The organism is Pseudaminobacter sp. Soil_N_29, from assembly GCF_057656055.1.
Window position 1 is genome coordinate 1 of the sequence record NZ_JBDGLC010000009.1, and the last position, 109,083, is coordinate 109,083.

General features: G+C 63.4%; 117 protein-coding genes and 1 tRNA gene (1 of these 118 only partly in view). 43 read left to right on the forward strand and 75 right to left on the reverse strand.

Annotation, left to right across the window (positions count from 1 at the left end; all coding sequences use genetic code 11):
• The first annotated feature begins 360 nt into the window (after positions 1-360).
• Positions 361-2,310: a M23 family metallopeptidase gene (locus tag AC3A4H_RS19080; RefSeq protein ID WP_487768118.1), complete on the forward strand. Its 1,950-nt coding sequence runs from the start codon at positions 361-363 to the stop codon at positions 2,308-2,310.
• A gap of 161 nt (positions 2,311-2,471) precedes the next feature.
• Here the strand turns inward: AC3A4H_RS19080 and AC3A4H_RS19085 are convergent, their stop codons facing one another.
• The 7 genes from AC3A4H_RS19085 to AC3A4H_RS19115 all read right to left on the reverse strand — a co-directional run bounded on the left by AC3A4H_RS19085 (position 2,472) and on the right by AC3A4H_RS19115 (position 13,646).
• Positions 2,472-3,929, reverse strand: a complete 1,458-nt coding sequence (locus AC3A4H_RS19085) for a L,D-transpeptidase family protein (protein ID WP_487768119.1) — start codon at positions 3,927-3,929, stop codon at positions 2,472-2,474.
• Positions 3,930-4,091: 162 nt separating this feature from the next.
• Positions 4,092-6,704, reverse strand: a complete 2,613-nt coding sequence (gene clpB / locus AC3A4H_RS19090) for an ATP-dependent chaperone ClpB (protein WP_348780431.1) — start codon at positions 6,702-6,704, stop codon at positions 4,092-4,094.
• A gap of 197 nt (positions 6,705-6,901) precedes the next feature.
• Positions 6,902-7,657, reverse strand: coding sequence for a DUF4167 domain-containing protein (locus tag AC3A4H_RS19095; RefSeq protein ID WP_487768120.1), 756 nt, complete (start codon positions 7,655-7,657; stop codon positions 6,902-6,904).
• Between the two features lie 308 nt (positions 7,658-7,965).
• The gene (gene prmC, locus AC3A4H_RS19100) at positions 7,966-8,835 is read right to left on the reverse strand and encodes a peptide chain release factor N(5)-glutamine methyltransferase (RefSeq protein WP_487768121.1); all 870 of its coding nucleotides are present in this window, start codon (positions 8,833-8,835) and stop codon (positions 7,966-7,968) included.
• A complete protein-coding gene (gene prfA, locus AC3A4H_RS19105; RefSeq protein WP_487768122.1) occupies positions 8,828-9,907 on the reverse strand; it encodes a peptide chain release factor 1 in 1,080 nt (359 codons plus the stop codon). Before prfA ends, prmC begins: the two co-directional genes overlap by 8 nt.
• A 130-nt stretch (positions 9,908-10,037) precedes the next feature.
• A complete protein-coding gene (gene ptsP, locus AC3A4H_RS19110) occupies positions 10,038-12,311 on the reverse strand; it encodes a phosphoenolpyruvate--protein phosphotransferase (RefSeq protein WP_487768123.1) in 2,274 nt (757 codons plus the stop codon).
• Between the two features lie 81 nt (positions 12,312-12,392).
• A complete protein-coding gene (locus AC3A4H_RS19115; protein ID WP_348780426.1) occupies positions 12,393-13,646 on the reverse strand; it encodes an aspartate kinase in 1,254 nt (417 codons plus the stop codon).
• 318 nt (positions 13,647-13,964) lie between these two features.
• Between AC3A4H_RS19115 and ubiG the strand changes: the two genes are divergently transcribed.
• On the forward strand, positions 13,965-14,717 hold the full coding sequence (ubiG, locus tag AC3A4H_RS19120) for a bifunctional 2-polyprenyl-6-hydroxyphenol methylase/3-demethylubiquinol 3-O-methyltransferase UbiG (RefSeq protein WP_487768124.1): 753 nt from the start codon (positions 13,965-13,967) through the stop codon (positions 14,715-14,717).
• Positions 14,718-14,728: 11 nt separating this feature from the next.
• Here ubiG and AC3A4H_RS19125 read toward each other — a convergent pair whose 3' ends face one another.
• The 6 genes from AC3A4H_RS19125 to AC3A4H_RS19150 form a co-directional block, all read right to left on the reverse strand.
• Positions 14,729-15,625, reverse strand: coding sequence for a DMT family transporter (locus AC3A4H_RS19125; RefSeq protein ID WP_487768125.1), 897 nt, complete (start codon positions 15,623-15,625; stop codon positions 14,729-14,731).
• A gap of 90 nt (positions 15,626-15,715) precedes the next feature.
• Positions 15,716-16,333: a hypothetical protein gene (locus tag AC3A4H_RS19130; protein ID WP_487768126.1), complete on the reverse strand. Its 618-nt coding sequence runs from the start codon at positions 16,331-16,333 to the stop codon at positions 15,716-15,718.
• A gap of 77 nt (positions 16,334-16,410) precedes the next feature.
• A complete protein-coding gene (locus AC3A4H_RS19135; protein ID WP_487768127.1) occupies positions 16,411-16,836 on the reverse strand; it encodes a DUF1178 family protein in 426 nt (141 codons plus the stop codon).
• Entirely contained in the window at positions 16,833-17,702 is an 870-nt protein-coding gene (locus AC3A4H_RS19140) for a carbon-nitrogen hydrolase family protein (protein ID WP_487768128.1), read from the reverse strand. The genes AC3A4H_RS19135 and AC3A4H_RS19140 overlap by 4 nt, the downstream gene beginning before the upstream one ends.
• A 10-nt stretch (positions 17,703-17,712) precedes the next feature.
• Positions 17,713-17,979, reverse strand: a complete 267-nt coding sequence (grxC, locus tag AC3A4H_RS19145) for a glutaredoxin 3 (RefSeq protein ID WP_348780420.1) — start codon at positions 17,977-17,979, stop codon at positions 17,713-17,715.
• 132 nt (positions 17,980-18,111) lie between these two features.
• Positions 18,112-18,885, reverse strand: a complete 774-nt coding sequence (locus tag AC3A4H_RS19150) for a ComF family protein (RefSeq protein ID WP_487768129.1) — start codon at positions 18,883-18,885, stop codon at positions 18,112-18,114.
• A gap of 74 nt (positions 18,886-18,959) precedes the next feature.
• On the opposite strand from AC3A4H_RS19150, the gene AC3A4H_RS19155 reads away from it, so the two are divergent.
• Positions 18,960-19,832, forward strand: coding sequence for a methyltransferase domain-containing protein (locus AC3A4H_RS19155; protein ID WP_487768130.1), 873 nt, complete (start codon positions 18,960-18,962; stop codon positions 19,830-19,832).
• Between the two features lie 16 nt (positions 19,833-19,848).
• Here the strand turns inward: AC3A4H_RS19155 and AC3A4H_RS19160 are convergent, their stop codons facing one another.
• From AC3A4H_RS19160 to AC3A4H_RS19190, 7 genes are all read right to left on the reverse strand, one after another.
• Positions 19,849-20,040, reverse strand: coding sequence for a Flp family type IVb pilin (locus tag AC3A4H_RS19160; RefSeq protein ID WP_348780418.1), 192 nt, complete (start codon positions 20,038-20,040; stop codon positions 19,849-19,851).
• 87 nt (positions 20,041-20,127) lie between these two features.
• The gene (locus tag AC3A4H_RS19165; protein ID WP_487768131.1) at positions 20,128-20,430 is read right to left on the reverse strand and encodes a hypothetical protein; all 303 of its coding nucleotides are present in this window, start codon (positions 20,428-20,430) and stop codon (positions 20,128-20,130) included.
• Between the two features lie 81 nt (positions 20,431-20,511).
• Complete coding sequence (locus AC3A4H_RS19170) at positions 20,512-21,762, reverse strand: multidrug efflux MFS transporter (RefSeq protein WP_487768132.1); 1,251 nt, start codon at positions 21,760-21,762, stop codon at positions 20,512-20,514.
• Entirely contained in the window at positions 21,763-22,167 is a 405-nt protein-coding gene (mutT, locus tag AC3A4H_RS19175) for an 8-oxo-dGTP diphosphatase MutT (protein WP_487768133.1), read from the reverse strand.
• Positions 22,164-22,952, reverse strand: a complete 789-nt coding sequence (locus AC3A4H_RS19180; protein ID WP_487768134.1) for a GNAT family N-acetyltransferase — start codon at positions 22,950-22,952, stop codon at positions 22,164-22,166. Before AC3A4H_RS19180 ends, mutT begins: the two co-directional genes overlap by 4 nt.
• On the reverse strand, positions 22,952-24,193 hold the full coding sequence (gene argJ / locus AC3A4H_RS19185; protein ID WP_487768135.1) for a bifunctional glutamate N-acetyltransferase/amino-acid acetyltransferase ArgJ: 1,242 nt from the start codon (positions 24,191-24,193) through the stop codon (positions 22,952-22,954). The genes AC3A4H_RS19180 and argJ overlap by 1 nt, the downstream gene beginning before the upstream one ends.
• A 235-nt stretch (positions 24,194-24,428) precedes the next feature.
• Positions 24,429-25,334, reverse strand: coding sequence for a peptidylprolyl isomerase (locus AC3A4H_RS19190; RefSeq protein WP_487768136.1), 906 nt, complete (start codon positions 25,332-25,334; stop codon positions 24,429-24,431).
• A 235-nt stretch (positions 25,335-25,569) separates the two neighbouring features.
• On the opposite strand from AC3A4H_RS19190, the gene secA reads away from it, so the two are divergent.
• The gene (gene secA, locus AC3A4H_RS19195) at positions 25,570-28,296 is read left to right on the forward strand and encodes a preprotein translocase subunit SecA (RefSeq protein ID WP_487768137.1); all 2,727 of its coding nucleotides are present in this window, start codon (positions 25,570-25,572) and stop codon (positions 28,294-28,296) included.
• Positions 28,297-28,358: 62 nt separating this feature from the next.
• On the opposite strand, the gene AC3A4H_RS19200 is transcribed toward secA, so the two are convergent.
• Positions 28,359-28,697: an antibiotic biosynthesis monooxygenase family protein gene (locus tag AC3A4H_RS19200; RefSeq protein WP_487768138.1), complete on the reverse strand. Its 339-nt coding sequence runs from the start codon at positions 28,695-28,697 to the stop codon at positions 28,359-28,361.
• A 201-nt stretch (positions 28,698-28,898) separates the two neighbouring features.
• On the opposite strand from AC3A4H_RS19200, the gene AC3A4H_RS19205 reads away from it, so the two are divergent.
• Together AC3A4H_RS19205 and AC3A4H_RS19210 are read left to right on the forward strand one after the other, a co-directional pair.
• A complete protein-coding gene (locus AC3A4H_RS19205) occupies positions 28,899-30,308 on the forward strand; it encodes a lipopolysaccharide biosynthesis protein (RefSeq protein WP_487768139.1) in 1,410 nt (469 codons plus the stop codon).
• On the forward strand, positions 30,308-31,594 hold the full coding sequence (locus AC3A4H_RS19210) for a GNAT family N-acetyltransferase (protein WP_487768140.1): 1,287 nt from the start codon (positions 30,308-30,310) through the stop codon (positions 31,592-31,594). The genes AC3A4H_RS19205 and AC3A4H_RS19210 overlap by 1 nt, the downstream gene beginning before the upstream one ends.
• Before the next feature lie 6 nt (positions 31,595-31,600).
• Here AC3A4H_RS19210 and AC3A4H_RS19215 read toward each other — a convergent pair whose 3' ends face one another.
• Complete coding sequence (locus AC3A4H_RS19215; RefSeq protein ID WP_487768141.1) at positions 31,601-33,235, reverse strand: AMP-binding protein; 1,635 nt, start codon at positions 33,233-33,235, stop codon at positions 31,601-31,603.
• A gap of 476 nt (positions 33,236-33,711) precedes the next feature.
• Here AC3A4H_RS19215 and AC3A4H_RS19220 point away from each other — a divergent pair, with 476 nt between their 5' ends.
• Positions 33,712-34,158, forward strand: a complete 447-nt coding sequence (locus tag AC3A4H_RS19220) for a hypothetical protein (protein WP_487768142.1) — start codon at positions 33,712-33,714, stop codon at positions 34,156-34,158.
• A 73-nt stretch (positions 34,159-34,231) separates the two neighbouring features.
• Here AC3A4H_RS19220 and AC3A4H_RS19225 read toward each other — a convergent pair whose 3' ends face one another.
• Both AC3A4H_RS19225 and AC3A4H_RS19230 read right to left on the reverse strand, forming a co-directional pair.
• Complete coding sequence (locus tag AC3A4H_RS19225; protein WP_348780405.1) at positions 34,232-34,789, reverse strand: hypothetical protein; 558 nt, start codon at positions 34,787-34,789, stop codon at positions 34,232-34,234.
• A gap of 116 nt (positions 34,790-34,905) precedes the next feature.
• The gene (locus AC3A4H_RS19230) at positions 34,906-36,015 is read right to left on the reverse strand and encodes a hypothetical protein (RefSeq protein ID WP_487768143.1); all 1,110 of its coding nucleotides are present in this window, start codon (positions 36,013-36,015) and stop codon (positions 34,906-34,908) included.
• A gap of 459 nt (positions 36,016-36,474) precedes the next feature.
• On the opposite strand from AC3A4H_RS19230, the gene AC3A4H_RS19235 reads away from it, so the two are divergent.
• Positions 36,475-37,836 (forward strand): PAS domain-containing sensor histidine kinase, encoded by a 1,362-nt coding sequence (locus tag AC3A4H_RS19235; RefSeq protein WP_487768144.1) that lies wholly within the window; start codon positions 36,475-36,477, stop codon positions 37,834-37,836.
• On the forward strand, positions 37,833-38,480 hold the full coding sequence (locus tag AC3A4H_RS19240; RefSeq protein ID WP_487768145.1) for a response regulator: 648 nt from the start codon (positions 37,833-37,835) through the stop codon (positions 38,478-38,480). Before AC3A4H_RS19235 ends, AC3A4H_RS19240 begins: the two co-directional genes overlap by 4 nt.
• 45 nt (positions 38,481-38,525) lie before the next feature.
• Here AC3A4H_RS19240 and AC3A4H_RS19245 read toward each other — a convergent pair whose 3' ends face one another.
• The gene (locus AC3A4H_RS19245; RefSeq protein ID WP_348780401.1) at positions 38,526-38,918 is read right to left on the reverse strand and encodes a low affinity iron permease family protein; all 393 of its coding nucleotides are present in this window, start codon (positions 38,916-38,918) and stop codon (positions 38,526-38,528) included.
• Positions 38,919-39,004: 86 nt separating this feature from the next.
• The gene (locus AC3A4H_RS19250) at positions 39,005-40,822 is read right to left on the reverse strand and encodes an ABC transporter ATP-binding protein/permease (protein ID WP_487768146.1); all 1,818 of its coding nucleotides are present in this window, start codon (positions 40,820-40,822) and stop codon (positions 39,005-39,007) included.
• A gap of 172 nt (positions 40,823-40,994) precedes the next feature.
• Here AC3A4H_RS19250 and AC3A4H_RS19255 point away from each other — a divergent pair, with 172 nt between their 5' ends.
• The 7 genes from AC3A4H_RS19255 to AC3A4H_RS19285 all read left to right on the forward strand — a co-directional run bounded on the left by AC3A4H_RS19255 (position 40,995) and on the right by AC3A4H_RS19285 (position 45,371).
• Positions 40,995-41,531 (forward strand): cytochrome b, encoded by a 537-nt coding sequence (locus tag AC3A4H_RS19255; RefSeq protein WP_487768147.1) that lies wholly within the window; start codon positions 40,995-40,997, stop codon positions 41,529-41,531.
• Positions 41,532-41,610: 79 nt separating this feature from the next.
• Entirely contained in the window at positions 41,611-41,934 is a 324-nt protein-coding gene (locus AC3A4H_RS19260) for a hypothetical protein (RefSeq protein ID WP_487768148.1), read from the forward strand.
• A 208-nt stretch (positions 41,935-42,142) separates the two neighbouring features.
• Positions 42,143-42,919 (forward strand): ABC transporter substrate-binding protein, encoded by a 777-nt coding sequence (locus tag AC3A4H_RS19265; protein ID WP_487768149.1) that lies wholly within the window; start codon positions 42,143-42,145, stop codon positions 42,917-42,919.
• A 196-nt stretch (positions 42,920-43,115) separates the two neighbouring features.
• Positions 43,116-43,433: a YMGG-like glycine zipper-containing protein gene (locus tag AC3A4H_RS19270; RefSeq protein ID WP_487768150.1), complete on the forward strand. Its 318-nt coding sequence runs from the start codon at positions 43,116-43,118 to the stop codon at positions 43,431-43,433.
• A gap of 624 nt (positions 43,434-44,057) precedes the next feature.
• Positions 44,058-44,648: an SANT/Myb-like DNA-binding domain-containing protein gene (locus AC3A4H_RS19275; RefSeq protein WP_487768151.1), complete on the forward strand. Its 591-nt coding sequence runs from the start codon at positions 44,058-44,060 to the stop codon at positions 44,646-44,648.
• Positions 44,645-44,851, forward strand: a complete 207-nt coding sequence (locus AC3A4H_RS19280) for a hypothetical protein (RefSeq protein WP_487768152.1) — start codon at positions 44,645-44,647, stop codon at positions 44,849-44,851. Before AC3A4H_RS19275 ends, AC3A4H_RS19280 begins: the two co-directional genes overlap by 4 nt.
• Positions 44,852-45,101: 250 nt before the next feature.
• Positions 45,102-45,371, forward strand: a complete 270-nt coding sequence (locus AC3A4H_RS19285; RefSeq protein WP_487768153.1) for a hypothetical protein — start codon at positions 45,102-45,104, stop codon at positions 45,369-45,371.
• Positions 45,372-46,025: 654 nt separating this feature from the next.
• On the opposite strand, the gene AC3A4H_RS19290 is transcribed toward AC3A4H_RS19285, so the two are convergent.
• The 5 genes from AC3A4H_RS19290 to AC3A4H_RS19310 all read right to left on the reverse strand — a co-directional run bounded on the left by AC3A4H_RS19290 (position 46,026) and on the right by AC3A4H_RS19310 (position 48,747).
• Positions 46,026-47,066 (reverse strand): hypothetical protein, encoded by a 1,041-nt coding sequence (locus tag AC3A4H_RS19290; RefSeq protein WP_487768154.1) that lies wholly within the window; start codon positions 47,064-47,066, stop codon positions 46,026-46,028.
• Positions 47,066-47,350 carry a hypothetical protein gene (locus AC3A4H_RS19295; protein ID WP_487768155.1) on the reverse strand — a complete coding sequence of 95 codons (285 nt, stop codon included), beginning with the start codon at positions 47,348-47,350 and terminating at the stop codon, positions 47,066-47,068. The genes AC3A4H_RS19290 and AC3A4H_RS19295 overlap by 1 nt, the downstream gene beginning before the upstream one ends.
• Positions 47,351-47,359: 9 nt before the next feature.
• The gene (locus AC3A4H_RS19300; protein ID WP_487768156.1) at positions 47,360-47,602 is read right to left on the reverse strand and encodes a hypothetical protein; all 243 of its coding nucleotides are present in this window, start codon (positions 47,600-47,602) and stop codon (positions 47,360-47,362) included.
• Between the two features lie 156 nt (positions 47,603-47,758).
• On the reverse strand, positions 47,759-47,986 hold the full coding sequence (locus AC3A4H_RS19305) for a hypothetical protein (protein ID WP_487768157.1): 228 nt from the start codon (positions 47,984-47,986) through the stop codon (positions 47,759-47,761).
• Entirely contained in the window at positions 47,986-48,747 is a 762-nt protein-coding gene (locus AC3A4H_RS19310) for a lysozyme family protein (protein ID WP_487768158.1), read from the reverse strand. Before AC3A4H_RS19310 ends, AC3A4H_RS19305 begins: the two co-directional genes overlap by 1 nt.
• Before the next feature lie 548 nt (positions 48,748-49,295).
• On the opposite strand from AC3A4H_RS19310, the gene AC3A4H_RS19315 reads away from it, so the two are divergent.
• Positions 49,296-50,540, forward strand: a complete 1,245-nt coding sequence (locus AC3A4H_RS19315; protein ID WP_487768159.1) for a porin — start codon at positions 49,296-49,298, stop codon at positions 50,538-50,540.
• A 69-nt stretch (positions 50,541-50,609) separates the two neighbouring features.
• Here AC3A4H_RS19315 and AC3A4H_RS19320 read toward each other — a convergent pair whose 3' ends face one another.
• Entirely contained in the window at positions 50,610-51,287 is a 678-nt protein-coding gene (locus AC3A4H_RS19320) for an antitoxin Xre/MbcA/ParS-like domain-containing protein (protein ID WP_487768160.1), read from the reverse strand.
• A 305-nt stretch (positions 51,288-51,592) separates the two neighbouring features.
• Here AC3A4H_RS19320 and AC3A4H_RS19325 point away from each other — a divergent pair, with 305 nt between their 5' ends.
• Positions 51,593-53,668: an acyltransferase family protein gene (locus AC3A4H_RS19325; protein WP_487768161.1), complete on the forward strand. Its 2,076-nt coding sequence runs from the start codon at positions 51,593-51,595 to the stop codon at positions 53,666-53,668.
• Positions 53,669-53,677: 9 nt separating this feature from the next.
• Here AC3A4H_RS19325 and AC3A4H_RS19330 read toward each other — a convergent pair whose 3' ends face one another.
• From AC3A4H_RS19330 to AC3A4H_RS19480, 31 genes are all read right to left on the reverse strand, one after another.
• A complete protein-coding gene (locus AC3A4H_RS19330; RefSeq protein WP_487768162.1) occupies positions 53,678-54,361 on the reverse strand; it encodes a hypothetical protein in 684 nt (227 codons plus the stop codon).
• A complete protein-coding gene (locus tag AC3A4H_RS19335) occupies positions 54,361-54,846 on the reverse strand; it encodes a hypothetical protein (RefSeq protein ID WP_487768163.1) in 486 nt (161 codons plus the stop codon). Before AC3A4H_RS19335 ends, AC3A4H_RS19330 begins: the two co-directional genes overlap by 1 nt.
• 72 nt (positions 54,847-54,918) lie before the next feature.
• Positions 54,919-56,235 (reverse strand): hypothetical protein, encoded by a 1,317-nt coding sequence (locus tag AC3A4H_RS19340; protein ID WP_487768164.1) that lies wholly within the window; start codon positions 56,233-56,235, stop codon positions 54,919-54,921.
• 31 nt (positions 56,236-56,266) lie between these two features.
• Positions 56,267-59,227 carry a phage tail protein gene (locus AC3A4H_RS19345; protein WP_487768165.1) on the reverse strand — a complete coding sequence of 987 codons (2,961 nt, stop codon included), beginning with the start codon at positions 59,225-59,227 and terminating at the stop codon, positions 56,267-56,269.
• A 4-nt stretch (positions 59,228-59,231) separates the two neighbouring features.
• Entirely contained in the window at positions 59,232-59,666 is a 435-nt protein-coding gene (locus AC3A4H_RS19350; protein WP_487768166.1) for a DUF6950 family protein, read from the reverse strand.
• The gene (locus AC3A4H_RS19355) at positions 59,635-60,204 is read right to left on the reverse strand and encodes a hypothetical protein (RefSeq protein WP_487768167.1); all 570 of its coding nucleotides are present in this window, start codon (positions 60,202-60,204) and stop codon (positions 59,635-59,637) included. The genes AC3A4H_RS19350 and AC3A4H_RS19355 overlap by 32 nt, the downstream gene beginning before the upstream one ends.
• Positions 60,204-60,815 (reverse strand): hypothetical protein, encoded by a 612-nt coding sequence (locus tag AC3A4H_RS19360; protein WP_487768168.1) that lies wholly within the window; start codon positions 60,813-60,815, stop codon positions 60,204-60,206. Before AC3A4H_RS19360 ends, AC3A4H_RS19355 begins: the two co-directional genes overlap by 1 nt.
• Positions 60,816-60,820: 5 nt before the next feature.
• Positions 60,821-63,175, reverse strand: coding sequence for a phage tail length tape measure family protein (locus AC3A4H_RS19365; RefSeq protein WP_487768169.1), 2,355 nt, complete (start codon positions 63,173-63,175; stop codon positions 60,821-60,823).
• A 229-nt stretch (positions 63,176-63,404) separates the two neighbouring features.
• Positions 63,405-63,770: a hypothetical protein gene (locus AC3A4H_RS19370; protein WP_487768170.1), complete on the reverse strand. Its 366-nt coding sequence runs from the start codon at positions 63,768-63,770 to the stop codon at positions 63,405-63,407.
• 2 nt (positions 63,771-63,772) lie between these two features.
• Complete coding sequence (locus AC3A4H_RS19375; RefSeq protein ID WP_487768171.1) at positions 63,773-64,201, reverse strand: phage tail tube protein; 429 nt, start codon at positions 64,199-64,201, stop codon at positions 63,773-63,775.
• Positions 64,202-64,251: 50 nt separating this feature from the next.
• Positions 64,252-64,665 (reverse strand): DUF3168 domain-containing protein, encoded by a 414-nt coding sequence (locus AC3A4H_RS19380; protein ID WP_487768172.1) that lies wholly within the window; start codon positions 64,663-64,665, stop codon positions 64,252-64,254.
• Between the two features lies 1 nt (position 64,666).
• The gene (locus tag AC3A4H_RS19385; RefSeq protein WP_487768173.1) at positions 64,667-65,125 is read right to left on the reverse strand and encodes an HK97-gp10 family putative phage morphogenesis protein; all 459 of its coding nucleotides are present in this window, start codon (positions 65,123-65,125) and stop codon (positions 64,667-64,669) included.
• Entirely contained in the window at positions 65,125-65,481 is a 357-nt protein-coding gene (locus AC3A4H_RS19390) for a phage head closure protein (protein WP_487768174.1), read from the reverse strand. The genes AC3A4H_RS19385 and AC3A4H_RS19390 overlap by 1 nt, the downstream gene beginning before the upstream one ends.
• On the reverse strand, positions 65,478-65,657 hold the full coding sequence (locus tag AC3A4H_RS19395; RefSeq protein WP_487768175.1) for a hypothetical protein: 180 nt from the start codon (positions 65,655-65,657) through the stop codon (positions 65,478-65,480). The genes AC3A4H_RS19390 and AC3A4H_RS19395 overlap by 4 nt, the downstream gene beginning before the upstream one ends.
• Entirely contained in the window at positions 65,657-66,241 is a 585-nt protein-coding gene (locus AC3A4H_RS19400) for a head-tail connector protein (RefSeq protein WP_487768176.1), read from the reverse strand. Before AC3A4H_RS19400 ends, AC3A4H_RS19395 begins: the two co-directional genes overlap by 1 nt.
• Entirely contained in the window at positions 66,241-66,645 is a 405-nt protein-coding gene (locus AC3A4H_RS19405) for a hypothetical protein (RefSeq protein WP_487768177.1), read from the reverse strand. The genes AC3A4H_RS19400 and AC3A4H_RS19405 overlap by 1 nt, the downstream gene beginning before the upstream one ends.
• Positions 66,646-66,710: 65 nt before the next feature.
• Entirely contained in the window at positions 66,711-68,138 is a 1,428-nt protein-coding gene (locus tag AC3A4H_RS19410) for a phage major capsid protein (RefSeq protein ID WP_487768178.1), read from the reverse strand.
• Between the two features lie 32 nt (positions 68,139-68,170).
• The gene (locus AC3A4H_RS19415) at positions 68,171-68,833 is read right to left on the reverse strand and encodes an HK97 family phage prohead protease (RefSeq protein ID WP_487768179.1); all 663 of its coding nucleotides are present in this window, start codon (positions 68,831-68,833) and stop codon (positions 68,171-68,173) included.
• Positions 68,834-68,838: 5 nt separating this feature from the next.
• The gene (locus AC3A4H_RS19420; protein ID WP_487768180.1) at positions 68,839-70,086 is read right to left on the reverse strand and encodes a phage portal protein; all 1,248 of its coding nucleotides are present in this window, start codon (positions 70,084-70,086) and stop codon (positions 68,839-68,841) included.
• A complete protein-coding gene (locus AC3A4H_RS19425; RefSeq protein ID WP_487768181.1) occupies positions 70,083-71,900 on the reverse strand; it encodes a terminase large subunit in 1,818 nt (605 codons plus the stop codon). The genes AC3A4H_RS19420 and AC3A4H_RS19425 overlap by 4 nt, the downstream gene beginning before the upstream one ends.
• Entirely contained in the window at positions 71,872-72,306 is a 435-nt protein-coding gene (locus AC3A4H_RS19430) for a P27 family phage terminase small subunit (protein WP_487768182.1), read from the reverse strand. The genes AC3A4H_RS19425 and AC3A4H_RS19430 overlap by 29 nt, the downstream gene beginning before the upstream one ends.
• 414 nt (positions 72,307-72,720) lie before the next feature.
• A complete protein-coding gene (locus AC3A4H_RS19435) occupies positions 72,721-73,197 on the reverse strand; it encodes a hypothetical protein (protein ID WP_487768183.1) in 477 nt (158 codons plus the stop codon).
• A complete protein-coding gene (locus AC3A4H_RS19440) occupies positions 73,194-73,973 on the reverse strand; it encodes a hypothetical protein (RefSeq protein ID WP_487768184.1) in 780 nt (259 codons plus the stop codon). Before AC3A4H_RS19440 ends, AC3A4H_RS19435 begins: the two co-directional genes overlap by 4 nt.
• Before the next feature lie 214 nt (positions 73,974-74,187).
• The gene (locus tag AC3A4H_RS19445; protein ID WP_487768185.1) at positions 74,188-74,445 is read right to left on the reverse strand and encodes an HNH endonuclease; all 258 of its coding nucleotides are present in this window, start codon (positions 74,443-74,445) and stop codon (positions 74,188-74,190) included.
• A gap of 467 nt (positions 74,446-74,912) precedes the next feature.
• The gene (locus AC3A4H_RS19450; protein ID WP_487768186.1) at positions 74,913-75,563 is read right to left on the reverse strand and encodes a hypothetical protein; all 651 of its coding nucleotides are present in this window, start codon (positions 75,561-75,563) and stop codon (positions 74,913-74,915) included.
• On the reverse strand, positions 75,560-76,132 hold the full coding sequence (locus tag AC3A4H_RS19455) for a hypothetical protein (protein WP_487768187.1): 573 nt from the start codon (positions 76,130-76,132) through the stop codon (positions 75,560-75,562). The genes AC3A4H_RS19450 and AC3A4H_RS19455 overlap by 4 nt, the downstream gene beginning before the upstream one ends.
• Positions 76,129-77,043, reverse strand: coding sequence for a primase/helicase family protein (locus AC3A4H_RS19460; RefSeq protein WP_487768188.1), 915 nt, complete (start codon positions 77,041-77,043; stop codon positions 76,129-76,131). Before AC3A4H_RS19460 ends, AC3A4H_RS19455 begins: the two co-directional genes overlap by 4 nt.
• The gene (locus AC3A4H_RS19465) at positions 77,040-78,623 is read right to left on the reverse strand and encodes a DEAD/DEAH box helicase (protein ID WP_487768189.1); all 1,584 of its coding nucleotides are present in this window, start codon (positions 78,621-78,623) and stop codon (positions 77,040-77,042) included. The genes AC3A4H_RS19460 and AC3A4H_RS19465 overlap by 4 nt, the downstream gene beginning before the upstream one ends.
• Complete coding sequence (locus AC3A4H_RS19470) at positions 78,620-78,964, reverse strand: hypothetical protein (RefSeq protein WP_487768190.1); 345 nt, start codon at positions 78,962-78,964, stop codon at positions 78,620-78,622. Before AC3A4H_RS19470 ends, AC3A4H_RS19465 begins: the two co-directional genes overlap by 4 nt.
• Positions 78,957-79,817 carry a hypothetical protein gene (locus AC3A4H_RS19475; protein ID WP_487768191.1) on the reverse strand — a complete coding sequence of 287 codons (861 nt, stop codon included), beginning with the start codon at positions 79,815-79,817 and terminating at the stop codon, positions 78,957-78,959. Before AC3A4H_RS19475 ends, AC3A4H_RS19470 begins: the two co-directional genes overlap by 8 nt.
• Entirely contained in the window at positions 79,814-80,038 is a 225-nt protein-coding gene (locus AC3A4H_RS19480; RefSeq protein ID WP_487768192.1) for a helix-turn-helix domain-containing protein, read from the reverse strand. Before AC3A4H_RS19480 ends, AC3A4H_RS19475 begins: the two co-directional genes overlap by 4 nt.
• Positions 80,039-80,130: 92 nt before the next feature.
• Between AC3A4H_RS19480 and AC3A4H_RS19485 the strand changes: the two genes are divergently transcribed.
• Positions 80,131-80,709 carry a LexA family protein gene (locus AC3A4H_RS19485; protein WP_487768193.1) on the forward strand — a complete coding sequence of 193 codons (579 nt, stop codon included), beginning with the start codon at positions 80,131-80,133 and terminating at the stop codon, positions 80,707-80,709.
• A 270-nt stretch (positions 80,710-80,979) separates the two neighbouring features.
• Here the strand turns inward: AC3A4H_RS19485 and AC3A4H_RS19490 are convergent, their stop codons facing one another.
• On the reverse strand, positions 80,980-81,525 hold the full coding sequence (locus tag AC3A4H_RS19490; RefSeq protein ID WP_487768194.1) for a hypothetical protein: 546 nt from the start codon (positions 81,523-81,525) through the stop codon (positions 80,980-80,982).
• 370 nt (positions 81,526-81,895) lie between these two features.
• Here AC3A4H_RS19490 and AC3A4H_RS19495 point away from each other — a divergent pair, with 370 nt between their 5' ends.
• The 7 genes from AC3A4H_RS19495 to AC3A4H_RS19525 all read left to right on the forward strand — a co-directional run bounded on the left by AC3A4H_RS19495 (position 81,896) and on the right by AC3A4H_RS19525 (position 85,370).
• The gene (locus AC3A4H_RS19495) at positions 81,896-82,624 is read left to right on the forward strand and encodes a Rha family transcriptional regulator (protein ID WP_487768195.1); all 729 of its coding nucleotides are present in this window, start codon (positions 81,896-81,898) and stop codon (positions 82,622-82,624) included.
• A gap of 57 nt (positions 82,625-82,681) precedes the next feature.
• Positions 82,682-82,996, forward strand: coding sequence for a hypothetical protein (locus AC3A4H_RS19500; RefSeq protein ID WP_487768196.1), 315 nt, complete (start codon positions 82,682-82,684; stop codon positions 82,994-82,996).
• Positions 82,993-83,178 (forward strand): hypothetical protein, encoded by a 186-nt coding sequence (locus AC3A4H_RS19505; RefSeq protein ID WP_487768197.1) that lies wholly within the window; start codon positions 82,993-82,995, stop codon positions 83,176-83,178. Before AC3A4H_RS19500 ends, AC3A4H_RS19505 begins: the two co-directional genes overlap by 4 nt.
• Positions 83,171-83,449: a hypothetical protein gene (locus tag AC3A4H_RS19510; protein WP_487768198.1), complete on the forward strand. Its 279-nt coding sequence runs from the start codon at positions 83,171-83,173 to the stop codon at positions 83,447-83,449. Before AC3A4H_RS19505 ends, AC3A4H_RS19510 begins: the two co-directional genes overlap by 8 nt.
• Positions 83,446-83,694 (forward strand): hypothetical protein, encoded by a 249-nt coding sequence (locus AC3A4H_RS19515; protein WP_487768199.1) that lies wholly within the window; start codon positions 83,446-83,448, stop codon positions 83,692-83,694. The genes AC3A4H_RS19510 and AC3A4H_RS19515 overlap by 4 nt, the downstream gene beginning before the upstream one ends.
• Complete coding sequence (locus AC3A4H_RS19520; RefSeq protein ID WP_487768200.1) at positions 83,691-83,894, forward strand: hypothetical protein; 204 nt, start codon at positions 83,691-83,693, stop codon at positions 83,892-83,894. The genes AC3A4H_RS19515 and AC3A4H_RS19520 overlap by 4 nt, the downstream gene beginning before the upstream one ends.
• A gap of 345 nt (positions 83,895-84,239) precedes the next feature.
• The gene (locus tag AC3A4H_RS19525) at positions 84,240-85,370 is read left to right on the forward strand and encodes a tyrosine-type recombinase/integrase (RefSeq protein WP_487768328.1); all 1,131 of its coding nucleotides are present in this window, start codon (positions 84,240-84,242) and stop codon (positions 85,368-85,370) included.
• Between the two features lie 29 nt (positions 85,371-85,399).
• Here AC3A4H_RS19525 and AC3A4H_RS19530 read toward each other — a convergent pair.
• A tRNA-Leu gene (locus AC3A4H_RS19530) sits at positions 85,400-85,484 on the reverse strand.
• 143 nt (positions 85,485-85,627) lie between these two features.
• Here AC3A4H_RS19530 and AC3A4H_RS19535 point away from each other — a divergent pair.
• Positions 85,628-86,215, forward strand: a complete 588-nt coding sequence (locus AC3A4H_RS19535; protein ID WP_487768201.1) for a YqaA family protein — start codon at positions 85,628-85,630, stop codon at positions 86,213-86,215.
• A gap of 38 nt (positions 86,216-86,253) precedes the next feature.
• Complete coding sequence (locus AC3A4H_RS19540; protein ID WP_487768202.1) at positions 86,254-86,769, forward strand: disulfide bond formation protein B; 516 nt, start codon at positions 86,254-86,256, stop codon at positions 86,767-86,769.
• Positions 86,770-86,814: 45 nt separating this feature from the next.
• Here the strand turns inward: AC3A4H_RS19540 and AC3A4H_RS19545 are convergent, their stop codons facing one another.
• Positions 86,815-87,372, reverse strand: a complete 558-nt coding sequence (locus AC3A4H_RS19545; protein ID WP_348780393.1) for an HNH endonuclease — start codon at positions 87,370-87,372, stop codon at positions 86,815-86,817.
• Positions 87,373-87,481: 109 nt separating this feature from the next.
• Complete coding sequence (locus AC3A4H_RS19550) at positions 87,482-88,141, reverse strand: DNA-3-methyladenine glycosylase family protein (protein ID WP_487768203.1); 660 nt, start codon at positions 88,139-88,141, stop codon at positions 87,482-87,484.
• Between the two features lie 73 nt (positions 88,142-88,214).
• On the opposite strand from AC3A4H_RS19550, the gene gluQRS reads away from it, so the two are divergent.
• Positions 88,215-89,099 carry a tRNA glutamyl-Q(34) synthetase GluQRS gene (gluQRS, locus tag AC3A4H_RS19555; protein WP_487768204.1) on the forward strand — a complete coding sequence of 295 codons (885 nt, stop codon included), beginning with the start codon at positions 88,215-88,217 and terminating at the stop codon, positions 89,097-89,099.
• A gap of 9 nt (positions 89,100-89,108) precedes the next feature.
• Here the strand turns inward: gluQRS and AC3A4H_RS19560 are convergent, their stop codons facing one another.
• The gene (locus tag AC3A4H_RS19560) at positions 89,109-89,417 is read right to left on the reverse strand and encodes a hypothetical protein (RefSeq protein ID WP_487768205.1); all 309 of its coding nucleotides are present in this window, start codon (positions 89,415-89,417) and stop codon (positions 89,109-89,111) included.
• Positions 89,418-89,546: 129 nt separating this feature from the next.
• Between AC3A4H_RS19560 and AC3A4H_RS19565 the strand changes: the two genes are divergently transcribed.
• Positions 89,547-90,440, forward strand: a complete 894-nt coding sequence (locus tag AC3A4H_RS19565) for a DMT family transporter (protein ID WP_487768206.1) — start codon at positions 89,547-89,549, stop codon at positions 90,438-90,440.
• Here AC3A4H_RS19565 and AC3A4H_RS19570 read toward each other — a convergent pair.
• Entirely contained in the window at positions 90,407-91,258 is an 852-nt protein-coding gene (locus tag AC3A4H_RS19570) for a YihY/virulence factor BrkB family protein (protein WP_487768207.1), read from the reverse strand. The two genes, AC3A4H_RS19565 and AC3A4H_RS19570, sit on opposite strands and share 34 nt — an antisense overlap.
• Positions 91,259-91,533: 275 nt before the next feature.
• On the opposite strand from AC3A4H_RS19570, the gene AC3A4H_RS19575 reads away from it, so the two are divergent.
• The 6 genes from AC3A4H_RS19575 (at position 91,534) to AC3A4H_RS19600 (ending at position 96,080) form a co-directional block, all read left to right on the forward strand.
• Entirely contained in the window at positions 91,534-91,728 is a 195-nt protein-coding gene (locus AC3A4H_RS19575) for a twin transmembrane helix small protein (protein WP_348780387.1), read from the forward strand.
• Positions 91,729-91,751: 23 nt separating this feature from the next.
• Positions 91,752-92,333: a cob(I)yrinic acid a,c-diamide adenosyltransferase gene (locus tag AC3A4H_RS19580; protein ID WP_487768208.1), complete on the forward strand. Its 582-nt coding sequence runs from the start codon at positions 91,752-91,754 to the stop codon at positions 92,331-92,333.
• A 30-nt stretch (positions 92,334-92,363) separates the two neighbouring features.
• Positions 92,364-93,134, forward strand: coding sequence for a rhomboid family intramembrane serine protease (locus tag AC3A4H_RS19585; protein WP_487768209.1), 771 nt, complete (start codon positions 92,364-92,366; stop codon positions 93,132-93,134).
• Positions 93,135-93,381: 247 nt separating this feature from the next.
• The gene (locus AC3A4H_RS19590; protein ID WP_487768210.1) at positions 93,382-94,131 is read left to right on the forward strand and encodes an electron transfer flavoprotein subunit beta/FixA family protein; all 750 of its coding nucleotides are present in this window, start codon (positions 93,382-93,384) and stop codon (positions 94,129-94,131) included.
• A 25-nt stretch (positions 94,132-94,156) separates the two neighbouring features.
• Positions 94,157-95,086, forward strand: coding sequence for an electron transfer flavoprotein subunit alpha/FixB family protein (locus tag AC3A4H_RS19595; RefSeq protein ID WP_348780383.1), 930 nt, complete (start codon positions 94,157-94,159; stop codon positions 95,084-95,086).
• 112 nt (positions 95,087-95,198) lie between these two features.
• Positions 95,199-96,080 (forward strand): 3-hydroxybutyryl-CoA dehydrogenase, encoded by an 882-nt coding sequence (locus tag AC3A4H_RS19600; RefSeq protein ID WP_487768211.1) that lies wholly within the window; start codon positions 95,199-95,201, stop codon positions 96,078-96,080.
• A 55-nt stretch (positions 96,081-96,135) separates the two neighbouring features.
• On the opposite strand, the gene AC3A4H_RS19605 is transcribed toward AC3A4H_RS19600, so the two are convergent.
• Together AC3A4H_RS19605 and tlpA are read right to left on the reverse strand one after the other, a co-directional pair.
• Positions 96,136-97,578, reverse strand: coding sequence for an FAD-binding oxidoreductase (locus AC3A4H_RS19605; protein ID WP_487768212.1), 1,443 nt, complete (start codon positions 97,576-97,578; stop codon positions 96,136-96,138).
• Positions 97,579-97,697: 119 nt separating this feature from the next.
• Complete coding sequence (tlpA, locus tag AC3A4H_RS19610; RefSeq protein ID WP_487768213.1) at positions 97,698-98,405, reverse strand: thiol:disulfide interchange protein TlpA; 708 nt, start codon at positions 98,403-98,405, stop codon at positions 97,698-97,700.
• A gap of 30 nt (positions 98,406-98,435) precedes the next feature.
• On the opposite strand from tlpA, the gene argH reads away from it, so the two are divergent.
• The 4 genes from argH to AC3A4H_RS19630 all read left to right on the forward strand — a co-directional run bounded on the left by argH (position 98,436) and on the right by AC3A4H_RS19630 (position 104,123).
• On the forward strand, positions 98,436-99,836 hold the full coding sequence (gene argH, locus AC3A4H_RS19615) for an argininosuccinate lyase (RefSeq protein WP_487768214.1): 1,401 nt from the start codon (positions 98,436-98,438) through the stop codon (positions 99,834-99,836).
• A 97-nt stretch (positions 99,837-99,933) separates the two neighbouring features.
• Entirely contained in the window at positions 99,934-100,140 is a 207-nt protein-coding gene (locus AC3A4H_RS19620) for a hypothetical protein (protein ID WP_487768215.1), read from the forward strand.
• A 16-nt stretch (positions 100,141-100,156) separates the two neighbouring features.
• The gene (gene lysA, locus AC3A4H_RS19625) at positions 100,157-101,422 is read left to right on the forward strand and encodes a diaminopimelate decarboxylase (RefSeq protein ID WP_487768216.1); all 1,266 of its coding nucleotides are present in this window, start codon (positions 100,157-100,159) and stop codon (positions 101,420-101,422) included.
• Between the two features lie 106 nt (positions 101,423-101,528).
• On the forward strand, positions 101,529-104,123 hold the full coding sequence (locus tag AC3A4H_RS19630) for a TIGR02302 family protein (RefSeq protein ID WP_487768217.1): 2,595 nt from the start codon (positions 101,529-101,531) through the stop codon (positions 104,121-104,123).
• Positions 104,124-104,169: 46 nt separating this feature from the next.
• Here the strand turns inward: AC3A4H_RS19630 and AC3A4H_RS19635 are convergent, their stop codons facing one another.
• Positions 104,170-105,057 (reverse strand): LysR substrate-binding domain-containing protein, encoded by an 888-nt coding sequence (locus AC3A4H_RS19635; RefSeq protein WP_487768329.1) that lies wholly within the window; start codon positions 105,055-105,057, stop codon positions 104,170-104,172.
• Between the two features lie 230 nt (positions 105,058-105,287).
• On the opposite strand from AC3A4H_RS19635, the gene AC3A4H_RS19640 reads away from it, so the two are divergent.
• On the forward strand, positions 105,288-106,211 hold the full coding sequence (locus tag AC3A4H_RS19640) for a DMT family transporter (RefSeq protein ID WP_487768218.1): 924 nt from the start codon (positions 105,288-105,290) through the stop codon (positions 106,209-106,211).
• Between the two features lie 73 nt (positions 106,212-106,284).
• Here AC3A4H_RS19640 and AC3A4H_RS19645 read toward each other — a convergent pair whose 3' ends face one another.
• Genes AC3A4H_RS19645 through AC3A4H_RS19655 form a run of 3 tightly spaced genes read right to left on the reverse strand, consistent with a single transcriptional unit; the run spans position 106,285 to position 108,132 of the window.
• Positions 106,285-106,926: a glutathione S-transferase family protein gene (locus AC3A4H_RS19645; RefSeq protein WP_487768219.1), complete on the reverse strand. Its 642-nt coding sequence runs from the start codon at positions 106,924-106,926 to the stop codon at positions 106,285-106,287.
• Between the two features lie 5 nt (positions 106,927-106,931).
• On the reverse strand, positions 106,932-107,474 hold the full coding sequence (hpt, locus tag AC3A4H_RS19650) for a hypoxanthine phosphoribosyltransferase (RefSeq protein ID WP_348780373.1): 543 nt from the start codon (positions 107,472-107,474) through the stop codon (positions 106,932-106,934).
• 4 nt (positions 107,475-107,478) lie between these two features.
• Positions 107,479-108,132, reverse strand: coding sequence for a hypothetical protein (locus AC3A4H_RS19655; RefSeq protein WP_487768220.1), 654 nt, complete (start codon positions 108,130-108,132; stop codon positions 107,479-107,481).
• Positions 108,133-108,323: 191 nt separating this feature from the next.
• On the opposite strand from AC3A4H_RS19655, the gene ftsE reads away from it, so the two are divergent.
• Entirely contained in the window at positions 108,324-108,983 is a 660-nt protein-coding gene (ftsE, locus tag AC3A4H_RS19660; protein WP_348780371.1) for a cell division ATP-binding protein FtsE, read from the forward strand.
• On the forward strand, positions 108,976-109,083 hold the start of the coding sequence (locus AC3A4H_RS19665) for a cell division protein FtsX (protein ID WP_487768221.1). The gene runs 861 nt beyond the window's last position; the window shows 108 of its 969 coding nt (coding positions 1-108); its start codon is at positions 108,976-108,978; the stop codon falls past the right edge of the window. Before ftsE ends, AC3A4H_RS19665 begins: the two co-directional genes overlap by 8 nt.

Below are 109,083 nucleotides of genomic sequence, written 5' to 3' on the forward strand. Positions count from 1 at the left end.
GTTGAGGCGTATATAGGCCCCACCCTCGCAGACTGTCAACGACCTTTTTCGCCTTTTTTGAATTTTTTGCGACAAAAACCAGACAACCCTGCAAAACCCTGCGTAAGGTCGTGTGAAAGGCATTCCCTCTGGTGGGGGCGGCCCCATTGGAGCCCTATTGCGGCCCAAATCCCCGTGAATGTCTTGCCTCGGGCATGGCGTTTTCATGCCCTCGCGCGCGTGCCTATATAGGGGGCGTCGATCCTGCCGGCCGGCGCGAAAAGGAGCTTTCGTTGACTTCATCAGTCCCGGCAGGCAATTGTCGGGGCTTCACGTGAAAATACCGGCGACGTTCGGGGACAGGAAAAGCCGCCGCTTTCAATGCAGGATGTCGATCAAACCATAGCCGAACTCGGCAACGAGCCGCCGCTGATCGCGGACGGGCGCAGCGGCCCGCCCGATCGGCGCGAGGTTTCCGCGCGCTGGCTGTCGGGCACGTTCCTGACCGGCGTGACGTCGAGCGTGTTGATGGGCGTGGCACTGTTTGCCGCGCTCGACGGCCGCGAGCAGCTGGCAACCCCGCCCGAAATCGCCGAACTGGCCACGATTGCGCAGAAGGACGACGGCGGGCAAAGCGCCAAGACCGGCCGACTCGTGCAGTCGCGCCAGATCGCTCGGGCCAAGGACCGGCGACGAATCGAAGTATCCATGTCCAGCCGCGTCGGCGATCGCGACGTGGTGCGCACCGTGCCTTTCGTCCAGGTAAAGATGGCCCTGGCCGCGGGCTACAAGACTTCCCGCAGCTATCCACCCTTCGATCCGCTCGATGTCTTTGCCGAGGATGGCGCCAAACAGACGCCCACCGCCCCGGCCGGCCAGGTCTACGGGGTCAAGGTCGAAAGCGAGATGAGCCTGAAGACGGTGGATTTCCCCATGGATACCGCCGCCTTTGACGAAAGGAGCGACCTTTCCGGCGACGAGGTGGAGCAGGTCGTAAAGGTCACCGGAGCGATTCTGACCGACGGCGACGTCCAGGTCGCCGCGCTGCACTATGTCGATCCGGAGCGATTCGGCGATTCGCTCGCCTCCCAGACGCTGGCCGGCTCCTATGGCGTGCGAATCGTTCCGGAAAACGTCTCCGTCGCCTCCCGGAGCGCGACGGATGATTCGGCGCTGGCTTATGCGGAGGAAATCATCCCCTTCGCGATCGAGCGTGAGGTGGCCGAGGCCCTGGCCGATTCCGGCTATACGGGAGACGATGCCGCCGGAATGGCCGAGGCCATCGGCAAGATGTTCAATGGCAAGACCCTGAAGGCCGGCGCGGTGCTGCGCGTCGGGCTCGAGGTGCGCGGGGACGAAGCCCGAATCGTCCGCACCAGCGTCTACAACCGCACCCAGCACCTGCTGACCATCGCGCTCAATGACCACAACCAATATGTGACCACGGACGAGCCCGAGCCCAACCCGGAGCTTCTGACGGCATTCGACGGTTCGCTGCCTGCGACCGCGCGCGGCAACCTGCCCACCGTCTATGACGGCATTTACCGGGCGGCCTATTCCTATGACATGTCGAGGGACATGACGAAGCAGCTCATCAAGCTGCTGGCCTCCGAGGTCGACTTCCAGTCGCGCCTCAACCCCTCCGACCGGCTCGAGGTGCTGTTCTCCGAGCCCGACGGCGACGACCAGGAATCGCAGCTCCTCTACGTTTCGGCGAACTTCGGCGGCGCCACCCGCAATTTCTACCGCTTCCAGATGCGCGACGGCAGCATCGACTATTTCGACGGCGAAGGCCGCAGCGCCAAGCAGTTCCTGCTGCGCAACCCGCTGCCCAACGGCGTGTTCCGCTCCGGCTTCGGCGCGCGCCGGCACCCGGTGCTCGGCTATACCCGCATGCACACCGGCGTCGACTGGGCAGCCCCCACCGGAACGCCGATCATCGCCGCGGGCAATGGCGTGGTGGAAAAGGCCGCCTGGGCCGGCGGCTACGGCAAGCAGACCATCATCCGCCACGCCAATGGCTACCAGACCTCATACAACCACCAGAGCGGCTTCGCGTCGGGCATCGTGCCGGGCGCCAAGGTGCGCCAGGGCCAGGTGATCGGCTATCTCGGCTCTACCGGCCTCTCGACCGGGCCGCACCTTCACTATGAACTGATGGTCAACGGCGCCAAGGTCGACCCGATGCGCGTGCGCCTGCCCGTGGGGAAGGTGCTGCAGGGCGACGACCTCGTTTCCTTCAAGCGCGAGCGCGAGCGAATCGACGCCCTGCTGAAGGACGGCGCCGGCGGCTCGCTCAAGGTGGCCAGCAGCGCCAAGGCGAGCGGCTAACGCTCGCACTTTCGGCACGCCGCCTCAGGCGGACAGCGCCCAGATCTCCAACACTGATTCGTCCTCAAGCATCGGCCCGCGAATCGATTCGGATTCGCGGGCCGATATGCGGGACAGTTTGATTCGCGGCCGCAGGCGGTCGCCTGTCCGCGGGCAAGGATCTAATCGACGAACTCGACCGGCACGCCGGGGCTGACCAGCTTGGCAAGCTGCTCTGCGTCCCAGTTGGTTAGGCGCACGCAGCCATGGCTTTCGGTCTTGCCGATCTTGGAGGGTTCGGGCGTGCCGTGAATGCCGTAGGTCGGCTTGTCGAGCGCGATCCAGACCGTGCCGACCGGGCCGTTCGGGCCCGGCGGAATGGTGAGGATCCTGTCATTGTCGCCCTGCTTGAAGTTGAGCTTGGGATTGTAGGTGTAATTGGGGTTGAGCGCGACCCGCGACACGGCATGCGTGCCGGTGGGCGAAGGCGTGTCGGCCGAGCCGATCGTTGCCGGATAAGCAACCACCAGCCTGCCCGATTCGTCATAGGCGCGAACCTGCTTGCGGCTCTTGTCGGCAATGATTTGCGTCACCTTGCCAGCGGGCTTCCGGTTGACATTCGCCACCCGGATGATGGTGCCGGGGCGATTGAAGTTCGCCTCCGGATTGAGCGCCTTCAGATAGGCTTGGTCCATGTGGAAGCGCTCGGCCAGCATTTCGACCACCGAGGTGAAGCTCATATGTTCGAGCTGCGCCTTCTGGCCGTAATCGGCCGGAACCGATGCCACGAAGGGCCCGGCGGCATCCTCCGGCGTGATCGTGTAGTTGATGAACGGATCGCCGCCGCTCGCGGCAAGAGCTGCCCTGATGTCGGCCGTGTCGGTCGACTTCAGGTTGGTGCCGGTGATGTCGCGATAGGCAAGCAGGGCCTTGTCGACATTGCTGCCGAACTTGCCGTCGATGACGCCGGGCGAAGCGCCGGCACGGTCCAGCAGGATCTGAAGCGAGGCGACGTCCTCGCGCGCGGTGAAGCTAGTCGGCGGCTGCAACGCTCCGCCGTCGAACTCCGGCGCCTCGATGATGGTGGTCGTGTCCGTTTCCGGCGCACGCGCGACCGGATCGCCCAGCGGGCTGCGCGTCACCGGCTCGCGCCGGACCACCCGCGGTTCGGGCCCCAGGCCGTCGTCGGGATAGGTCCCGTCGTCCGGATACACATGTTGGGGCGCCGGTGGAAACTCGTCCAGGCCCCAGTCGCCATAGTTGTCGGGCGGCGGCGCCTGATAGCGCTCCAGCGGACGCCGGCGCTGGCCCGGATAGGGCTCCGGCTCGGCCGGCTCGACCCTGTAGTACCCGCCGCGCCGGCGCGGCTCGTCCAGGCCGTTGCGCGCCCCCGTCACCCGGCGCGGCGGCTGGATGGCGATGATCTCGCCGGTATAGGCATCGACGATGACTCGGTTGCCATTGCCGTCGAAATAGATTTCCACCTCGCCTGACTGGGCAAGAAGGACGCCACTCTCCGCGGCGCGGGTGATTCGACCCTTCGCGGGTGATTCGCGGGCGTCCACAAACTCGGCTGCCTGCGCGCCGCAGGCCCAAAGCGCGGCCGCAACCGCTGACAGAAGACTGATTCTGCTGACCATATTCGCCAAAAATTCCCCCGACTGCCGCCGCCTGCAGAAGGCAGCGTGCAGCGTCCTGTTCGAGAGCTTCAATCGCAATTGCATTGTCGGCCTAGTGGTTCACACATGAACCGGGCATGAAAATGGCCGCCCGAAGGCGGCCATCCAATGTTCGCGAACTGGTCAGGCGGCCTTTTCCGCCGCCGCGGGCTCGGATGCCTTGACGCGGAAGTTCAGCCTGTCGGACCCAGCGGTGATCTTCACCGTCGAGCCGTCGAGAACCTCGCCCAGCAGGATCTTCTCGGCCAGCGGGTCCTGCAGCTCCTTCTGCATCACCCGCTTCAGCGGCCGTGCGCCATAGGCCGGATCGTAGCCCTTGTTGGCCAGCCACTCGATCGCCTCGTGGTCGAGATCGAGCGTGATCTTGCGATCGGTCAGCAGTGCCTCCAGGCGCTTGAGCTGGATCTTGACGATCTTGTCCATGTCCTGGCGCCGCAGGCGATGGAACAGAATCACCTCATCGACGCGGTTGAGGAATTCCGGCCGGAACGAGGCCTTGACCACGGCCATGACCTCGTCGCGAACCTTGTCGACATCCTCGTGCTCGCCGAGGCCAACCAGATATTCGGCGCCGAGATTCGACGTCATGATGATCAGCGTGTTGCGGAAGTCCACCGTGCGGCCCTGGCCGTCGGTCAGGCGGCCGTCGTCCAGCACCTGCAACAGCACGTTGAAGACATCCGGGTGCGCCTTCTCGATCTCGTCGAACAACACGACCTGATAGGGCCGGCGCCGCACCGCCTCCGTCAGCGCGCCGCCCTCCTCGTAGCCGACATAGCCGGGAGGCGCGCCGATCAGCCGGGCAACCGAGTGCTTCTCCATGAACTCCGACATGTCGATACGCACCATCGCGGTTTCGTCGTCGAACAGGAAGGCGGCCAGCGCCTTGGTCAGCTCGGTCTTGCCGACGCCGGTCGGGCCGAGGAACATGAACGAGCCGATCGGCCGGTTCGGGTCCTGCAGCCCGGCGCGGGCGCGCCGCACCGCCTTGGACACCGCCTGCACCGCCTCGCCCTGCCCCACCACGCGCTTGGCCAGCTCGTCTTCCATCCTGAGCAGCTTTTCGCGCTCGCCTTCCAGCATCTTGTCGACCGGAATGCCGGTCCAGCGCGAGACGATATGCGCGATGTTGTCCGGCGTCACGGTCTCCTGGACCATGCCGCGCTTGTCATCCTCCTGCGCTTCGGCCTCCTTCAGCTTGCGCTCAAGCTCGGGGATCCTGCCATAGGCAAGCTCGCCGGCGCGCTGGAACTCGCCCTTGCGCTGGGCGATCGCCAGTTCGTTGCGGGCGTCGTCGATCTGCTTCTTCAGGTCGGCGGCAAGGCCAAGCTTCTGCTTCTCGGCCTGCCACTTGGCCGTCAGTTCGGCCGATTCTTCCTCCAGCGAGGCCAGCTCGGTCTCGAGCTTCGCCAGCCGGTCCTTCGAGGCCTCGTCTTTCTCGACCCGCAGCGCTTCGCGCTCGATCTTTAGCTGCATGATGCGGCGGTCGACCTCGTCCAGTGCCTCCGGCTTCGAGTCGACCTGCATCCGCAGCCGCGAGGCGGCCTCGTCCACCAGGTCGATTGCCTTGTCGGGCAGGAAGCGGTCGGAAATGTAGCGGTTGGACAGCGTCGCCGCCGCGACCAGCGCCGAGTCGGAGATGCGCACCTTGTGGTGCTGCTCGTACTTCTCCTTCAGCCCGCGCAGGATCGAGATCGTGTCTTCCACCGTCGGCTCGTCGATGAACACCGGCTGGAAGCGGCGGGCAAGCGCGGCGTCCTTCTCGATATATTTCCGATACTCGTCGAGCGTGGTGGCGCCGACGCAATGCAGTTCGCCGCGTGCCAGCGCCGGCTTCAGCAGGTTCGATGCGTCCATTGCGCCATCCGCCTTGCCGGCGCCGACCAGCGTGTGCATCTCGTCGATGAACAGGATGATACCGCCGGCAGCCGACGTGACTTCCGAAAGCACCGCCTTCAGGCGCTCCTCGAACTCGCCCCGATACTTCGCACCGGCAATCAGCGCGCCCATGTCGAGCGCCATCAGTTGCTTGTCCTTCAGCGACTCGGGCACGTCGCCATTGACGATGCGGAGCGCCAGGCCCTCGGCGATGGCGGTCTTGCCAACGCCGGGCTCGCCGATCAGCACCGGATTGTTCTTGGTGCGCCGTGACAGCACCTGGATGGTGCGGCGGATTTCGTCGTCGCGGCCGATGACCGGGTCGAGCTTGCCCGCGCGCGCATCTGCGGTCAGGTCGCGCGCATATTTCTTCAGCGCGTCATAGCCCTGTTCGGCGCTGGCCGAATCGGCGGTGCGGCCCTTGCGAATCTCGTTGATCGCCTGGTTCAGCGCCTGCGGGGTCACGCCGGCCTTGGCGAGTATTTCGGAGGTCTTGGCAGACTTTTCCATTGCCAGCGCCTGCAGCAGGCGCTCGACGGTGACGAAACTGTCGCCGGCCTTCTGCGCCAGCTCCTCGGCAGTCGAAAAAACCTTTGCCAGCGGCTGGGCCAGATAGAGCTGGCCGTTTCCGCCTTCGACGCGCGGCATCGCTTCAAGCGCGGCCTCGACGCCGAGCTTGACGTCGCGGGCGCTGCCGCCGGCGCGCTCGATCAGCGAGGCGGCAAGGCCCTCATCGTCGTCGACGAGAACCTTCAAAATGTGTTCGGGAGAAAACTGCTGATGGTTTCTTGAAAGGGCCAGCGTCTGGGCTGACTGAATGAAGCCGCGAACGCGCTCGGAATATTTTTCCAAATTCATGATCGTCTCCATGCGTCACCGGCCCGCTTTGCGGCACCGGATCGGTTTTCGGCGACAGACCCCCTCCATCGAGCCGGGTCCATGTCGAGCCTGATATGGGTATGGCCGGAATTTCCTCAAGATGTCCCTGTGGTGCCGACAAAGAAAAACGGCGCAGACCGAAGTCTGCGCCGTTTTCGGAACACGATACCAGGGCCTTAGCCGTTTACAGCGGCCAGGACACCATCGCCGTCGGCCGGTTCGGCAGCGGGAGCGACCTGTTCGGAACCGGCCGCGCTGTCTTCTGCCGTCGGGCTCTCGCGGCGCGGGCGGCGGCCGCGACGCGGCGCTGCTGCCTTGTCCTCGGCCTTGGCATCTTCATTTTCCGCCGAAGCCTCGACCTTCTCGGTCGGCTGCTCCTGGTTGCGCATCGGGCGGCGGCCACGTCCGCGCCCGCGGCCTTCCGTCGTTTCGACCGCCGTCTCCGCGGTCAGCGCGACTTCCGCCGGCGTGCCTTCGATGACGGGCTGCGGACCGGAGCCGTGGATTTCGGCCGAAGCGGCTGCAAGCTCAGGCTCCTGCTCCTGCCCACCGGCCGCGGCGGTCGCGGGCTGCACATTGCCCTGGTTCTCGAACTCTTCGCGATCCTGATCCGAATCGTCGTCGACTTCGTCGCGGCTGTGGTGAACATGCTGGTGCTGCATCTGCCCCTGGGCGGCTGCAATGATGCGGTTGTAGTGCTCGGCATGCTGCAGGTAGTTTTCCGCCATCACGCGGTCGCCGGCGCTCTGGGCGTCGCGGGCCAAGGTTGCGTATTTCTCGGCGATCTGCTGCGCGGAGCCGCGAATCTTCACGTCCGGGCCGTTGCTTTCGTAGTTGCGCGTAAGCGGGTTCGGCCCCTTGCGACCGTTGCCGTTGTTTCCGCCGCCGTTGTTGCGGCCGCGCATACGCCTGTTCTGCTGTTGTGGCCTCATCAGACTCTCTTCATTTTGAAAACATCTCGCGAACGGAGCGCGCCAACGGCCAGCCGTTTAATGTAGTTCCGACGGTGTTCGCCCGCATCATTTGCGTTGGCGTCACGTACCATTCCGTTCCGGTCTCATGTCACTTGCCGGGTGATCCCCGCACGAAGCAGACGCGTTGTCCACGCAAGAAGGCAGTCTGTTTCAAAGGGAACCGAACCGATTACAGCACTGCCTGCTTCGTCTCATCCGGTATTTCGAACCTAGCGGCATTCCCGAGACTTGCCAAGTATTTTTTCGTTCCAAGGCAAGGCTTTGATTCAACGACCGAAAACCAATGCACGATCATTCCCGGCCAGATCATATGCATCGGCCGTGAGTTGATACCCGGCCGCGCCGAAAATCCCGCTCACATCTGCTTTTTGATCGAAACCGATTTCTAGGGCGACCCTTCCGCCAGCCTCGAGATACGCCGCCGCGCCGGCAGCTATGGTGCGATAGGCGTCGAGACCATCTTCGCCTCCATCCAGCGCAAGCACCGGGTCAAACCGCTTCACTTCAGGCTGGAGAGCACCAATATCCGTGCTCCTTATATAAGGGGGGTTTGAGACAATTAAATGGAAGCGACCGGAAATTTTTGTGAACCAGTCGCTTTGCAGCGCGGTAAAGCGCGCCGCCAATCCCAGCGCTTCGGCGTTCAGGCGCGCGGTGGCAAGCGCGTCGGCTGAAATGTCGACGCCGACGGCGACGGCTTGCGGCACCTCATTAAGCAGCGCCAGCGGTATGGCTCCGGTGCCGGTGCCGAGGTCCAGGATGCGGCAGGCGCCTTCCCTTTCCGCCACCTTGCGCACAAACGGCAGAACCAGATCGACCAGGGTTTCGGTGTCGGGCCGGGGCTCCAGCGTTTCGGGCGAAAGCATCAGCTTGAGGCCGTAGAACTCGCGAAAGCCGAGAATCCGGTGAACCGGCTCGCCGTTGATCCGACGCTCCAGCGCGGCATCGATGGCCGTAACAGCCGTCGCGTCCAGCTCCCGTTCGGGCGAGCTGATGGCATCGCTGCGGGTGGTCCCGGAGAAATGTTCGACGATCAGCCTTGCGTCGATGTCGGGGGTTGCCACGCCGGCCGCCACAAGCCGCGACCGCGCCGCGCGCAACGTGGAGCCCAGCGCGCGTTCGGCCAGGTCAGGCATCGAGGCCCATATCGGCCAGCAGCCTGGACTGATGGTCCGAGATCAGCGGCGCGATGATGTCTTCCAGTTCGCCCATCATCACCCGGTCGAGCTTGTAGAGGGTCAGATTGATGCGATGGTCGGTCACCCGCCCTTGCGGGAAATTGTAGGTGCGGATGCGTTCCGAGCGGTCGCCGGAGCCCACCTGCGCCTTGCGCGATTCGGAGCGTTCGGCGTCGGCCTTGGTGCGTTCCATGTCGAACAGCCGCGAACGCAGGATCTGCATGGCCCGCGCCCGGTTCTGGTGCTGCGACTTCTCGGCCTGCACGACCATGATGCCGGTCGGGATATGGGTGATGCGCACCGCCGAATCGGTGGTGTTGACGTGCTGGCCGCCCGAGCCGGAGGCCCGCATCGTGTCGATGCGAATGTCTTCCGACCGGATTTCGATGTCCACCTCCTCGGCCTCGGGCAAAACCGCCACGGTCGCGGCGGAAGTGTGGATGCGTCCGCTGCCTTCGGTTTCAGGCACGCGCTGCACGCGGTGCACGCCGGACTCATATTTCAGCTTGGCGAAGACGCCCTTGCCCGAAACCGTGGCGATGATTTCCTTGAAGCCGCCCACGTCGCCCTCACTGGTGGAAACGACTTCCATGCGCCAGCCCTGTTCGGCCGCGTAGCGCTCGTACATGCGAAACAGGTCGCCAGCAAACAGCGCCGCCTCGTCGCCGCCGGTGCCGGCGCGGATTTCCAGGATAGCGTTCTTGTCGTCGGCCGCATCCTTGGGCAGCAGCAGGATCTGGATGTCCTTTTGCAGGGCCTCGATCCTGTCTTCCACCGCCGGAAGTTCGCCTTCGGCCAGCGCCCGCATCTCGGCGTCGGTCGCCTTGTCGTCCAGCATCGCCTCCAGGTCGGCCAGCTCCTGCTCCGCGGCGCGCAGTTCCCGGATCTTGGCCACCATCTCCTGGATGTCGGCATATTCCGAGGCCATCTTCACATATGCGTCCGGATCGGGGCCAGCGGCCATCTGCGCCTCGAGCATGTCGAAGCGCTTAACTACCTGGTCCATGCGATCGCGGGGCAGATTGGTCATTGTCATTGATACTCGACGGGATTCACGTCAGGCGCGCCGGCCATCGGCGCTGATATACGCGACCTACATATAGGGACGAAACACCGCAACCGCAGAAATTCTTCATTCGCAGGCCGCCTTCGCTCGGGTCTCAAAGTGGAATCGAGCGGTCATCCGCGAAGGTCTGCAACAGCGCCCGCATCGGCAAGCTCACGCTGGGGCCTTCAAGGTTGTCCTCCAGGAACGCCTTCAGCTCAGCCACCGGCAGCTCCGCCAGCATCGCCTTGACCGGGCCGATGGAGGCGGGCGACATCGAGATCGAGCGGTAGCCGAGCCCGATCAGCGCCATGGCCGAGATCGGCTTTCCAGCCAATTCCCCGCACAGCGTCACCGGCGTGTGGTTGCGCCGGCCGGCATCTGCAATGTGCTTGAGCACGCGCAGGAAAGGCACCGACAGCGGGTCGAACCGGTCGGAGAGCTGGGTGTTGCCGCGATCGGCGGCCATCACGAACTGGAACAGATCGTTGGAGCCGACGGACACGAAATCCACCATCTCCATCAGCTCGTCGAGCTGCCACAGCAGCGATGGCACCTCGATCATGGCGCCAAGCTTCAGGCTGGTCGGCAAAAGATGCGCGAAGCGCGACAGATGCCGAACCTCGCGGTCGACCATCTCGCGCGCCTGCGCGATCTCGCCCAGTTCCGTCACCATCGGCAGCATGATCCTGAGCTCGCGCCCGCCGGCCGCCTTGAGCAGCGCCCGCACCTGCGAGCGTAGCAGCCCCGGCCGGTCCAGGGTCAGGCGGATCGCGCGCCAACCCAGTGCCGGGTTTTCCTCGTGCACCATGCCCTTGAAGTAGGGAAGCACCTTGTCGCCGCCGATATCGATGGTGCGGAACGTCACCGGCTTGCCCTGCGCGGCATCCAGTACGTCGCGATAGAGAGCTTCCTGCGCTTCCGCGCGGGGCAGGGTCGAAGCCACCATGAATTGTAGCTCGGTGCGGAACAGCCCGATGCCGCCCGCACCCGACTCGGCTAGCTGCGGCAGGTCCACCGCAAGCCCGGCATTGATCAGCAGATCGATATGAACGCCGTCCTTGCTTCTGGAAGGCTTGTTGCGCAGCTCGCGGTAAAGCTCCTGCCGCTTGGCGCGGAAGCGCACCTTCTCGGCGTAGACCTTCTCCAGGTCGCCCTGCGGGCGCAGGTGGATGGTCCCGTCCTCGCCGTCGACGATGATGGCGTCGCCGTTCTCGGCGAGAGACACCGCGCCCTTGGCCTGGCCCACCACAGGGATGCCCATGGCGCGGGCCACGATCACGACATGGCTCGTGGCGGTGCCGTCTTCCAGAACCAGTCCGCGCATCTTCTCCCGCGGGTAGTCCAGCAGCTCGGCCGCACCCATGGAGCGGGCAACGATGATCGCATCCTTCGGCAGGGTCGCGGCGATGTCCTCCGGCGCCCGCCCCATCAACTGCCGCAGCAGCCGGTTGGCGAGGTCGTCGAAGTCGCTCATGCGTTCGCGCAGGTAGGGGTCGGTCATGTGCAGCATGCGGGCGCGCATGTCGCTCTGGACCTTTTCCACGGCGGCTTCCGCGGTCAGGCCGTTGCGGATCGCCTCTTCGAGGCGGCGCACCCAGCCGCGATCGTTGGCGAACATGCGATAGGCCTCGAGCACGTCGCGGTGCTCGCCCTCGAACGCCACCTCGCGCCGCGACAGCATGTCGTCGATGGACAGCCGCAGCGAACCGAGCGCGGCATCCAGGCGGCGCATTTCCTGGTCGGAATTCTCGTTGAACAGGTTGGTCACCACGATGCGCGGCTCGTGCAGCACCACGTGGCCAAGCCCGACGCCTTCGTTGAAGGCCAGCCCCTTGAAGCTTGCCGCCCGACGCAGGTCCAGCTCCAGCCCGCCATGGCGGGTCAGCCGCGCCAGATCGCCCGTCGCGATCATCTCGGCGATCACCATCGCCGTGGTTTCCAGCGCCTCAACCTCATCTTCGCGATAGTGCCGCTTGGTGCGGTTCTGCACCACCAGCACGCCCAGCGTGCGCCCTGCGCGCAGCACCGGCACGCCGAGGAAGGAGTTGTAGATCTCTTCCCCGGTCTCCGGCAGGTAGGCGAAGGCCGGATGCTCTTGCGCATTGGAAAGGTTGAGCGGCCGCGCGCTGGCGGCGATCGTGCCGACGAGACCTTCGCCCAGCCGCAGCTGAACAAGGTGGACGGAGCCGGGGTTCAGACCCTCGGTGGCGTAAAGTTCGAGAACGGAATCGGCGCGCAACACATAGAGGGAGCAGACTTCGGCCACCATGTTCTTGGCGATGTCGTGCACGATCCTGTCGAGCCGCTCCTGCGGCTCGAGCGGCTCCGCCATCAGCTCGCGGAGCCGTTTCAAGAGAACGCGCGGACCGGCGGCCGTGTCACGCATCAGGCGTCGTCTCCAAATGGCATCGTCCGGCGTGCATTGTGCCACACGCCGGCTAACGCAAGGACGAAAAATTCGTCTGATCTACTGCTTATCTAGCCCGTAGACCGAATGTAAAGTGCGAACGGCAAGTTCTGTATAAGGACCGTCGATCAGGATCGAAATCTTGATCTCGGAAGTGGTGATCGCACGGATATTGATGCCCTTTTCGGCAAGGGCCTTGAAAGCGGTCGCCGCCACGCCGGCATGGCTGCGCATGCCGATGCCGATGACGGAAACTTTCGACATGCCCTGGTCGTGCTGAACCGCGTCAAAGCCGATTTCGGGGCGGATCTTTTCCAGCACCGCCAGCGCCTTGTCGACATCGCCCGACGGCACGGTGAAGGTCATGTCGGTCGACTTGCCATCCTCGGAGATGTTCTGGACGATCATGTCGACATTGATGTTGGCCTCGGCCAGCGGTCCGAAGATGCCTGCCGCCACGCCCGGCCGGTCGGAAACGCGGCGCAGCGAAATCTGGGCCTCGTCCTTGGCATATGCGATTCCGGTTACGACCTGCTGTTCCACGATTTCATCCTCGTCGCAAATAAGGGTTCCGGGCGGATTGTCGAAATCGCCCATTCCCGGCGCGTCCGGCTCCACAAAGGAAGACCGCACGAAGGTCCGCACCCGGTGCACCATGGCAAGCTCCACCGAACGCACCTGCAGGACCTTGGCCCCGAGGGATGCCATTTCGAGCATCTCCTCGAAGGTGATCCTGCTCATGCGGCGCGCCTTCGGCTCGATGCGCGGATCGGTGGTGTAGACGCCGTCCACGTCGGTATAGATGTCGCAGCGATCGGCCTTCACGGCGGCGGCGATAGCCACCGCGCTGGTGTCGGAGCCGCCGCGCCCAAGCGTGGCGATCCGGTTGTCGGGTCCGATGCCCTGGAAGCCGGCGATGACCGCCACCTGCCCCTGCTTGAAGCGCTCGATCAGGAACGAGCCGTCAATGTCCAGGATGCGCGCCGCGCCATGGGCGTTGTCGGTACGGATCGGGATCTGCCAGCCCTGCCAGGAGCGGGCGTTGACGCCGATGTTCTGCAGCGTGATCGCCAGCAGGCCGGCCGTGACCTGCTCGCCGGAGGCAACGACGGCGTCATATTCGCGCGCATCGTGCATGGCGGAAGCTTCGCGGGTCCAGGCAACCAGCTCGTTGGTCTTGCCGGCCATGGCGGAAACGACGACGGCCACTTCATGGCCCGCGTCGACCTCGCGTTTGACGTGGCGCGCCACATTGCGGATGCGGCTGATGTCGGCGACGGAGGTTCCGCCGAATTTCATCACGATACGCGCCATGGAAGCCGGTCGTCCCTTAAACTGTCCCCAGGGCTGTACTGCCACCGGAAAGTCCAAACGAAAGCACCGCGGGAGCCGGGCGCCAAGTCGCGGCCTCCATAGCCAAAAGCTCGCTGTTTCGCAAGACGCGCAATGGGTTCCGGCTCGCAGCCGCTTCGTTAAGCCGCGACGCCGTCATGTCTGTCGTTCGCCGTTCGACCCGCCGGACAGTCCTGCGTCCCCCTCCCCTCGACTAGGAGCAAGACCCCCGCCGCCAAAATTGCTGCCTTGACATTCGCCGCCTCACCGCCGACTTCCTTGCAACGAAGGAGACGAGCCATGCCCGAAGCCACGCGATCGACGATCGACACCGCAGAGGTGGAACGCTTTTCGGCCCTCGCCGCTGAATGGTGGAATCCGAACGGAAAATTCCGCCCGCTGCACAAGTTCAACCCGGTGCGACTGGCCTATGTGCGCGACCAGGTGACCGCACGCTTCGGCCGTGATTCGCATCAGGCGCGCCCCTTCGAGGGCCTGCGCATCCTCGACATCGGCTGCGGCGGCGGCCTTCTGTGCGAACCCATGGCGCGCCTTGGCGCCGATGTCGTCGGCGCCGACGCCTCCGAAACCAACATCGAGGTCGCCAAGCTGCACGCCGCCGAATCCGGCGTGACGGTGGACTACCGCGCCACCACCGCCGAGGCGCTGGCCGATGCCGGCGAGAAGTTCGACGTTGTGCTCAACATGGAAGTGATCGAGCATGTTTCGGACCCACAGCTCTACATCACCAAATGCGCCGAGCTGGTGAAGCCGGACGGCATCATGTTCGTGGCCACCATCAACCGCACGCTGAAGGCGCTGGGGCTGGCGATCTTCGGGGCGGAGTATGTTCTGCGCTGGCTGCCGCGCGGCACCCACCAATATGCCAAGCTCGTGCGGCCCGAGGAGCTGGAGCAGTACTTGGCCAATGCCGGCATGATCATCACCGACCGCACCGGCGTGGCCTACAACCCGCTTGCCGACCGCTGGCAGCGCTCCCGGGACATGGACGTCAACTACATGGTGCTGACGGAAAAGCGGCCTGTCGCCTGAGCGGCCCCCGCCTACGCTTCGGAGGTGCGCGTCTGCGCCTTGGTCGTCATGACCAGCCCGATGGAAATCAGCACCGCGCCCAGCCAGGTCTCCAGCCGGTAGCTTTCGCCAAGGAAGAGCATGCCGGAAATCAGGCCGATGGCGGCGGCGACATAGCCGATCTGGCTGAGATAGACCGGCCCGCCCACCGCTTGCAGCCGGAAGAACACGGCAAACATCGCCGACGAGACGATCACCTGCGCTGCAACCAGCCAGGGCACCTCGGCAAGTGGGCCGAAAGGCAGCCCTCCGGCGCTGAACGCAGCCGCCACCAACAGCATCGCCGCAGCCGCAAGGTGGCTTCCGGCGGCAAGATGGATCGGCCCGCTGCCCTCGGGCCAGTCGACCGTGCGATAGACATTGCCCACCGCGAGGCTGACGGGGATGAGCAAACCGGCCACCACCCAGATCAGCTCGGCCGGCTGGTTCGCCTCGCCGCGCGTCAAAGCCACGATCAGCGCGCCGACGAAGCCGACACCGATGCCGGCTACGCCGAGTACGCTCGGCCGGCGCAGCTTAAGCATCAAGGAAAAGGCCAGCGTGATCAGCGGCGACATGGTGAACATGATGCCGGTGAAGCCGACGCCCAGATGCAGGATGGAAGCAAAAAGCAGAAGGTTCGGAATGGCGTAGGACACAGCCGCCACCACGAAGAAATAGCGCAGCATGCGCCGGTCGAGACCAAGACGGCCGCCGTTCATCAGCAGCGCCGAGAGCAGCACCGCGCCGGCTCCGAAGGAAATCACGAAGGCCCAGATCGCGGGTGGGACGCCGGCCGCCGCAGCGATCTTGCCGAATGGCAAGGTGATCCCCAGCAGCAGGCCGTTGATCAGCAACAGACCGATGGCCGAGTTCCACAGAGCCTTCATCGCGCGTCCCTATTCGATTTCAGCGCGATCTGACCGGAAAAGCGGCTGAGACGAATGCGCCAGCCAAAGGAAACAAGGGGGACAACGCGATCATGGCCTTGAGGAGTTGTTCTTGAGCTTGCGCGCTCTTCGCCGGCGTCTCCAACTCACATACGAGACCACCGCGTCGGCAATCACTGGCGACACACCGAGGTAGAGAAAATTATCCCGGGCTGCAGCATCTCGACGCTCTAGCAGCGCATCGTCGGAAAGCGCGGGACGTGCATTCAACGCCGCTCTTGACCAATTGCCAGCGCCTTCTCCGGCCGGCAACTTTGCCGCGAGTGCGATTTCCCGCCGAACACAAATCCTCTCGATCCGGCCACGCATTTTCTCCTCATAGCCGAAACCCATTTTGAACAGACGGGCATGTGTCGCCACGTGCGCAATCGCCAAGGCCACTCGTTCAATGGTAGTGCTTTCCTGGTTCATGAAGCGCCCATCGAGTCTGCAAGTCCAATCTCGAACGCTGAACTCCACAAAGACACCTGTAAGCAAGATGACACGTATCCGCGCCAAGTCGCGTCGCAGCCGGCGGTAACGGACGGGATCGAACTCGCGGATCAGTGTCAGAGCGCGCTCGACGCTTTCAAGCTCGCCTCCCTTGCCTGAGGCGAAATTGTTGACAAGTTCCAGACCGTCGAAGCTACGGCGTACGGCAACCTTCAACAAGAGCCAGTCGAAGAATCGATAGATTAACCCGGGCCGGGAGCCGGCGGGTACGGGAGAGGCGGGCTTCCCCGCCCTCAGTTCCGGTCCTCTGGAAAAACCGGGACCGGCATGAAATCCACGCCGTCGTCGGCCAGGCTCTTGGCCTCGTCCAGCGTGGCTTCGCCGTAGATCCCGCGCGCCTCCGTCTCGCCGAAGTGGATCTTGCGCGCCTCTTCCGCGAATTTGTCTCCGACATAGTCGGCGTTCTCGCGGATCTTTTCCGAAAGCGCCTTGAGCTGCGCCAGCGCCTCGCGCTGCTGTGCGCTCATGGCCAGCGCGATCTTCTCCTGCTTGCGGCCGGTGGAGACGGCCGGCGCCATCAGCGCCTTTTCCACCTCGTGCGAGCCGCATATCGGGCAGCTCACAAGCTTGCGTTTCTTCTGTGCCTGGAAGTCGTCATTGCTGCGGAACCACCCTTCGAACTCGTGGGCGCTCTCGCAGGTAAGCGAAAAAGTGATCAAGAGGCTGCTCCCCGCAGCGGTTCTCCCTCGCTCGCCGCCACCGCACTGACGGAGAACTCGCGCGCATTCTTCAGGTTGGGGATCTTGCCGCGCGCGGCGGCCGAAAGCGACGTGTCGATCTCGGCCACGATCACGCCGGGCTCGTCGTGGTCGGCCTCGGCCAAAACCCTGCCCCAGGGATCGACGATGATCGAGTGACCATAGGTCTCGCGGCCGTCCTCATGCTTGCCGCCCTGGGCGGCGGAGATCATGAAGGCACCGTTTTCTATGGCGCGGGCGCGCTGCAGCACATGCCAGTGCGCCTCCCCGGTCTGGCGCGTGAAGGCAGCCGGGGCCGACAGCACGTTCGCGCCGGCAAGCGCCCCGGCACGGAAGAGTTGCGGGAAGCGCACGTCGTAGCAGATGCCGAAGGCAAGCCTTGCGAAGGGCAGGTCGGCCACCACTGCTTGCGTGCCCGGTTCATAGGCCGAGGATTCGCGCCAGCTCTCGCCATTGTCGAGATCGACGTCGAACATGTGGATCTTGTCGTAGGTGGCGAGGGTGTCGCCCTCGGGCGAAAGCAGCAGCGCGCGGTTGGCAAGCTTGCCGTCTTCGCGCACGATTGCTGTGGAACCCACATGGACGAAAATGCCGAGATCGCGCGCAAGCGATGCCGCGGTTGCCACGATGATGTCCTTGTCCTGCGTGGTGAAGGCCGCCTGCCTTGCTTCCGCATCGCGCACCATGGCGCCGGTCATTTCCGGCGACTGCACATAGGTCGCGCCCTTGGCCGCAGCCTCGCGCACCAGTGTCTCGAAGGTCTCGGCGTTCTTTTGCGGGTCGGTGCCCGTCCGCATCTGGATGGCGGCGGCTTTGAACTTGCTCATGATAATCTCCTCAGCCGAGCGTACCGGTGGCGAGCAGCCCGTCAAGGCGGCCCTGCGCGTCCAGATCATGCAGATCGTCGCAGCCGCCGACATGGATGCTGCCTACGAAAATCTGCGGGAAGGTAAATCGTCCCGCGCGCTCGATCATCTCCTGCCTCAGTTCCGGCGCGGAGGTGGCGTCGCGCTCTTCATAGGCGACGCCCTTCTTGTCGAGCAGCCGCTTGGCGGCGCTGCAGTAGCCGCACAAGGCACGGGTATAGATCGTTACATCGACCATCATCAATGTTCCCGGCGCAACCTGTCCTGTCCGAGAGACCCTCCAACCGAACGAAAATGCGCAAACAAAATCAATCTGCCGGTGCCCGGTCTACCCTCGACGGGTGCTGTCCCTGCGCCGGCTATCATCCGCTTATATAGTCTCTGCCTCGTCGGGCCGGAAGTCCCCCGGCAGGACGCGCGCGAAGGTCAGCACATCGACGGCGCTGGCGCCACCTTTTTTCAACGCCCTTGCCACGGCGCCAACGGTTGCCCCTGTAGTGTAGACGTCGTCCACCACCAGCACCCGCCTTCCGCGCACCTCGACCTCGCGCCCGGACGGCACGCGAAATGCGGCGCGCACATTGGCCTCGCGCTCGGTGCGCCGAAGCCCGACCTGCTGGCGCGTGACCTTTACGCGCGAGAGCGCCAGCGGTGCGAATGGCAGGCCGGAAAGCTCGGCCACCACACGCCCAAGCTCCGCAGACTGGTTGAAGCGGCGTTGCAGGAAGCGCCGCCAATGCAACGGCACCGGCACCACCACATCGGCATCGGCAATGAGTTCGGCGCCGGCGCGCAGCATCCAGCGCGCCATCCAGGGCGCCAGATGCGTACGATCGGAATATTTGAGGCCCTGCGCCATTTGCCGTGCGACGCCGGTGTAGGAAACCGCGGCCCGCGCCCGCTCAAACGGCGGCGGGTTGGCGATGGCCTCGGCAGACAGGAAACCAGCCCCCATATCATGGGTGAAGGGCGTGCCCATCACCTCGCACCAGGGCTTTTCCAGAAAGCGCAGCTGCGGCCAGCATTGCGCGCAAAGCGAGCCGGGTTGCGAGACGTGGCGGCGGCAGCCGGCGCAGACCGGCGGAAACAGCACGCGCGCCGGCCAATCCAGCGCAGCAAGGGCAAGGCTCTTGAATTGCGGCATCGGATCGGCCACGAGGTTCAGGCTGCTTGCCCACCATAGGCCGGGCGCAGCCACAACATCAAGGATATCGGCACTTGCAGCCCCTCTTCGACACCAAGCTCCTCATCGCCCGCAAGCGCCGCGCGTTGGCGCGTCCCGTTTCCGGCGCCGATTTTCTTCTGGCCCGCGCCGCCGAGGAACTCTCCGATCGCCTGGCAACGGTGGAGCGCCGCTTCGAGAACGCGGTCGCAGCCTTTTGCGTCACCCCGGCGGCACGCGATGCAATACTTGCCAGCGGCAAGGCCGCGAGGGTGCAGCGCGTCGAGGCCGACGAGGCTTTCCTAAACGGCGATCCCGGGCAGGTGGCCATGCCCGAAACGCTGCCGCTGGAACCTGAGAGTGTCGATCTTATCGTGTCGCTGCTGGCGCTGCAGGAAGTGAATGACATTCCCGGCATGCTGATCCAGGCGCGCCGTGCACTCAAACCCGACGGGCTATTCCTGGCAGCCATGGCTGGCGCCGACACGCTGGTGGAGTTGCGCGAAAGCCTGCTGGCGGCCGAAAGCGAGCTTCTTGGCGGGGTCAGCCCACGCGTCAGCCCCTTCGCCGACGTGCGCGACGCCGGCGCGCTGCTGCAGCGGGCGGGCTTCGCACTGCCTGTGGCCGACATCGACACGGTGACTGTGCGCTACGACCACATGTTCGCATTGATCCGGGACCTGCGCGCCATGGGCGAAGCCAACGCCCTCCTTGCCCGTTCGCGCCGGCCGGCAACGCGTGCCCTGTTCGCCCGTGCGGCCGAAATCTATGCTGAGCGCTTTTCCGATCCGGACGGTCGGATCCGCGCAACCTTCTCGTTCATCTGGCTGTCGGGATGGGCTCCGGACGCCTCGCAGCAGAAGCCGCTCAAGCCCGGCTCGGCCCAGGTTTCACTGGCAAAGATACTTGGCGAAGCCAAGGAGGATTGAGGCCGGCAGGTTGCCCTCAATTGGGGTTGCCGCCCTCGAAGGCTTTCACAAGGCGGCTGTTGGAGTCGCTGAACAGGTATTCCAGCGCATTGCCTGCCTTGCTCACGCCGGCCACGATCGTCAGCGACAGGACCGCGACGATGAGACCGTATTCAACCGCGGTGGCCGCGGACTCGTCCTTCAGGAAACGCCGGGTAAGTGATCGCATCGGTCTTTCACCCCTTTGCCCACAGTCTAGCCCTGCCGCGTTAACAAGGGTTAACGGAACAGGCTTAACGGCACGTGAAGGTCCGCCTCAGCAATCGCCGCGCCGAACGCCGTCGTTGCGGATGACACAGATTGCGCTTGGCGAGGATTGCAGCACGCTGCGGCGGATCGTGTAGCTGCCCCGGTCGATGGAGCCGGTGCTGACCATGTCGAGACCGGCCCGGGAGACCTGCGGCCGGGTCTGGGCGTCGAGGAAGGGCACCGCCAGCAGCGCGAAGGCCACTGCCGCCGAACCGAACAGCAAGGCGATCCGCACCGCCCCCATGCCTGCGCTCTCGATGCGAGAAGCGCGCCCGCCGCGAACCAGTTCCCACTGCTCCTCGGGTCTCATCCGAACTTCCCCCTGCACCAATGCCGGCCTTGGCCAGCCAGCCATTTCGGCTCAAATTCTCACGATTGGCTAAAGGATTGCTTAACGATCGGAGCGGTCGTGTGCGGCCGGCCGGGCCAGCCAGTTGAAGGCCGCGCCAACCGCCATCAGAACCGCCGTGCCGATGAACACCGCGCGCATGCCGACATGGCCGCCCACGAAGCCGCCGGCGAGCGGACCGATGACCTGGCCGGCATATTGCGCCGACGTCGAGAGGCCGAGCACGTTGCCGGCGACGCGGTCGGGCACATTGTGGCGGATGACGCTGGCGATGCAGGGCAGCAAGCCGCCCAGCGAAAGCCCCATCAGGAAGCGCAGGCCGATCAGTTGCCAGCCGGCAGTGACGAAGGCCTGAGGCACCAGCAGCACTGCGGAAACCGCCAGGCAGCCGATAATGACGGTCCAATGGCCGATACGGTCGGCCAGCTTGCCCAGCCGCGACGCTGACAGGATGGCGCCAAGTGCCGCCGCCGACATGGCGACGCCGGAAACCATGGTGACGCGGGTTGGATCGGCCACGAGCTGCGCAACATAGACGGTGATGATCGGCTCGATCGACATATTGGCCACCATCAGCAGCAGGCCGGTGGCGAACATGGCGATGATCGGCCGCTTGTCGGGAATAGCTGCCCAGCCGCCCTCCCCCTTGCTTGCCTTTTCGCGTGGCGGCCGCGCCTCCTCGCGAATGAGAAAGGTGGTCGCCAGGAAAGCGACGAAGATCACCGCGCCGGCCGCAAGGAAAGTCTGGCGGATGCCGATGAGCTGCGGCAGCGCGCCGCCAATCAGCGGCCCGACCAGATTGCCGGCCATCACGCCCGACGACAGCACGCCGAGCGCCCAGCCCGAGCGCTGCCTGGGCGTCTGCGTGGCGACAAGGATGACCGAGCCGGAGGCATAGCCGCCGGCGATGCCGGCAAAGAGCCGCAGGGCCACCAGCTGCCACACATTTTGCGCCATGCCGATAAGCGACATGGAAACGGCCATTCCGAGACTGGCCCTGATGAGCATTGACTTGCGCCCGTAGCGGTCGCCGAGACGGCCCCAGAGCGGCGCCGTCAGTGCTGCGGAAAAGAAGGTCGCGCCATAGGCGATGCCCGACCACTGCACGATGGCCGCGTGGCCGGTGACGCCGAGTTGCTCGACATAGAGCGGCAGGAACGGCAGCAACAGCGTCATCGCCACGATTGTGGTGAAGGAACCGACCAGGCAGACGATCAGGTTCCGCCGCCAATGGAAGGATTGCCCGTCCTCGGCCGCCTCGCCCTGCAACGCATTACCGGACAGCCGCGCCACCTATAGCAGGTCGATCAGGAAGGGGATCAGCGGCTCGTCGGCCGGCGGCATCGGGTAGTCGCGCATCTGGCGCGGGCGCACCCATTTCAGCACCTGGCCTTCGCGCGGATGCGGCGTGCCCTCGAAACGCCGGCACACATAGAGCGGCATCAGCAGGTGGAAATCTTCGTAACTGTGGCTGGCAAAGGTCAGCGGCGCCAGGCATGCCGCCTTGGTCTCGATGCCGATCTCCTCGCGCATCTCGCGGATCAGCGTCTCTTCCGGCGTCTCGCCGGGCTCGACCTTGCCGCCGGGAAACTCCCACAGGCCGGCGAGCGTCTTGCCCTGCGGGCGCTGTGCCAGAAGCACGCGCCCGTCCGCGTCGACCAGCGCGCAGGCCGCAACCAGGAGAATGCGCTTGCTCATGCCCCAGCCCCCGGCGGTCTGCGATAGTGATAGCGATAGACCTCGGTGAAGCCGAGCGACTCGTAGAGATGCCTTGCCGCCTCGTTGGACGCCTCGACCTGCAGCCACGCCTCACGGGCGCCGCGCAGCCGCGCCCATTTCAGCGCCGAGCGGATGAGGCGGCGGCCATGGCCCTTGCCGCGCTCGGCGGCCTCGGTTGCGATCTCGAACAGGCCGGCCAGGTCGCCGTCATGCACGCAGATCGCGGTGGCTAGCGCATGGCTGTGGTCTTCCAGCACGAACAGCCCGGCCTCGGGCTTTATCGCGCCAATGATTTCGGAAAGGCCCGGCCGCAATTGGGCCGGTAGGTCATGGACCTTGATCGCGGCGCCGATGAAGCGGCCGATATCCTTCAGCGGAATCTGGTCCATGGCGTCTTCAACGCCGGCCTGATCGAGCGGCAGCCGCATGACCAGCGATTCCGAAAAGACGTCCCAGCCCTCGGCGTCGAGATAGCTCGCCAGCACCGGGCCCGACAGGGGCGAAAGCCGGAAGGTAAGCGGCCGCCCATAGGCGCCGAAACGGCGGGAAGCGCGAGCGATGCGCTCCTCCAGATTGCCGACATCGCCCGGATCGAGCGGATTGACCGAGTTGAGCCGCTTGGCCGGGTGGCCGGCCGTGAGCCGCACCACCCAGGTGCCGTCATAATGCACGGCAGCCGCCGGCCAGGCGCGAAACCCCGCCGCCTCGAAGCGACGGACGCGCGCCAGTTCCGGTATGGGCGTTGTCCCGGCCACCGCCGCCATCAGCTCCTGTAGTCGCCGTTGATGGCGACATATTCCTTGGTGAGGTCGCAGGTCCACACCGTGGCCTTGCCGCGGCCGATGCCGATCTCGGCGCGGATGCGGATCTCGTCGCGCTTCATATAGGCCGAGGTCTGCTCCTCGGAGTAATTCGGGTCGCGCTCGCCTTCGACGGCGAGGCGGTTGTCGCCGAACCAGATCGAGAGGCGGTCGCGGTCGGCCGGCTCGCCAGACTTGCCGACGGCCATGACGACGCGGCCCCAATTGGCGTCTTCGCCGGCCACCGCCGTCTTGACCAGAGGCGAATTGGCGATGGACAGCGCGATGCGCTTTGCCGAGCGCGCCGACTTGGCGCCGGTGACGGTGACTTCCACCTGCTTGCGCGCACCCTCGCCGTCGCGAACCACCTGCAGCGCGAGGTTCTTCAGGATCTTGTTCAGCGCGCGCTTGAACGGTGCCAGCCGCGCGTCCTTGATGTCGGAAATCTTCGGCGCGCCGCGCCTGGCCGCAGCACCCGTAGCAAACAGCAGCAGCGTGTCGCTGGTGGAAGTGTCGCTATCGACGGTGACCGAGTTGAAGGTCGGGGCCACGCCCTTCGACAGCAGTGCCTGCAGCACCGGCGCTTCAATGGGCGCGTCGGTGGCGACGAAGGACAGCATCGTGGCCATGTCGGGCGCGATCATGCCCGCGCCCTTGGCGATGCCGTTGATGGTCACGTCGACATCGCCGAGTTTGACGGTTGCGGTGGCGACCTTGGGATAGGTGTCGGTGGTCATGATCGCCTTGGCGGCTTCGGTCCACAGCTCCGCCTTGGCGTCCTTGACCATGCCGGCCAGGAGGTGGCTGAAGCGGCTGGCATCGAGCGGCTCGCCGATGACGCCGGTGGAGGCCTGGAACACCTCGGCCGGCGTGCAGCCTGCGGCCTCCGCGGCGGCCTTGCCGGTCAGGGTCGTGGTTTGGCGACCTCGTCTGCCGGTGAAGGCGTTGGCATTGCCGGAATTGACCACCAGGATGCGCGCCTTGCCGCCGGCAAGATTGTCGCGGCAGAAGTCGACCGGCGCCGACGGGCATTTCGAACGGGTGAACACGCCTGCAACGGCGGTTCCCTCATCGAACACCATCGCCAGCAGGTCGGTGCGGTTCTTGTACTTTATGCCGGCCTCGGCCGTGGCGATGCGCACGCCCTCGACGGACGGCATCTTGGGATATTTTTTGGGCGCGAGGGGGGAAATCGTCTCGGACATGGGACCTCGGAAGGCATAGGGCGCAAACTGAGCCTCGTTTGCCCGATAGCGCGAGGCCACGCAAGGCGTTTTCGCCGGCCAGCTTGCCCGGTAAAGCCCATCTATCCTTGCACGCGGGCCATGATCAGCCCCTGGACTTCCAAAAACGAACAGGGGTGGCAAATGGCTTGCCGCCCCTGTTCGAAGTCTTCTGCCGAACCGCGCCCTCGCTGTCCGGTATGCCGAAAGGCAAAAATTACTTCGCCTCGTCCATCTGGTCGATGGCCTTCTTCAGCTCGGGATCGGTCACATCGATCTTGGCCGCCCCGCGCAGCGACTTGACCAGCTCGAAATATTTGTCGCGCAGCAGAAGCGAGCGCACCTGGCCCTTGACCTGGTCGAATGCCGGCGGCTGCTGGACGCGCTTGTCCTCGACCTTGATCACGTGCCAGCCGAACTGGCTCTGCACCGGCTCCTTGGTGTAGGTGCCCGGTTCGAGGGCGAATGCGGCCTTCTCGAATTCCGGCACCATCTGGCCGGGGCCGAAATAGCCGAGGTCGCCACCATTGGCGCCCGAACCGGCGTCGGTCGACTTCTCCTTGGCGATGTCCTCGAACTTGGCGCCGGCATCGAGCTGCTTGATGATGGCCTCGGCTTCTTCCTTGGTCTTCACCAGAATGTGACGGGCGTGGACCTCGTTGACCGGCGGCGCGTCGGCGATTTCCTTGTCGTAGCGAGCGCGGACCTGATCGTCGGTGATCCCCTTGGCGACCTCCTGGTCGACGACCTGGCTGTGCAGGGCCCGATCCCTGAGGAACTTCATGCGGCGCTGGAACTCGGGGTCCTTGTCGAAGCCCTTGGCCTCGGCCTCGGCTGCCATCAACCGGATCTCGATGATTGCCGACAGCGCTGCGGCCCGGCGCTGTTCGGGGGGAAGCCGCGAAAACTGCTGGTCAAGGTCGCTTTCGGCCAGCGTCAGGTCGGCTTCGGTAATGGGCTGCCCGTTGACAGTCGCCACCACGGCAGCGGGGTCGACGGGCTTGGCCGGAGCTTCCGCCGCGGGCGGGGTTTCCTGCGCAAACGCCTGCTGGGAGGCGGGAACCGCCAGAGCGAGCATCACGCCGAGGCCGGCAAGTGAGGCACGTCGGAAGGAAAGGGGCATCGGAAGTCTCCGGTAGGATTGATGAAACCTTCTGATCAGCACAAATATGGCCGAATTTGGCGCGGGCAACTGCGGCGTTGCCACGTTGACATCGCTTCGGGCCCCTCTTATCTGTCCTTCGACTTGGCGTCCAGAACCGTTTTCCGGGCGCTTTTCGGTGTTACCTGCTCTATATGGACCTTGTGTGGGTTCCGCCGCCACCGGTCGGCACGAATTCGAACTGAAAGGCCTTTTGATGGTCAGTCTCGGCGGCATCGCCCGTAAGATCTTCGGCTCCTCCAACGATCGTCGCGTCAAGGCGACGAGGCCGCGCGTAGCGGCAGTCAATGCTCTTGAAAACGAACTGCAGGCGCTGTCGGACGACGAATTGCGCGCCCGCACCGTGAAGTTCCGTGAGGAACTTGCCAACGGCGCCAATATAGACGACCTGCTGGTGCCCGCCTTCGCCACCGCGCGCGAGGGTGCCCGGCGCGCGCTGGGCCTGCGCCCCTTCGACGTGCAGCTCATCGGCGGCATGGTGCTGCATGACGGCGGCATCGCCGAGATGCGCACCGGCGAGGGCAAGACGCTGGTGGCCACGCTGCCCGTCTACCTCAACGCGCTGACCGGCAAGGGCGTCCACGTCGTCACCGTCAACGACTACCTCGCCAAGCGCGACTCGGAGTGGATGGGCCGCATCTACAAGTTCCTCGGCCTCACCGTCGGCGTCATCGTGCACGGCATGAGCGACGAGGAGCGCCGCGCGGCCTATGCCTGCGACGTCACCTACGCCACCAACAACGAGCTCGGCTTCGACTATCTTCGCGACAACATGAAATACGAGCGCGCGCAGATGGTGCAGCGCCCGCATCATTTCGCCATCGTCGACGAGGTGGACTCCATCCTGATCGACGAGGCGCGCACGCCGCTGATCATCTCGGGCCCGCTCGAAGACCGGTCCGACATGTACAACACCGTCGACGGCTTCATCAAAACGCTGCTCCCGGCCGACTACGAGATCGACGAGAAGCAGAAGACCTCGATCTTCACCGAAGAGGGCACCGAGAAGGTCGAGAACATGCTGCGCGATGCCGGGCTGCTGCGCGGCGAGTCGCTGTATGACATCGAGAACGTGGCCATGGTGCACCACGTGAACAATGCCCTGAAGGCGCACCAGCTGTTCCAGCGCGACAAGGACTACATCGTCAAGGACGGCGAGATCGTCATCATCGACGAGTTCACCGGTCGCATGATGCCCGGTCGCCGCTTCTCGGAGGGCCTGCACCAGGCGCTCGAGGCCAAGGAGCACGTGCAGATCCAGCCCGAGAACCAGACGCTCGCCTCGATCACCTTCCAGAACTACTTCCGCATGTACGAGAAGCTGGCCGGCATGACCGGCACAGCGTCGACCGAAGCGGAAGAATTCGGCAACATCTACGGTCTGGAAGTGACCGAAGTGCCGACCAACCTGCCCGTCCAGCGCATCGACGAGGACGACGAGGTCTACCGGACGGTCGAGGAGAAATACAAGGCGATCGTCAAGGAGATCCGCGAGGCCATCTCGCGCGGCCAGCCGACACTGGTCGGCACCACCTCGATCGAGAAGTCCGAGCAACTCGCCGAGCGCCTGCGCAAGGAAGGCTTCAAGAACTTCGAGGTCCTTAACGCCCGGCACCACGAGCGCGAGGCGTCCATCGTCGCCCAGGCCGGCAAGCCCGGCGCCATCACCATCGCCACCAACATGGCTGGCCGCGGCACCGACATCCAGCTCGGCGGCAATGCCGAGATGCGCATTGCCGAAGAACTCGGCGACATGCCGGAAGGCCCCGAGCGCAGCGCGCGCGAGCAGGCGATCCGCGACGACATCGCCAAGCTCAAGGAGCAGGCGCTGGCCGCCGGCGGCCTCTATGTGCTTGCCACCGAACGCCATGAAAGCCGCCGCATCGACAACCAGCTTCGCGGCCGCTCCGGCCGCCAGGGCGACCCGGGCCGCTCGAAGTTCTTCCTGTCGCTGCAGGACGACCTGATGCGCATCTTCGGCTCCGAGCGCATGGACGGCATGCTCCAGAAGCTCGGCCTGAAGGAAGACGAGGCCATCATCCATCCCTGGATCAACAAGGCCCTCGAAAAGGCGCAGACGAAGGTCGAGGCGCGCAACTTCGACATCCGCAAGAACCTGCTGAAATACGACGACGTGATGAACGACCAGCGCAAGGTCGTCTTTGCGCAGCGTCTCGAACTCATGGACAGCGCGAACCTCTCCGAGACGGTGGCCGAAATGCGCCAGGACGTCATCGAGGATATCGTCGCGAAGCACATCCCCGAAAACGCCTATGCCGAGCAGTGGGACGCGGCAGGCCTCAAGCAGGAGGTTCTGCAGTATCTCAACCTCGACCTGCCGATCGAGGATTGGGTGCAGGAAGAGGGCATCGGCGAAGACGCCATCCGCGAGCGCATCACGGAGCGCGCGGACGCTGCCGCCGCCGACCGCGCCGAACGTTTCGGCCCGGACGTGATGGCCTATGTGGAGCGCTCGGTCGTTCTGCAGACGCTCGATCATCTCTGGCGCGAACATCTGGTCAACCTCGACCATCTGCGCTCGGTCGTGGGCTTCCGCGGCTATGCCCAGCGCGATCCGCTCAACGAGTACAAGTCGGAAGGCTTCGAGCTGTTCCAGGCGATGCTCGGCAACCTGCGCCAGGCGGTGACCGCACAGCTCATGCGCGTGGAACTGGTGCGCGAGGCGGCCGATGCGCCGCCGCCGCAGGCGCCCGTGGCGCATGGCCACCATGCCGACCCGCTGACCGGCGAGGACGATTTCGGCGACGGCGGCGCCACCCTGGTGCTGGACGACACCCGTGTCGTGCCGGCCGAGGAGCGCGATCCGAAGAACCCGGACACCTGGGGCAAGATCGGCCGCAACGAGCTTTGCCCCTGCGGCTCCGGCAAGAAGTACAAGCACTGCCACGGCGCATTTGCCTGAGCGGCGAGCGACCTCAAACGTCTCGCAGAGAGGCCCGACCCTTCAAGGTCGGGCCTTTTTTGCTATTGGCGGAGATGACCATAGGTCGCGATGGCCGCCTTTACTCCAAGCCTTGCCATGAATTCCGGTGGGTTGAAGCCGATCTGCTGGTGCATGTCCCGGATGGCAGACCTGGCGCTCTCGATGGCCGCCTCGTTCTCCCATTCGACGAGCGTGACGAGATTGTATTCGCCCTCGCCCGACGACCTCTCCAGCATGAAATCCTGAAGGAAGCCGGGCTGCTTTCGCAGCAGTTCATGCGTCTGGCGCACGCGCTGCAGAAATTCGTCGCGCACCTGCGCGGGAACGGCGAACTGATCCATACGGTAGATGTGGTCGTTTCCTGTATTGCCTTGAAGCATGGTGTCCTCTCCGAGATGGCGACCTCCCCCCCAACAGCGGTTCATGCGGGTGAGGCCTGAGCGGACACAGCTATGCAACCTCAACCGAAGTTGAGGTCAAGGCGAAATTTCCCCGACATCAGTCACCCTGCGGCGCCGAACCGTTTCTTAAAGAGTCTCGCATATGGCTCGGCGATCATGTGGAACTCCGGGGAGCAGTGCGTGCGCTTTTCCGCAGCAATGACGGCCGAGCGTTTTCTGCCGGCGCGGCTGGCGCTGCGCCTGCGGCCGCTGCTCAGCCAGATCGACGCCGTGCTGTTCTCCGCCGACGAACGCGGCGAGGCCGGCCGCATGTCGCTGATCGCCTTTGCCGTCCGCATCATCAGCGCCGTTATCGCCTTCGTCAGCCAGGTGCTTCTGGCGCGCTGGATGGGCGGATTCGAATACGGCATCTTCGTCCTGGTGTGGGTGACGATGATCATCGTCGGCAATCTGGCCTGCCTCGGCTTCCACACCTCCGTCATCCGCTACATCCCAGAATACCGCGAAAAGGGCATGCTGGCCGAACTGCGCGCCATGCTCGTCACCAGCCGGATTTTCTCGCTGGTTTCGGCCACGCTGATGGCCGGCCTTGGCGCGCTGGGCATCTGGCTCAGCGCCGACCTGATCGAGAGCTACTACGTCATTCCCTTCCTGCTCGGCGTCCTCTGCATGCCGATGATCGCGCTTTCGGACGTGCTGCAAGGCATTGCGCGAGCGCATTCCTGGGCGCTCTCGGCGCTGTCGCCCACCTATCTCACCCGTCCGGTCCTGATCCTCGTCTTCATGGCCGGCGCCGTGCTGCTCGACTATCCGCCCACGGCCACGACGGCAGTGTGCGCTGCGATCCTTGCCACCTACACTACGACGATCGCGCAGCTCGTCAGCGTCACCGGCCGGGTCGACGACAAGGTCGGTCCAGGCCCGCGCAAAACACATCTGCGGACCTGGTTGATCGTCTCGCTGCCGATCTTCCTGGTCGAGGGCTTCTTCTTCATGCTGACCAATGCCGACGTGCTGATGGTCGGCGTCTACATGGAGCCGCAGGACGTCGGGGTCTACTTCGCCACGGTGAAGACGCTGGCGCTGGTGCATTTTGTCTATTTCGCCGTCAAGGCCGGCGTGGCCCACCGCTACGCGCAGTTCACCCATGGCGATCCCGACCGCCTGGCAGCCTTTGCGCGCGAGACCGTGTCCTGGACGTTCTGGCCCTCGGTCGTGATGGCGCTGGCGGTGCTGGCGCTGGGGAAGCCGATGCTGATGCTGTTCGGTCCCGGCTTCGACGCCGGCTACCCGCTGCTTTTCCTGCTGACGCTGGGCGTGGTGGCCCGCGCGGCGGTCGGCCCCTGCGAGAGCCTGCTGACCATGAGCGGCAACCAGAACGTCTGCGCGCTGGTCTATGCGCTGACGCTTGCCATCAATGTCGGCCTGAACGTGCTGTTCATCCCGCAGTTCGGCCTATGGGGCGCCGCGATCGCCACCGTGGCGGCCATGGCCTTCGAGGCCAGCGCGCTGTCCTTCACCGTCTGGCGCAAGCTCGGCATCGTCATGGCCATCTTCATGCCGGCCACGCAAACACGGGGAGCCTGCTGATGGCAGCCATTCCGCTCATGGAGGAAACCAGCGGCAGCCCGGCCAGCACGATCGTTGCCGGCCTTGCCGGCTTTCCCGACCGCATCGCCGACCCCGCCCATGTGGAGCTTGCGGCAAACAGGCGGCCGCTCCGCCGTCTGGCCATCTATTCGGCTTCGGCCGGCTTCGATCTGGTCGAGGAACTGGACCACCTGAGCACGCGGGCAGTGGAATCCAACATCTTCTTCAACCCGCGCTTCCTGGCGCCTGCCATGCCCCGCCTGGAAGACCGCGAGGTGCGGCTGGCGGTGATCCGCGACGGCGACGAATATCGCAGCCGGCTGCGGCTGCTGGTGCCCTTTTCGGTGGAGCGACCGAGCATCCCGCTCGGCGTGCCGATCCTGCGCGCCTGGGCGAACCCGTTCGGCCCGCGCGGCACGCCGCTGCTGGACCGCGACGACCCCGAAGGCGTGGTCGAGGATTTTTTCGCCATGCTGGCGCGGCCACATCTGAAGCTGCCGAAGGTCTTCGTCGTGCCCGACATTTTGCTCGACGGGCCGGTCGCCGGCGTGCTGCGACGGGTGGCCGAAACACGCGGCCTGACGATGATAACCGCCAACGCGGCGGAGCGCCCGTTTCTGGAAAGCACTCTGGAGGGCGAAGACTATTTGCGGCAGTCGCTGCGTTCGCACCATTATCGCGAATTTCGGCGCCTGAAGCGGCGCCTGGCGGAGAATGGCAGGCTCGAGCATGTCGTGGCGCGCGGACAGGACGAGATCCGCGATGCTGTCGAAACGTTCCTGACGCTGGAAGCAGCCGGCTGGAAGGGCCGCCGGCGCACCGCCATGGCGATCGACCGTTATCGCGCCGCCTTCGCGCGCGAGGCCATGCACCGGCTGGCCGAGCGCGACCTGTGCCGGATCCACCTGTTGACGCTGAACGGCAAGGCCATCGCCTGCCTGATCGTCTTCATCGAAGCGGGCGTCGCCTATACTTGGAAGACCGCCTATGACGAATGGTACAGCGCCTATTCGCCCGGCACGCTCCTGATGATCGAGGTGACCAGGCAGCATCTCGACGATCCCAACATCATGGAGACCGATTCCTGCGCAGTGCCGGACCATCCGGTTATGAGCCGGCTTTGGTCGGAGCGGCGCGCTGTCGGCACCGTGCTGATCGGGCTCACCCCCGACGCCGACCGCGCCACCCGCCAGGCGGCCTCGCAGTTGCACCTCTACACCGAGACCCGCAACCTCGCGCGTTTGCTGCGCAACCGTATGCGCAGCCTGCTCAGGCGGGCGGATTGACGCCCATCACAACCCCGCCTCGCGCTTGGCGCGCTGGCGGAATATGCGGCGGATCACCTTGCCGCTGGTGGTCAGCGGCATGGAATCGACGAACTCCACCTCGCGCGGATATTCATGCGCCGAAAGCCGCTCGCGCACCCACAGCCTGATTTCGTCGGCCAGCGCAGCATCGCCGGCAAAACCGTCCTTCAGCACGACATAGGCCTTGACGATCTCGGTGCGTAGCGCGTCGGGCTTGCCCACGGCCGCAGCCAGCGCCACCGCCGGATGGCCGGTGAGGCAGTCCTCGATCTCGCCGGGGCCGATGCGGAAGCCGGCGGAGGTGATGACGTCGTCGTCACGGCCGAAGAAATGAAAGTAGCCGTCTGCGTCCTCCACGCCCTGGTCGCCAGTCGTCATCCAGCCGCCGATGAATTTCTTCGCGGTGGCATCCGGGTTTTGCCAGTATTCGAGGAACATCACCGGGTCCGGCCGCCGCACCGCGATCTGCCCGATCTCGCCGGCGGGAAGGCGGCGCCCCTCGCGATCGATGATCGCAATCCGATGCCCGGGAACCGGCCTGCCGATCGCGCCGCCGCGGCTCACGCCCAACACGGCGCAGGAAGACAGAACGAGATTGCATTCGGTCTGGCCGTAGAATTCGTTCACCGTCAGGCCAAGCTCGGCCCGTGCCCATTCATAGGTCTCGCGCCCCAGCGCCTCGCCGGCCGACCCCACGCTGCGCAGGCCGAGCCGGAAGCGCCTGCCTATGCCGGACACGCCTTTCAGCATCCTGAGCGCGGTGGGCGGGATGAAGGCGTTGCGCACCTGCATCTCCTCGACCAGGCCAAGGGCCGCCTCGGGATCGAACTTCTCGAAACGGCTCGCCACCACCGGCACGCCGAAATAGAGCGACGGCAGCAGCGCGTTGAGCAGGCCGCCGGCCCAGGCCCAGTCCGCCGGCGTCCACATCAGGTCGCCCGGCTGGGGCAGGAACTCATAGGCAATCTGCACGCCGGGCAAATGGCCCAGCAGCACGCGATGTCCGTGCAGGGCGCCCTTGGGCGGCCCGGTCGTGCCCGAGGTGAAGATCATCAGCGCCGGATCGTCGGAGGTCGTGTCCTCCGGAACGAACGAGGTCGGATGCCCGGCAAGCAGACGATGGAAGTCTTGCGCGCCGCGCTCGTCGCCATCGATGGAGACGATGTGCTCCAGCTCTTCGAGGCGCGCGGCAATGCCGGCGAGTTTGGCGCGACCGGCCGAATTGGTGACGACCAGTTTCACGCCGGCGGTCTGCAGGCGGTATTCCAGCGCATCCGCCCCGAACAGCAGCGCCAGCGGCACCGCAATGGCGCCAAGCTTGTAGATGGCGATGTGCGCGATCGCGGTTTCGAAGCATTGCGGCAGCAGCAGCGCCACACGGTCGCTGCGCGCGACGCCGAGTGCCCGCAGCGCATTGGCGAATGCGTTTGAGCGGGCCGAAAGCTCGCCATAGGTCAGCCGCGTGGCGTCGCCGTCGGCAGAATAGTCCAGCAAGGCCGTCCGGCTGGGATCGCGCGCGGCCCAGCGGTCGGCCACTGCGACGCCGATATTGAAACGTTCCGGGATGTTCCAGCGGAAATCGCGGTGGAGGCTCTCGTAGTCGTCGCGCCGTTCGAGCAAGAGTGGACCCTTGTTGCGCCCGAGGAAACGGGCAGGAGCAAGGGCTGGAATAAGGCTGCGGGGGGCACGACGTCAACGCGGAAGCTTCCCCAGTGCCGAAACAAAGGCCTGGCGCAGGAAGAGCCGCCTCCCTGAGAAAGGAGGTCTTCCTGCAACCAGGCCTTCACGCCGGCGCGGGGGACGGGCGCGGGCGGGAACAGGGCCGTTAGCGGCCAGCCCTGTTCCATAGGCGATCAACGAAAGAGGCCGGGCCAGAGCGGCTGCACCTCGTATGAGCAATTGAGATAGGCGTCGAATACTCCGCCCGGACCATAGGCACCGCAGAACCAGGGGCCACTGCCGTTTCTATCCCTATGGAAATGAGCGAATACATGCGGAGGCTTCTCCGGCTTCGGCGGTTTCGGCGGTTTCGGAGGCTTCGGCGGCTTTGGCGGCTTGGGCGGCTTCGGAGGCTTCGGGGGCTTTGGCGGCTTGTGATGGCCGTTGCCATTGCCGTTGTTGTTTCCGTTGCCGGAACCCGAATTGTTGTTGCCGTTATTGTTTCCGTTATTGGAACCGGTATTTCCATTGCCGTTGTCGTTTCCGTTGCCGGAACCCGAATTGTTGTTGCCGTTGTCGTTGCCGTTGTTGGAGCCGGTATTGTCGTTGCCGTTTCCGTTTCCGTTGTCGGAACCGGTGTTGTTGTTGCCGTTGCCATTTCCATTGTTGGAACCGGCATTGCCGTTGCCGTTGTCGTTGCCGTTATAACTGCCGACATTGAAATTGCCGTTGTTGTTCCCGTTGTTGGAACCGGTATTTCCATTGCCGTTGTTATTGCCGTTATAACTGCCAACGTTGCCGTTGCCGTTTCCGTTGCCGTTCCCCGCGGAATGGACAACGCCAAGAAGTGGCGAGGACAGATACAGAGCCGACGCCAGGAATAGCGGCGCACTCTGTATCACAACCGGGATCCTTTTCATCTTCGCCTCCTTATTTTTCAGAGGTTTTTATTTTCTTTTACCTGTTGCGATTTCCGTTGTTGTTTCCGTTGTATGACCCTGTGTTACCGTTACCGTTGCCGTTGCCGCCGTTCAGGTTGCCGTTGAACATGCCGACGTTGCGGTTGCCGTTGCCGTTGCCGCTGTTCAGGTTGCCGTTGAAGGCACCGACGTTGCGGTTGCCGTTGCCGTCGCCGCCGTTAAGGTTGCCGTTGAACGAGCCGACGTTGCGGTTGCCGTTGCCGTCGCCGCTGTTGAGGTTGCCGTTGAAGGCACCGACGTTGCCGTTGCCGTTGCCGGTGCCACCGTTCAGGTTGCCGTTGAAGGCGCCAACGTTGTTGTTGCCGCTGGTGGAAGAGGCGTTGAGATTGCCGTTGAAGGCGCCAATGTTGCCGTTGCCGCCGTTGAAGGCGCCGATGCTGCCGGTGCCGGTGTTGCCGTAGCCGTAGCTGTCCGAGAAGCTCACGGAATAGCTGCGATCGCCGGTGTTGACGGTTACTGCCTGGGCCGCCTCAAGAGGCAGCAGGCAGCAAAAGGCAACAGCGATGCCTGCGAACGGTGCTTTCAAGTAGCTCATGTCATTTCTCCCAAACTGATGCGCCCGGCCAATGCCGCAGCGTCGAAAAACTGAACAAATTCAATGGCTGGAGGGGTCGGTGCCCGGATGGACAACAACCCCGCCAGGGCATGGCCTCAGTTGTTGTTGCCGCTCAGGTTGCCGTTGAACCAGCCGCTGTTGAACAGCCCGTTGATGTTGCCGTTCACGTTGGAGTTGTTGCGGTTACCGTTCAGGTTGCCGTTGAACCAACCACTGTCGAGGATGCCGTTCACGTTGCCATTGATGCTGCCGCGATTGCGGTTGCCGTTCAGATTGCCGTTGAACGAGCCGCTGTTGGCGATGCCGTTCAGATTGCCGTTGATATGGCCGCGGTTGCGATTGCCGTTCAGGTTGCCGTTGAACCAGCCACTGTTGAGGATGCCGTTCGCGTTGCCATTGATGTTGCCGCGGTTGCGGTTGCCGTTCAGGTTGCCGTTGAACGAGCCGCTGTTGCCGATGCCGTTTGCGTTGCCGTTGACATCGCCGCGGTTGCGGTTGCCGTTCAGGTTGCCGTTGAACGAGCCGCTGTTGGCGATGCCGTTGCCGTTGCCGTTGCCGTCGCCGCGGTTGCGGTTGCCGTTCAGGTTGCCGTTGAACGAGCCGCCATTGGCGATGCCGTTGCCGTTGCCGTTGCCGTCGCCACGGTTGCGGTTGCCGTTCAGGTTGCCGTTGAACGAGCCGCCGTTGTCGATGCCGTTGCCGTTGCCGTTGCCGTCGCCACGGTTGCGGTTGCCGTTCAGATTGCCGTTGTAAGAGCCGGCATTGTTGAGGCCGTTGGCGTTGCCGTTGCCGGAACCGCGGTTGCGGTTGCCGTTCAGGTTGCCGTTGTAGGAACCAGCGTTGCCGATGCCGTTGAGGTTGCCGTTGTCGTTGCCGCGGTTGTTGTTGCCGTTCGTGTTGCCATTGCTGTTGCCGGCATTGGCATTGCCGTTCGCATTGCCGTTGTTGTTGCCGGTGTTGCCGTTGCCGTTGCCGTTGCCATTGTCGCTGCCGGCATTGTCGTTGCCGTTGCCGTTGCCGTTGTCGTTGCCGGTGTTACCGTTACCGTTGCCGTTACCGTTGTCCGACCCGGTGTTGTTATTGCCGTTGGCGTTACCGTTGTTGTTGCCGGTATTACCGTTACCATTGCCATTGCCGTTCCCCCCGGCTGCCGCCAGAGCCGTCATGGCGAGAAGTGCTGTCGTGGCGAGGAAGAGCTTCTTCATTTCAGTTTCCCTTCGTTGACAAGATCAATTATCCGATTTCGAAAATGAAAATTGCCACGCGAGACTTCGCTGAACGAAGAAACGCCCGCAATTCGTCAATGCTTGCTTGTCACCCGAAGAATAACAATTCAGGGTTATCACATTTATTTGTAGGGTTACCTGGCAATGCTATAGGTATTTTCCCATAATCCGCGTCGGGAAAAACCTGACAGGTTAACTTGGATTAAATGAATTAGTAGATTATAGTTTAATCTGTCGTCACATCCGGTATTTCGGTGCTAAAAACGGGACAATCCTCAAATTGCCTTGTTTGCACGAATAAGTGACCTGACCGAGACTAGGACACAGACGGGCGGAGGGCGCTCAAAATCCGAACGGTCGTCGGGGATCGAACGTTTCTTCCGCGATCGACCTTCAGCATCGAAGCCATTGGCGCGTCACGCCGCCGAAGGAAAGAGAGTGCCGAAAGTGTCGCAGCCCTTCCACTTTCAAGACCTCGCCCATGTGGTCGCCGCGCGAAATCTCGGCAACCGCCAAAAGGTGCTCGCCAGCCTGACCCTGACCATCGGCTTCACGGTCCTGGTCACCAAGATCATCTGGGTGAGCCTGCTTACGCCCACCTACCGCCACTACAACCAGGAAGACTGGCTGCTGATCTTCACGCTCTCGCTGATCATGCTGCTGGTCTTCGCACTGGTAAGGTCGGCGGGTCGGGTGGCGCAAGCGGAAGCCGAGTGGCTGGCCGTGCATCAGGCGCTGCAGGAAAGCCGCGCCCATTTGCAAGCCGTGGTCAAGAACCTGCCCGTGGGCGTGGCCGTGGCCGAGGCGTCCACCCATCGAATCGTGCTGAGCAACGACCAGTTCCGGCACCTGTGGCGGCTTCCCGATCTGGTGTCCGAAGACGTCGCCGGCAGAGACGACTACCGGGGATATTACCCCGACGGCCGCCCCTACGGACTGCGCGACTGGCCGCTGATCCGCGCGCTCGAGGAGGGCGAAATCACCCATAACGAGGAGATCTGGATCAAGCGCGGGGATGGCACCCGCGGCTGCCTCTCCGCCAACGCCGCTCCGATACGCGACGAGGACGGCCGCATCAGCGCCGCTGTGGTGGCCTTCACCGACATAACCGACCGCAAGGCGGCGGACGCGGATCGGGACCAGCTCACCCGCCGGCTGCTCAAGGCCCAGGAAGAAGAGCGGCTGCGCATTGCCCGCGAGCTTCACGACCAGCTGGGCCAGGACCTGACGGCCCTGTCGCTCGGCCTGAAGAGCCTTGAGCCGGTGCTTCGGGCGCAAGGCAAGCAGGCTCAGCTCAATGAATTGCGCGCCACGGTCGACCAGATGAGCGTCGAGGTGCACAGCACAGCCTCGTCGCTGCGCCCGACCTCGCTCAGTGATCTGGGCTTGCGCCAGGCACTCAGCTGCCTGGTCAGCTCATGGGCCAGCCGGCTCGGCATCACGGCCGATGCGCATCTCGAAGTGTTAGACGAACAGCTCAGCGAGGAGGACCAGGTGGTCATCTACCGCGTGGTGCAGGAGGCGCTGACCAATGTTGCCAAGCATTCCGGCGCCAATTCGGTCAGCGTGACGGTGCAGTGGGTCGGGGGCGGGGTGCGCGTCGCCATCGAGGACGATGGCCGCGGCTTCGATCCCGCGAGCGACGCGACCAAGCGATCGGACGGGCTTGGCCTGTCGGGCATGCGCGAGCGACTTGCGCTTGCAGGCGGCAATCTCAGCGTCGAGACCGCGCCCGGGCGGGGCACCACCGTCTACGCCGCGCTCCCCTCGCCGTCCCCCAATGTGGAGGCCGTGTCATGAACAAGCCGCCCTCTCCCAGACGTGTGTTTCTCGTGGACGATCATCCCGTGGTGCTGGCCGGCGTCAAATCCATGGTGGAGGCGCAGCGAGACCTGAAGGTGGTCGGCTGGGCAAGCGACGCCGAAAGCGCCATCCAGGGCATCAGTGAAACGGATCCGAACATGGCGGTGGTCGACGTGTCCCTGCCCGGAACAAACGGCGTGCTGCTGATCGAGCGGTTGCGGCAGGAGTTTCCACAGGTGGCGGCGCTGGCGCTGACCGTCCATGAGGATTCGGCTTATGTTCACCAGCTGCTGCAGGCCGGCGCCCGCGGCTTCATTCTCAAGCGTTCCGCCGCGGAGGAGCTGATCCATGCCATCCGCTCGGTTCTGGCCGGCGGCATCTATATCGACCCGGTCATGGCCGCCAAGGTGCTCAGCGTGCCCAAGACGAATGCCGCCAGCTCCGAAGCGCTGAGCGAACGCGAGATCGCCGTGGTCAAGCTGGTGGCCAAGGGCTACAGCAACAAGGAAGTTTCGGCGCAGCTTTCGTTGAGCGTCAAGACCATCGAGACCTACCGCGCCAGGGCCGCCGAGAAGCTGGGCCTGCGGACACGGGCCGCACTGGTGCGCTATGCGACACTGGAGGGCTGGATGGTCGAATAGCACCGGCCGGCCGCGCCTTACGCGCCGGCCCCGGGTCGCCGCGATCTAGTGCCGGGCTCCATGTTCCACGACCTCGGCGGCCTGCTCGGCCTTCTCGGCCGCGCTTTCGCACAGCTTCCTGAACTTCTCCACTTCCTCGGCAGTCAGGTGCTCGATGCCGATGAAGCGGTTGCGCCCCTCGCTGACGCGTATCAACTCGTCCAGCTTGGCCTGGATGGCGGCACCGTCGCGGTTCTGCGTGTTCTGGATCAGAAACACCATCAGGAACGTCACGATCGTGGTTCCGGTGTTGATGATGAGCTGCCAGGTGTCGGAAAAGCCCATGAGCGGCCCGGTGGCCGCCCAAACCAGGATGGTTCCGCAGCACAGGAGGAAGGTGGAGGGCATGCCTGCGGCCCGTGCCACGTTGTTGGCAATGCTTGTGAAGGCTCTTTTCATCGGCGTCTATGAGGCTCCCCGGTGATAGCCTGCAAGCAACGCCAACTCGGTGCGGATTGTTCCCGGCGGACCCTGGGTCGCGGACCCTAGACGCTCGGCGTGGCCGCCTCCATGTCCATCGGCGCGCTGCTCGCCACCCGCAGCGGGCGCAGCGTCGGCCCCGTCGGGTCCCTGGTCAGGTGCAGCACGCGCGTGAAGAAATGACGGTCCTGGTTGCCGCGGCCGATGTTGATGATGGCCGAACCCTGCAGCCTGGTTTCGAGCATCGACAGGAGCCGTTGGCGCGAATCGGCTTCCAGTGCCTCAAGCGCTCCATCGATGACCACCCAGTGCGGCCTGTGCAGGCCAAGACGCGCGAAGGCCAGCATCCGCTGCTCGTCGTCGCTGAGCTCCCGATCCCAGCGCGAAACGCGATCGAGCGAACCGACGAGCCGTTCCAGCCCGACCTCGGTCAGGACGGCAGCCAGGTCCGCATCCGGGAACGTATCCGAGCGGCGCGGATAGGACAGGACCTCGCGCAGCGAACCGGGCGAGAAATAGGGCCGCAGCGGCACGAAGGTAGGCGGGCCGCCGACCGGAAGGCCGACGCGGCCCTTGCCCCATGGCCAAAGACCGGCCATCGCCCGGAAGAACATGGTCTTGCCAACCCCGCGCTCGCCGCTCAGCAGCACGCGGTCGCCGGGACATATCTCGACATGGGCTTCGGACAGCATCGTGCAGGCACTCGGCGATATCACCTCGACGCGGTCGAAGGTCAGCCGGTCGTCTTCGTTCCTCACGTAATCGATCCGCTTTTCGACCTCATGCTGTTCGTCGGTCTTCAGCAGCCCAGCCCGGAACGCCGCGACGCGCAGCAAGGTGGCGCGCCAGTCGGCGATGCCGCCGATATTGTCGATGAACCAGCGCAAGGACGCATGCACCTGGTTGAACGCGCCCACGGCCATCATCAGCCCGCCGAAGCTGATATTGCCGGCGAAATAGATCGGCGAGGCGATGATGATGGGGGCAACGACGGTGATCCAGCCATAGCCGGCGGTGACCCAGGTCAGCCTGGTCAGCGCGTTGAGGATCTTCCACATCGCCTCCAGCACCGCGCCAAGGTCCAGCTCCAGCCGGCGCTTTTCGTCGGCCTCGCCCGCCCCCAGCGATATGGCGTCGATATGTTCGTTGACGCGCATCAGCGAAAATCTCAGCTCGGCCTCGCGCGCATAGCGTTCGACATTGAGCTTGATCAGCGGGCGCCCGACAAGCCAGCTCAGCCACGAGGCCGTTCCCGAATAGAGAAGGGCCGCCCAGACCATGTAGCCGGGAATGACGAAGCTGTGGCCCATGACGTGGAATACGAAACCCGAAGACAGGCCCCACAGCACGCTCACGAAGATTGCCAGGAGCACTGTCGCCTGCAGGAGCCCGACGCCAAGGTCGGTGGTGAGTTCGCTGAGATGGCGCGCATCCTCGTGCACCCGCTGGTCGGGGTTGACCCCGATCGCGCCGGCATTGGCCAGGCGGAACGCCCGGCGCGGCCGCATCCATTCATTGATCAGGTCGCGCGTCAGCCCTTCGCGCAGCCTCAGCCGGAGATTCTGGTTGAGCCAGGTCTGGGCCACGTTGAGCAGCAGCAGGAAGATCGCGATCACCGCGAAGACCGCCAGCTGGTGCAGAAATTCCTTCAGGTCACGCCGCTCCAGTGCGTCGTAGAAGGGCCGGTTCCACCTGTTGAGCTGGACCTGGCCGTATCCGGTGGTCATCACCGTGACCACCATCGCCACGCCCAGGCTGAAAAGCGAGTTGCGAACCGGCGATTTGACGAACGCCCCCCACATCAACGCGAGCTGATTGCGCAGACTTTCCTCGTCACCCGCCGGCGGTGGGTTCTGCGGCGTGACCTGTGCCTGATCCGCCATGGCATGGATCCCTTTTTTGGGTTTGCGCCCTCCCTTGAAAATATAGTGCGCCTGCAGGGGCGCTTCCGTCCATCGCCCGCCGGCATCAGCCACTTGCAGGAATTGCAGACCGCCACATGTCTGACAAAATCCGACTAGCTCTATAGGACGGCCCCAACACGGAAGGCGCGCCATGCGATCCAGCAGCTACACTCCGTCGCAAAAGCTCCTGCACTGGCTGATCTTTCTTCTTGTGATCGGGCTCTACGCCCTCACCTATGGCGAAGACATCTTTCCGCGGGGCGATCCGAGAAGAGACACGGCCTGGTGGCTGCACATCTCCTTCGGGCTCGCGCTGTTCGGTCTCGTCGCGGTCCGGGTTGCGATGCGCCTGGCGTACGGCGCGCCCGAGCTTCCCGCATCGATGAGCGAACTGGAACGCAAGCTCGCCAAGGTGGCGCATCTTGCGCTTTACCTGCTTCTCGTCGCCATTCCCGTTCTGGGCATATGGCTCACCTGGCTCAGGGGCGATGCTTTGACCTTCTTCGGATGGTTTACCGTGCCCTCGCCCGTGACGCCCGACAGGGAGCTTGCTCGCACCATCAAGGAAGTGCATGGCGTGTTGGCCAACATCATCCTTGCGGTGGTGGCCCTGCATGCGGCCGCCGCTTTGCTGCACCATTTCGTCCGCAAGGACGATGTGCTGAAGAGAATGCTGCCACGCGGCTAGGCCGCGCGCTGCCAGGCTTGACCTCTTCGACCTCCACCCCATGTGCGCAGGGTGCGAACTGCGCGAGAAGGATCCGTCGATGGCCTCGAGGACGCTCTTCCACATCGCAGCCGCGGCGATATTGGCCGGAGCTGCGGCGGCTCTCATTACGACCTCAGCCATCACCGGCCCCAACGCGGCCGACCGGCGCACATCCCTGACCGATCCGGCGGTCGTCGCTCCCCTCTTTTCCGACGACGCCATGACGATCCTGCGCCCACTGCAGGAGATGAAGGACGCCTGGGCGAAAATGCCCGAGGAAAATCGCATGAGGGTGCGCGAGGACTGCAAGAGGCCCCAGGATGCGAGGGAGCAGGATCTGTGCGCAGCGGTGGAAAGCATGGAGCGGCAGCAGGCCTACTGAAGCCCCGCGCCGGCTGGCCCCAGACATTTTCCCGCACCTCGGCAATTGGCGTATGGCGGCATGCGCTGCGAGCCTGCTAAAAGCCGCCTGCCATTCATGAGGCGTTCACAACGAACTTCGTAGATGGCGAACTGGCTTGCACCTTTTTTGGGTGCGGGCTCCGGATTTAGTCCGCGGCTAATGCGGCGGCATTACTGAGAGGAACACTATGCGTATTGCAATGCGTCTTGCCCTTGCGGCTTCGGCCATCGCGCTCGCGATCGGCGCCGCGCAGGCGGAGGAGAAGGTCCTGAAGATCGGCACCGAGGGCGCCTATCCTCCCTTCAACAACCTGACCGCCGACGGCAAGCTCGAGGGCTTCGACATCGACATCGCCAACGCGCTCTGCGACGAGATGAAGGTGAAGTGCGAATTCGTGACCCAGGAATGGGACGGCATCATCCCCGCCCTGCAGGCCGGCAAGTTCGACGCCATCATCGCGCAGATGTCGATCACCGACGAACGCAAGCAGCAGGTCGATTTCACCAACAAGTACATCGACACCCCGCCGGCGATCGCCGCGCGCAAGGATGCCGACATCAACGGCACCACCAAGGAAGACCTCGCCGGCAAGACCATCGGCGTGCAGGGCTCGACCATCCACTTCAACTATGCCGAGCAGGCCTTCACCGACAGCACCGTCAAGGCCTACCCGACCGCGCAGGAATACCAGCTCGACCTGGCCAATGGCCGCCTCGATGCGATCAACGACGATATCGTGTCGATCCAGGAGTGGCTGGATTCGCCGGAAGGCGATTGCTGCAAGCTGGTCGGCACCTTCAAATCCGTCGAGGAGATCCACGGCCCCGGCGCCGGCATTGCCTTGCGCAAGGGCGAGGACGAGCTTCGCGAGAAGCTGAACGCTGCCATCGACGCGATCCGCGCCAACGGCAAGTACAAGGAAATCAACGACAAGTACTTCAAGTTCGACGTCTTCGGCGAATAAGCCGCAAGCGTCGGCTTGTGTCGAGCTTTCGAACGGCGGGCAGCAACCTCGCCGTTCGATCCTGGCCGCGTTGACGGCGGCGGCCGCGCCGGCATTCCTGCCGGACAAAAGCGCCGCCCACACATCGCCCGCTCGCCCTTGCGGCGTGCGGGCAAGCAGGCCTGGGGCGGGGGCTTACAAGGAGAGGACTACCCGAATGAAACTGTTCAAGACCACCACCGTCGTTGCCCTGCTTGCCATGGTTCTGGCCGGCTGCGCTTCGACCGAACGCGAGCAGCGCGCCGGCACCGGTGCCCTGATCGGCGCTGCCGGTGGCGCGCTCGTGGGCCAGGCGCTGGGCCGCAACACCACCAGCACGGTTGTCGGCGCCGCGGGCGGCGCCCTGCTGGGTGCGGCGGTCGGCAACATGACGGCCCCCAAGCGCGGCGGCGACGAAATGTGCCGCTATCGCGCACATGACGGCCGCGTCTACACGGCGCCCTGCGACGACCGCTACTACAACGGCCGGTACTGAGGACTGCACCCCATGGGGGTGTAACGAACGAACTTCGCACCGGCCCGGCAGAACAGCTTCCGGGCCGGTGTGATCCTTGCCGCAGGGATGCCGACAGCCGCTGCCGCATCACCGGCGCGCAGAACGACCGAGACGGCGCCCGCCGAATCCGAAGGCTGCATCCGAAAGCAATATGTTCGAGAAAATAGCGCCGAACTGTGGCGGTGGTGCCCCCTGCCGGTGTGAAATAGCCCTTTATTTTCCGATAGTTGCGCTGACAGTGGGACAAAGAACAGGGTGCAATTTCATTATGTTTTTTGTCTCGCTCGTCTCACTGCTTTTTCCTCGCTTGTAGATGCGAAAGAACTGCTTCCCCTCAAACACGAAAAAAGCCCGCCGCCTCGGGGGAGGAGACGACGGGCTGCTGAGTAAGGCTCCGCCGAACAACGCATCGAGCGTTCAGTTGTTCCCAGGCAAGTATAAAAAATTGGGGTGCTGGTCCGGCCTTGCTCCGCCGTCAACAGAAATCCACAGCTGCCGTTAGGGAAAGCGGGTATTGCGGGCATTCCTCCATCTAGTTGGTTGATCGAAGCTCCTGTCGTTGTTTCGTTCAGAAGCGGCGGACGGGGCGAGAGGAGGAATGGAATGTACTTAACGGAATACGCCCGAAATGCCGAAGCTGCTGACCGTACCAGACGCCGCATGCAGTACCGCGGAGCAACGCCCAAGGGCGATCGTCTATGGACCGATGCTGAGGATGAGCTTTGCAGGCAGTACGGCTCCAATTATGAGGCACTTCGTCAGAAACTTCCGCATCGCAGTTACGAAGCAATTCGCTGCCGCTGCCGATATCTGGGGCTCCGACCAAAGCGGAAGGTGGTTACGGCAAACGAACTCTCCCGCATGCGGCGGTTAGTGCCGACGGCATCACCGCAGCAATTGCGGGAGGCATTTCCAAATCGGTCCCTTGAGCAAATCCGATGGGTAAGTCGCTATCACGGCATCACCCGGAAACGTCAACCATTCAAGCGAACGGGCTTCCCGGCGATAGATGCCATACGGGATCGATGCTTCGAACTCGGCTACTCAATGGGCGACCTGGACGAATTGGCCAAGACCAAAGGCTACTTTAGAAAAGCCGGCTGGATTGTACGCGGTAAGCCCAGCTACCGGGCAATAGGCCGCGCCGTTGAGGCGCTCGATGGCGAACTCTCGATCCGCTGGAGGGAGGAATGAAGGTGGGGCGCGCGGCAATCGAGGCCGAAATCGAGCGACTGCTTTGCATTCTGGATAACATGGACGGAGATGCCGACCTCGAACCTGAGCCCGGGGAAGAGCAGCACGACGCTGAGGCCGAATTGACCTGGACGAGCGGGCTTGCGCCGGAATGGTTTGTCATTGCGGAAAGAGCGCGGCGAAAGACGCCAGGACGACGCTGACTGACGTCTGGGCTGCCGCAACCTGACGGCCGGCAGCCCCACCGCTATAGGCCATGAAACGCAGTAAAGGACCCGCCGACGAACCGGAGCGGGCGAGGATCGGTAAACTGAAGACGAAAGGATGCGTCGCTGACGCGGAGTTATACTTCAGAATATGTCAACGTTTGTGATCATCAATTCGATTGCAAAGCGGTGGACAAGGACTATATCGTCCCGCTTGGACTTAACCCGTCCGCAAGGGGAGAAAAACATGAGTGACAAAATTCGCGTGATCCTTTTTCAAGAAGGGGATTGCTGGGTTGCTCAAGGACTGGAACACGACATATGCGTTCAAGCTGCCTCGCTTGAAGAACTATACGGCCGCTTCGACGTAGCCGTTCGCCTTGAAGAGGCTGAGGGTGGCGTTGAGCGAATTGGCCAAGCGCCTAAATACTTCTTCGACCTGTGGGAAAAGAAGGCTGGTGAGTTCAAACCATCACACGATGGGAACCCCGTCTTTGATTTTGGTATGGCTGCATAATGTCGTTCCCGTTCGGCGGGCATCCGACATTCGGTAGGTATCTGGCTTGGGTACGTGATGAGCACAAATTCACGTCTCAGGCCGGGGTGGCTGCAGACTCTACCGGCAGGTCACATTCCGTGACCAAAATCATTAAGCCAGATGGCACGACAGTGATCGTGCCGGGTGTGAGCCAAACGGAACACCTGGCGCCATCAACGGTAAGTTATCTCGATCGTCGTCTTGGGGTCACTTCACCGTGGTTCTCTGTAGACGGGATAGCCGAGGAATGAAGTAGTTCCGCTCGGGGTCGCGTTGCAGCAGAGTCTAGCCCGCTTCGGCGGGCTTTTCTGTGCTCTTGTTCATCGGGCGCGGTAGAGCACTTCACTCGGTCAAACGCGGCCGCTCTTCCACCGTTCCCTTGTCGCCCGCGCCGCCTTCGCCCGGCGCGCATCAACGAGAAGGTCGAGCGCGTAGGTTTCGGCCTCCTCCGGCGTCATGGTGAGTTCCCAATACGTGTTCGGGCTTTCGGTAGGGATTCTGCTGCAGACGGTTTCCGGGTTGCGAGGTTCCCATACTCTGGGAAGCAAGAGGCAGCGAGTTACCAAGGATTTCATCGGCGCCTCTCCTGATACCAGCCCAGGTTCCAGCGGATCAGGAACATGATCAGCCGGTTCATCGCCGCAGCATCTCGAGGAAGCGGTAGCCGACCTCTACGTCCTCGAAGCACTGGACCCTTGTGCGGGCATCCTCGGCCGGATCGATGATGGCGAACACCGCCGCGCCGCGCTGATGCTCGGCTAAGTTCCCTGTCAGGGCGTAGTGATCCATGAACTTGTAGCCGCGCAGTTGCACCAGCCAGCAGGAGTGCCCACGCTCGGCGATCTCGATGTCTTCGAGACCGAAGTTGTGCGTGTGACCGGTGACGTAGAGATCGGCCAATTCGCCCAGCTTGGCGGCACGGAGAGTGGCGTGGAGGTTGTTCCAGATCGAATTTCCCTTCCGGCCGTGCGAAGCGTCGATGCGCCTCGCCGAGCCGACAGGATGGACGAGCTCGAACTCTGCCCGCCAGTCGATGATGGGAATGTGCGAGCCGCCCAGGCGCTTGTGGAAGTCGGCACCGCCGTTCCAGTCGTCATGGTTGCCGAGTATCCAGCATAGCCACGTCACGCCGGCGTCGAACATGAACCATTCGGCCAGACGCTTTGCCGTAGCTTCCGACGCCTCCTGATTGGCATAGAGCCGCATCAGCCTGCCGACCCAGTTGTTCGTCGTGTCGCCGATGTTGAGGCCGTAGACGCCGGACTTTCGGGCGATCTCGAGATGGCTTTGGAGAAGCGGGATATTGCAGCCGTCATCGTCCAGATGAGGATCGCCGAACATGATGACGCCGTAGGGCTTCTGTTCCTTTACCTTGATCTGGAACCACTTTCTGTCGGAGTGGGCCTTGGCTTTGCGCTCAAAGTGCCTCGCCTTGCGGGCAAGGATATCCTCGATCGGTTCTTGCTCGTCACCGTCGATTACGAATCGCGGGTATTCGATCGTCGGCGGCTGCTTCGCCAACATCGAATTCACCGTTGATCGGGCGATGCCGGTTTCTCTGGCTATGGCGCGCTGGTTCGGCGTTCCGTCTTCCTTGACGAAGACCTTCGCCAGTTCGTGCACCCGCTCAAGAGTGCCGGCAGGGGTTGCTGCCCTTCCCTCGAGATTCGCCATCAGGCATCGCGCCCCGTGACAACTCGGCCGGACGCTACAAGGCATGCGCTGATGCCGTGCACCTGGACCAGCGACCACGTATCACCGACCGTTGACTGGAACAGGATGAGGTCCAGCACGCCTTGCTCGGTCGGTGCTTTGCCCTGCCAGGCGATGGTTTCGTGATGGTCCCGCTGCAGCGCCTCGATCATGGTCTCGATATCGGAGCATGGCGTTTTCGCCTGTGCCGCTACGGGGAAAAGCGCGAACGCGCCGGCGAGAAAGAATGCACGATGAAGCGTCATTTCAGCCTCCTACTGCAGCCGAGCGTTTTGCTGCGCCTTGAGCGTGGCGATGTCCTCGCGGATCGTCGTCAGCGTGTTGAGGATTTGCTGTTGGAGCACCGCGTCACGGTCGGCGCCCTTCTCGACCACGGCGATGCGCATCTCGTGGTTTTCGATGGTGATGATGAGCCTGCTGTAGGCAAGGAAGATGGAGCCCACCAAGGCGACGATGGTCATGATGTGGCCGAGGTTGATGGTCGGGTCGAACTTCATGATCCAGCAGCCTCCCTGCCGTGCCTGGCGCACTCAGTCATCGTCCAGATGGCGGCGCCACACAGTCCCGCCGCTGTCTCGTCGATCCTGAGCTGGTCGGCCGGCGTCGCGCCGCGGGCGCCGACCTGCGACGAGCCGACGACCTTGCGCAAGCCGTCAGCGGTCACAGGCGCCGGTTGCGAAGTCGAACAGGCCGCCAGCATCGTTGCAGCGGCGAAGATCAGCGCGCCATTTCTCAGCCGTCTTGCCGGCATGGGTGTTCTCCTGGTTAATCTGCTGAATGAAGCCGGCCTGCGCGACCGTGCGGCCGGCGCGATAGGCCTGCCAGTGGCTAACGCCGAGCAGCGCAGCGGCCGCGCCGGTGGCAAGGAGATAGCCCCGCATCAGGACAGCCCCAGCACCTTGCGCACCTGCGGCATGGCCGAGATGGCATAGATCGCAAAGCCGACGATGACGGCGACGAGGGCGAGCTGCACGCGCCAGTCGAGCGCGCCGAAGGCCGCCAGCGGCGTGCCGATCGCCGTCATGAACCAGGTCCAGAACCGCTTCGACCTGGCCAGCGGTTCTTCCTTGGGGCGCACCGCGGCCGGGGCGTCGCGCTCCGGCGCGGCATCCCTCGCCTGCCTGATCTGGTCCAGCATCGCCTCGACTGGCTCCGGCGCCACCAGCGCCTTGTTGAGGCCGTCGCCGGCATAGAACGACTGCCCGCGCCTCAGCTCGCGTTTCTGGTTCTTGGTCGCGGCCAGCACCGGCAGAGAGGCCCATTCCTGCGCCAGCCGCTTGCCGAACTCGGCGCGGCCGATCTTGCCAGCCACGAACTCGTGGTAGCCGCGGCGCTTGAGCAGGTGAAAGCCGAGCCGGTCCTGAAGATCCGCATCGAACCGCTGGCTGCCGCGCAGCCCGAGCTCCTTCGACAGGTCGACCAGCGTGGCGCGCAGGAACTGGTAGCGGCCGGCCGCGCTCGAGCCGTGGTTTTTCGACCAGGCCTTCTGCGCCTCGAGCACCTCGCCCAGCGTCATGCTGGTGAGCGGCTTGGAAAGCCTGCCCTGCTTGTTGGCGTAGATCGTGCCATAGCCCTTCGGCGCCTCGATATCTCCAATGAAGTCGAGCAGCATCGCCGCTTCAAGTGGAACGGTTTTGTCCATGGCAGTTCCTTCCCGCCGCGAGCGTGAGTGAATTTTCAGGTTATTGCGTGCGCGAGATAGCCGCTACGACTGGCGCGCGAACGCCCGTCGAATAGCGCTGCTGGTTTGCATGGCCTTGATTTTCGTCGTGCCAATCGACGACATTACGCCAGCTGTCATCCGTCACGGCGATGATCTATCCCGCCCCAAAGGGGTGTTCAGGGCAGGATTTTCAGAGATTGCAAAGACGAGGCAAAGAATAAGAGATTTGGAAGTCTAGCAGGCTAGCCTGCGCGACTTGATACGCAGGCGCCGCCGCCAAAGCTTAACAGCTTCTTCTAATGGTGACGAAATCGTGTCATTTTCGTCACAGAGCAATCTCATAGCGAGAAGCTAACGCTCCTGAACGTACGATCCTGATTGAAAGGGGACGCGCCGTGAGTAATCTCAGTATCGAGGAAGGGGCGAGCGATCGTTTCTTTTTCATTACTGGGGATGGGGCAGGGAAACGCTGTCCTTCAGCAAAAAATACCCATACCCGTTTATTAACTTTGACTGGAGGTCAGACAATGAACATCAAGAGCCTGCTTCTCGGCTCCGCTGCGGCCCTGGTCGCAGTTTCCGGCGCTCGCGCGGCCGACGCCGTCGTCGTCGCTGAGCCCGAGCCGATGGAATATGTCCGCATCTGCGACGTCTACGGCGCCGGCTTCTACTACATCCCGGGCACCGAAACCTGCCTGCGCGTTGGCGGCTACATCCGCTACGACATCGGCGTTGGCAAGGGCGGCTACGGCGGCCTGATCGACGTCACCGACAAGCGTGACTTCGCCGAGGCGCAGCGTGAGCACGCCAAGGCGATGGCTGATTGGAGAGCCGGTGGCTCCGATCCCGAACTGAGGCCGTCGCTGCGTGACATCGACACCCATGACACCTACTACAAGCGCGCCCGCGCTGCCCTGCAGATGGACGCCCGTTCGGAAACCGAACTCGGCACCCTGCGCGGCTACATGCACATCAACTACAACTGGGACACGGTTGTTACCAACGTCCTGGATGCAGACAACGATGCAGTGATCGCTCGTCTGACCGACACCGCCACCGGCTTTGCCATCAACCACGCCTTCATCGAACTCGGCGGCTTCCGCATCGGCAAGACCGACTCGCTGTTCTCGACGATGACCGGCTATGCCGGTGGCGTCATTGAAGACGACCTGGTTCCGTACGGCCCGTTCGACACGCACCAGATCGCCTACACCTACACCGGCCCCAACGGCTTCTCGGCTGCGGTCGCGGTTGAAGAGGGCAATGGCGTTCTCTACACCCTCGACACCTACGCTCCGCACGTTGTGGCTGGCGCTTCCTGGACCCAGGGCTGGGGCGGCGTCTCGGGCGTCGTCGGTTACGACTCGGTCTGGAACGAGTGGGCTGGCAAGCTCCGCCTCGACGTCAACGCGACCGAGCAGCTTTCGCTCTTCGTGATGGGCGGCGTCGGCAGCGAGAAGAACATCTCGCAGAGCTTCTACAAGCAGTGGGACGGCAAGTGGGCCGTCTGGGGCGGCGGCACCTACAAGTTCAACGAGAAGGCTTCGGTCAACTTGCAGGCTTCCTACTCCAAGGCTAACGACAACGAAGATTTTGATCGCGCGGCAAGTTCGCACACCGCTGTTGTGGCCAACGTCGCCTACGAACTCGTTCCGGGCTTCGTCATCACCCCGGAAGTGGCCTGGGAGCGGGTTCGCTTCGAGAACGAGGAAGGCGACCGCGAGAGCCGGTCCGCCTGGGGCGGCTTCCTGCGCTTCCAGCGTTCGTTCTAATCGGCTTGTCAGCTGATTTGAGAGACCCGGCGGGCAACCGCCGGGTTTTTTTGTTCACAGGCGGGGATATTACACCGGTTCTGCGTGCCGTTTAGCCGCCGCGACAACCTCAACCATCAGATCAGCTCTCAGCATCTCTATCGGCTTCGCCCAGTTCAGATGTTCATTAGGCTGAATGAGCCAGAGCCATGCGAAGCGTGGATGCGGAATCAATGCCGCGACCTGCTCAATCCCATTTACCGGCCTACCATCGATGAACTGCTCCAATGGGAATACGTGCTTGCGGCCGCCAGTGCGAAGCGCCACTACAGCGTTCCGGCGCTGCCACCTATGCAAGGTGGAGCGAGAAATACCGTAGTTTGCTTCAAGATAAGTAGGGCCAGCGGTTGGACCAGCCCAGTCGTCCACCCTGATCGGAACCTTGGGTATTTCGCCCTCTTCTTCTTGATCCCTGGCGATCACGTCCGGCAAGGCTGGCGATTTAGTCTCGGCATCCTTAGCCAGTCCGGAAACGAACTTCGCCGCACCTTCTGCGATCTCATCCGGCGACCTACCAACCGCTTCCATCTGGCTATGGGAAAGGTTCGCGTATGCCACAACAATAGCCCCAGCCAGTTTTCCGCCGGCAACCACTTCCGCCCTAGACATCCTGCGATCATACTTCGCGAGGATGTGCTCGACCTCTGCGGCGACAAATTCCGCCAACTTATCGCGCGTGAAGTTGCATGGTTGCGTCATGTTGGTCATGGGCACAGCTCCATTGAGGGCCTTGTACCTTTATATTGAGAGACGTGTACCTTTATATTGAGAGACTTGTACCTTTATATTTAGAGACTGTACCTTTATATTGTGAAAGTGGCAAGCTTGGCGCATGAACGCCCGTCGAATAGCGCTGCTGGTATGCGTGGCCTTGATCATCGTCTTGGCAATCTACGGCATCACGCCAGCAGTCATGCCGTCACGGCGATGATCTGTCCCGCGCAGACAAAGCAGCGCGGTTGCATCTGTTCAATACATATGCCACTGCCAGCGCACCACTGGCGGGGAAAATCATGTGGATGGCAAACCGGCTAGCATCATCGACCAGGACTGAATCAGTTGATCGTCATTCATACTATCCGTTCATAGACGGGCTTCGAGCCATCGCCATCCTGGCGGTAGTTTTGTACCACGCCGGAGTGCCTGGCGTAACCGGCGGGTTCATCGGCGTAGATGTATTCTTTGTTATTTCCGGTTTTCTGATTATCGGAATCATCTTGCGCGGGCTTGAGGCCGGCAAGTTTTCTTTGTGGTCTTTCTACGCAAGGCGCACCCTTCGAATTGTTCCACCATTCCTGATCGTCCTACTAGCCAGCAGCATAATCGCCTCGGTGGTTCTCGTTTCGCCGACCGAAATTGAAGCCTTTGGTGCCTCCATGGCTTGGTCAGCCATGATGGGTGCCAACATTCACCTGTATCTCGAACAGGGGTACTTCGACGCCGCGGCGGAAACGAAACCCCTGCTCAACATGTGGTCGCTGGCGGTCGAGGAGCAGTTTTATTTGCTCACGCCGTTCATCCTCATGGCCGCGGCACTTTTGCCGCGGCGCATGGTGCGAGCGAGTTTGTTGTCCATGCTCGTCCTCGCCTCATTTGTTGCGTGCATTATGTTCACCAGAGATGAGCGCAATCTCGCATTCTACATGGCGCCACTGCGCGCATGGCAGTTTGCAGTGGGTGGAGCAGTTTACGGTATTGCTCCCTATCTGTCCGGGAGAAGATTGGCCGCGCAAGTAGTAGGCTTTGTCGGGCTGGCGGCGATAGGCGCCAGCGTTGTGCTTTTCAGCGGCGACCTTGTCTATCCTTCCTATTTCGCCGCACTGCCAACGATCGGCGCAGCCGCACTACTCCTTGCTGGCATTGTACATGATCGAGCTTTTACCACTCAGTTCCTCGCCACCAAACCTTTGCGCGCGATCGGCTTAGTGTCGTACTCTTGGTATCTATGGCATTGGCCGCTGCTTACCTTCTGGAGAATCACGCGCGCCGGCCAGACGACGCTCACAGAAGACGTTGGGATCGTCATTCTCGCACTGCTGCTTTCAATAATAACCTACATCACCATCGAGCGACCAATCGGGCAAAGAAGGCAGAGGCTGTCCGCAGGTGGCTGGAGAACATCTATAACTCTTGCCGGCTTGGCGCTTGGTGCCGCGATTTCTTTGTCTGCAACGGCAATAGCGCCAGGCGCTGCCGCTGTGGCTAAAATGTCGATCACACCAGAGATTTGGCCTAGAACTGACAAACGCGCCAAGATGGAGAAGAAGGACCCATGCTTCCTCCGGCGTGACGCAACGTTCAACGTTGAATGCACCAGCCTTCTTTCAGGCAAGCGCGCGCTCCTCCTAGCCGGGGATTCGCACTCCGCAATGCTGTACCCTTATCTCTTTCGGCTGAGTACCGAGAGCGATTTTCGCATCGTCACCCAATACAGTAATGGTTGTCGCCCGTTTCTCATCAGCGGCCCAGCCGAGCGATGTAAAGAGTATTTTGATGAGACAAACGCAGCCATTCAAGCTGAAGGAATTAGCTATGAAATGGCGATACTGACCGGCGCGTGGAATCGCGAAATCCACGGCATCGGCTGGCGCAGTACCAAAACATCTGGCGAAGTTGAGCAACGCTTAGCCTTGCTGGAGTCGGGAATGGAGCGCTCTATCTCTTACTTGCAGAAGCGAGGTGTAAATCGCATCCTTCTAATTGGCCCAGTCCCAGAATTTCCGGCAGAAATTCCTACGTGCCTTCTCCGCGCTAACGGCCTGGGCATCGCGTGGGACTTTTGCGGCCTGACACGCTCGGTTGTCGAGGATCGTCGCGCTCCAATTGTTGCTATGCTCAAAGCGGTGGCCGACCGACACGAAGACGTGCGTTATGTCGACCCCATCAATGTTTTCTGCGGCGCTACGGTTTGCCTGCCGTATTCGAATGGAAAATCCCTTTACACAGACTCGCACCACTTGTCGCTGGCAGGCAGCGAAGCAACGTTCTCAATGCACCAGGATGATCTGAATTGGCTTCTCGGCCGCCCAGGATCCGCTCACCGCGCCGCGAGCCTGATGCCGACAGACATCAGCCAGCTTCAAAAATGACCTCGATCGTCACCCTATAGATATACAAACAAGGTTTGAACGAGCGTTGGAGCCGTTGCCGAAGGTCGTTGTCACCGAACCGAAATTTGTCGATGTCAACATTCCCAACCGCAAAAGCGTGTTAGATGCGTATTGATTTGTTACCGTATCCACACTCGACGGCCCCGACGTGAATGTCGGCCCACTTGTTTGAGCATCGGAGGCAATAGCCAAGAGGACGCCGTCATTCAAAGTATTGAGTGAAACCGATATTGTGTCTGGATTGGCGGTACTTGAATTCGCACTATATCCAGCGTGATAATTGGGAACGCGTGCATTTAGCGCCATAAATGATCCGACATACCCGCCGCTAATTGGTTGGTCTGCGGTAATAACAACCGTTCCAGAGGTGCCGGTCGGCACAACTGCGGAAGCGATGAATAACACGGGGCGCGTATTTGACGCGAGAAGTGATTGGTTCTGCACGTGTATCGTTGCCGGTATGCCGCCGATGGTTACACCGGTGACAGTTGTATCATTGCCGGGCGCGTCAGTTCTTGTAACGCTTCCGACAATGTAAACGCGCCGCATTGGAGATACCGCCCCAAAACCGACGTTTGCAAATGAATTTGTTGCAGATGAGTACTTGCCGATATAGGAGCAATCCACCGGCATCATTGACACGACGCCAATCGGCACCATCCCCGGCAGCATCAGTTATCCTCCGCCATGACGGTGCCGGCGTCCGCGCCAATCGCATCAAGGAACGCCAGCGCGTCGGTGTCATCGGCATAGACGCTGGGCTGGTCTGGCGCGAACCAGCGCGCGAAAAAGACAGGATTGCTCGTCAGCGCCGCAAATGCAGCCTCCATAAGGCCAGTTTCGATCAGCCTTGCCTGCACGGTCGACTTGCGGACCATCCGCCGCTCAACGGCCGGGGGCGGCGCGTCTTCAGTGTTGAACAGCTGCCGCACCAAATCGCCGTCTTCCAGGTAGGTCGCACCGCCAACCGCAATCTTGCCTGCTGGCGCCTCGAAAGGCACAGCGCGCACCAGCCCGAACTCGGCCAGTTCCTCGGCTGACCAGCCTCCGAGCGCCGATGCCGACAGCGTGACGAACAACTGATAGGGATCGCATTCCTCGGTTTCGGCGCGGCCATCCTGATAGGTCACCTCGCGGGTGTTGACGGTCTTCGGCATCGGCTCGTTGTGGCCGGTCCATTCGGTCCAAACGCCGTCGATTTTGCGGACAAGCGGTCCCATGCGGTGCTCCTACGAGGGGGTGTTGATGACGCCGGTGATGATGATGCTGGAGGCATCCTGCACAGCGTAGAACAGGCAAGCCGTCTGGCCGCTGGCGATCGAGATGGGCCAGACGATGCTGGGATCAGCCTTATAGGCGGTGCTCTTCGACAGGGTCCGCGCCGCGCCTGACGCGGTCACCATGAATACGCCGCACTGCCCGGGCACGGCATTGGACGGCGCGCCGAGCGCCCGGTTGCCGGCAAGCGCGACACTGAAGTTGAAGCCGTCGTTCATGTTGACAGCGATTTGCGCCGCGTCGGTCAAGGCGACAAAGCCGGCCGCGTTCCAGGCCTCTGCCGGCGTGAGCGCGAGATTGCCGGCGGCCTTGGCCCGATAGTTCGCGGCGGTCGCGAGCTGGGTGACGCCAGTGGCCGCCGTGGTCGCGGCCTGCTTGATCTGCGCGAACATGTTGGCGCTGGTCTTGGCGAGCAGCGCCTTGGCGTCGGCGCTGGCATCGCTGATGTCGGCTGCGGCAAGCGTCACCGCGCCGGTCTTGCCGGCCACGCTCGTGACCGAATTGACCTGCGCACCGGCCGCTATGCCGGCCAGCTTTGCCCGCTCGGCCGCAGTCATGACCTTGGCGTCCGCTCCTTCCGCCATGTTCTCCATGGCGAAGGCATCGGCGCTCTTCCCGGTCGGGTCGTAGGTGGCGGCAACCATGTCGCCAGCGCCGTCGCCGTCGCGGCCGGGCTCGCCTTGCGGCCCCTCCGGCCCAGGATCGCCCTTGTCGCCTTTGTCGCCCTTGTCTCCCTTGTCGCCCTTCGGGCCAGGTACCGTGCTGTCGGCACCCTGCGGCCCCGGTTCACCGCGTGGCCCCGCCGGTCCCTGTCCGTAGACGGTCGGCCCAGCCCAGTCGCCAGCCGTGTCCGACGCCTTGATGTACAGCTCGAACGGATCGGCCGTGATGTCGAGGAAGATGAAGTCCTCCGTGGCGGTGTCGTAGGCGGCTCGCTGCGCCAGCGTGCCCATGGCGTCGAAGTTGATGTAGCTGAGCTTGTTCAGCCGGTCCGCGATCTCGGCCAGTCGGTCGTTGGCCGTCACCGCGCTGGCAGCCTGCGCCGTCTCGCGGAAGATCGAATAGGCCTGGCCGACACCATTGGCACCATGCCATGGATAGTCGAGCGTCAGATGCGTGTCGTCGACGACGGTGCACGGCACTGAGATGCCGGCGCAGCAGAACAGGCCGCCGGTCACCAGCGCCAGCGCCCAGGCGGAGCCGCTACCGACGACAATATCTGATCCGGCCGCCACCGTGACGGTGCCGGTCTTGTAGGACTGAGTCATGTGTTGAGTGCCCTCGATTTTCGCATGTCGGCTACTTCTTCCACCAGACCAGGCGGCAGCGGCTCTTGAAGGTGGCCGAGGCCGACTGACCCGGCGCGATCAGGAGAAAGGCGTCGATGACGACCGAATAGGTCACCGATGCCTCGTCGCCATCGTCGATCGTGCTGTTCCTGATCGTCCAGGTTCCCGTCTGGTTGGAGGATGGCTGGATCAGCCGGCTCTCGATCACCTCGCCATTGCGCAGCAGCTTAATCTCCCCGCCGATCTGCGAGTTCGAATTGCTCCTGGCCAGTTTCATCTCGATGTTGGTGGACACGAACACCAGATTGGCGGCCTGGTTGTTGATCGTCGCCGAGGCCAGGGTGATCGCGGACCAGCTGCGGTTGCTGTCGAAGGTGCGGTCGCCATAGAGCTGGCGCTGCTCGGTCACCGCGCCGAAGGCCAGCGCCGGCGAATCGATGCTGCCGGCCTTGATGTTGTCGGCCGTCAGTTCCTTGATGAAGGCGTTGTTGAGGTAGTTCGTGCCCGGCTGAAACAGCGCCAGCACATCGCCTTGCTGATTGGCAAAGACTATCTGGTCGGCGACGAACCGCCAGCGCGCGCCGGTCGCGCCGACGTCGAGGAAGGCGCCGCCATAGCGCCAGGCGCTGCCGGCACTGACCTTGCCCTGAATGGCGTAGCTGACGGCATAGCCCGTTGGCCCCACCTCGGCCTTCCACTGCATCAGACCTTGCGCGCTGCCCTGCTCGGCATAAGCCGAGACGAAGGTGAGCGCGCTCGACACCGCCGAGACCTGGCCGCCAAGATCGGTGACCTCGCTCCGCGTCTCGCTGAGCGCCAGCGCCTGCCCGGCGATCAGCCCCTCGGCATCGTCGATCCGCGCCTCGACCAGCGTCATGTCATAGGCCAGCGCCGCGTCGGCGCTCACCCGCTCGCCGCTTTCCTTGACGATCAGCGCCTTGGTGCGGCCGAACTGCTTGATGAAGGCCTGCCGGTCGACGATGTCCTCGATGTTGGCCGAGCCGACATTGGCGGCCAGGAACTCGACCTGCCGGCTCAGATCGTCCAGCCGCTGGCTGCCGCGCTCGACAAGATCGCGAACCTCTCCGCCCAGGTTGGCGACCTGCACATTGATCGGCGCCGCCACTTCCAGCGTCCTGAAGCGGGTCGCGGCCGACCATGCCACGGCGCGGCCATTACTGACCCGCAGACGCGTGCGCACGAACCAGTCGGTGAGCGAGGTCAGGCCCTCGCTGATGAAGGTCACCGACACGTCGGCGGTGACGATCTTGGTGAACACCTGCGTCGGGTCGTTCGCGGGCCAGTATTGTATGTCGACGCCCGCCACGCTGATGTCGTCGACCGCGTCCCACACCAGGCGCGCGCCGGCCATGTTGCCGGCACCATCGGCCTGCACCAGAATGGGAACGGCCTTGAAGTTCTGGACTTGCGACAGCCACTGCGGCGGATCGATGACCACGATGTCCGGCGGCGTCGTCTCATAGGCTGTCGGGTCGAAGACGCCGTTGCTGATCTCCTGCAGTGACACGGTGATGTCCCGCACGCCATCGGTGTTGTGCCCGCCGAGCTGGCGCGTCAGCACCTGGTAGGTGCGGTCGCCATATTTGGCGCTGTTCCACCGGATCCAGCGCCCCTCCTTCACGATGTCGAGGAAGCGGGGATGGATGGTGTTCTCTGCCGAGGCCTGATAGCGCGCCCCGCGGATGGCGATGTCGGCCAGGCGATCAACCTGGCGCACATCTGTCACGGCATTGAACGGAATGGCGCTGGCCAGTGTCTCGCGGTCTTCGGCGAGCGCACCGGAATCGATGCGGGTAGCGGCTGGCGGCATCTCGTAAAAATCGTCTGGCGAGACGTAGGACGCCGCGACGGTGTTGATCAGCTCGGGGCGCCTGCGCTTCTCGGTGAAGCGAAGCGGCGCGCCGACCTTGATGTCATCGTCGGTGATGGTGGCAACGATGGCCTGCGGCGCCCCGGCAATCGGGAATTCGCCATCGACGCGCTCGACCCACGTGCCGCACATCGCTTCGAGGATCGGCGTGATGTTGGCGTCGTGGTTGGCGCCGGGGCCGTCCTTGGCGATGGCATGCGCGCGGTAGCGGCGCGAGCCGTCCGGCATGGCCTCGTCGCAGATGTTGGCGGCCAGCGTCCATTCGGCCAGCGGCAGGCGACTGGCCCGCACACCCTTGCCAACCATGCGCTGCGCGCCGTTGAAGAAGCCGCGTTCAAGATTGTAGAGCTCGACGACCGGGTTGTCGGAGTACGCCCAGGTCGACTGGTCGTTCCAGCGATGCGGCCCGCTGCCGCCGACCGAGCTATCCTTGCGCCAGTCGTAGAGCGGTGCGCCCTTGACCTCGAACAGCAGCTTGGCCGGCGAGGTCAGGCCGTCGCCCTGCTTGCGCAGCTCCGAGAACACCACGGCATAGGCAACGCCGGCGCCGCGATGCTTGGCCGTCCAGCGGCTCTTCGGCCGCGCATTGTTGACCAGTGTCGGCTCGGCCGCCTGATCCATGGTGCCGAGGAAGAACTTGACCCTGACATTGTCGTGGTCGTCGTTGCTGGTGCCCTCATTCGGCACCAGCCAGTAGCCGTTGGCGTCCTGCTGGGTCAGCGTGCGCCACTTGCCGTTGTAGCGGACGCGCGGCACGCCGGTGATTCGGAAGTTCGACAGGACATAGACGTCCTGAAACAGCCGCCCGCCGGAACCGTAATTATTGCGGTAGATGTGATGGCCTTCGGTGGCGCAGGTGCCGAGGATGACCGAGCGCGGAATGTTTGCGCCGTATTGCGTTTCGAGCTGGGCGGCGCGGCTCTGGCTCTTCTGCGGAAATGCGCGGCCGAGCGCATACTTGATCGCCAGGCCGAACGCCGCCTGCGCAATGCCGGCGAGAATGGGGCTGGCTGCGGCCCACGCGGCAACGCTCGCCGCCATCCCGCCGATGGCAGCGGCTAAAGGTGCTAGAAATGGCATGGATCTATGCGCCTACCTTGTAAGCCTGGTCGATGTCGGTGACCGGCAGGAACGACAGCCCGTGCGGCTGCTTGATCGCGAAGCCGGAGCCGCAGACGAAGCCGGCGACATACTCGCCATTGATGGTAACGACGCCGACGTCGCCGCGCCGCGCCGACAGCCGGTTGACCGGCTCGAGGCCGAGGAAGGTTTCGAAGACGTCGCGGACGTTCTTGCAGCCGTTCTGGCGCATCTTGCGAGCCGCGCCGGCTTCGGTCTTGTAGCGGCCACGGAACGCCTGGAACGGATCACCGCCGGTCACGGCCGCGATGGCGTCGCCAACGGTCATCAGGCAGTCGGACACCCCCCATTTGGGGGCTATCGCGAGGTGCCGCGTGGCGACCACCTCGACCGCCCGATCCCAGCCGTCAACTCTCGAACTTGTAATTGAAGAACTCATTGCGAAGCCTCGCGGCGTGCTCGAAGAACATGTCTCCCGGTGACACCAGCTGCTGGTCCTCATGCGAGGCGAAGCGGTAGCCTTCCCGGAAGTTGTCGATGGCGCCGGTCTCGATCTGCGCCTCCAGCCACGCCTCGCCGCCTTCCTCGCGGTGGTCGATGACGTCGACATAGCCGTAGAAAACCGGCTCGGCGTGCAGGAAGGCGCTGGTGTCCGGGTCGAAATAGAAATCGTAGAGCGTGACCGGACGGCCCTTGTATTCCTCCTGCTCGATCAGCCGGAGCTTGTCTGGCGTCAGGCCGAAGTCGGCGCGGGCCGGGAGCCGCATGGTCAGCGGCTGCGCCGCCGTGCCCAGCGCATAGGGCGGCTCGTCGATCGAGATCAGCGTGTTGCCGTTGTAGGTCAGCCCGTCATAATCGATGCTGCCCTTGCCGGAGAAAAAGCCATAGATGCCGGTGCCGAACTCGAAGCGGACGGCAGAGGCGATCTTGCCCCTGCCTTCGTTGAGCAGCTGCTGCAGGCGCGCCGGGAAAGCCATTACTTCGGAACCTCGATCAGCTGGAAGGACGCGACCGGGAACGGCGCCATGCCCATCTGGAACGACCCGGGAACCAGCCGCGTGTTCAGCTCCGGGTTCTTGAACCGCACCGCGGCACCGGGCGCGATGTAGGAGGCGATCGGCTGGTCGAGGGTGAGGGTGAGCGTTGTGGCCGCCGCTGTCGCGCCGACCAGAACCTGCGTCATCTGCCGGTGGTCGCCGCTGCGGAAGGAAATCAGGTCGCCGGTGGTCAGCGTCAACCCGGGCGACACATTGTCGAGCCTGACCTTGGCTCCGTCCGTCACCAGGCCAAGCACGCCGGTGGCGGCAATGTGCGGGTGGTCGGGTTTGCCCCAATAGGCCTGCGGCAGACACATATGTGTCGGCCTATAGACGATCGTCTCCATGCCGTCGCGCGCCGAGCTGACAAACGCCTGCAGCCGCAAGGCTTCGTCGGCGCGCATCGGCACGGTCTGCATGTCGACCGTCCAGAACGGGTCTCCCTTTTCCATGAATGACGTCGCCCGGTTGCCGTAGCGCGACATGCTGACGGCGCGCTGCAGCTGCGGATAGGACGCGAGGAAGCGCACCGTGGCAATGAGGTCGATCATGGCAACTACGCTCCGTAGCCGCGGCGGTTGACCTCTCTGAGATCACGCGCCGCGCGATAGGCCGAGCCCTTGTCATACTGGGCCAGCCCGGCCTTGACGTTGTTCTGCGACACTTCCTCGATGAACGGCTTCAGGTTGCCGTCCGCCGAGCGTGACCAGCCGACCGTGACATGGATGTCCTGCCTGGTGCCACCAGGCGATTGAGCCAACAGCCCCGGCGCCTGCGGCAGGATCACCTCCGGCACACTGCCAAGCATGTCCGCAATTCGGCTGTTGGGGATGACCTGGGAACCGCGCGGCAGGTCGACCAACTCGGGACCTTCCTCGCCGACGATGGCCAGCCCTCCCTTGTGGTTGTTGGTGCCCTTGGCCAGAAACGGCAGCGGCGCAGCCGGTGCCGGCGGGAAGTAGTTCCCACCACCGCCGAAAAGGCCGCCAAACAACGAACCCAGAAAGCCGCTTCCGCCACCATTGGCCAGCGCGGCAAAGAAGTCGGCATAGGCGCCCTTGCCGGTGAGGGCCGATTTGACGATTTCGATGGCCAGCCGCTTGAAAGCGTCCGCGGCGTCTTCCGTGCCAGAGATGACTTGCCCGAGCGCGTCGACAGCGTCCGAAGACATCTGCTGAATGCCATCCTGAAAATCCTTCTGGGCCTTGTTGGCGGCTTCCTGCGCCTCCTTCTCCCGCTCGATCTTGATGATCAGGTCTTCAATTGCATCTCGCTGGTCCTGCGTCGCCTTGGCGCCGACACGGCGCAGCTCGTTGGAGATGCGCTGCACCGTACTGGATTTGCCGATGATGGACAGCTCGTGCTCCAAATCGGAAATCAGCGCCTTTACCTCGTCGCGCTTGGAGCGGGCTGACTCGGCTCTTTTGGCCTCATTCTCGATCTGCTTTTGCAGCGCTGCGGAATGGCGCTGATAGGCATCCGCTTCGGCCGCCGCCCATTCGTCGATCGCCTTGCCACGCGCCTCATAGGTGGCCCTTTCCTCGTCTGTCATCGTCTTGAGTTCGGCGGCGCTCGCCTTCCACAGTTCGCGGGCTTTCTCGATCTTGCCCTTGGTGTCGTCGTACGTCGTCCCGAGGATGGAAAGCTTTTCCTGTGCCGTCAGATACGCCTTGCCGGCCTCCTCGGCTGCCTTGGCATTGTCCTTGATCAGGTCGGTGGCAGCGCCCCACTGCGCCAGGCGTTCGCCGGTCTGGACCTTGGCGAGTTCGGCAACCTCCTTGTGTCCGCGCTCGATCAAGGCCTCCATGTCCCTCTCGAGTTTGGCTTTCTTGGCTTCAAGTCCCGCGATCAGGCCTGTTGCATTTTGCGAAATAGCGCCTTCCTTGCCCGCTCGGATGTTCGCAATCCTGTCTTCGATGGCGACGATCTGCCGGTTCAGATCGACCACGTTGATGCCGACGTCGATCTCGATTTTGCGCATGCGCTCCGCCCTATCGGCGAGATTCTCTAAGCCGTCTGCAATCGAATTGATCGCTCCCTCGACCGGTCCTTGGATGAGCTTCCACCTAGCCATCTCCTCAAGAAACCGAACCGCCGCGTCCTTTGCGCGGGTGAAAGAGCCGGCCAAGCCCTTGCCCTGCTCGCCGGCTGTACCGCCCAGGCTGTCGGACAGGATCTTGATCATCTCCGACTGGTATCCGGCGACGTCGCCGACCTTGCGCATGCCCTCGACCAGGTCGAGCTGAGCGTCGGTCAACTGGAAGCCGGCCCGCTTGAGGGCGGCAAAGCCCTGGATAGGATCATCGATGGCACGGGCGATCTTGTCAGCCCATTCACGCAGATTGCCGCCGTAGACGGCCACCATGTCGGACGAAAGCTTGATGACGCCCTTGAATCTCTCGCCGGAAATATTGGTGTAGGTAGCAAGCGCTGCCGCGGCGGCGTTGATCTCGTTGACGGCAATGCCGGTGGAATGCTGCAGCTCGCCGGCAAACTGATTGATCTGAGTGGCCGTCAAGCCGGCCGCACCGCCGGCGGCTTTCAATACGGCGTCCAAGCGCCGGAAAATGCGGTCAGCCTCGGCAGCAGAAGAAATGCCGGCTCCGAGCCCGAGGACCAGCGCCCCAATGCCGGCGGCGGCGGTGAGACCCGCAGGCCCGAGCGCCGAGATCCCGGTGCCGAGCGGTCCCAGCCGGCCGGAAAGCACCTGCGCCCGCATTTCGAAATCACGGAATACGGCCTTTCCCACGCCCGACATGGAGCCGTCTATCCGTCGCCCCATATCATGGAAGCGCCGCTCGATCTCGCGCGTCGACTTGCTGGTATCGCCCTCCAGTTTCCTGAGCGCGCGCAGCATCTGCCGATTGTCGGCGGAGATGGAGAGGACAAGCTCTTCAAGGTCTTTTGACATTTTGGATACCTAAAGGGGGATTCGTGGCAAAGCTGCATAGCGACGCGTAAGATGCGGCCGCCTCACCCGTATCTCTCCAACAGCTTCGCCATCTCATCCTCGGTCGGAGCATCGGGCTTCTGCTCGCCGCCATGCATTTCGTTGAACATGTCGCACGCTGCGAAGAACTCGGTAATCGTCGCCGACCAGAAGACCGCCGGGGGCCAGCCGAGAGGCCCGACTGCCGTTTTCAGCCAGTCGCGCCAGGGAAAGGGCTTGTCGTCGCCGCCTCGCCGGCGGCTTCGCCTTTTCCCGCGCCGTCGCCGAGGTGATGATCCAGTGCCGCCGCGAAGGCATCCTTGCAGGCGCCGAAGTGATGCAGCTTCAACTCGCGCAACGCGGCGGCAGCATCGCCCTTCACGGTCAGATGCTTGATGCCGGCGACGGTCGCCGCAGGCTCGACCCCGAACAGACGGGCATAGAGCTCATAGAGCGACCGGCACTCGATCGCCGTCGAGAGGGCCGCAAGCCGACCGATCTCGGCCGCGATGACCAGATCGACGGAGCCGATGCGCAGGGCGACTTCGCCCCGCGCGCCATTGACGGAATGCTCCATGATCACTCTTCCGCGGTAAATTCGAGCGGGCCAGCGGCGGAAAAGGTGGCCGAGAAGTCCATCGTGCCCTCGTCTTCGCCGGACAGCTCGAAATTCGAGACCATCCACGGACCTTCATATTCGCCGTCGCCAGGCACAACGACCTGCGCGTTGAACACGGTGGTGGCGCGCACGTGATCCATGAGAATCTTCTGTGTGGCGCCGCTGACGAATTTGCCCGAACCGCTGAAGGTGCGGCTGCTGATGCCCGGTTCCGACGTCTTCTGCACGGGGCCGCCCGGATTGTTGCAGTCGGGAATGGTCGTATCGACCTCGTTCGCCGACATGTTGAAGCTGCGGGTTTTGAGACCGCAGAGATTGGCGAAGGCCTCGGTCGGCGTCTGCCCATCGCCGATGCGGATGAGCAGCAGCCTGCCTTTCTGCTGTGACATGGTGGTTCCTTTCAAGGATGAGATGCCTTGCCGAAGGGCGAGACGGCTGGTCAGGCGTTCGTCTGCACGATTGCCCGGAACTCGACCACCGCGTGACCTGTCAGTCCGTCTGGGTCATAGAAGACGCGGGTGCCGCGGTGCTCCAGCGTCACCAGCTGGTTCGACGACAACGGCAGCGGAAAATCATGCAGGGCAACGGCGACCTCATGCGCAATGGCGCGGGCGTCCTGCAGCGGGTCGAGGCCGTCACGTGTCCAGACATGCACGTTCAGCGAGACCTCTTCGCCGCTGATGCAGCTGGCGTCATCACGCACGCCGAAGGTGTCGAAGTTGGCGATGTGCGGGAACGCCGCGCCCTCTGGCGCGCGATACCACACCCGGTTGCCGATCAGCGCCGAGACGTTGACAGCCTTCAGCAGCCGGTCGCGCGCAAACAGCACGAGCTCTCTCTGTGGTGCGGCCATGCTACTTGCCTTTCGTCTGGCGGACGGCACGGTTGATCGCGCTCGCCACCTTGCGGCGGATCGCCTTCTTCTTCGCCCGATAGGTCGGAAAGATGTGCGGCTGCGCCGGCATGCGGCCAGACGACTTGCCGGTCTTCTTGACGGTGCGCTCGGCCGTGCCGAACTCCAGCCACCGCCATTTGAAGTCGGCGAACACGCCGGTCGCGTTCGGATCCTTCGTCGAGCTGACGCCGATGACGGCCTTGCCTGGATTATCGGCGATGCGCCCGCCCTTGATGCTGGCGCGATAGTCACCCGCGTCGTCGCCCTCTCCGATCGGTGCGCGCGCCTCGATCGCGGCAGCTAGATCTTCGGCCGCCTCGAGCTGGGCGGCTGCGGTCATCTGCTCGATCTCCGGCACGAGCTGGCGCAGCCGCTTGGTCAAGGCCTCCCGGCCCATGAACTTTGCCTTGATCGCCATCAGCTCGCCACGCCGTGCTCGACCAACATTTCCAGCCACTGGCGCTTGCCGTCAGGATCGGCAACGGTGCGCACGTTGAAGATCCGCGTCTCGTTGCGGGCATCGACCAGGCGCCACCCGGTGGTGATCCGGCGGGTCTCGCTGCTCTGGCGCACCGTCACGATGTAGGGCTGCACGCCCTGCAACCGGCCGGCAACGACAGCCTCGCCGCCGTTGCGCGGCTGAAACCCGGCCCGCACAGAGAACTGCGTCGTCCAGCTATCCCCGCCTGGTACCGGGTTGCCGAGCTCGTCGGTCGCCGGCCCCTTCACCTGGCAATGGATGCGCTCGCGCAGCATCCCGGCCCCGCGCATCATGCCTGCGTCTCCTTCTGCTTGCGCGGCCGCGTCACCTTCTCAGCCTTGCCGGCCGCAATCGCGGCTGCAGCGCAGGCGCGCGTGACATTTTGGACGGGTGGCTGGATCGTCTGCGACCAGGCGCGATTCGCTTCCGGTGGCGACCACCTGAAGACATCGGTGAAGCGAACCCACATCAGACGCCGGGCCTTCGATAAGGGCCGATCAGTGCAGCCACGCCGAACGGCATTTCGTTGACCATGTTGCCAACATTGACCGCGGCACTGTTCTGATACCAGTTGCTGACCATGAGCATGATGGCGGCCTTGATCGCCGGCGGCACTGTGCTTGTCGATTCATCGCCGGTCGCGTTCCGATAGCCGGCCTTATAGGCGATGCTGACCGAGCCGGAGATAGAGACACCGCCGGCGAGCTCGACGCGCGCCCGGCCGCCAGCATCGACTTTGAGCGCATAGTCGTCGACCTCGACCGTCACAGCCTCGCCGGCCTCGTCGATATGGGATACGGCCGTGATCGAGATCACCGGGCCGAGTGGCAGTGGCAGGCATCGCGCGAACACCTCGAAATCCTGCCGCCACTCCTGCTCGACCAGGCAGCGGCCGAGAATGCCGGTCCAGCCGTCGAGGTGGTCAACCGCCGCCGCCAGATAAGCTTCGATCAGGGCATCATCATCGTCGTAATCGACGCGCAGATGCGCCTTGGCCTCGTCAAGTGAGACGGGCAAAAGGGCCGGGGCGGTGACGCGGACGGGTGCGAGCATCAGCCGGCGCTCTTGTTTTTCGGCGCGGCTTTCTCGGCCTTATTGGCATGAGCCTCGTCGACCTTGTTGGCGAGAGCGTCTTCGGCCTTCTGCCGATCTGCCGTGGCTTCCCGCTCCAGTTTCTCCTTGGCTTCCGCCTCCTGGACGGCCACCGCCTGGGCGATCTCCTCGGGCGTGCTGCGCGCGGCATAGCCCTGCGGCGGATAATTCTTGGCCAGATACCCAGCCGCCACATACGCGGCCACGGTTGGACCATCGTCCCGGAGAGTGGCGGCCTCTCCGGCCGTCGCGCGCAGCACCCCATTTTTCACCAGATGCGCAACGTCGCGCTCCTCTGCCTCGCGCTGATCACCTTCTTCGTAGAGCTTGTCGCCGATGTGCCGGCGCAGAACGTCATATTTCATGGCAAGCCTCTCTTGGTTCATGGGAGGGGCGGCGTGATCGCCACCCCTCGTAATGGGCGGAACGATCAATCGCCGGGGGCTTCGGCCGCCGGCTGCACGTTTCCGTAGATGAAGGCCTCGGGACGGTAGACCGCCAGCGCCAGGCGTTCTTCGGCGAGGATCGTCACCTTGTTCCTGACGAAGTCGTCGTTCTGGAAGCCGACCTCGATCCGGCTCGCCCACTGGTCGAAGATCTGGGCGCCGAGGCGGAACGCGCCGGTGAGGAACTTGCCGACCACGATGGCCTGGGTGGACACCACCGGCAGGCCCCAAAGCGTCGGCTGGGTCGTGCCTTGGGGATTGCCGATGATGTAGCGGCCTTCCTTGTCCTTCAGCGTCTCAAAGGACGCCCAGTCGATCGGGTTGAGCACGTGACCGGTGGCCGGATATTCGGCAAGCGCCGCCTGAAGCTGGGCGATGCGCAGCGTGTCGATGCCGGTGACCGGCGTCGGCGCGGTGTAGCCGGTCGGGAAGGCGTAGGCGGTCGCCTGCGGGATGATGCCGTGCAGGTTCTCGCCGGTGCCGTCACCGTTCAGCAGCTGAGCTTCCTCGACCAGTGCCAGGCCGTAGAGCAGGCGTCCGTCGATCATCGAGCGGATCTGCGCGAAGTCCGACAGGATCTGCTTGGAGGCGCGGAACCAGTGCGCGATCACCTTCGTCGACACGTCCTTGTCGGTGAGCTTCAGGTCCGACTGCGGCTTGAGGCCGCCTTCCGCCACAGGCGCGGCCGCATTGTTGAAGCCGGTCTCCTGCACATACTGGATCAGCGGGCTGTCGGTGTTGCCCGGCGTCAGCAGGTCGCGGATGGTCAGGCGACGCTGCGGCAATTCCAGCACCCCGGCCAGGCGGTTCGGGGCGATACCCGCGCCCGCGCCACCGTCACCGGTCGCGGCCGTGGTAATGTCGGCCTTGATCGGCATGCTGGCGCTGGCGCCGCTGCGGGGCGAGTCGGAAAGCGCCTTCAGCTCAGCGCATTCGATGAACTGCTGGCCGAACGACTTGCTGCCTTCGCGACCTCCCAGGTCGACACGAGCGAGCTTCTGCCCCATTTCGGCAAGCTGCTCGGTCAGGCCGTTCATCTTGATCAGCGCCTCGTCGGCCTGCTCCTTCAGCGACTTCGAAAGCTCCTCGCCGGACTTGGCCTTGCCGAGCGCGTCCTCGGCAATTGCCTTGACGGCATCGACCGAACGCTGATGCTCAGCCTTGATCTCGGCGGCAAGCTCCGCCGCCGACTTGGTTCCGGTATCGTCGGGAGGCGCGAAGAAGATGCGCGGGCCGATGGTCGAGGCGGCCAGCCGCGCGATGCCGCCCGCGCCGACGGCGGCGAGTGGCGCGAGCCCGGCGAGTGCGGATGGATCGATGGCTCCGACAGCAGCATAGGCGCCGCCGGCTGTGAACACGCCGATGGCAGCGATCACCGCTACCGCCAGCATCGTGGCGATATTCGTCTTCATGGCAATGTCCTTTCTGGACAATGAGGGGAGGATTAGCCGCGCAATGCCTTCAGCAACGCGACCGCATCATTCGCCTGATCGCCCTCGGACTCGCTCCGAATGGCCTTGGCATAACCGACAGAGGCGATCTGCACGGCCATGCTTTTCGGGACGCCTGCCTCGCGCAAGATGTCCTCGAATTCCTTGATCGGCATGGGATCGCCATCGCGCAGCCGGCGGGCGAACTCATCCATACGTTCAGATTTGACGGCGGCGACGCTCGCGCGGCGGTTGGCCGGAAACGACACGACGCTTATCTCCATCAGGTCCAGTTCCTTCAGGCGGCGAAGATTGCCGTCCGGTTCGGCCTTGATCTCGCGGTAGCCGATCGACAGGCCGCGAACCGCGCCGGCCTTCAGCAGCGCGTAGACCTCCCGGCCGCGCGTCGTCTCCAGCACCAGCCGGCCGGTCCCCTTCAGCCCCTTGGCATCTTCGGTCAAATCGTCCCAGACCCCGATGGGCTCATTCGGGTTGTGTTGCCACAGCATCAGCGGCTTGCTCTTTTCCTTCGTATGGCGCGACAGGCTCTTGAGAAACGCGCCCGGCTCCACGATCTCGCCGTAGCTGTCGGCATTGCCGAAGATGGAGCCGTAGCCGACGAAGGTTCCTTCGTCCGACACATCCTTGACGTGCAGGGCAAAATCCTTGGTTTTCATGATCTCTATCCCCGTTCTTCAGCGATGATCTGTCGGATCGCTTCGCGGTCGATTTCTGTGATCGGCACGTTCTGCATCTGCATGCGCGGCACGTCGCCGCCTTCAACCGGCGGCAGGTTTTCCAGCGCCCGCACCTCGTTGATGGTCATGGCGCCGATCTGCGTCATCTGCTGATAGAAGCGCGCGCGGCCGGCACTGTCTGCGCGCAGCAGGCCTTCAAGATTGAACTCGATGGTGACGCCATTGGCCCGGTCAGCAGCCGTGAGCAGCTGCTTTTCGCAGGCCTGTTCGATGCGCTTGAGGCGACGGCGCAGCGTGAACTTCTGGAAGCCGAGCGTCTGCTGCTCAAGGCCGGTGCCCCAGCTGGTCGACTTCTCGGTGTGGCCGATCATGAACGGCGGCACCCCGAAGAAGCGGCAGATTTCTTCCACCGAGAAGCCGCGCGATTGCAGCATCTGGGCATCCTCGGGCTTGATCGAGATCGCTTCGATCTTGGCCCCGCCCTCGGAGATGTACGGCCTGCCGGCGTTCACCGCGCCAAGATACTTCTTGGCCAGTTCATCATGGGCGAGCGCGCGCTGTTCCGGCGTCAACCACTTTTCGAACACCAGCTGCACGGAAGGGCGCAGCCCGTTCTTGAACATGCCCCCGGCAGAACGGTCGATCGCACGGGCGAGGCTGAAGGTGTTGCGGCCGAAATGCAGCGTCGACATGCCGCCGAGCGGATTGCCGCCGAAGCCACGGATGTGCAGCACGGCCTTGTCGGTCTCGACATGGGTCTTGCCGTCCTGCGACCAGCGATACTCAAGATCGCCATTGGTCAGTCGCCGTACCGACATCATGCTCGGGTTGATCGGATGCAGGCCCAGCAGCTGGCCGGCCGAGCGGTCGACACGGGCATAGGCATTGCCCCACAGTTCCAGAGACGCACAGACGAATTCCCAGAAGTCCACCGCCGTCTGGTCATAGTTCGGGCTGTCGTGCAGCACGCGGTAGAGCGGATGGTCACGCGCCTCGACCCGTTCGCCATGGCGGTCGCGGCGGTAGACCATCAGGGGCAGGCTGGCGATGGTGCCCGACAAGAGGTTCACGCACGCCCACACCGCCGACAGGCCGAGCACGGATTCGCTGGTGACGATCTCACCGGCATCGCCGCGCATGCCGTCCGAATACCATCCGTCCGGTTCGCGAATGGAGAGATTGCGGACAACAGCAGTGGCGGCCTTGAGGGCCATGGTGCGAAGGAGCTTCATTCGGCGGCCGCCAGATGTTTGAAATAGTCGTCCATACCGGCGTCCCCACTGAATTCGTTATGCGCCGCCCCGACCGCCTCCGCGATGGAGACCATGCCGTCGATGCGACCGCGGCTGCGCTTCTTGTCGAAGGCGCGGTTGTTCATCGGGTCGCTCACGATGATCGCGTTGGCCGCGCACATCGTCGTCACCGGGCTGGTGTCGATGGTGATGACGCCGTCGAGAATTGCGTCCTCGAGCCGTTCGATGGATTTCGGCATGCACAGGGCCCGCTCGACAAAGACGATGCGCGTGCCCTGGCCATGACTTACCAGCTTCAGGCCTGTTCCGGCCGGCGCATCCGGCCCCTCGAACTTCCATACGTCGAACTCGATCCGGCTGCAGGCGTCGATAAAGTCACCGATCTTTGCCGCGTCGAAGGCGAGGAACTGCACGTCGTGCCGGTCGACCAGCGCTTTGACCTTGGCCGCGACGAACTCGTAATCGATGGTGGCGCCCGGAACGGCCTCGATCAGGTCTCTTTCAGCCCATTCGGCATAGGGCGCGTTGTCGGCTCGGCTGCGGTCATGAATGCCGGCCTTGGTCGTGAAGTACCATGTCTTGACGTGCAGCTTCAGGTCCTTGCGCCAGCACGCCGACAGCGCGGTCAGATCGTTCTTCTTGGACAGGTCGAGCCCGAGCCAACACGGTGAGCCGACCATTTCGTCCTCATCGACGACGCCCTGACAACTGTCCCAAGCCTCCTGTGTTGTCCAGAAGCCCTCGGTTCCACCGGGGATGCCGAAGTACAGTCGCTTGGTCGTCAGCGCCTCGGACAACATCAGCTTGGCGGTGGTGACGCGCTTCCTGACGTTGTCGATCGGATAGGTGACACCGAGCGCCGGCAGCGCCTTGGCCCAGCATGCCTCGTTGTCGAAGACGGTCTCGCGATCCTTCTCATCGACACGGGCAATGAAGGCGAACAGGCTGTCGTCTTCGGCCTGGCCGGTGACTACCTTCTGGAACAGCTCGGAATACTCGGTCCCGACGATTTGGTTCGTGGCCGGCGTGTTGGTGCCCAAGATCATCAGCGGGTCACCGCTCATCTTATCGATGGCCGCCTTCCAGATCTGCAGCGCATAGGCCGTCTTGAACTCGTGGATCTCGTCGGCCAGCACGCCATAGGGACGAGGGCCAGAGATCGAATCCACCGAGGCCATGGACTGGAACTTGGAAGACGTTGCCGGATGCTCGATCTTCCAAGCGTTATCGCCGGTACCGCGAATGACAACCGTACCGTTCGACTCCAGCGATTCCTGTTCGTCTTCCTCGCGATCCGGCAGGTTGGCGCGGCACATGGCCACCGCATCCTTGAACAGGACGTTGGCCTGGTCCTTGTCGCCGGCAATGGCGTAGACTTCCGAGCGGTCCTTCCCGGCAAAGCCCATCAGGTCGAGGCCGATGCCGGCCATCAGTGGCGACTTGGCTTGCCCCTTGCCGGTTTCCAGCCAGGCCATGCGATAGCGGCGAAGTCCGTCGGCGCGCTGCCAGCCGAACAAAGAGGCGACTGCAAAGCCGTGCCACGGCAGCAGGTGGAACGGCTTGCCGGCCGCGATGCCCTCGGTAACCGTCAGGATCGCCGGGAACAATCCACAATGATGCTTGGCCTTGTCGACGTTGAACGACAGGCCGCGCGCCGCGCCACTGTCGAGATCCTTCAGATGCCGCCGCGCCGCTGCCTTGACGAACTCGCCGGCGACGACTTTTCCGTCGAGGACGTCGCAGGCATAAAGCGTGGCAGCATCGTCAGCCGCCGGCCTTGCCGAGATATGCATCAGATGCCCGTTCCCGCCGTTGCTTGCGTTCGGCCTTGGTCACCGATCCGCGACGGCGCGGCGAAATGCCAAGCTCGGCCTCGAGCGCGGCCGCATCGGAGCCGGCTTCGCGCATCGCCGTGAAATAGGGGCTCACCCGCGCGATGGCCTTGGTGTTGCCGCGGCGCGGCTTGGAGACGACGCCGTTCTCGGCGACCTCCCGGTACATGCGATCGAACATCAGGTAGGCGCAGACCAGGCGCTGGACCGAATGGCCGTTGGCCGCCGCCAGCAGCTGCCGGTCCTTCAGTTCGGTCGTGATGATGCGCCAGTGCTCCCGGGCGGCTGCGATCTCCAGAACATCGGAGAACAGCGACTCCCAATCGGGCTCGACGACGACGGCGCCGGTGCCCTCGATTACATTCATGACGCCTCATCCCCGTAGGGGATGCCTCAACTTTTGTGTTTGAAATTGGTCTCGGTGCAAACGGAGGGGGGGCGCGGGTCACCGAAGCGATCGGCTCCAGCGTTTCGCCCACCCCCTGGGGTCACCGGGTCGAGGCCAAGTCGTCCGCGTCGCCTTCGAAAACCAGTCGCCAATCCGGCGAGCTCGAATAGACAGGTGGCAATCCACATGCGGAGCCCGAACATGCGGGGCACGCGCACCCCTATGCGGATGCTCGATGTCAACTCGTTACCGTCGATTGTAATTTTTGCCTGCGCTGCGGGCCATGCTTCTCACCGGTTCCGTTGGTTGCGGATCGACCGGCCGGCCATTGGCTGTGTGGCCGTCCCGCACATCAATAGAAAGGGGAGGCCGAAGCACCCTGCATAGCAATGGCTATCCCGGGAAGCGCTCCTTATCTTTTGGCCGGACCAGTATCCCGAACACGTATGCCACGCGCCCAAAAGATAAAAATGACCAAATGGAGATGAATGCCCACCCGCAAAAGATCAGATACCGTGTCATTGAGTCAGGTACGATGCTAAAATTTACGACCATCAGCGGGATTGACCCAAGCGTCACGCCAAAACCAAGAGCCATCGCGGTTCTCATGTATCTTGAGAATTGACGCATCTCGATTGTGTTGCGGACAGCTGCGATGAAGCCGTCATTTTTGCCTGCAACGAACCCGAAAATTCCGAAAAGGAAACCTGTTTGAATGGCAGACCAGTTTAAGACTGCAGAATATAGGTTTCCAAAATCAACGTCTTTTGCAACTGCCCTGGCGACCATCCACTCTCTGAAATAGAAAAGAAGAGACACCGTCACCAACGCGATCAGCATCGGTCCACGTTTCTCAATGAAATCGATCATCCCGTTATCTTCTTCATTTCAGCGCAGAGATAGTCTCTCTTCACCTTCCAATTCACTTCGGGATCGCGATCGTGGATTTGCAATGTATCTCTGGAAACAATGCGATCCTCAATCAGATCGATCTCTTCCCGTTCGTCGCCAACAATTGTGACCGCCGACAGTTTGTCCAGGCGGGCACTCGGCGAGACCATGTTGACCAATTGAGTCGCTAGCCCGCTAACTGCTTGCGACAAGAAGCCCTTGTGATGCCCCATGGAGATTTCCAAGGATATAGAGGGGGCATCGTAAGCCTCAGCCATTGAGCGTATCCCCATGCTTGCGGCCTTTCCGCTGCCGCTGAGATCGTCCATGCTTTCTGGGTTAGCGATCCTGATCGAGAGCTTTCTGGTTTGGCCAGCGTTGAACTTCTTCCAAGCCTCAGCATTCACTTTTGGTGTCATAGAATAAATTGCGGCAGGGTTGAAGGCGGCGACGTAGTCTAGGACACGACCTGGCGACACGATCCTGACATCGTGCTGAATGCCAAAGGCACCGGTTCTGTGGTTTAGTCGAAAAACTACACTGTGACCCAACCGCTCGGCCGATAGGGTTTTCCTCGCGCTGCCTGCGATCTCGGCAGGCAAATTTGTTTTCTGGCAGCGCAACAACTCACCAACGACCGCGTCCGCCCCGTCATCTTCCAGATTCTCTAACCGGACGATGTAATCACTCGAGAGAAGCACCTCGCGCTTGGCCTTGTCCGCAATGCCGTGGACCTGGCGGAGGATGTCTACCATCGGAGGTATTGACGCCTTTGATCGCGAAATGTCGTAAAATCTAAAAGTAAAAGTCTTTTCCAAGGCGCCTCTCCCAGAATTCCCGCAGAATGAAAGCGGGAGAAGTCTGGAGAGTCGAGTCAACCTGCGGTTTTTCTTGTTGATCCAGCGTAGAAACCTTCAATTGCAATCGGCGCATCAATCAGAGTGCCAGATCACCACCGATTGTCCGGAACTATCGGTTCCACGGATGCCTTGGATCCACTGGCCGCCCGTCTAAGCCTGAGCCGATGGTGTAGCCTCTGGCTTCCTCGCGCTGGATCAGCGTGTCGTGGTCGGCCTTGCAGACGCTCTCGGTGTTCTCCAGGTCGAAGAACAGTTCCGGGTCGCCCTTGTGTGGCTTGATGTGGTTGACCACCGCGGCGCGCGGATGATGCCGGTTGCCGGTGACCAGAAGGCAGCCGCAGCGCCGGCAGGTGTAGTTGTCTCGCAATAGCGCCTGTTGCCTTAACCCGCGCGGGCCATGCCAGTCCTTAGAGCGGTAGAGATGCTTGTACTCTTGACCGGCCGAGCTAATGCGTGGTGGCTTAGAGGGCATGGGCAACACCGAATACTACATAGTTCCCGCAAGCAAACGTCCCGACTTGGAGGGGCTATTGCTCAAGTTTGAGATCTGTGTCGGCAATACCTATTGCGATGCCATGGGGGAGCGCTGGTTCCTCTGCACTTGCGTCGGCGACAGACAGAGGGCCGTTGCGCGCCTGCTTCTAGACAACTTCGAACGCATTACCTGAGCGCGGCGCGGGTTCGAACGCAACCTTGCGGGTATGAACTGCGCTAACCTTATGAAACTGGAAATGAAAAACCCGCCTGACTGGGGCGGGTCCGGTCGCAGCTGTGCGAAACTACCGATCTTCTAAGGGGTTTCGCGTTGAATGTCAATTCGTTTCGGGTCCGAAATCACCCGCCTTTCGCCAAGAGGTTGAAGAAGCGGGCGCAGTCCCGAAGATGCTGGTGCAGCACGGGCGCCATATCCCGCTCTTTGGCCCCGTCCTTCCGTGCGATCTCCGCTGTGGTCATGCCCAGAACGCAATAGTCGATCAGGCGTTCTGCCGGCCTCTGGCCCATGGCCTGCCGGAAGCCGTCAAGCCGATCGATGGCTTGCGCGCGACTATCGGCAAGGCCGGTGGCGTAGCCGGAAGTGACCCCGCGCAGGAAGTTGGCCGAGCTGGCGATGGTCATGCCGGCGCGCTCCCACAAAATGGCAAGGTGGCTCCCCGCATGGAAAAGCGCATCCTGCTTGTTGCGACCATACCGCCATTCGAAAGTGCCCGGCCTGCTCCGCATGGTCTGATGGCTTGCGCGATTGGACGACAGTTTGACATTCACGCGCGATAGCCGGGCGCCATCATGTCCGAGTGCCGCAGCCTTCCGGTCAGCCCGCTCTCGCTTCTCCAGCGCCTGGCGGCGGGATGCAGCTTGCTCGGGCGTAGGCGCGTGGTCGATCAGTCCGGCCATTCGCTCTGCCACGCGCTGTGGGTCCAGGTCGCGCCTCTTGTCGCCGTCTACGCGGGTGCCGGGCTTGCGTGGTGTGCTGTTGGATATGTTCATGACGCCTTCCTCCGGCCTTTGAAGGGCACCACGTTTGAGCCGATGACATCTTCCTCACGGCCCTCTTTCTTACTTGGGGTACTCAGAGGGGTACTTACCCGAACAGAATTCGGGGACACGACCGAACAAAATTCGGGGACAGGGCCATTTTGTCCCCGAACAGAATTCGGGGACGCGGAAGCTCGCTTTTTCGCTTTTTTCTGCTTCTCGACCTCTTGGTGATAGATCAGCATGGCAATGGTGCGCTCGCGCGCCTCGTCTCGCCACGGGTTGATGAGCATGTATTTTGCGGAGTTGCTGGTTCTCCGAACAGGGCTCAGATAGGCTCGGCCTTCCGCATTCCTGCCAAGCAGGCGCGACCTGCTTTTCTCAATCTGTCGATCGCTGAGCCCTGTCTTTGCCAAGGCCAAGGTCATGGCCAGTTCGGCATGACAGGAGGGCCAGTCCATCACAGCGACGTAGGCGGCGAGAAGCTTGAAATCCGCCGGCCTTATCACAGGGTCAACATTGGCAGTCTCGATCAGGTCAAGCTTGTAAGACGCCTTTGATTTATCGAGTTCCTTCTTCATGCCGCGCGTCTCCCCGCCATGACCGACGTAAGGACACGCTGCACGGCGAAGATGCTTTCCGCTTGGTGCATGTCGTTGAAATCCATCTTGACGACCGGCGGCATTGCGAAGGGCAAGCCGGTCTGCTTCGCGTAATATTCGCCGGCGCCGATGCCGCCGAACTGATCCAGCGGCTTGTCGTTGTCGGCCGCCAAGAACGCCCGGCCACGGACCTGCCGCGCTACGGCGACAATGTTCGAAGCCGAGAAGCAGCACAGGATCGTGGATTGCATGCCAAGCCCCTTCAACGCCGCGCGAAGCGAAAGACCGGTCGCATAGCCTTCGCAAAGCCATGTGTAGGCGCCGGTAGCGATGCGATGGCTGGCGCCGCCAATCTCGCCGCCGAACAGGAACTTCTTGGTTCCGTCTTCCCATATGAGCTGCGCACTGGTGATTTTACCGGCGTGGCGAGCGGGGATCAGAACGGCGCTCCTGGCGCCAGCCGGGACAATGTAGTCACCGACCACATCGCGCACGTTCTCGGCCCTCACGACCATCGCCCGCTCGTCACGGAACCCCTTGGCGGCGAGGTAGGGATGCGTCGACAATACCGACGCCGTGATCAAGGCCTCGGCCATAGCAGCGGCGCGCGCCGCGTCCTTCTCGGCTTTGGCCTTCGACCGGGCGACGCTCTGCGAAACTGATCGCTGCTCCTTTGCCGACAATCCGTCCCGCAGGCTCACGGTCGACTTCAAGCCGGTCTGCCAGTTCCACGCGGTGACAAAGTGCTCCTGGACGATCAATCGCCCATCGCCCTTGCCGTTCTTGCCGGCGAGCGTGTCTGTCTTCACCCACCTGCCAAACGCGGCCATTTTCGGCGGGTATATGCCAACCTCGCGGCATGCCTGCTCTATGGCTTGGTGGAGGTTCATGCCGCCCTCCGCGAATTGCTCTTGCGGAAGCGCTTCACCTCACGTTCGATCAGGCTCCATTCTTCCGGCGTGACGGCATGCGAATTGCAGCTGGCGTCATAAAGGCCGTAGGGAAGCTTGCTGCCCGGATAGATGCCGGCCCATATGCCGTAGGCCCACTTGCGGGCACGCTCCTCACCGTGGCGGCTGCTGGCGAAGGTATAGGCCAGAGCCGCATTCCAGATCGATCGAGGGTCTTTAAGGCAGTCGGCGCGGAGACCCTGCCGAGGCTGGAATGCCGCCTTGATGCTGACCTCGAAGTCGATCAATTCGCCTTCGACGGTCTGGATTTCGCCGCGCTTTGGCCTTTCCCATCCGCAGGCCTGGCAGGACATGGCGGCGGGCTCGAGTTGGAGGCCGCAATCGCCGCAGAAATGCTTCACCTTGATGCGCTCTGCGGGCTCGCGCGCCTCGCTGTCCTTCTTCTGCGCGTCGGACAGGCTGTCGACGCCATGCTCGTAGAGCCATGCCGTGTCATCGGCGAACGAGATGCAGTTGCCGGAATGGTCGAGCCATAGGCCAAACTCCTTGCCCGGCGCGATCCGCATGACCCGGCCCATTTCCTGAATGTGCGAGGAAAACGACTTGGCGTAAGGCCGGCAGGAAATGCCGCACATCACGTCGGGAACGTCGAAGCCCTTGGTCAGCACCGCGCAGGAAACAAGCCCGTCAATGGCGCTGTCCGGCTTGCTGAACTCGTCGATTTTGGCTTGCCGGTCATCGTCGGACGCGTCGAGGTAGGAAATCTGCTGGAAGTTGAACCCGGCATCGGCAAACTGGCGGCACAGTTCCTCGCCGTGCCGCACCGATGGTGAGAACACAATCGTCTTGACCGGACCACCGAAGAATTTGCGGGTCTGCTCAACCCACGTCTGCACGACGTCGCCGATGATGGTGACGCCACGCTGGCCGGCATCCTCCTCGTCGTACTCCCCGGTGAACTTTTTCTTGGCGCCCTTCATGTCGGGCGTCACGCAGGCCTTAATCTTGAGCGGTGTGAGGAATTTCTGGGCGAGCAGCTGGTTGACGGTCGCACCGTTGACGATGCCGTCCCAATGCTCGGCCATGCCGGCCGAGAAAGGCGTTGCGGTGAGGCCGATTACCTTCGATCTCCGGGCGCGCTCGATCAGCGCCAGCACCGCCTCATATTGGCAATGCGCTTCGTCGACGACGATCAGATCGGGGAGATCGTCGAAGCTTCGCCGCGCGATCGTCTGGGCGCTCGCAATCTGGATCTGCTTCGACGGGTCGGTGAGCGGATGCTGCGCCTGAATGACACCGTGGTCGATGCCGTATTGGGCAAAGCGCCTGCTGGTCTGGTTGATCAGCGTCACCCGGTCGACGATGAACCAGGCGCGCGCGCCCTTATCCATGCTCTGCTGGATGATCCACGCCGCGCATTCCGTCTTGCCGAACGCCGTCGGCGCGACCAGGATCAGGCGCCGCAAACCCTCGCGCATGCCAGCACGCAGCTTTTCAACCGACACAACCTGATAGTCGCGCAACTCGATATCGCGACGCGCCGGGGCAAACAGGGTCACGCCGCCCTCCGTCGTGCATCAATGATGTCGGCCGCCTTGCCGACGAACCAATTCCAATCTGCCGGATCGCAGTCATTCGGCGGGCGAGCGAGGAGGATGCCCGCGAGGTCTTCCGCGGCCTGACGAGGCAGTCCGCCATCAAATTCGATGATTGCCGCCCGCTCTTCGAAATCGGCCTCGCTTTCCAGGAAGGCCGCGATCTGCCTGGCGTGCAGCTTGATAAAATCGAGCGCGCCAGCGGGTAATTTCTCGCGGTTGACGATCACGAGCTTCTGCCCGTCGAGCATGATGTTGGCGCCGTGTCCGCGGACCTTGGCGAGTATCTTGCCGGGCTCAGCCATTGATGACCTCGCCAGTCTCGACGTCGATCTCAAGGTTTCGCGAAAAGCCGAGCTTCTTTGCCTCTTCCTGCCAGTATTTGGCCGAACGCATCCACGAGGCCTTGTCTTCACTTTCCCGAAAGAGACGGGTCTGAAGAACGCGGATTTCCTCGTCCTTGCCGGCGATGACGTTGTCGAAGCCGCCCTGCTCAAACTGGACGCGCATCTCGCTATATGTCTTGTTCTCGGCGGTCAGCCGCGCAATGTCGGCCTCCAGCGCCGCGTTGGCCTCGCGCAATTCTTCGTTTTCCTCCTGGAGCGCGTCGAACTCGGCTTGCGTCGGCGGGCGCAGCTTTTGAGCCGCAACGGCGTCGGCCTTCGCCTGCTGCTGCGCCTGCACCTCTGGAGATAGCTTCGCGCGGACTTCTTCCTGCCGGCGGGCGACTTCTTCCTTCTGCGCAACCTTCTCAGCTTGACGAGAGGCGGCGACGGCTTTCGTCGCATCTTCGACTTTCGCGCCTTGGTCGACGCGTGCTTTGATCTCCTCTGCCGCCGCCGGAAGGTCTTCTTTCAGGACGCGTGCATCTCGGGCGGAAATGTCCGGCGCGCCGGACAAATTCACGCCGGCATCCGCGAGCGCCGTGCTGACCTTCGCCTGATCGATCAACTCATACGCCCGCGACCGGCCGATATCCCATCGTGCCTTGCAGTATTCCTCGAACGTCTTGTGCGAGGCGCGATAGAGCTTGGCGTCTCTGATTTCTGCAAGCGCCTGGCCGACTTCTACAAATACTGTGAACCCGCGTTCGATTACGCGTTCACAGTGCGCAAGACGATCATCCTCGCTCGTCTCTAGAGATTGCAGCTTGATCATGTCCGCGCCCCGACTGCGGCAGGGGCGTCAAAGAAATAGCTATCTTGCCACGGCAGGCCGCGTTTTATGGCTTCGTTGCGGATGGCGGTCATCTCAGCCTGGGACGGTGCGCCGCCATTCTCCCATCGAGATACAGTCGCTTGCCCGACGCCAGCGATGGCGGCGAACTCAATTTGCTTCGCTTGAAAGACGTTCTTTCGGATGAACTGGATCGGTGTCATGCGCCCAGACTATCCGTGAATGGATAATCCGTCAATTAACCCTATCCGTAAGTGGGTGTAGAAAATTATCCGGGTTTGGATATCATGCAGAGATGGACATCTTCGATCGCCTTAACCGTCTTCTCTCCGACGCGGCCTGGACCCAGGTGCGCCTTGCCGCGCAGTTGGGGGTATCGCAATCGACAATCAATCGATGGAGCCAGAGGGCTGCGGAGCCTCGCGGTCAACACAGGGATGCCATCCGCGATCTGTACCGCGCGCATTTCCTCAGCCCGCAGGTTGGCGTAGGCGAAGTAATCGAGGTGCCGCTGATTACATGGATCAGCGCAGGTGGCATGACGCGTGACGACATCGCCCAAGAGGCCATCGGGACCATCGCGGTGTGCGATCTGCCGCAGGGAGACTGGTTTGCTCTGACGGTTCGGGGGGATTCCATGGACCGCATTTCTCCGCCCGACAGCGTCATATTCGTGAACAGGAAGGACAAGCAGCTTGTCGCAAATGCCTGCTACGTGATCGACGACGGCGAGGGGAATGCGACCTACAAGCGGTTCCGGCCGAATCCCATGCGGTTTGAACCCGTTTCAACCAACCCGACGCATGAGCCGATTTTCCCCGACAATGAGCCGACAATCGTGGGTCGAGTTGGTATGTCGCAGATCAGGATGTAACAGCGCAATAAACGGATAATCGTGCGCGTGCCGTAAATTGCCAGCGAGGTCAAGCTAACAATTTATCCGAACGGGGATAGGTGAAGCTTGCCATAATTCCGTAAATGGATATTTTGGGACTCCGAACACGGAGTCGACAGTGGACCTCGCTACCAATCACCAATGGCAAACGCCGCAGGGCGACCCCAAGGCGGACCGTCCTGGAGCCGTTCTGCGGTCGGGTTGGGTTTCTGATGCAGCGCGAAATCGGCGCACGTTTACTCGGACCGGTTACTTCTTCCACGTTCTTTCACGCAGCCAGGCCAGCGCTTCCTTGTCGCCGCTGACTGCATTGAGAAGATTAGTCATTGCAGGAGCCTGCTTGACATCGGAAAAGTTGACTTCGTCAAAGAATTTCTGCAGTTCGTCAAGCATCATTATCGACTCGTCCGTAGCAGATGGATGCTTTGCTGCCTGGAGCAGTACCATGAGGCCGCTGAGGAGCATCATCGAGCGCAATGACGCTTCATTAGCAGCAAGATCAGATTCTGCCGTAGCTTTTTCGAGATCTAGCGTCGTCGCATCAGGATCGTTGCGCAGCTGGATGGCCGCGTTGCGCGTCTCCCTCGCTCTCCAGGTATCTGCCATATGCTCCTTAAACATATCGGGTAGGCGCCTATCGACAGCGATGGCTATCTGGCAAAGCCGCCTTATCGCCTCACCGCGTGAACGGATGCGATTTCGAAACATCCAGTCATCAATCGTCTCAAGCTCAGATGGCGTCATCATCGTGACGACCCGCTGGTCCTTCAGCTCCTTGTCGTCATCTCCCGCCATTTTTCTCTCCACTGGATAAACTTGCACAACTTTACAATAGGTATTGACACATCGGAGGAACAAACTCAAGAATGGCAAACATGGTAAACATTACAAACATTGAAATAATGAACTATCCGTTAGTGGTACGCGGGACATTCGTGTCGTCGTGATGCTGACGATAGAGGAGGAAAAGGAAATCCAGGCATATCGCTTCTCGCGTCATATCGGCTCGAAGGCGGCGGCTATGCGGGATCTGATCCGGAAAGGTCTAGAAGCTGAAACGAAAACGGCGATCGCATAGGGCTGCAACCCAAGCAGATCGCCGTTCGAAACTGAAAACCGTCCTGCAAGACGGTTCCCCGAAATGTCCAGACCGTTGGAGGTTTTGATGGACAAGCAGACACATAGCACCAGTGCGCCGGAATTTCTACCGGCACGGATCGGGAACGTCTCGATCACAATGTCCAGCCGCGAGATTGCCGAACTGACCGGCAAGCAGCATCAGCACGTCAAGCGTGACATCGAAAAGATGCTGAACGAGCTCGACGAAGATGCGTCCAAGTTTGGACACATCTATTTCGACAGCATGAACCGAGAGCAAACCGAGTTCAGCCTTAATCGCGATCTGACTGAAACGCTGCTTCTGGGATACAGCGCCCCGTTGCGCCGCAAGGTGCTTGCGCGCTTGCGTGAACTGGAAGGGATTGTCGCGGGGAGTTCTTTGGCGATACCCAACTTTTCCGATCCGGTAGCCGCTGCTCGCGCTTGGGCTGATCAGGTCGAGGCCAGACGGCTAGCCGAACTGACGAAAGCCGAAATCGGATCGCGCCGCGAGGCGACAGCAATGAACACCGCCAGCCAGGCTGTCAAAAAGGTCGGCCGGTTGCAGATCGAACTCGACCGCTCTCGCCAGTATGCGACCGTCAAGCGCATGGAGATGCTCTACCACGGACAACAGTTCTCTTGGCGCTTGCTCAAAAGCACGTCGGCCGAAATGGGCATCGCCTCCATCGACGTTTTCGATGCCAACTACGGCACGGTGAAAGCCTACCACGCCCATGTTTGGCGGGAGGCATACGCGTTGGACATTCCCGCAACCGACGGGGAAGCCGCCTAGTCGAGCCGGCGCGGCTTCTGGGTCGCGCACCCTCCAATCCATTTTGAGAGATTTCCCATGAACATGATCGACGCCACACGGGCGAACGCTGAAGCTATGCCAAAAAACACGGGGAAGGCCAGAGAACCAAAGGTCATCGAGGGTATGCATGAGATCGAGGGTGATCTTCACGACCTCGTGAACATGGTTCGGATCATGGTGGACATGCTCGATGATGAGTTCAGACCGGAACCCTATGGCGACGCATTGCACATCGTCATCGGCCGGCAGCACATGGACATGTGCTCCTTCGCCTGGAGCGATGTCGTCCGCCGGGCAAATGCATTAAAAAAGCGGTTCGATGCCGCACTCGATGGGCGGGCAGCAGCATGAGCAAGCACCTCGACACCATTGACCAGCTCAACCGCGCGAAGTGGTTGTTCCAGGCCGCGGCCATGGCGGCGAGAGCCCTCGAAGATGAAACGGAAAGCGCCGCACTCGACAGGCTCCTGTTCGAAGCGATCGAAGTGCTGCAGCAAGGCATCGGCATGATGAGAGGCGACCGCCATGATTGACCGCCCCAACTTCGAAAACATCGAATCCGATCTTCGCCACCTCGTCGCTTTGCTCGGCGTCACTGCCGAGATGGCCATGGATGGTGTCGGCTGCCTTCCGGCGAGCGCGTCCCCGGCATGTCGCGGCGCTGCCCAGGACCTTTCCAGCCTGATGTGGATCGCCAGCTCACTGGGGAGCAAGCTGCTCAAGGACATGGAAAACTCCGGCGACCGGCTGGCGAAGGAGCGGAGTACCAAACCGGCGAGCATGACGGGAGGGCAGCAGCAATGAGCCGCTTCGTCCCCCAACGCGATATGTCGGCCGACGATATCGTGAAGTGCGCCATCCAGGCTCGCGCCATTATCCAGCTTTGTGAGGCGGCGGCGTGGTCGATCCAGAACAGCAGAGAGGATGAAATCCCGCAAATCGCGGAGAACGCTCAGTTCGCCTTGCAACTCGCTGCCGACCTTCTCGAGCCGGTTCAAGGCGCCCTAGAAAGCCACGAAGGTCTTGCCGCCAAGGAGGTGTCGCAATGAGCCCGCAGACGAAACCGCATGTCTCGGCCATCGACCAGCTTCACCAGATCAAGGACGAGCTTTCGACGATCTGGCTAGCCCTGGGCAATACGACGGACATGGCGGACGATTACCTCGTCGATGTGCGCGAGGCGCTGAACGGCACCACCAACCGGCTGCGCCACGTGTGCCGCGTGATGGAGAACGGAGGCGCATCGTGACGCGCATTCGCCCCATCGAGTTCGTCTTGCTCGCTTCGATCCTGGGCGTCGGCATTGCCGGCGTCTGGGTCGGGATGGTGTGGAGGGCGATGTGAAACGAGCGTCAAGCGGCCTCCCCGTCTCGTTACCGCCGATCGGCATCAACCGAGAACAGGCGGCAACGTTGGTCGGGATCAGCGCATCTCTGTTCGACCGCCTGGTTCACGAGCGACGAATGCCGGAGCCGCGCGTGATCGCCGGCAGACTGGTCTGGGACGTGGAGGAGGTTGTTTCCGCGTTCCGGGCTTTACCACACCGGTCGGAACCTGTTGACGCCGGGTCCCCGGGAGGCAATCCTTGGGATTGATGCCGATCAAGCTACCAAAGGGCGTGTCGGTCGATCGCGACCGATACCGCAATCCACGCTACTACTTTCGCGCCGCCGGCCGGAAGAAAGTACGGTTGCGCGAAAAACCTGGAACCAAGGAATTCGAAGAAGAGGTTTCCTGCGCGCGCTTGGGGATCGCCTATAAGCCAGCCAACGAGTGCAAAGACCTTCCGAAGGGCCCTGCCCCAGAAGGTACGTTCCAGTGGCTGGTGCAGCAGTACAAGGTGCGCGCCCTCTCAAAACTGGCTCTAGCGGTCAACGGGCGGCGGTCTCGCATTCTGGATGAAATCTGCAACAGCAAGCACAAGGGCAAAAAGCGTGGCGCCCTGCCCTTCGCATTAATGGAGCGGAAGCACGTTCTCGAAATCCGCGATGAGATTAGATCCACGCCAGGCGCACAGAACGATGTCGTGAAGACGATATCGGCAATGTTCGGGTGGGCGGTTGAAAGTGACCTCGCAAAGATCAACCCGGCAGCCGGCATCAAGCGCCTGCACTCTGGCGATGGCTTCCATGCTTGGACGATCGAGGAAGTCAAACAGTATGAGGAGCGGCACCCCGAAGGATCGAAAGCGCGGCTTGCTCTTCACCTCGCGATGTTTACCGGGTTGCGCCTCTCCGATCTCGCCATTGTCGGCAGACAACACGTCAAGGACGGGTGGCTAACGATTCGGCCGGGGAAGACGAAGAAATCTTCCGGCGTTGTCGTCGAATTACCAATTCTGGCGCCGCTGAAAAAGACGCTGGAGACTTGCCCTACAGGAGACCTCACGTTCCTGGTGACGGAGCTCGGCAAGCCGTTCACGGTCAACGGCCTCGGGAACAAGATGCGCCAGTGGTGCGATGAGGCAGAACTACCAGAATGCTCAACTCACGGCCTCCGAAAGGCCGGAGCGACAATCGCAGCTGAGAACGGCGCGACGGACGAAGAATTGATGGCGATCTTCGGTTGGACGACGAAGGCCCAGACCACCCACTACACCAAAAGCGCCAGCCGGAAACGCATTGCCGCAGGTGCCGCGTACAAACTCATCCCAGAACAAAAAATGGACGAAATTGTCCCACTCGATTTTGAGGTGGAGAAAAGTGGGACAAAAATCGGAAATTAAATAATAAAATCAATGACGTTTGTCGGCGGTGGTGCCCCCTGCCGGGATCGAACCAGCACTCCTCTCGGAACCTGATTTTGAGTCAGGCGCGTCTACCAATTCCGCCAAGGGGGCCCTGCCCTTGCGGGCGGACGGTTGCGGACTATACGGTCCGGCCTGTCGCCGTCAACTGCCCAGTTATCGAATTCGTTGCGCAACGCCATTGTTAAGCCTCGGAATTCTCTCTAGACAGTACCGGCCCATCAACGGAACCCTCCATGCTTCGCAGACTTTACGACTGGACCCTGTCGCTGGCGGCACGCAAATCCGCCGAATGGTGGCTCGCCTTCATCGCCTTCGTGGAAAGCTCCGTCTTCCTGATTCCGGCCGACGTTCTCTATCTGCCGATGGCATTGTCGCGGCCCAACCGCGCCTATCGCTACGCGCTGGTGGCCACAGTGGCGTCGGTGCTGGGCGGCATCGCCGGCTGGTACATCGGCTATCACGCCTATGAAAGCATCGCCAAGCCGGTGCTGGAGTTCTACGGCAAGCTCGACCAGTTCGAGGCGCTGAAGGCTTCGTCCGGCGCCGGCTTCATCCTGCTGTTGCTGCTGACCTCGGGCGCCACGCATCTGCCGCCGATCAAGGTGGTGACCATTCTCGCCGGCGTCATCCATGTGGACCTGGGGCTGTTCGTGGCTTCCGCGATCGTCGCCCGCGGCGCCCGCTTCTTCTTCCTGGCCTGGCTGCTGCGCAGCTATGGCGAGCCGATCCGCAACTTCGTCGAGGAGCGGCTGGGCCTGCTCGCCGGCGCGGGCGCAGGCGCCCTCATCGTGCTATACCTCGCCGCGAGATACGTGCTTTGACCGCCCCCAACGCCCGAGGCGCATCGGATAATCGGATCATGTCCAGCCTTACCCAACCCACCAGCAGCGTCCAGACCGTCACCGCGATCATGCTGCTCGTCGCCATGGCCGCCGTGGTGGGCACCGCGCTGGGCTTCGAGCATCTCGGCGGCTACATTCCCTGCAAGCTCTGCCTGGAACAGCGCACCCCCTATTACGCCGGCATTCCGCTGATGGCGGTCGCCGCCTTGTCGTCGAGCCTCAACTGGCCGGCGGCGGTGACGCGGGGCCTGCTGCTGATCGGCGGGCTGCTGATGGCCTATGGTCTCTACCTCGGGGTGTTTCACTCCGGCGTCGAATGGGGCTGGTGGCCCGGGCCGACCGATTGCGGCGCCGTCTCCACGCCGGTGGACACGGGCGGCGGTGGCATCCTCGATGCGCTCAACACGGCAATGCCGCCCTCCTGCGAAAAGGCCGCCCTGCGCATCCTCGGCCTCTCCATGGCCGGATGGAACGCCATTGCCGGCCTGGTTCTGGCAATCATCGCCTTCCGCGGCGCTGTCGGCAAACCCTAGTTCTGGAAGCGGCGGCGGCCGCAAGAGCCGGCAGAAGCGCGCGCCTCACGGCTCCAGTTCGACGTCCCAGTAAAGATAGTCGAGCCAGCTTTCGTGCAGATAGTTCGGCGGAAACAGCCGGCCATTGTTGTGCAGATCGTGCACCGTGGGCTGGTAGGGCGTCTGCTTGGGCCACATCTTGGCCTGCGCCGGCATCATCCCACCCTTTCTAAGGTTGCAGGGCGAGCAGGCAGCCACGACGTTTTCCCAGGTGGTGGCCCCGCCGCGATGGCGCGGAACGACATGGTCGAAGGTGAGTTCGTCCGACGCGCCGCAATACTGGCACTCGAAGCGGTCGCGCAGGAACACGTTGAAGCGCGTGAATGCCGGGTGGCGCGAGGGCTTCACGTAGTTCTTCAGGCAGATGACGCTGGGCAGCCGCATCGAGAACGAGGGCGAGGAAACTTCCTGGTCGTATTCTGCAACGATGTTCACCCGGTCGAGGAACACGGCCTTGATGGCGTCCTGCCACGACCAGAGCGACAGGGGGTAATAGCTGAGCGGGCGATAATCCGCGTTCAGCACCAGTGCAGGCAGGCCATCCGGAGATACGGTGACCGTCACTGACTCACCTCCTTGTCCTATGAACCTTTCGGCATAGATACTGTAAGCGCGACGTGACAGTGATGTGAAGCGTTTCGCTGTTGTCGCGGGCTTCCAAAAATCATCGATTTCAGGCTTTTTTTGGCATTTTCGACGGTGGAGCCCCCTCGCGGCCCCTGATTTCACGATAATATGACCAGAAGAGGCGCGCCGCGACCCCGCGCCAGGGGGCCCATGATTCGGCCAGCCCGGCCAGAACCTTCTCGCCCGGGCGGGGGTCGAGCCCCAGCGCCTGGCCCACCGCCGTCTGCAACGCCACGTCGCGCGCCGGGAAGATATCCGGGTGGCCGGCCGCGAACAGAAGGTAGACTTCGGCAGTCCACGGCCCGATCCCTGGCACGGCCGTCATGTGCCCGATCGCCTCGGCGGCATCGAGTTCGCACAGATGGTTCAGGTCGAGCCCGTCCTCGACCGCCTGAGCCACGGCCAGCAGCGTGCGCACCTTGGGGCGCGAAAGGCCGGCCTCGCGAAACACCGCCTCCCCCGCGCCGAGCAGCGCCTGCGGCGTGAGCGGCGAAAGCAGTGTGACCAGACGCCCGAAGATGGCGTCGGCGCTGGCGCGAGACACCTGCTGCGAGACGATGATCGATGCCAGGCTGACGAAGCCCGGTTCGGACAGGCGCAACGGCACCTCGCCCGCCAGCGCGCGCACGCCGTTCAGCCGCGGGTCGATGGCGCAGAGCACGGAGAGCCCTTCGGAGATGTCGTCAAGCGATCTGATGCGGCGCATGCGTCTTGTCCCGGGTTCGGCGGCAAAGTAGCAATCGGGGCATCGCCCGTTCAACCCGATATATGCTTTTGCGATGAACACACCTGCCGCGACCGTCTTTCGATTCGCACCGAGCCCGAACGGCGAGCTGCATCTCGGCCATGCCTATTCGGCCCTGCTCAATGCGCGCCTGGCGCAAACCAGGGCCGGGCGGCTGTTGCTGCGCATCGAGGATATCGACATCACGCGCTGCACGCCGCAGTTCGAAGCCGGCATCTATCGCGACCTCGCCTGGCTCGGGATCGAATGGGAACAGCCGGTCCGGCGCCAGTCGGAACATCTGGCGGAATACGAAACGCTTCTGCAAAAGCTGATCGACGCCGAACTCGTCTATCCCGCATTCATGAGCCGCGGCGAGATCCGCGCCCATATTGCCGAGGTCGAGGCAACCGGCGGGACTTGGCCGCGGGACCCGGACGGCGCGCCGCTCTATCCCGCCGCCGACAAGAGGCTCTCGGGGGCCGAGCGCAGGCGCCGCATCGCGGACGGCGCGGCCTTTGCCTGGCGCCTCGACACGCAAGCCGCGCTTGCGCGGCTCGAAGCCCCCTTGTTCTGGAACGAGTTCTCCGACGAGACGCTGCTCGACACGCAGGCCATCGAAGCGCGGCCGCAGGACTGGGGCGACGTGGTCATCGCCCGCCGCGAGATCCCCACCAGCTATCATCTTTCAGTGATTGCCGACGACGCGCTGCAAGGCGTCACCCACGTCGTTCGCGGCCGCGATCTCTACGCCGCAACCGGCATGCAGCGGCTGCTGCAAAGCCTGCTCAGCCTGCCGGCGCCCAGCTATTTTCATCACAGGCTGATCCTCGGGGCCGATGGCCGCAAGCTGTCGAAAAGCGAGAACGCCAGCGGCCTCGCCGAACTGCGCCGTGCCGGCGTGTCGCCGGCCGAGGTGCGGCGCATGGTCGGGCTCTGAACGACCAGTTCAGATGCGCGAAAGGCCCGCCTTGGCCAAAGCCAGGACGGCGATTGTCACGAAGGCACCGCAAAGGCCGGTCGCCGTGGCAAGGGTAAGGTCGCGAAGCGGGATGCCGTAGCAATTGACGCCAAATATGGCGGCGAAGAAGCCGGCGGTGAACAGTGTCATGTTGCCGATGGGGCCGAAGCCGTCGTCACGCATGAGCACGTCGAGCGCCGCGCCGAAGATGAAGGCGATCACCGCCACCATCGCGACGGCCATCATCAGCCAGCCATATTCGAGATTCCAAAGCACGCCCGCTCCTTTCGAAGCCATGACGGCATCCGCCCCCACACTTCTCCAATCTAGGGATCAAACGTTTCCCTTTGCTTGAGAAAATGAATGGCATTAGAGCAACGCCTCAAGCCACAGGGGTGGAGGATCCCGTGCACCGGGGAGTCATGCATGCCGTCAAGCCTCAAGAAGCTGGTTCCTGCGGCTTTCGTGCTGTTCTGGTCCACCGGATTCATCGGTGCCCGCTATGCGATGCCCTGGGCCGAGCCTTTCACCTTCCTTGCGGCGCGGTTCGCACTCGCGTTCCTGGTTCTGGGCCTGCTTTCCGTTCTGGTCGGCGCGCGCTGGACCGGGCGCCGGCTTGCGCTGCATTCCGCGATCGCCGGCGCGCTTATGCACGGGGTCTATCTCGGCGGGGTGTTCTGGGCGATCCATCGCGGCCTGCCGGCCGGGCTTGCCGCGCTGATTGCCGGACTGCAGCCCCTAGTCACCGCCCTCGTGGCGGGCCGAGTGCTTGGCGAGCGGGTGCTGCCGCGCCACTGGGCGGGCCTGGCGGCGGGCTTTGCCGGCGTCGCGATCGTGCTTTCCCCGCAGCTCGGCGCCATCGACGACGGCGTGACATGGCAGACGCTGTCGGCGGCATTCGTCGCCATGGCCGGCATGACCGCCGGCACGATCTGGCAAAAGCGCTTCGGCGCGGGGGGCGACCTGGTCACCGGAACGGTCTTTCAGTATCTCGGCGTGGCCGCGGTTATGACCGCCGCCTCCTTCGCCGTCGAAACCCGCACCGTTACCATCAATGGCGAACTCGTCTTCGCCATGCTGTGGCTGGTCCTGGTGCTTTCCATCGGCGCCATCTTCCTGCTCATGGTGATGATCCGCGATGGCGAGATGTCGAAGGTCTCGTCGCTTTTCTACCTGGTGCCGGCTGTCACCGCGATCATGGCCTGGGCGCTGTTCGGCGAGACGCTGACGCCGCTGCAACTGGCCGGCATGGCGCTGACGATGCTGGGCGTCGGCCTGGCCATGGCTCAGCCGGGCACGCGGGCTCGCGCTTCCACATAGCGCAATATCGCCGCGTTGAGCTCTCCGCCCAGGATGAAGACGGCCGAGATGATGTAGAGGAACACCACCGCGATCATGATCGAGGCGAGCCCCGCATAAGTCGTCACATAGGACGAGAAATTGTCGAGATAGGTGGCGAAGACCGCCGACCCCACCAGCCAGCCCACCAGCGTGAAGCAGATGCCAGGCGCTATTGCCACCAGGCTGCGTCTGCCCGCCGGTAACCAGAAATGCACGGCAACCAGCGCCAGAATCAGCACCGTTGCAGCGATCACATAGCGCCACAGCGTGATGGTGCCCATGTAAGGCCGCATCCATTCGAACTTGGCCATCGCCAGGCGCACCAGCAGCGGCGCCAGCACAAGCAGCACGCTGATGGCCACGAAAACGACCGTGGCGATCAGCACGAATGCCAGGCTCTGCAGCCGCCGAAAAAAGACGGAGCGGGTTTCCCTGACGCGATAGGCGCGGTTGAGCGCGCTGCGCAAGGCCTCGACGCCGTTCGAGGCGAAGAACCCCGCCAGCAGCGCACCATAGGTCAGCAGGTCGCCGCGCTGGACGGTCAGTACCTCCCGGACCTGATCGGCGATGGGAGCGGCGATCTCGGTCGGCCAGGTGTCGAAGACAAGGTGGACCGCTGTGTCGGCAAACGCCTTGGCTCCCAGGAAGCCCGCCAGCGTGGTCGCGAAGATGAGGAAGGGAAACAGCGCCATCAGCGCGGTGATCGCCAGATGACTGGCCATCGCCCAGCCGTCATCGTCATAGAAATGGCCGACGGCATCGAACAGGATGCGCTTTATCGCGACGATGGTTCTCATCCTGCTCGCATCCGATTCTTCTCCCTCGCCTCGTACGGCCGGGAATATGGGAAGGCATGCCCGGCATTGGCAACCCTGAAGGCCGCCGCTGCCCGACGCCGGCGCAGAGACCGCAGGTGCCGTGCGGTAATGAGCCACGCCCTCCTATCGTCATTCGGCAGATCGGGTTATGTCATGGCATCGCCTGCCGGCATTGCCCGGCCGCGCCCGTGCCCATGCACGCCATGCGGCCAGACAATCGGGGGCCAGACCGAAGCAACGAAGCTGGAAAACAAATGGCAACCGTCTTCAACATTTTCGCCATCGTCATCATGTTCGCCGTGGTGGTCGTGCTGATCCGCGGGCTGATGAACATGATGCGCGGCGGCTCCGGCAACACCTCGAACAAGCTGATGCAGATGCGCGTGTTCCTGCAGTTCATCGCGCTGGTGCTCATTCTGGTCGCCCTGTATTTCAGCCGCGGCGGTTGAGCGGACAAACCGGGAGGAGGCAAATGGTAAAGCTCAACAAGATCTACACCCGAACCGGCGACGACGGCACCACCGGCCTGGGCACCGGCGAACGGCGCCTGAAGTCGGACCTGCGGGTGGAAGCCTACGGCACGGTGGACGAAGCCAATGCCTGCATCGGCCTGGCCCGGCTGCACACGCAAGCCGCCCACCCCGAGATCGACGCCATGCTGGCCCGCATCCAGAACGACCTGTTCGACCTCGGTGCCGATCTCGCCACGCCGGACACCGGCAAGCCGCTGAGCTATGAGCCGCTGCGCATCGTTGCGGCCCAGACCGCACGGGTGGAGGCCGACATCGATCTCCTGAACAAGGACCTGCAGCCCCTGCGCTCCTTCGTGCTGCCCGGCGGCTCGCCGGCAGCCGCCGCGCTGCACCTTGCCCGCACCGTGGCGCGCCGTGCCGAGCGCATGATGGTGGCGCTGGCCCAGGACCCGGCCGAGCACATCAACCGCGACGGCATCAAATACATCAACCGGGTCTCGGACCTGCTCTTCGTGGCCGCCCGCGTCGTCAATGACAATGGAGCGGCCGATGTGCTATGGGTGCCCGGCAAGAATCGATAGCGGCATGCCAGGGGAGCGGAAGACAAGCCGATGTTCATTCCGCTCTACGATTCCAACCATCTCAGGCACATCAAGCATCAATACGTCACGATCGGACTGATTGCGGTCAACGTCGCGGTCTATTTCCTCACGTCCTTTTCAGACGATTACACCGTGCAGGCCCGGATGCTGGGCCTTGGCTACATCCCGTCGGTGGCCTTCGAAAGGGCCGAGCTGCCGCTCGACCTGATGCTGGTGCCGACGCTGCTCACCTATGTGACCTACGCCTTCCTGCACAACGACATCCTGCACCTGGGCGGCAACATGCTGTTTCTGTGGGTGTTCGGCGACAATGTCGAGGATGCGCTCGGCTATTTCCGCTACCTGCTGTTCTACCTGCTCTGCGCCATCAGTGGCGCTGTGGTGCACGGTCTCGTCGCGCCCGATTCCCAGGCTCCGCTCATCGGTGCGTCCGGTGCCGTCGCGGGCATCGTGACGGCCTATCTCATCCTCTATCCGCGGGTGAAGGTGTGGGTGCTGTTCTTCGGCCGCATCCCGCTGCGCATCCCGGCCTACATCACGCTCGGCCTCTGGATCGCCTTCCAGCTTTCGATGCTCGTCCTGGGCGGCGACGACCAGATCTCCTGGGCCTGCCATGCCGGCGGCATCGCGGCGGGTGCCGTGCTGGTGGTGTTCTTGCGCAGCCGCGACGTGCCGCTTTTCGACCAGGAGGGGGCGGAAACCCCGGCCGCGGAGGCCGCGCAGCCCGACCCCGCGCCGCCGGCGGATGGCACGGGCCCGTGGCCATGGGGCCGTCCCTGAATCTGCGTTCTGGACCTATCGAAACGGGCGCGATCGCGCCACGTTCAAACGATTTGCCGCGGTTCGGGATATTGACGCGCTTTTCGCCGCTAACTAGGGTCCGGCCGCTTGCGGGCGCTTGGTTGCCAGCGGAAGTACAGATCGGAATTTGCCGGTTTTTCGACTAATATGTCGTCAATCGGCAAATGGGAGGAGCCTCGCTCTGGTAGGGAGCGCTCCAAAGTATCATCAGAGAGGTGAGAAACACATGAAAGTTCTCGTCCCGGTCAAGCGGGTTGTCGACTACAACGTGAAGATCCGCGTGAAGTCGGATGGCTCGGGCGTCGAGCTCGCCAATGTCAAGATGTCGATGAACCCGTTCGACGAAATCGCGGTCGAGGAAGCGATTCGCCTGAAGGAGGCCGGCAAGGTCGAGGAGATCGTCGTGGTGTCGATCGGCCCGGCCCAGGCGCAGGAAACGCTGCGCACGGCGCTGGCGATGGGCGCGGACCGCGCGATCCTGGTCAAGACCGAAGGCGAAACCGAGCCGCTGGGCGTGGCCAAGGTGCTGAAGGGCGTGGTCGAGGCCGAGAAGCCGGGCCTGGTCATCCTCGGCAAGCAGGCGATCGACGACGACGCCAACCAGACCGGCCAGATGCTGGCCGCACTGCTGGGCTGGGCGCAGGGCACGTTTGCCTCCAAGATCGAGATCGACGGCGACAAGGCCAAGGTCACCCGCGAGGTCGACGGCGGCCTGCAGACGGTCGAGCTGAAGATGCCCGCCATCGTGACCACGGACCTGCGCCTCAACCAGCCGCGCTACGCCTCGCTGCCCAACATCATGAAGGCCAAGAAGAAGCCGCTGGACGAGAAGACCCCGGCCGACTTCGGCGCCGACGTGACCCCGCGTCTGAAGGTCTTGAAGACCGAGGAGCCGGGCGGCCGCAAGGCGGGCGTGAAGGTCGGCTCGGTTGCCGAGCTGGTCGACAAGCTCAAGAACGAAGCCGGCGTGCTTTAAGGTTCGGAAGGAAAGGGAACAGACAATGGCAATTCTCCTCATCGCCGAACACGACAACGCAACGCTCTCCGAGCAGACCGCCAAGGCCCTGTCGGCCGCGCTGAAGATCGGCTCGGACGTCGACGTGCTGGTCGCCGGCAAGGGCGCCAAGGGCGCCGCCGACGCCGCCGCCAAGCTGCAGGGCGTGCGCAAGGTGCTTCTGGTCGAGGCCGACGAGCTCGAGCAGCGCCTGGCCGAGCCGCTGGCCGACACCGTGGTGGCGCTGGCCGGCAACTACGACACCATCGTCGCGCCGGCGACCGCGTCGGGCAAGAACGTCGCCCCGCGCATCGCCGCCCTGCTCGACGTGTCGCAGATCTCGGAAATCGTCGAGGTCGTGTCGCCCGACACCTTCAAGCGCCCGATCTATGCCGGCAACGCCATCCAGACCGTGCAGTCGCCGGAGGCCAAGAAGGTCATCACCGTGCGCACCGCCGGCTTCCAGGCCGCAGGTGAAGGCGGCTCGGCTCCGGTCGAGACGGCTTCCGCCGCCGCCAACCCGGGCCTGTCGACCTTCATCGAGAACAAGCTGTCGGAAAGCGACCGTCCGGAGCTGACGTCCGCCCGCATCATCATCTCCGGCGGCCGCGCGCTCGGCTCCTCGGAGAAGTTCCAGGAGGTCATCCTGCCGGTGGCCGACAAGCTCGGCGCGGCGGTAGGCGCCTCGCGCGCCGCGGTCGACGCCGGCTATGCCCCCAACGACTGGCAGGTCGGCCAGACCGGCAAGGTGGTGGCCCCCGAGCTCTACATCGCCGTCGGCATCTCCGGCGCGATCCAGCACCTGGCCGGCATGAAGGATTCGAAGGTCATCGTCGCCATCAACAAGGACGAGGAAGCACCGATCTTCCAGGTGGCCGACTACGGCCTCGTGGGCGACCTCTTCACCATCCTGCCGGAACTCGAAAAGGCGCTTTGACGCCTCCGCGACAAGCATATTAAATTGGAATGGCCGGGGTGGACGAAACCGCCCCGGCCATTTAGTTTGCACTGCACAAAATGTGTGAAAGGCCCTTCACGGGATCAAAATAATGAGCAGCACCATCGAGACGATCGGCATCATTGGCGCGGGCCAGATGGGCGGCGGCATCGCCCATGTCTCGGCGCTCGCGGGATACAAGGTGCTGCTGTACGATATCTCCGGCGAACGCATCGAAAAGGGCATCGCCACCATCAGCGGCAACCTGGCCCGCCAGGTCAGTGGCGGCAAGCTGTCGGAAGACCAGCGCAAGGCCGCCATGTCGCGCATCTCGGCCGCCCATGACATGGCCGACCTCGCCGGCGCAGATCTCGTCATCGAGGCTGCCACCGAAGACGAGACGGTCAAGCGCAAGATCTATGCCCAACTCTGCCCGCTGCTCAATCCCGAGGCCATAGTGGCCACCAACACCTCGTCGATCTCGATCACGCGGCTGGCCTCGCAGACCGACCGGCCGGAGCGCTTCATCGGCATTCATTTCATGAACCCCGTGCCGGTCATGAAGCTGGTCGAGCTGGTGCGCGGTATCGCCACCGAGGACAAGACCTTCGAGGCAGCCAAGGAATTCGTCCACCAGCTCGACAAGACTACCACCGTTTCGGAGGACTTCCCGGCCTTCATCGTCAACCGCATCCTGCTGCCGATGATCAACGAGGCGATCTACACGCTCTATGAGGGCGTCGGCACGGTGGAAGCCATCGATACCGCGATGCGGCTCGGTGCCAACCACCCGATGGGGCCGCTGCAGCTTGCCGACTTCATCGGCCTCGACACCTGCCTGTCCATCATGCAGGTGCTCCATGACGGCCTGTCTGATTCGAAATACCGCCCCTGCCCGCTGCTGGTGAAATATGTCGAGGCCGGCTGGCTCGGCCGCAAGACCGGCCGCGGCTTCTACGACTATCGCGGCGAGCACCCGGTGCCGACGCGCTGATCCTATGGCGGCGGCCGGCTCGGCCGCCGCCCCCCTGACCTCTCAAGAGCTCTCCCTATTCGGCAGCCCGCAGCCCCGTCTTCGGCCGCACGTTCTGGTTCAGCCGGAACAAGTTTTGAGGATCATAGCGCTGCTTGATCTCAGCCAGGCGCTGATAGTTGGCACCATAGGCCGCCTCCACGCGTTCGACCTCGTCGCCCGGCATGAAGTTGACATATGCCGTGCCGATGGCGAGCGGTCTGGCCTCTTCATAGAGGCGCCGTGCCCATTCGATGCACGCCTTGTCCATTGCGGGATCGCGCCAGCGCGCATGCACGTTCATGACGAAGTGCGGAAGCCGCTGCGGGAAGGCCGTCGCGCCTGCCGGGACGCGGCTGGCGGCACCGCCGACATAGCCGATGAATATCTCGCATTCGGGTCCGGGCAGTTCGCGAACCGCGCCGATCAGCAGGTCGATGCCCGCGTCTGAAAGCTCGGCAAAGTCGTGGCTCTTCCAATAGTTGCGCGCGCCCGGCGCAAGCAGCGGGTCGAAGGCCTGCTGCCAGCCGGTAAACGGGTGGGGGCTGACGACGTCGGCAATGGGCGTGCCGATTGCGCGCATCCGGGCTGCCGCTTCCTCGCCCTTTTCGATCGGGCCGCAATCGCACATGGCCAGAACCAGCACCTCCTTTCCATGCCATTCGGCGGGCAGGAACGGAAGCGGCGGCGCCTTGCGCATCACCACCCAGGTGGTGAACTCGTCGGGCGCGGCCGCAAGCGCTTCGCGATATTCGCGCAGCACCGCCCGCGCATCCTCGAACGGATGCACGACCAGCCCCGACAGAACTTCGGGGCCGACCTTGTGCAGCTGGAATTCGAAGGCCGTGACGATGCCGAAATTGCCGCCGCCGCCGCGCAGCGCCCAGAACAGGTCCGGGTTTTCCGTGGCGCTCGCGCGCACCAGCTCGCCATTGGCCGTGACGACATCGGCCGACAGGAGGCTGTCGCATGTCAGCCCGTATTTGCGGGTCAGCCAGCCGAAGCCGCCACCCAGGGTAAGCCCGGCAATGCCGGTGGTCGAGTTGATGCCGGTGGGCACCGCTAGGCCGAAGGCCTGCGTTTCCTTGTCCACGTCGGCCAGCGTGGCGCCCGGCTCCACCCAGGCCCTCTCGGCTGCCACATCGACACGCACCGACTTCATCGGCGACAGGTCGATCATCAGCCCGCCGTCGCACAGCGCACTGCCGGCAATGTTGTGACCGCCGCCGCGAACGGCGACCAGAAGCTGGTTGTCGCGCGCGAAGCGGATCGCCTGCATGACGTCCGCTGCCCCGGAGCAGCGCACGATGAGCCCCGGCTTCCGGTCGATCATGGCGTTCCAGATGACGCGCGCCTCCTCATAGGCGTCGTCGTCTTCGCGCAGCAGGCTGCCGCGCAAGCCGGCAGGGAGCGCCTCCAGCGCCGCCGCGTCGATGGCGATCTTGCCTGATCCGAGGGTGGTGAGATTGAGGCTGGTCATGAACAGTCTCCCGTTTGGGTGTGACCGTCCCCCAGCAAATTTTGCGCCTCCGTGCGTTCGCGCACAAGGCAGGCCGCCAAAAAACCGGACAGGCCCGTGCCTGCCGGCAAACCGTCAGGTCAGTTGCCGATCGCCGCCTCTACCAGGCGCTTGGCGTCGGGGCTCGCCCATTCGGCGGGGCCGTTCATGTGGGCAAGCAGGCAGCCCTCGCCGTCGACCAGCAGCGTCACCGGCAGGCCCAGCGCCAGTCCTTGCGTCTTCAAGGTGTTGAAGAGGCCAAGCGTGTTGTCGCGGTAGAGGCCAAGCTGGTCTACGCCGATCTCGGAGAGGAACTTCTTCGGCTTCTCGTTGTCGCCGGTGTCGACATTGACGGCGAGGACCTCGAAGTTTTCGCCGCCCTTTTCCTTCTGCAAGGCGTTGAGCGCCGGCATCTCGGCCCGGCAGGGCGCGCACCAGGTGGCCCACAGATTGACCAGCAGCGTCTTGCCGGCGTGGTCCCCCAGCGTCATCGGCTTGCCGTCGGGCGAGGTGAAGGCCAGGCTGCTGACCGATCGCGGCGGGTCGGCCGGCATCATCGCCGCCACTTCGCCCACCGCTGCCGCAGCGGCACCCTTGCCCTTGTCGGCCTTGGCCGCGCAGGCGGCGTTGTCGGCACTGTCCTCGACCGGAGCGCTGGCGGAAAGCTGCGGCTGCGGCGCACCGGCCGGCGCCGTGTTGCCAGACCACATGTTGGTGGCATATACCGCGATCGCGCCGGCAAACCCGCCGGCCACAGCCGCCATCAGCAGAAGACGCGTGGTGGGTATCAGTTTCTTTTCGTCAGCCATTCACTTTATCTCCGGAGCCCGGTTACCACGATGAGCGACAAGAAGGCCAGCAACGCGATGTGGGGCGGACGTTTTGCCTCGGGCCCGGCCGCGATCATGGAAGCGATCAACGCCTCGATCGACTTCGACAAGAAGCTTTACGCGCAGGATATCCGCGGCTCGATCGCCCATTCCGAAATGCTTGCCGAGACGGGCATCATTGCGACGGAAGATCAAGAAAAAATCGCTCACGGCCTGAACACGATTTTGAAAGAGATCGAAAGCGGCGCGTTCGAGTTCTCGACCAAGCTGGAAGACATCCACATGAACGTGGAAGCGAGGCTGGCCGAGCTGATCGGCTCCGCCGCCGGGCGCCTGCACACCGCCCGCTCGCGCAACGACCAGGTGGCTGTCGATTTCCGCCTCTGGGTGAAGGACGAACTGTTCCGCGTCGCCGACGCACTGAAGGGCCTGATCGAGGCATTCCTGGTGCGCGCCGAAGAGCATGCCGCAACCGTCATGCCCGGCTTCACTCACATGCAGACGGCGCAGCCGGTGACCTTTGGCCACCACTGCATGGCCTATGTCGAGATGTTCAGCCGTGACCTGTCGCGGGTGCGCGACGCGATCGAGCGCATGGACGAAAGCCCGCTCGGCTCGGCGGCGCTCGCCGGCACCGGCTTTCCCATCGACCGCTTCCGCACCGCCAAGGCGCTCGGCTTCCGCGAGCCGACCCGCAATTCGCTGGACAGCGTGTCGGACCGCGACTTCGCGCTGGAGTTTTTGTCGATTGCCGCCATCTGCGCCACGCATCTGTCGCGCCTGGCCGAGGAGATCGTGATCTGGTCGACGCCGCAGTTCGGCTTCGTACGGCTGTCCGACAGCTTCTCGACCGGCTCGTCGATCATGCCGCAGAAGAAAAACCCCGACGCCGCCGAACTGGTGCGCGCCAAGACCGGCCGCGTCAACGGCCATCTGATCGGCCTGCTGACGGTGATGAAGGGCCTGCCGCTCGCCTATTCGAAGGACATGCAGGAAGACAAGGAAGCCGTCTTCGACGCGGCCGAAACGCTCGACCTGATGCTGGCGGCCATGACCGGTATGGTCGGCGACATGACCATCAACGAGGCGGCGATGAAAAAGGCCGCTGGCTCCGGCTATTCGACCGCCACCGACCTTGCCGACTGGCTGGTGCGCACGCTTAACCTGCCCTTCCGCGACGCACACCATGTCACCGGCCGCGCCGTGGCACTGGCCGAGAGCAAGAAGGTCGGGCTGGAGAAGCTCGCGCTGGAAGACCTGCAGTCGATCCATGCCGGCATCACCGAAGACGTCTTCTCGGTTCTGTCGGTGCAGAATTCGGTGAAAAGCCGCACCTCCTATGGCGGCACCGCACCCGCCGAGGTGCGCCGCCAGATCCGCTACTGGAAGAAGCGCATCGCCAAGGCGTGAGCCTATGCCCCCGGCCGCTGTTATTTTTGCCGGGGTGCAAAGCGTGCAAAACTTCGCTACAAGCGGCGGACGGATTTTTCACGCACGGATGACACGGATGACCGGCAGCAGACTTCTTACCACGCTCGTGCTTCTGGCCGCGGTCGTCGCGGTCTCGGCCTGCGGTCGCAAGGCCGGCCTCGACTCGCCCTACGAAGCCGCCGTGCAGGCGCGCAAGGACGCTGAAAAGGCCAACGAGCCGCTGCCGCCCGAGCCGGCGCCGCCGGTTGCCGACAAGCCGTTCATCCTCGATGGCCTGATCTGATCGGAACCGAACTGCCGTGAACCATTTCGAATACCGCAACGGCGTGCTGCATGCCGAAGACGTGCCCCTGCCCGAAATCGCGACGGCTGTCGGCACCCCGTTCTATTGCTATTCCACGGCGACGTTGACCCGGCATTTCAACGTGTTCAGCCAGGCATTCGCCAGCCTCGACGCGTTGGTCTGCTATGCGCTGAAGGCCAACTCCAACCAGGCGGTGCTGAAGACGCTGGCGATGCTGGGCGCCGGCGCCGACGTGGTCTCTGAGGGCGAGCTGCGCCGCGCGCTTGCCGCCGGCATTCCTGGCAGCAAGATCCTGTTTTCGGGCGTCGGCAAGACCGCGCGCGAAATGGACCTGGCGCTGTCGGCCGACATTCTCTGCTTCAACGTGGAATCGGAGCCGGAACTGGAGCTTCTTTCGGCGCGCGCCGTCGCGATGGGCAAGCAAGCGCCGGTGTCGCTGCGCATCAACCCCGACGTCGACGCCAAGACCCACCAGAAGATCTCCACCGGCAAGGCCGAGAACAAGTTCGGTATTCCCTGGCAGCGGGCGCGCGCCGTCTATGCCCGTGCGGCCGAATTGCCGGGCATCCGCGTCACCGGCATCGACATGCATATCGGCAGCCAGATCACCGAGCTGCAGCCCTTCGACGACGCCTTTGCGCTGCTTGCCGAACTGGTCGAGACGCTGCGGGCCGATGGCCACGCCATCGACCATGTCGACCTCGGCGGCGGGCTCGGCATTCCCTATCGCACCGACAATTCGCCCCCGCCCCTGCCCGATGCCTATGCGCAGATTGTGAAGGAGCGTGTCGGCAAGCTCGGCCTGAAGGTGATGTTCGAGCCCGGCCGGCTGATCGTGGGCAATGCCGGCATTCTGGTTTCGGAAGTGATCTACCTGAAGGAAGGCGACGCCAAGAACTTCCTGATCGTCGATGCCGCCATGAACGACCTGATCCGGCCGACGCTCTACGAAGCCTTCCACGAGATCCGCCCGGTGGTGCAGCCGCCGGTAGACGCGCCGCGCATGGTGGTCGATGTCGTCGGCCCGGTCTGCGAAACCGGCGACTTCCTCGGCCTCGACCGCGACCTGCCGCGCCTGCAGGCGGGCGACCTGATTGCAGTCAGCACGGCCGGCGCCTATGGCGCGGTGCAGTCGGGAACCTACAACACCAGGCTGCTCGTGCCCGAGGTTCTGGTCGACGGCGACCGCTTCCACGTCATCCGCCCCCGACAGAGCTACGACGAGCTGATCGGGCTCGATTCGTTGCCCGACTGGCTTTGATCACGCCCGGGACAAGCAATCACGATTTCTTGCCCGGCCTCGTCTTCGCCGTGTTTGCTGCTATGCTTTCCTGTTAGGTAGCGCCTTTGCGCGCCTGGAAAGGCCAATGACGGAAACGCCTGCAAATACAGCCGACAGCCGGTTTGCCCGGCGCCTGCGCCGCGCAAGGCTGGCGACGCTCGCCTCCATGATGGTGGAGCGCGGCTGGCCCTTGGTGCTGCCGCTGCTGGTAACGGCGAGCCTGTTCGTCAGCCTGGCCTGGCTCGGCGTCTTCCGCATCGTGCCCGAACTCGCCCGCTTCGGGCTGCTGGGTGTCTTCGCCCTGGCGGCCTTGGCCGCGCTTTATCCGCTTCGCTTCTATCGCCAGCCCTCGCCGGCCGAGGTTGACCGGCGCATCGAAGCCGCCAGCAGGCTGCCGCACACGCCGGTGCTGGTGCAGACCGACCGGCCAAGCGGCCCGCCGAGCGCTTTCGCGCAGGTGCTGTGGCGCGAGCACCAGCGGCGCATGGCTGAGAAGCTGGGCGAAGTCGACAGCGACGCGCCACGTCCGCGCGTGCCCGAGCGCGACCCGTGGGGCCTGCGCGACGCGGCAGCGCTGTTGCTATTCGTGGCCTTTGCCTTCTCGCAAGGGCCGTTGGGTGGCAGCATAGCCGATGCCTTCCGGCCCGCTTCGGGCTTCGAAAGCATCCCGCCTCGCATCGATGCCTGGGTTACCCCGCCGGCCTATACCGGCAAGCCGCCGATGCTGCTGACCTCTGATGCAAAGGATGCTCACGAGGCCAACTTCACCGTGCCGCAGGGCAGCGAGGTTTCGCTGCGCGTCTCCGGTGGGTCGGGCAACGAAACTCTGACCTTCACCGACGCCAAAGGCACGGAGCACGAGATCGCCACCAAGGCGGCCGCCCCGGCGGCCACTGCGGCAACGGCCGCACGCGAGTTTGCCGGCAAGCTCGATGCCGATGGCGTGCTGAGCCTCACCGCCGGAAGGCGCGAGCTGCGCCACTGGACCTTCTCCATCATTCCCGACAAGCCGCCGACGATCCGCTTCCTGGAGGATCCGAAGCAGGCGGCCAACGGCGCGCTGGAGCTCAACTACGAGATTCTCGACGACTACGGGGCGGCATCGGCCAAGGCCGAATTCGAGTTGGCCTCGCCGCAGGCCGCGTACGCCCACCCGCTCTACAAGGCCCCCGAGCTGAAGCTCGCCCTGCCCCGCCGCGGCGGCGACGGCAAGGCCCGGACGTCGCGCGACCTGACCGAGCATGTCTGGGCCGGCAGCACGGTACGGCTCACGCTGAAGGCGACCGACGACGCCGGCCAGGAGGCGATCAGCGAGACCAAGACCTTCACCCTTCCCGAGCGGCCCTTCGCCAACCCGCTGGCGCGCGCCGTGACCGAGCAGCGCCGCATCTTCTCGCTCGACGCCAACCGCAAGCCCTATGCACTCGAGCTCATCGATTCCATCACGCTGCGCCCGGAAGAGACGTTCGACAGCCTGGCTAACTTCCTCGGCCTGATGGCTGGGCGCACGCAGCTCAAGATCGCCCGCTCGGACGACCAGTTGCGCGCCACCTCGGACTATTTCTGGCAGATGGCGCAGGCAATCGAAGACGGCTCGCTTTCGACCGCCGAGAAGCGCCTGCGCCAGGCGCAGGAGGCGCTCAAGCAGGCGCTGCAGAACGGCGCCAGCGACGACGAGATCGACAAGCTCATGAAGGAGCTGCGGCAGGCAATGAGCGACTTCCTGCGCGAATTCGCCGAGCGCGCCAAGCGCGACCCCAACCTTGCGCTGCAACAGCAGCAGGACGGACAGGAGCTGCGCCAGAGCGACCTCGAGCGGATGATGGACCAGATCGAGAACCTGGCGAAGTCCGGCAACAAGGACATGGCCGAGCAGCTTCTGTCGCAGCTGCAGGACATGATGAACAACCTGCAGGCGGGCCGCCAGCAGCAGGGCCAGGGACAAGGCCAGGGGCAGAGCGAGACGCGCCGGCAGATGGACAAGCTGGGCGAGATCATGCGCCGCCAGCAGGAGATGATGAACGACACGTTCCGCCTGGACCAGATGCAGCGGGGCCAGCAGGAAGACGAATTCAGCGAATGGCAGCGTGGCGGACCGCTGCCGCACGAGGGGCGCGGCCGGCAGGACGGCCATCAGGGCAAAGGTCAAAAGCCGGGCAAGCAGCCGGGCTCGCAGCCGTCGCCGGACGACCTGGCGGATGCGCTCAAGCAGCTTCAGCAGGGTCAGGGCAAGTTGCGCAAGGACCTGCAGGGGCTGACCAAGGACATGGGAAAGCTGGGCATCCAGCCGGGCAAGGATTTCGGCGAGGCCGGCGACGCCATGGGCCAGGCCGAGGACGCGCTGGGCGACGCCGAAGGCAATCGCGCAGTCGGCGAGCAGGGCCGCGCGCTGGAAGCGCTGCGCCGCGGAGCCCAGGACATGATGAAGCAAATGCGGCAGGCAATGCAGGACGAACAGGGCGGCGGCAAGCCCGGCGGCCAGCAGAATTCCGATCGCGATCCGCTCGGCCGCCCGCGCGCCACCACCGGCCCGGACTTCGGCAATTCGGTGAAGGTGCCAGACGAGATCGACGTACAGCGTGCCCGCCAGATCCTCGACGCCATCCGCAAGCGGCTCGGCAATGCGCTCAGCCCGGAAATCGAGAAGCGCTATCTGGAGCGGCTGCTGGAAATGCGGTGACGGCGGGGCGAGCCCTCGCCAACGCAGGCGGGTGCCGATCGCCCTGTCAGTCGTCGTCCGGCAGCACGGCAACGGTCAGACGCGAATAGAACGCCTCGCGGATCGCTTCCGCCATGCCGTTGATCGCCTCGCTCGCCGCGCCCGGCGCGCGGTGCAGCACCACATTCGAGGCATCGATGTCGCCAAAGCCCTCGGCCACGGTCAGTTCGCGGCAGTCGGGGGGAATGTTGGACCGTGACACCGGCGCGATCGCGAGGCCTGAGGCCACCGCCAGCTTGAGCCCGCCTGTGGTGTCGCTGGTATAGGCGACGCGATAGGCGTGGCCGCGATCCTCCAGCGACTTCAAGGCGAAATCCTTGCACCAGCCGCCGCGGTTGTAGAGTGCCACCGGAAGCGGCTGCTCCTCGTGCTGGAGATGTACGTTGGATGTCACCCATACCGTCGGGTCGCGCATCAATATCTCGCCGTCGGAAAAGTCCTGCCATTCGAACACCACCGCAAGGTCGAGTTCGCCCGCCTCCAGCGCCTCCATCTGCGAGGCGGAATGGGCGTAGCGCACGGTGATCTCCACCTTGGGATGCCGCTTGGCGAAGGCCCCCAGCGCCCGCGACAGGATCGAATAGCTGTATTCTTCCGGAATGCCGATCCGCACCGGCCCGTCGAGTGGTTCGGCGCGCATGGATGCGGCCGTCTCGTCAAGCAGCGAGACGATGCGGCGGGCATTGTGGATCAGGTCCTGGCCTTTGCGCGTCAGCGACACGCCGCGCGAGCCGCGATCGAACAGCGGCTCGCCGACCATCTCCTCCAGCCGCTTGATCTGCATCGACACTGCCGACTGCGTGCGGCGTACCTGCTCGGCCGCCTTGGTGAAATTGCTGGCCTCGGCAACCGCCACGAAGGTGCGCAACAGGTCGCTGTCGAGGTGAACCGTCATTGCCTTGGCCATAAGAATTTCTGATTGCTGGCATCATCCCAATTCGTTTGAAACATGTCAATCAACGGACGATATTGCGTGAGAGATCGAGAGTTTCATGCGAATGCGCCGGCGCTGCAGGCGTGGAAATGAGCACAGTCCTCACTCACCCGCTGTCCCCCTGGGGCTGCGGGTTCTTTTTATCCGGCCGCCGGACCGCTTCCGGCTGTTGTGCGAGGGCGCTGAACATCATGCATAACCGGACTGTCCTTGGCATCGCCTCGCTGTGCATCGGCATTCTGGTGTTTTCCGTGCAGGACCCGCTGATCAAGGCGGTGTCGGACCGCTATCCGGTGATGGAGGTGATGGCGATCCGCTCCATCGTCGCGCTGCCCATCCTGCTCTTCATCGTGCACCGCGACGTGGGGCTGGCCGCGCTCGTTTCGCGCCGCTTCGGCCTGCTGACGTTGCGGGCGCTGACCCTCTTCACCTCCTACACCTCCTACTATCTGGCGCTTGCGGCCCTGCCGCTGGCCGATGCCGTGGCGCTCTACTTCACCGGACCGCTGTTCATCATGCTGCTCGCCGGTCCCTATCTCGGCGAGAGGGTGGCGTGGCAAAGCGTGGTCACGGCCTCGATCGGCCTGACCGGCGTGCTGGTGATGCTGCAGCCCGGCAATTCCGTGCTCGACTGGGCGGCATTCCTGTCGCTGATGTCGGCCGCGCTTTACGGCTTTTCGCAACTGGCGGCGCGCAAGCTGGGCTCGACTGAATCCTCGACCGTGATGAGCTTTTACCAGAACGGCGCCTATCTGCTCGGCGCCATCATCGCCGGCGTCATCTTCACGGTCGCCGATCTCGGCGAGATGACGCATCCAAGCGTGAGCTTCCTCACCCGCCCCTGGGTGTGGCCGACGTCGGTCGACTTTGCGATGATGGCATCATGCGGCCTGGTGGCTTCGGCCGGCATGATCCTGCTTTCCCAGGCCTACCGGATGGCCCCGGCCAACGTCGTTGCCACTTTCGAATACAGCGGCATCCTGTGGGTGCCGTTGTGGGGCTTCCTGTTCTTCGGCGAAGTGCCGCAGGGGCCGACCCTGGCAGGCGCGGCGCTGATCGTCGGCGCGGGCCTCTTTGCCCTCAACTCGAGGCAGCGGGTGAAAGCGCCGGCTTGAGGCGAGCACCGTGCATAATGGCGCGGCCCTTTGATTTGGCGGACGAAAATGAGCGCTTCGGCGGAGCCGCCGTTCAAGCTGCGGGCAGTCCCGGCTCCGTAAGCGCAAGGCTTTCGCGGCCTTTCAGAGTCTGCCACCAGGCATCCAGCTTGGGAAATGCCCGCAATTCGGCCGCCCCTTCCTCGGCGGCGGCGAAATAGGCCATCATCGCGCCCAGATGCAGATCGGCAAGGCTGAGCGCGTCGCCAGCCAGAAACTCGCCGCCAGTCGCCATGTCCTCCACCGCAGCCAGCACGCGACGGGAAGCGAGCAACCCCTCGGCAAGAACGGCTTCGTCGGCCTTCGACCCTCTGGCCTGGTTGAAAACGCGCTGCACGAAAACCTGTCTCACCATTGGCCAATAGCCATAGGCGTCAGCGACGGCGATGATCTGGTTCATGCGTGCCCGACGTCGTGCGTCCGAAGGCTGGAGCGGCCTTCCTGGCAAGGCATCATCGACGTAGCGCGTTATCGCCGTGGTTTCGTAGAGCACGAAATCGTCGTGCACCAGCGTAGGCACCCGCCCGAACGGATGCAGCGCCAGATAATCCGCAGGGAACGTGTCAGCGAACGGATCGATCTCCACGTGGTCCCACGGCACGCCCTTTTCGAGGAGAGCCAGCCGCGCAATCCGGAGGTAGACGCTGTAGCGATAGCCATAGAGCGTCACCCCCATGGCCCTCAGACCTCGCCCTTGACCACGCCGACGAATGGCAACTCGCGGAAGGCATGCGCCACGTCCATGCCATAGCCGACCACGAAGTAGTCGGGGCAGTCGAAGCCGACATAGTCGGCGTTCAGCTCGGTCTGGCGGCGCATGCGCTTGTCCAGAAGAACGGCGATGGAGCAGCTCTTGGCGCCGCGCGACATCATCAGCTCGCGCGTGTAGGACAGCGTCTTGCCCGACTCCAGAATGTCGTCGATGAGCAGCACGTCGCGTCCCGCCACCTCGTTGTCGATGTCGCGCAGCACGCGCACCTCGCCGCTGGTGGTGCCGGTGCCGTAGCTGGAGATGAAGATGAACTCGACCTCCGGCGACAGGCCCGCATCGTGCATCGCGCGGATCAGGTCGGCGGCGAAGATGAACGAGCCCTTCAGCACCGATATGACCAGCAGGTCGGTGTAGTCGCGCGAGGCAATTTCCTTAGCCAGCTCGAGATTGCGCCGGGCAATCGCCGAGGCGCTGAACAGAACTTCGATATCCTTGCCGCGAACAGCCGGCATGCTCTTAGTCTCCAAAGGCGACCGCTACGGTCTTCACGCCGTTCTTAGGCACCGCAAGGCGCGAGGAAAAGGCAAATCTGCCGCCCGGCGCCAGGGGCGTCTGCGATGTCCCCAGCTTGTACAAGGTAGCGCGCCCGTCCTCGCCGGTCACGCGGATTTCCAGCGCCGGCAGTAGCGCGGCCCTGTTGCCGTCATTGGTGGCCTCGCCATCGACATAGAGGATCGGCCTGCCGGCAGCGGTGTCGACGCGCGATATCACCCCGCTGATCGTGAAGGCGGGTGCTGCCTGCGCGACCTCGGGAAAGGGCAGCTGCCGCAGCAGCGCGTGCCCGCCCGAACTCCAGAATGCCGCGAGCACGAGCGCAAGGCCGAGGACCCAGAAGGCAGGCCCTCCGCGGCGGGAAAAGGGGCGCGCGCCTAAGCGGGGAAGCGTCCTGTTCTTGCGCAGAATCTCCATGCCGGCCGCCGGCGAAAGGCCGGGCGCCACGGCAACCGCATCGGATTGGGGGAATACATGAGCGGGTGCGGCCGAAGGTACAGCCTCGAAATCGGCGTCGATCACATCGGCACGGGTCTGACGGCGCGGCAGCACCTCGACGGCCGCGGGCGACGCTATGATCTCGCCGGAAACCGGGCGCGCGGTGCGACCGTCTGACATAGCCGAAAGGATATCCTTTTCGAATGTTCCCGGATTCCGGAGGTAAACGGAATTGGTTAATGCTTCCCCACCAGACAGCGAATCAGGCCCGCTTTTGCCGTGAAATTTAACCGATCGTTAACCCTCCGGCCCGAAGGTCGTCTCGAACAGTCGGCCCGCTTTGGGGGCCCCAACACCCAAGGGCTCTGCATTTGATCCGCTTCGAGAACGTCGGCCTGCGCTACGGGATGGGCCCGGAAATTCTCCGCGACATTTCCCTGCACATTCCCGAACGCTCGTTCCAGTTCCTGACCGGCCCCTCCGGCGCCGGCAAGACCACCCTGCTGCGGCTTCTGTTCCTGTCGCTGAAGCCGACGCGCGGGCTGATCACCGTCTTCGGCAAGGACCGCTCGCGTATATCGCCGCAGGAACTGCCGCTGATGCGCCGTCGCATCGGCGTGGTGTTCCAAGACTTCCGCCTGCTCGATCACATGACGACCTACGAGAACGTCGCGCTGCCGCTGCGCGTGCGCGGGCGCGAGGAGGCAAGCTACCGCGGCGACGTGACCGAGCTGTTGAAATGGGTCGGCCTTGGCGAGCGCATGCATGTGCTGCCGCCGGTGCTGTCGGGCGGTGAAAAGCAGCGCGCGGCAATCGCGCGCGCCCTGATCGAGCAGCCCGAATTGCTGCTGGCCGACGAGCCCACCGGAAACGTTGACCCGCCGCTTGCGCGGCGGCTGCTGCGTCTGTTCATCGAACTCAACCGGCTGGGAACGGCGGTGGTGATCGCCACGCACGATCTCGCCCTGATGGAACAGGTCGATGCACGGCGCATGATCCTGGCCGACGGAAGGCTCGACGTTTATGACTGAAGCGCCCGACGACGCCCCGCAGGCGCCCCGCCTGCCCGCGCGGCGCAAGACCGCGCCCATCGTGCCGCCGCAGAACATAGCCGGGCGCGCGCTGGTGTTC

Coding starts and splice junctions, on each gene's coding strand:
- AC3A4H_RS19210 (WP_487768140.1), top strand. CDS start 30,308: ATGGCAGCCATTCCGCTCATGGAGGAAACCAGCGGCAGCCCGGCCAGC.
- AC3A4H_RS19115 (WP_348780426.1), bottom strand. CDS start 13,646: ATGGCGCGTATCGTGATGAAATTCGGCGGAACCTCCGTCGCCGACATC.
- mutT (WP_487768133.1), bottom strand. CDS start 22,167: ATGAGCAAGCGCATTCTCCTGGTTGCGGCCTGCGCGCTGGTCGACGCG.
- AC3A4H_RS19460 (WP_487768188.1), bottom strand. CDS start 77,043: ATGAACCTCCACCAAGCCATAGAGCAGGCATGCCGCGAGGTTGGCATA.
- AC3A4H_RS19350 (WP_487768166.1), bottom strand. CDS start 59,666: ATGAGTTCTTCAATTACAAGTTCGAGAGTTGACGGCTGGGATCGGGCG.
- AC3A4H_RS19270 (WP_487768150.1), top strand. CDS start 43,116: ATGAAACTGTTCAAGACCACCACCGTCGTTGCCCTGCTTGCCATGGTT.
- AC3A4H_RS19495 (WP_487768195.1), top strand. CDS start 81,896: ATGGACAAGCAGACACATAGCACCAGTGCGCCGGAATTTCTACCGGCA.
- grxC (WP_348780420.1), bottom strand. CDS start 17,979: ATGGTCGATGTAACGATCTATACCCGTGCCTTGTGCGGCTACTGCAGC.
- AC3A4H_RS19435 (WP_487768183.1), bottom strand. CDS start 73,197: ATGATCGATTTCATTGAGAAACGTGGACCGATGCTGATCGCGTTGGTG.
- AC3A4H_RS19240 (WP_487768145.1), top strand. CDS start 37,833: ATGAACAAGCCGCCCTCTCCCAGACGTGTGTTTCTCGTGGACGATCAT.
- AC3A4H_RS19380 (WP_487768172.1), bottom strand. CDS start 64,665: ATGGCCGCACCACAGAGAGAGCTCGTGCTGTTTGCGCGCGACCGGCTG.
- AC3A4H_RS19655 (WP_487768220.1), bottom strand. CDS start 108,132: ATGTCAGACGGTCGCACCGCGCGCCCGGTTTCCGGCGAGATCATAGCG.
- argH (WP_487768214.1), top strand. CDS start 98,436: ATGAGCGACAAGAAGGCCAGCAACGCGATGTGGGGCGGACGTTTTGCC.
- AC3A4H_RS19605 (WP_487768212.1), bottom strand. CDS start 97,578: ATGACCAGCCTCAATCTCACCACCCTCGGATCAGGCAAGATCGCCATC.
- AC3A4H_RS19280 (WP_487768152.1), top strand. CDS start 44,645: ATGAAGGTGGGGCGCGCGGCAATCGAGGCCGAAATCGAGCGACTGCTT.
- AC3A4H_RS19140 (WP_487768128.1), bottom strand. CDS start 17,702: ATGAGCAAGTTCAAAGCCGCCGCCATCCAGATGCGGACGGGCACCGAC.
- AC3A4H_RS19585 (WP_487768209.1), top strand. CDS start 92,364: ATGTTCATTCCGCTCTACGATTCCAACCATCTCAGGCACATCAAGCAT.
- AC3A4H_RS19470 (WP_487768190.1), bottom strand. CDS start 78,964: ATGGCTGAGCCCGGCAAGATACTCGCCAAGGTCCGCGGACACGGCGCC.
- AC3A4H_RS19160 (WP_348780418.1), bottom strand. CDS start 20,040: ATGCGATCACTTACCCGGCGTTTCCTGAAGGACGAGTCCGCGGCCACC.
- tlpA (WP_487768213.1), bottom strand. CDS start 98,405: ATGGCTGACGAAAAGAAACTGATACCCACCACGCGTCTTCTGCTGATG.
- AC3A4H_RS19440 (WP_487768184.1), bottom strand. CDS start 73,973: ATGGTAGACATCCTCCGCCAGGTCCACGGCATTGCGGACAAGGCCAAG.
- AC3A4H_RS19420 (WP_487768180.1), bottom strand. CDS start 70,086: ATGAAGCTCCTTCGCACCATGGCCCTCAAGGCCGCCACTGCTGTTGTC.
- AC3A4H_RS19500 (WP_487768196.1), top strand. CDS start 82,682: ATGAACATGATCGACGCCACACGGGCGAACGCTGAAGCTATGCCAAAA.
- AC3A4H_RS19570 (WP_487768207.1), bottom strand. CDS start 91,258: ATGAGAACCATCGTCGCGATAAAGCGCATCCTGTTCGATGCCGTCGGC.
- gluQRS (WP_487768204.1), top strand. CDS start 88,215: ATGAACACACCTGCCGCGACCGTCTTTCGATTCGCACCGAGCCCGAAC.
- AC3A4H_RS19315 (WP_487768159.1), top strand. CDS start 49,296: ATGAACATCAAGAGCCTGCTTCTCGGCTCCGCTGCGGCCCTGGTCGCA.
- AC3A4H_RS19375 (WP_487768171.1), bottom strand. CDS start 64,201: ATGTCACAGCAGAAAGGCAGGCTGCTGCTCATCCGCATCGGCGATGGG.
- AC3A4H_RS19330 (WP_487768162.1), bottom strand. CDS start 54,361: ATGCTGCCGGGGATGGTGCCGATTGGCGTCGTGTCAATGATGCCGGTG.
- AC3A4H_RS19630 (WP_487768217.1), top strand. CDS start 101,529: ATGACGGAAACGCCTGCAAATACAGCCGACAGCCGGTTTGCCCGGCGC.
- AC3A4H_RS19345 (WP_487768165.1), bottom strand. CDS start 59,227: ATGCCATTTCTAGCACCTTTAGCCGCTGCCATCGGCGGGATGGCGGCG.
- AC3A4H_RS19430 (WP_487768182.1), bottom strand. CDS start 72,306: ATGAATGTAATCGAGGGCACCGGCGCCGTCGTCGTCGAGCCCGATTGG.
- AC3A4H_RS19225 (WP_348780405.1), bottom strand. CDS start 34,789: ATGAGCTACTTGAAAGCACCGTTCGCAGGCATCGCTGTTGCCTTTTGC.
- AC3A4H_RS19560 (WP_487768205.1), bottom strand. CDS start 89,417: ATGGCTTCGAAAGGAGCGGGCGTGCTTTGGAATCTCGAATATGGCTGG.
- AC3A4H_RS19645 (WP_487768219.1), bottom strand. CDS start 106,926: ATGGGGGTGACGCTCTATGGCTATCGCTACAGCGTCTACCTCCGGATT.
- AC3A4H_RS19365 (WP_487768169.1), bottom strand. CDS start 63,175: ATGTCAAAAGACCTTGAAGAGCTTGTCCTCTCCATCTCCGCCGACAAT.
- AC3A4H_RS19220 (WP_487768142.1), top strand. CDS start 33,712: ATGGCCGTTGCCATTGCCGTTGTTGTTTCCGTTGCCGGAACCCGAATT.
- AC3A4H_RS19095 (WP_487768120.1), bottom strand. CDS start 7,657: ATGAGGCCACAACAGCAGAACAGGCGTATGCGCGGCCGCAACAACGGC.
- AC3A4H_RS19290 (WP_487768154.1), bottom strand. CDS start 47,066: ATGGCGAATCTCGAGGGAAGGGCAGCAACCCCTGCCGGCACTCTTGAG.
- AC3A4H_RS19150 (WP_487768129.1), bottom strand. CDS start 18,885: ATGCCGCAATTCAAGAGCCTTGCCCTTGCTGCGCTGGATTGGCCGGCG.
- AC3A4H_RS19300 (WP_487768156.1), bottom strand. CDS start 47,602: ATGAAGTTCGACCCGACCATCAACCTCGGCCACATCATGACCATCGTC.
- AC3A4H_RS19080 (WP_487768118.1), top strand. CDS start 361: ATGCAGGATGTCGATCAAACCATAGCCGAACTCGGCAACGAGCCGCCG.
- AC3A4H_RS19385 (WP_487768173.1), bottom strand. CDS start 65,125: ATGGCGATCAAGGCAAAGTTCATGGGCCGGGAGGCCTTGACCAAGCGG.
- AC3A4H_RS19255 (WP_487768147.1), top strand. CDS start 40,995: ATGCGATCCAGCAGCTACACTCCGTCGCAAAAGCTCCTGCACTGGCTG.
- AC3A4H_RS19620 (WP_487768215.1), top strand. CDS start 99,934: ATGACCGGCAGCAGACTTCTTACCACGCTCGTGCTTCTGGCCGCGGTC.
- AC3A4H_RS19490 (WP_487768194.1), bottom strand. CDS start 81,525: ATGGCGGGAGATGACGACAAGGAGCTGAAGGACCAGCGGGTCGTCACG.
- AC3A4H_RS19390 (WP_487768174.1), bottom strand. CDS start 65,481: ATGATGCGCGGGGCCGGGATGCTGCGCGAGCGCATCCATTGCCAGGTG.
- AC3A4H_RS19485 (WP_487768193.1), top strand. CDS start 80,131: ATGGACATCTTCGATCGCCTTAACCGTCTTCTCTCCGACGCGGCCTGG.
- AC3A4H_RS19190 (WP_487768136.1), bottom strand. CDS start 25,334: ATGCCCCTTTCCTTCCGACGTGCCTCACTTGCCGGCCTCGGCGTGATG.
- AC3A4H_RS19575 (WP_348780387.1), top strand. CDS start 91,534: ATGGCAACCGTCTTCAACATTTTCGCCATCGTCATCATGTTCGCCGTG.
- AC3A4H_RS19590 (WP_487768210.1), top strand. CDS start 93,382: ATGAAAGTTCTCGTCCCGGTCAAGCGGGTTGTCGACTACAACGTGAAG.
- AC3A4H_RS19405 (WP_487768177.1), bottom strand. CDS start 66,645: ATGAAATATGACGTTCTGCGCCGGCACATCGGCGACAAGCTCTACGAA.
- AC3A4H_RS19400 (WP_487768176.1), bottom strand. CDS start 66,241: ATGCTCGCACCCGTCCGCGTCACCGCCCCGGCCCTTTTGCCCGTCTCA.
- AC3A4H_RS19640 (WP_487768218.1), top strand. CDS start 105,288: ATGCATAACCGGACTGTCCTTGGCATCGCCTCGCTGTGCATCGGCATT.
- AC3A4H_RS19525 (WP_487768328.1), top strand. CDS start 84,240: ATGCCGATCAAGCTACCAAAGGGCGTGTCGGTCGATCGCGACCGATAC.
- AC3A4H_RS19340 (WP_487768164.1), bottom strand. CDS start 56,235: ATGACTCAGTCCTACAAGACCGGCACCGTCACGGTGGCGGCCGGATCA.
- AC3A4H_RS19595 (WP_348780383.1), top strand. CDS start 94,157: ATGGCAATTCTCCTCATCGCCGAACACGACAACGCAACGCTCTCCGAG.
- argJ (WP_487768135.1), bottom strand. CDS start 24,193: ATGTCCGAGACGATTTCCCCCCTCGCGCCCAAAAAATATCCCAAGATG.
- AC3A4H_RS19540 (WP_487768202.1), top strand. CDS start 86,254: ATGTCCAGCCTTACCCAACCCACCAGCAGCGTCCAGACCGTCACCGCG.
- AC3A4H_RS19455 (WP_487768187.1), bottom strand. CDS start 76,132: ATGAAGAAGGAACTCGATAAATCAAAGGCGTCTTACAAGCTTGACCTG.
- AC3A4H_RS19550 (WP_487768203.1), bottom strand. CDS start 88,141: ATGCGCCGCATCAGATCGCTTGACGACATCTCCGAAGGGCTCTCCGTG.
- ptsP (WP_487768123.1), bottom strand. CDS start 12,311: ATGCGTGACACGGCCGCCGGTCCGCGCGTTCTCTTGAAACGGCTCCGC.
- AC3A4H_RS19285 (WP_487768153.1), top strand. CDS start 45,102: ATGAGTGACAAAATTCGCGTGATCCTTTTTCAAGAAGGGGATTGCTGG.
- AC3A4H_RS19580 (WP_487768208.1), top strand. CDS start 91,752: ATGGTAAAGCTCAACAAGATCTACACCCGAACCGGCGACGACGGCACC.
- AC3A4H_RS19180 (WP_487768134.1), bottom strand. CDS start 22,952: ATGGCGGCGGTGGCCGGGACAACGCCCATACCGGAACTGGCGCGCGTC.
- prmC (WP_487768121.1), bottom strand. CDS start 8,835: ATGCCTGACCTGGCCGAACGCGCGCTGGGCTCCACGTTGCGCGCGGCG.
- secA (WP_487768137.1), top strand. CDS start 25,570: ATGGTCAGTCTCGGCGGCATCGCCCGTAAGATCTTCGGCTCCTCCAAC.
- AC3A4H_RS19295 (WP_487768155.1), bottom strand. CDS start 47,350: ATGACGCTTCATCGTGCATTCTTTCTCGCCGGCGCGTTCGCGCTTTTC.
- AC3A4H_RS19415 (WP_487768179.1), bottom strand. CDS start 68,833: ATGAAAACCAAGGATTTTGCCCTGCACGTCAAGGATGTGTCGGACGAA.
- AC3A4H_RS19335 (WP_487768163.1), bottom strand. CDS start 54,846: ATGCCGAAGACCGTCAACACCCGCGAGGTGACCTATCAGGATGGCCGC.
- AC3A4H_RS19600 (WP_487768211.1), top strand. CDS start 95,199: ATGAGCAGCACCATCGAGACGATCGGCATCATTGGCGCGGGCCAGATG.
- clpB (WP_348780431.1), bottom strand. CDS start 6,704: ATGAATTTGGAAAAATATTCCGAGCGCGTTCGCGGCTTCATTCAGTCA.
- AC3A4H_RS19165 (WP_487768131.1), bottom strand. CDS start 20,430: ATGAGACCCGAGGAGCAGTGGGAACTGGTTCGCGGCGGGCGCGCTTCT.
- AC3A4H_RS19410 (WP_487768178.1), bottom strand. CDS start 68,138: ATGAAGACGAATATCGCCACGATGCTGGCGGTAGCGGTGATCGCTGCC.
- AC3A4H_RS19200 (WP_487768138.1), bottom strand. CDS start 28,697: ATGCTTCAAGGCAATACAGGAAACGACCACATCTACCGTATGGATCAG.
- AC3A4H_RS19230 (WP_487768143.1), bottom strand. CDS start 36,015: ATGAAGAAGCTCTTCCTCGCCACGACAGCACTTCTCGCCATGACGGCT.
- AC3A4H_RS19480 (WP_487768192.1), bottom strand. CDS start 80,038: ATGACACCGATCCAGTTCATCCGAAAGAACGTCTTTCAAGCGAAGCAA.
- AC3A4H_RS19635 (WP_487768329.1), bottom strand. CDS start 105,057: ATGACGGTTCACCTCGACAGCGACCTGTTGCGCACCTTCGTGGCGGTT.
- AC3A4H_RS19260 (WP_487768148.1), top strand. CDS start 41,611: ATGGCCTCGAGGACGCTCTTCCACATCGCAGCCGCGGCGATATTGGCC.
- AC3A4H_RS19515 (WP_487768199.1), top strand. CDS start 83,446: ATGAGCCGCTTCGTCCCCCAACGCGATATGTCGGCCGACGATATCGTG.
- AC3A4H_RS19450 (WP_487768186.1), bottom strand. CDS start 75,563: ATGAACATATCCAACAGCACACCACGCAAGCCCGGCACCCGCGTAGAC.
- AC3A4H_RS19360 (WP_487768168.1), bottom strand. CDS start 60,815: ATGATCGACCTCATTGCCACGGTGCGCTTCCTCGCGTCCTATCCGCAG.
- AC3A4H_RS19355 (WP_487768167.1), bottom strand. CDS start 60,204: ATGGCTTTCCCGGCGCGCCTGCAGCAGCTGCTCAACGAAGGCAGGGGC.
- AC3A4H_RS19520 (WP_487768200.1), top strand. CDS start 83,691: ATGAGCCCGCAGACGAAACCGCATGTCTCGGCCATCGACCAGCTTCAC.
- AC3A4H_RS19535 (WP_487768201.1), top strand. CDS start 85,628: ATGCTTCGCAGACTTTACGACTGGACCCTGTCGCTGGCGGCACGCAAA.
- AC3A4H_RS19565 (WP_487768206.1), top strand. CDS start 89,547: ATGCCGTCAAGCCTCAAGAAGCTGGTTCCTGCGGCTTTCGTGCTGTTC.
- AC3A4H_RS19245 (WP_348780401.1), bottom strand. CDS start 38,918: ATGAAAAGAGCCTTCACAAGCATTGCCAACAACGTGGCACGGGCCGCA.
- AC3A4H_RS19275 (WP_487768151.1), top strand. CDS start 44,058: ATGTACTTAACGGAATACGCCCGAAATGCCGAAGCTGCTGACCGTACC.
- AC3A4H_RS19395 (WP_487768175.1), bottom strand. CDS start 65,657: ATGTGGGTTCGCTTCACCGATGTCTTCAGGTGGTCGCCACCGGAAGCG.
- AC3A4H_RS19250 (WP_487768146.1), bottom strand. CDS start 40,822: ATGGCGGATCAGGCACAGGTCACGCCGCAGAACCCACCGCCGGCGGGT.
- AC3A4H_RS19370 (WP_487768170.1), bottom strand. CDS start 63,770: ATGGAGCATTCCGTCAATGGCGCGCGGGGCGAAGTCGCCCTGCGCATC.
- AC3A4H_RS19425 (WP_487768181.1), bottom strand. CDS start 71,900: ATGCATATCTCGGCAAGGCCGGCGGCTGACGATGCTGCCACGCTTTAT.
- AC3A4H_RS19475 (WP_487768191.1), bottom strand. CDS start 79,817: ATGATCAAGCTGCAATCTCTAGAGACGAGCGAGGATGATCGTCTTGCG.
- AC3A4H_RS19325 (WP_487768161.1), top strand. CDS start 51,593: ATGTGGATGGCAAACCGGCTAGCATCATCGACCAGGACTGAATCAGTT.
- AC3A4H_RS19265 (WP_487768149.1), top strand. CDS start 42,143: ATGCGTATTGCAATGCGTCTTGCCCTTGCGGCTTCGGCCATCGCGCTC.
- AC3A4H_RS19310 (WP_487768158.1), bottom strand. CDS start 48,747: ATGGACAAAACCGTTCCACTTGAAGCGGCGATGCTGCTCGACTTCATT.
- AC3A4H_RS19125 (WP_487768125.1), bottom strand. CDS start 15,625: ATGAAGGCTCTGTGGAACTCGGCCATCGGTCTGTTGCTGATCAACGGC.
- AC3A4H_RS19505 (WP_487768197.1), top strand. CDS start 82,993: ATGAGCAAGCACCTCGACACCATTGACCAGCTCAACCGCGCGAAGTGG.
- AC3A4H_RS19510 (WP_487768198.1), top strand. CDS start 83,171: ATGATTGACCGCCCCAACTTCGAAAACATCGAATCCGATCTTCGCCAC.
- hpt (WP_348780373.1), bottom strand. CDS start 107,474: ATGCCGGCTGTTCGCGGCAAGGATATCGAAGTTCTGTTCAGCGCCTCG.
- prfA (WP_487768122.1), bottom strand. CDS start 9,907: ATGACCAATCTGCCCCGCGATCGCATGGACCAGGTAGTTAAGCGCTTC.
- ubiG (WP_487768124.1), top strand. CDS start 13,965: ATGCCCGAAGCCACGCGATCGACGATCGACACCGCAGAGGTGGAACGC.
- AC3A4H_RS19320 (WP_487768160.1), bottom strand. CDS start 51,287: ATGACCAACATGACGCAACCATGCAACTTCACGCGCGATAAGTTGGCG.
- AC3A4H_RS19305 (WP_487768157.1), bottom strand. CDS start 47,986: ATGCGGGGCTATCTCCTTGCCACCGGCGCGGCCGCTGCGCTGCTCGGC.
- AC3A4H_RS19085 (WP_487768119.1), bottom strand. CDS start 3,929: ATGGTCAGCAGAATCAGTCTTCTGTCAGCGGTTGCGGCCGCGCTTTGG.